Raw genomic sequence first — 115,343 nt, forward strand, 5'->3', positions numbered from 1 at the left:
CAGATTTGAATTGGGTAACCAAGGCTCTAAAAGAAAAAAACAGCCGGTTTAAAACTTATAAAACCGGGGATAAAATTGAAGATGAAAGAAATGACGAAGATAAAAAATCAAATTTCACACAATTAACAATAAACGCAGATAAATTTAAATAGAATGGCAAGTTCAGTTACCGTATATACTTATACACACAGCGTTACTTATGTAACACAAAAAATGCTTAGTTCAATTAAACAAATTATTTTGGATATTGGATTAGACCCTGCAAAGTTTGCAAGTGATTTTAATATCTATGATGTTGGCGTAAGAACCTGGCTTGAATCAAAACATTTGAAACAGGCCGTATTAGAAGTGGCCAGTTCTTCTGGCTCATTAGTTACCAGATGTGATTTTACAATTGATTATTGCTACTCAAGTGGCGAAGGCTCAATGTGGGTTGATACAGATGCGATAAAGTTTGCCATTAAGAAACTTGGAGTTATTCCAAGCACCTGCACTTACAGGGTAATTCTTAGTGTGTCTGCAGGTGCACCGCATGTTGATGGATGGAGTGATTGTAATTTTTTATCAACAGACGGTTTTGTTAAACAAAATTTAGGAACAACTATTGGCACAAATTCAATCGGTACACAAGCCGGTTATTGGAGGAAAGCATCATGATAACAACAAGTGAAGCATTTAAGAAATTCAAATCACGCCTTGAATTAAGAGAGGCAGAGCAAAAGGATGCAAGCAGGTTACAGAAAGAAATCCGTGAGCACATCGGGAATAATTTTAGCATTAAAAACGATTTTCTTACCGGCTCCTATGGGCGGCATACGAAAACAAGGCCTTTAAAGGATGTAGATATTTTCTTTGTACTTGATAAAGAGAAAGAAAAGAAATACCTGACTGACCCATTATTGGTTCTATCAGATTTTAAAAAATGTCTTGCGAAAAAATATGGTGAATCAAAAGTTTCAATAGGCAGAAGGTCTGTCGGTATTGATATTGCATTAGGCACAACAGAAGAAGATAAAGTATTAAGTATTGATGCCGTACCCGCTTTTGAAGTAAGTAATTACTATCAAATTTCTGATAATGTTTTGTGCGATTGGATTAAAACCGACCCTCAAATACATGCTGAAAAAGCAACAGAGGCAAATAAGGCTTTTGACGGCGAATGGAAACCGATGGTGAAAATGATTAAAAAGTGGAATGAAACGCAAGGTAAACCAATCAAGCCCTCTTTTTTAATAGAAGTAATGGCTATGCAAATTTTATATCCTCCATTCTCTGGGGGCTATGTATATGAACTGAAAAGTTTTTTTGCTACGGCGTTTGACAGAATTGGTGAAACGTGGAATGACCCGGCAGGCTTAGGTTCTCCTGTTTCTGACCAGATGGATGCATCAAAAATTACCACAGCAAGACAGAAGTTATCTGAAGTTGGAAAGTTTATTGACCAGGCAGTATTGTTGGAGAAACAAGGCAACCAGGGCGGCGCTCTTCGTATCTGGCGGGATAACATTTTTGGTGATATGTTTCCACTCTCATAAAAAAAGCTAATGGCAACTGAAAATAAAAAGAAATCAAAACCCATATTTTCTCTCTTGTCTCCACAAGCAACTGGAGGCATCATCGGGGGTGATGGGTATTCTTATCAGGATAGATATATTGTTTGCAATATCCCCAAGTGGATTTCGGACCCATCTTTTGTGAAGTTAATGCCCGAAGGAACCGGTGATGTTGATGTCGTTTTTTTAGGTAATAGGAAACATTTTTATGACCATATCCAGGTAAAAAACCATTTGGTTACAAACGCTGAATTTGCAGGGGTAATCAAAACGTTTCACCAAATTAGTATTGGCATCAAAAAAACTTACCGCAACTTTTACTTAGCCTGCCCAAATGTAAGTGCGGATATTAAGTCACTGTATAAAAAAATTGATAGGTATACCGAAGCTAAAAAACTTTATACTGGTTCAGCTCTCAAAGCCCTAAAGTCAACCGAAAAAGAGTTAAAGGTGGGCTTTGCAAAATTGAAACTACAAAAATATTATTCGTATATACTTAATCATGTCAAGCTTGATATTGGTAAATATGATTTTGGGGACAATACAACCTGTAAACATCAGTTTGTAAGCTACCTGATTCAACATCCAAAATATCAAAAGAAGGTTTTTTCAATATTGAGCAATGCTTACTCTCATCTTATCGAGCAAATTTTCTCAAACAGAAGTAAGGTATTTACTCACCAACAATTACACAAAATAATTGGCGATGCTATTACTGGCAGAAGAGTGGGTTTTAAATCGAATGTAATCCATATTCATAATTGGGAGAAAGGACTGTATGAACCCAAAGCTAATGTTACTATTGACTGGGTACAATATTTTGATAGACCAACTAAGAAAGTACCTGATTCAAAACTTTGGAATGAAACTCTCATTCCTGAATTAGTTACTCTTAAGAATAAATTAGCTGCAAAAACAGCAAGCCGCCATATTACTTTCAGGGGCAAATGTGCTTTATCTACCGGTATATCACTCGGTATGATATTCCCCGAAATTGGTAATTGGACTTTTGAATTACTGCAACCTCCGCAAACAGAATCCTGGAGGTCGGATGCCGAAAGAAAAATATCATATAAACCGATTTATACAGAAATAAATCCAACCACAGTAGGAATAAAATCAAACGGTGATGAATTAGCTGTAGTATTCAATATTACCGGTAAGGCATTAACAGATGTTGCCGACTTCTTCAAAAGTACCGGTACGCCGCTAAAAAAAATCATTTCTTTACAGCCAGAATCAACACCTGGCAACTTCTCAATTAAAAATGATTCAGAAGCTGTAGCTTTGGCAAGTGCGTCAAAAGATATTATCAAGAGCATGATTAATAAGTATAAATCAAAGAAGACTCACCTATTTTACTTTGGTCCATTTGGGTTGGCTGTTTTTTTAGGTCAAAAGCTTACATCGGTTGGCGCTATTCAGTTATATGAGTTTCAAGACCCAGGATATAACCCTTCTTGTTTATTAAAATCCTGATTTATGCACACCATTCAACAAAAGCTATTAAGGCTTGCTGATACGTACAATATCGGCAATATGTCATTAAGGGATGTCGCTAAGATTATTGATGTACCTCATCCGCAAATTGTTAAACATCATTTAGAGCAATTAGAAAGAAGAGGATTAATAGAATGGGACAGGGAAAATAAAACAATAAGCAAAAAATCCGCCGGTATATCCTCTAACTCGGATTTTAATATAGTCCCGGTCTTAGGGGCTGCAAATTGTGGACATGCCGATATTTATGCTGATGAAAGAATTGAAGGGCATATCAAAGTATCCAGCTTTCTTTTGAAAAACAGAAAATCAGTTTTTGCAATAAAAGCAGTGGGCGCTTCAATGAATCAAGCTAATATTAATGGAAGAAATATTGAGGATGGAGACTATGTAATCATAGATGCCACAGATAAAAATGTCACAAGCAATGACTATGTACTTTCTGTAATTGATGAAATGGCTAACATAAAGAAAATCATCATAGACCATCAGAATAGCCAAGTATGTTTAGTTTCAGAGTCGTCGCATCAATATCCTCCAATTTATATTCATGAGTCAGAGGCTTCGAAATATTTTGTTAGTGGCAAAGTAATTCAAGTAATAAAGCAAGCAAATATTTAGTTTTAGTGGCTACCAAATTTATTGGTTTACTTTACTATTCCAACAATTTCCCCAACGCATCCGTATCAGGCAATATTCCTTTCATTTGTATCGGTGTTTGTTTACTGGTTTTATAAGTAGCCACACCCATAGCCTTATCAAAACTCTTAATGGCAAACTCAACTACGGTATTATTTTTCTCTTTGCAAAGTACAATGCCAATGCTGCTGTTTTCCTGTTGCAGTTTTACTTTTTCATCCAGCACATTCAGATAAAAATTAAGCTGCCCGGCATCAGCAGGTTTAAATTTTCCTTTCTTCAGTTCAAAAGCCACCAGGCATTGCAGATGGCGGTTAAAAAAGAGCAGGTCAATAAAAAATTCATCCCCATCCACTTCAAGCCGGTATTGGTTGCCAATAAAACAAAAACCTTTACCCATTTGCAAAATAAAATTGCGGATGTTTAAAACTACCTGTTGTTCAATATGGCGTTCATCGTCCAGTTCATCGCCGACAATAAAATCCAGCAAGTATTCATCTTTAAACATCTTAACTGCAGAAGGCGTTATAGTCTCTGGCAAAGTGCCGTTAAAATTATTGGGCAATTTACCCTCTTTTCCAAACAGGTTATTTTCAATATGGTGTTCCAGCACCGTCAGCGACCAGAAATTAGCTGTTGCAGACTGGATATAGAAAATCCGGGCTTCCCAGGCCTTTATTTTAGTGATAATGGCAAAATGATGGGAGAAGCTGATACCCGTAAAAGCCCCGTAAAAAGCCTCATTTTCAATTAGGTTCGACAGTGTCGAACTAATTGAAAAACCCTCCTCCCCAATTTGGTTCGACGGCGTCGAACCAATTACCAGGTGGGGAGCATAAGCCTCCGCAAACAGCCTTATTTTCTTGAGGTTTCCCGGCGAAAAGCCCTTTAGTCCGGGTAGTTCTTTTTGCAGGTCTGCAGAAATCTGGTCAAGGACTTTGGCACCCCATTTCTGGGCCTTTATCTTTTCAGAAATCATCAGCCCTGTTTGTAAGTAAAGCATCAGTTGCTCCCGGTTGGCAAGCCTGGCAGCCACGTAGCGGCTTTGGACTATTTGTTGCTTAATGGACAAGATAAAGTCCTTGTAATTTTTGTCAATTTTCACGTTTTTTAATTTTGTCGTTATTAAACCGCTTAAAATCAAGCAATAAAAAAGACCTGCAGAATTCTTATGCAATCATAAGATTCGCAAGTCTTGTCAAATCAGGTATAAAGTGGTTCGAGAATTGTACAGTTGGGTGCACCAACTAAAGTAGGGAAGACCCCGTATTTACTCGAAATACGGGGTTTTTTCATACCCTGATTATTTTTCCATCTTCCATTTGTATAATATGTTGGGTTTTTTCGGCAAAAGCTGGATCATGGGTTACTACCAGTAAAGTCTGACCGAAGTCTTTTGCCAGACGCTGGAAAATATCAAACACTACGTCGGTATTTTTTTTATCCAGGTTACCAGTTGGTTCATCGCCCATGATGATGTGCGGATCATTGATCAGGGCGCGTGCAATGGCTACTCTTTGTTTTTCTCCACCAGAAATCTGGGTAGGGTTTTTATAGGCCAATTTCTCAATATCAAGCATCTTCAACCTTTCCATTGCCCTTTCTTCAACAACCTTCTCCGGATATTTATTCATCTTCAGTCCGGGTAGCATAACATTCCGCAATACGTCAAATTCATTGATCAGGTAATGGAATTGGAAAACAAAACCGATCTTTTCATTCCTGATCCTGGCCAGTTGTTTTTCTTTTTTGCCAGTGATCATTTCATTATCAATCAACAATTGTCCTTCATAATCGGTATCCATGGTAGAAAGTACATACAATAATGTTGATTTGCCACAACCCGATTTTCCCATTACAGATATAAACTCGCCTTTTTTGATAGAAAAAGAAATGTCATTCAGCACCCGGAATGATGTGGTGTCGTGAAAGCTTTTGCTGATATGCTTTGCCTCAAGAATGGTATTGTTCATTTTATTTTCCACGAATGATGATGACCGGATCCACTTTGCTTGCTTTTCGGGCAGGAAGGAGGCCGGCCAGGTAAGTTGTAATTAATGAAAAAAATATTCCTATGAAATCGAATGCAGGGTCAGGATTGATTGGAAAGGTTTTGATGGTTGGTAATGCAGATGTGTTGAATGGGATGAGATGAATGATTGTTGCCAGGATATGTCCGAAAACCAATCCCAGTATACCTCCAAATGTTCCAATACTCAATGCAATGATCAGAAAAACTTTGTTCACGTCTCTGCCAGAAAACCCGGTTGCTTTTAGAATCGCAATGGCATCCATTTTTTCATAGATCATCATATTGAGGATGTTATAAATGCCAAATCCCGCAACAATCAACAAAGTGATACCTACTGAATAAGAAATGATGGAACGTACATTACTTCCCGTTTGAAACTGGGCATTCGCCGTCTGGATATCTTCCGTATCTACACGGAACAGCCTGGCAAACTCCTTTGCAACAGCAGGTGCGTCATCCATGTTTTTCAGATTGACCTGGATATCGGTAATATAGTTATTGGGTTTGCCAAGTAGTTTTTGTGCAGAGTTAATCGAAACATAGCTTTGCGTTTTATCAAAATCGTTAATCCCTGACTGAAAAAATCCAATTACTTTGAGCGTGTACCTGTCGCCTGTAGAAGTAGTAAGCTGCACTACATCTCCTATATTGGCCAGCAATTTCTCTGCCAGGGCTTTGCCCAGGATTACACTGTTAGAGACGGTTTTTAAGTCGCTGGCGTTACCTGCTACGATATAGTCGGTAAAATGGTAAATTTTACTTTCAGCATCTACGTCGATCCCATTGATTACACTTGTGATATCTACATTGCCATCATTATAAAGCCCCTGCGCCGTTATCCTTGGTGCAAAACCAAGAACCCGGTTGTCTTTATTGATCGCTTCCATAATAGGTCCGCTGTTATATATTTCTAATCTCCCTCCGCTGGATTTGATAGAGCTGATGAAATTATAACTGTTCCTGAATGCAGGCGATAGGTTGACAGGCTGGTTAGGATTGGGTTTGATCTCATTAAATAAACGCACATGAGGTGTTCTGTTCAATATCAGTCCGTCGAGCAGTTTGTTCAGTCCAGTCATGAAACTAAGCAAGGCAACGAACATCATAATACCGAATGTAACACCAATAGCTGCTACCAGTGTTTGTTTCCACCTGGCAAGCAACAATGACCGGGCAATATTGACTAATAGTTTATAATTCATGTTTTCACTTCGCCGGCCGGTAAATGATGTCAGAAGTATGGAGGCCATTTACTATTTCTACTTTCTGGTAATCTTTCAATCCGGTGGTTACTTTTCGTTTTTCATTTATTCCAACCAAAACCGTTGTGTCATTCAATAGATAGTTCCTGGGGATCACCAGTGCATGCTGCTTTGTTTGGATGATGATATTGGCTTCCATCGTCAGGTTGGGATAAAGAACCGGCGGCTTTGAAATGAAGGACGCTTCTACTGTAAAAGACCTGGAGCGGTCATTCATGATGGGATCAATTTTATTGATCACCGCTTCATATACCTGCCCTTTATAACTGTCCATCGTTAACAGAATTTTTTGACCGGGTTGTATCCGTGCAATATCATATTCATCTATCTGCAATTCTGCATACAGGTCTTTGGCGGCACCGATGATCGCTATGGCAACAAGCGGACTGGCCACTTCCCCTCGTTTTTTTAAAATGCTGTAAACTTTTCCATTCATTTCGCTTCGAATGGTATAGTCGCTTGTTGTGCTTTCACTGATCTGCAGGTTCTTTTTCGATTGAAGCATAGCAAAGTCGAGTTGCTTTTTCAGATCATTATACCTGAAAATAGCTGCATCAAGTGTTGTTTTAGTGCTTTTATAAGCAAGCTCCCTTTGTTCCAGTTCGTTCCTGGTCCCTATCTGGTGCGCCCAAAGATCCTGTTGTCTTTCCATCAGCAGTGAATCGTTTTTCAGTTTATCACGGACCTGGTTTATATTTGTTTTCAGCTCGTTGAGCTTATTGATATTAGAGTTGATATCCGAGAATTGCACATTCAGTTTGGCATTTTCTGTATTCAGTTTTTGAGCTTCGTTTGATAGTAATGCAATAGGATCACCCTTTGATACAGAGTCACCTTCCGTTACAAATACTTTTTGAATAACGCCGGTAACCTTTGCAAAAGCCTGGTATTGATCGCGGCTCTTTACAAAACCGGAAGCATAGACCGATTCAGAGATGTTTTCAGTGGTAGGGTGGGTTGTTTCCATTTTGCTGTTGCAGGCTAAAAGCAATAATACCAGGTTGATATGAACATATTTTTTCATAATTAAAATTAGCCAATAATTATTTCTGTATTATAATGATTTTGATCATGATAGGCGACATTACAACAATACGAAAGGCTATCCTGAAAGTGCTAGCCACTGTAAAAAATATCGTTTGTATCATTTAAAAAAGTAACCGAAATACTTGTTTGGTAACTTTAAAGTTACTTATTTTGGGTAACCTAAAAGTTACTTATTTATGCAAAAAGCGATCACACACAAATGGTTTTATGACCATGTACCCGAGCAGGTATGGGAATACCTGACAAAGTCAGAACTCATGGCCCAATGGCTGATGGAGAACGATTTTCTGCCCATCGTGGGACATGAGTTTCAATTTCGCACCAGGCCAATGCCCAATTTTGATTTTGATGGGATCATCTACTGCAAAGTGCTGGAAATGGTTCCTTTCAAAAAATTGTCCTATTCCTGGAAAGGCGGCCCTGGCAATAGTAAAATGACGATGGATTCCGTTGTAGTATGGACGCTTGAAAAAAAAGACCATGGTACGGAATTATTGTTAAACCACAGTGGTTTCGGTGAAGGGCAAACCGCAGCCATCTTTGCGGTTATGGAGGAGGGATGGTTGAAGAATATCAAGAAGATTGCCGGACTTTTAAACGCCTCAACACATGACACAAGCCACGCTTGACATTTTCCAGGTCATTGCCGATCCGAGCCGCAGGCAGATATTGAGTATGCTTACGAAGGACAGCTTGACCATCAACAGCCTGGCCGGAAATTTCGATATGAGCCGGCCGGCTGTTTCCAAACACATCAAAATATTGCATAACGCGGGCTTTATTTCCATAGAGGATGTGGGAAGGGAACGCTATTGCATGCTGAAGCAGGAGGGCTTTAATGAACTGCGTGACTGGATCAATTATTTCGACAAATTCTGGACAACCAGGCTCAAAAAACTGGAGACGGCATTGAATAACAAAACGAAATAGAGTCAGGATTAGCCATGTAGGTTCTATGTGAACATTCACTGCATGAAATCGCTAATTTTACAGGCTAAAAAACAGCGATGAGAATAGCGATCAACGGAATGGGCAGGATTGGCCGGTTATTGTTCAGAAGATTGGTAATGATGCCTGGTGTAGAGTTAGTAGCAGTGAATGACATCATGGAACTGTATCAGTTGGCTTATTTACTCAGGTACGATTCGGTATATGGTCCGGCTACCTTTGAGATCGCAGTAGAAAACAACGAACTCATCGCTGCCGGTAAAACCATTCGCTTTTTGCGTGAACCTGCCCCGGCAAAACTGCCCTGGAAAGCATTGCAGGTTGATCTTGTTTTGGAGTGTACCGGTAAATTCCTGACGAAAGCCCTCGCATCTCAACACCTGGAAGCAGGAGCAGGGAACGTCATTTTGTCCACTACGGGTGCAGAAGATATTCCGCTCAGCATTTATGGATTCAATCAGCACCAACTGAATGGAGATAAACACCTGATTTCCCCCGGAGGCTGCATGACCAATTGCTCAACGCACCTGATCTATCTTATGCAATCCATCGGCATAGAATCGGTGCACATCAATGTGCTGCATTCATATACATCCAGGCAGGAACTGGTGGATGGTCCGCATAAAGATCTTCGCAGAGGCAGGGCTGCTGCCGAATCCATCATTCCCGTACCTGTTGACCTGGGACAATCTTTAGAGCGACTCTTTGTTCTGTTGAAAGGCTGCATCTATACCATTACTACCCGCGTACCGGTAGCGAACGGTGCACTGGCCAATTTTGTGTTCCAGATGAAAGAGGCGGTTACGGCAGCACAGGTGAATGAACTGTTCAGGCAGGCTGCTAAGCGGGAATACAAAAACATCATTCAGTACACCGAAGACCCATTGGTTTCACTCGATATCAAAGGCAATAGTCATTCAGCCATTATCGACGGGTCACTGACAACTGTAACAGGCCGCACCGTGAACCTGATGGCTTTCTTCGACAATGAATATGGCTATACTTCGCGGGTGATCGATTGGGTGCGTTTTGTTGGTGCGGGTAAGTTATAAGATTAAGGATGTGCCAATTCTTCCTGGATAAACTGCAGCAACACCAGTGCATGGGTATGTTCTGTGTCCTGCGCAGCATATACCAGGGTTACTTTCTTGTGCAGGGCCAGTTCATGTACCAGTGAGGCTGCTGTAACAGAATGGTTCAGTTCTTTCAGGTAGTCTTTACTGAACTGCCTCCAGCGATCGGGATCGTGACCAAACCATTTGCGCAAGGCAGGGGAGGGAGCCAGTTCTTTGATCCAGGCATCGAGGTGTGCGGCTTCTTTGGTCATGCCGCGCGGCCAGAGCCTGTCAACCAACACCCGGTAACCGTCTTTGGCCGAAGGCTTTTCGTATACCCTTTTGATGGTGAATTGTGCAGAAGGCATTATATCAGGTTTTGCATGTTGTTGCGCTGGTGATGGGCTATTTTGATTTCAAACAGCTCAGCCATTTTACCGGCCCTCCATTTGGCTTCCGCCGCTTTTTCTCCATCGAACAATTCATCAATGGTAGCGGTAAACAATTGCATCCATCTTTCAAAATGCGCGTGTGCAATAGGTAACCTGGCATGAGGGGGAAAGGGACTCCCAAAATATTTTCTTTCATCCAGTAAAACGGTTTGCCAGAAATAGACCATTTTTTGCAGGTGCGCGGGCCAGTGACTGCCGATCCGCTCATTGAATATAGGAGCTAACAGCGCATCTTCCCTTACTTTATCGTAGAAGCGGTGAACCAGTAAACTGATGTCGGTCTCATTGTGGATGTCGTGCCGTGTTTGCATAACGTTTATCTGTTTTTCAGATAAGTGAATTGCTGAAGCAGTTCTTCATTGAACTCTGAAAGCCTGGTTGACTTCAACGCTTCATGAATCTCTTTTCTGATCTTTTTGAATTCATGGTGGAGTGGACAGGGATATTGTTCCGAACAATGGGAGAGTCCCAATGCACAACCTGTAAACAACGAATCGCCATCAATAACCTGCACAATGTCGGCCAGGGTACATTTACCCGTTTTCTTATCCAGGTAAAACCCGCCCGATGGTCCCTTCAGCGATGATACCAAACCCTTTTTGCTCAATTGCTGCAAAATTTTCGCAATAAAATGCTCAGGTGCATCAATGCCTCCGGCAATTTCCTTGATGCCCAGCTTATTATCGGTTTCGGCATGCCGGGCAATGAACAGCATGGCCCGGATGGCATAAGTACAGGTCTTTGAAAACATATCATTGATTGCAATAGCAAAGGTAAATGAATGGATTTGATAAAATACTTTTTTGTCTTTTATTGATGAATTTACCTGATATGACTGAAACAGATTATCTTGGCGCGATCAATGGCCCCTTCACCCTAGCCCTTCGTCAGACCAATGTGGTACCTCAGGAATACATTGTTGCTTTTGTTGTTGACGGGATGTTGTATTGTGCAACGGGCCGAAGCGGCAAACGATACCCTGAATCTCCAGTTGAAATGGTGGCACCAGTTCCAGTTTGCAGGTTATTATGCGGCACAGATCAAAGGTTTTTACAGCGCTGAAGGCTTGAAAGTAAAATTGGTTCCCGGAGACGGCAACCACGACCCGCTGCGGGAAGTATTGGCGGGGCGGGCGCAGTTCGGCATTTCCGGTTCCGATCTGATGATCCAGTTCGCCAAAGGCAAACCGATAGTGGCATTGGGGGCGCTTTTTCAACATTCACCCTATATATTGATCTCTTTGGCCAGCAGGGGTATCCGTGTGCCGTCGGACCTGGTAGGTAAGACCCTGATGGTTTCAGAAGCGCAGGGCTGGATAGAATTACAGGCTGTTTTTCTCAAAGAAGGCATTCCCATCAATTCGTTGCATGTGGTAACACATAGTTGGAAAAACGACGATCTCATCAAAGGGAAGGTAGATGCGATGACCGGTTATTATTCCGATGAGCTCAACCAGTTGCGGAAGCAGGGGATAAAACCGTCTTATATACAACCCATCAACTACGGCATTGACTTTTACGGAGACCTGCTCTTTTCGCTCCAAAGCATGACAGAGAATAACCCGGAAAAGACCAGGAAGTTTGTGAAGGCAAGCTTCAAAGGATGGGATTACGCCCTGGATCACCCGGAAGAAATAGCCGATTATATCCTCACATTGCCCGGCGTAAAAGAAAGGGGTGTTACAAAGACCGAACTGTTGGCGGAAGCCGAAGATATGCGCAAACTGATCGTGCCCGATATAGTGGAAATAGGGCACATGAATGAAGGACGCTGGAATCATATCCTTGATATCTATAAGTCATTGAAGCTGGTTTCGCCGAATGCGCGGCTCGATGGGTTTGTGTACAGTGAGGGCAAAGGCTTCTCATCTGATGTGATACGAATGGGGATCATCCTGTCGGTAGCAGTCCTGTTGGTATTGCTGATCATCATATTGTACAGCATATCATTGAGGGCCTCGGTCAGGAAAAGAACGCTGCAACTGGAAAAAGAAATAGAGCAAAGAAAACGTACACAGGAGCAATTGCGCATCAGTGAAGAGCGATTGGAAATGGCTACCGATGCTGCTGAAATCGGTATATGGGATTGGGATATTCGGAACAACACGATTTATTTCAACGATATGTGGAAGATCATGTTGGGATATGACCCGGGAGAACTGGATAATAAATGGGAAACTTTTACCATGCTGCTGCATCCTGATGAACGGGAAGCGATAGAAAAACAATACAACGATTATGTGGCGGGTAAGATCAGCAGTTACCAGGTGATGATGCGGATGAAGACCCGCGAGAATAAATGGAAATGGATATTATCCATCAGCAAATCCCCCCTGCGGGATGAGCAGGGGGAAACCATCCGTGCTGCAGGCATTCATATCGATATGGATGATATCAAGCAAAAAGAGATGGAACTGCAGGAACTTACCGAGGAACTGATGATCAGCAATAAGGAATTGCAACAGTTTGCTTACATTACTTCACACAACCTGCGTGCCCCTGTTGCCAACCTGCGCAGCCTTACCTGGTTATTCAACAAAGAAGAACTGGCAGGCAGGAATAAGGATATTTTTGATAAGATCAATCTCAGTATTGATAAGCTGAGCTGTACACTGGACGATCTCAATGAAATACTAAGCTCCCTGGTGCACAAAACGGAACTGCGGGAACCGGTCTCATTCGAAAAAGAACTGACAGATGTGATGTATTCCATCTCAGAAGAGATCATGGAAAAAGAAGCGGCGATTACTTATGATTTCTCCAAAGCAAAAGACATTTGCTATCCCGGGAAAGTTATCCACAGTGTGTTCCTGAATACCATCACCAATGCCATCAAATACCGGAAGGAGCATGAACGGCCTGTTATCCATATTACTACGCAGGAAGACGGAGAGTTTGTGGTACTTACCATCACAGATAATGGCAAAGGAATTGATATGGGAAAATACGGGAACAAAATATTCGGATTGTACCAACGCTTTCATGAAAATACGGAAGGAAAGGGATTAGGACTCTACATCGTTAAAAGCCAGGTAGAAGCCCTTGGAGGTAAGATCGCAGTGGAAAGTATGGTGAACAGGGGTACTACATTTCAAGTATTCCTGAAAAAAAACACAATGCCCTATGACGCCTGAATACCAGCGGATACTTTTGGTAGACGACGATGATGTAACGAATTTCCTTAGCCGGGAAATATTCCGGCACTATCATCCAGACGTTTGCATTGATATAGCCCTGAACGGAAAAGAGGCCATCGAGTTGTTGATCCGTGCATCGGAAGAGGAAGAGGCCAGTCTGCCCCAGATCATCCTGCTAGATATCAATATGCCTGTAATGGATGGATGGGATTTCCTGGACCATTTCAAGGTAATGGCGGAAAGCAGGCCAAACCTGGGTGAAATCCGTGTGTTTATTTTAACTTCTTCGGTCTATCCGGAAGATATCAAAAGGGCTATGACCTACCCATTGGTGCAAAAAGCCTATTCTAAACCATTGAATGACCAGCAAATCAAAGAAATGATGGGGTGAAAGGCCCCGGAATGGGGAAAATACGAAGTTTGAACGCTGAAAAATTCCGTGTTTTCACCGTTAAGAAATGGTGATTTACACAGAAGCTTAATCTTTTTCCCTGATTAGCTTTGTATGAGTTTTAGTAAATCTATCCCTGATTCCAATTTCCTTATAGCTATACGAATCCTATATTCTATTGCAAAACCACGGAATAGGGGCGAATATTCTCCGCCCCTATTTTATTTGTAGACCTAACAGGATCGTATAAACATTTTTGGAGTTTTGGTGTGGCAGATTGCCGTTGGTTCGGCTATCTGCTTTATTTGTTTATTGGAACTTGGTATGAATGGCGAGCAAGGTTAACCAGAAGTCATTAACTTTACGCCATCAGCAGTACTGCAAATCAAACAAGGAACATTAAATGAGAATATTGATCGCAGACGATCACACATTGATCCGAGAAGGGCTCAGAAAGATACTGGAAGAATCACTTTCTTTTGCAGAAGTGCATGATGTATCCGATTCTGCTGATCTGTTCAAGAAAGCAGTCGGAGAAAGCTGGGATATCATCATTTCCGATATCAGCATGCCCGGGTATTCCGGTATTGAAATACTCAAGCAGATCAAAGAACATGCTCCCCAAACGCCTGTACTCATGTTGAGCATGCATTCGCCTGAGCAATATGCGGTACGTGCTATCAAGGCAGGAGCGGCAGGTTATCTCACCAAAGAAAGTGCACCTTATGAATTGGTGAAAGCCGTTCAACAAATATTGAGCGGAAGAAAATACATTACCAGTGAAGTGGCGGAAGTGCTCGCAGGTTCACTGGAAGAGAAAAGCGACAAAGCTCCTCACGAACAATTATCTGACCGCGAGTTTGAAGTATTCAAAATGCTGGTGTCTGGTAAAAGCATCTCCGAGATCGGGGATATACTCTCCCTCAACGTAAATACCATCAGCACTTACCGCGCCAGGATCATGGACAAAATGAGGATGCAAAGCAATGCCGACCTGGTCCGTTACGCCATCCAGAACAATATTGTATAATAAAAACACCGTTTATTGTAGTTTTTATACTACATGTTTTACATGACTCTTGTTATGTGCGGGCCAGCGGGAACTGTGTTTCTTTGTGATGTATTATCCAATATTCTAAGTAAAGATCCTTTAAAAGCCCGTTAGCCGGACGCTTCCTGTGTTGGGTTAACGTCCACATTACCTGATTCTCCTTGAGAAACCTTGTAGTTAACCGCTACGCAAGCTTTGTAGGGCTAATCCTTTACAAAGCTTTTTTTTACCCAAACAGATGATGCACCCCCCCGGCGTCTATTTTAAATGCTATGATTGCCAACGCATTACGATTATTAATGGTGGACGACTCTGATTTTATCAGGGAAAGGTTGCTCCTGCTATTGGCCGATCTGGGGTCTATAGGGGAAATCCAATCAGCCAAAAGCGCCGAAGAGGGAATAGCACTGTTAAACGATGGTTACCGGCCGGATATCATACTCCTGGATATCAATCTGCCAGGGAAAAATGGCCTCCATATGCTGAAAGACATCCGGAAAATGGAAGGTTTTTCTCCGCTGGTAGTGATCCTTACCAATAATACCCTTTCCGGCTACAAATCGGAATGCCTCCGCTGTGGCGCCGATCATTTCCTGGATAAAGCCCGGGATTTTCAACAGATTCCCGCCATCATCGAAGCTACCTGGCAAAAATTATATTCCCAGCAGTTGCTTTAATTTCTGGTATCCCGATTTACTCACGGGAAGCCTTACCCCCACACTGAGAATGGCCAGATGGCCGTCTTTTTCATAAGGATCAATCCGACTGATGAGCTGCACATTCACGAGGTATGAACGGTGGATGCGCACGAATTGCTGCGGGTCGAGTTGTTGCTCAAAATACTGCATCGTCCGGTTCTTCAGGAACGCACCTTCTGCCGTATGGATTTTCACATAATCATCGGCCGATTCGAGGTAACGGATATTCGCCGTAGGGATGATCTTAATCTTTCCATTATCCTTCAGCACGATCCTGTTGGAACGGGAAGGCTGGTTACCCAGGCTCTCCAATAACTGACCCGTTTGCAGTGCCATTTCCTGCCTGCCCAGTTGTTGCCATTTCTGCATGGCTTTATCGAACCGTTCTTTGCTGAAGGGTTTCAGCAGGTAATCGATGGCATGTGCTTCAAAAGCTTTGATGGCATATTCTTCGAAAGCAGTGGTGAAAATAACAGCAGGCGGCTGCTCTACCAGTTCCAACATTTCAAATCCATTGATCTTCGGCATTTGTATGTCGAGAAACAAGAGATCGGGCTGGTGTTGTTGTATGGCTTTGATTCCTTCAAATCCATCACTGCACTCCTGCACTACTTCTATTTCAGGATAGTATTGCAGGTATTCTTTTACCATGTTCCTTGCCAGGAATTCGTCGTCAATGATGATGGCCTTCATAAATATTTTGTGGGATGAGTAGCGTAGTTGAAAAAACAGAACCGTTTGCATGCGTCAGTAACAGGTCGTTCCGTGCATATAGCAGGAAGAGCCGGCGCTGGATGGATGCCAGTCCGAACCCTGTTCCCTGGGTATTGACAGCAGTTGTTTCATCGAATGGATTGGTGACCGTAAGTTCCAGCATACCTTTTCGCTGAGCGGCATCCAGACTGATCAATACGGTATCGATGGTATCATATAGACCGAATTTGATGGCATTCTCTACGATCGGTTGTAATAGGAGTGAAGGGATCAATAGTTTGCCGGCTTCTTCTCTTACATTGATAGCTGTTTGCAATCGGTGACCGAAGCGTACTTTTTCAATCTCCAGGTACAATTGCAGGTGATGCAACTCATCTTCCAGCGTCACCAACTGGTGCTCTTCTTTCTTTAAAGTGCCTCTTAAAAAATCAGACAATTGCTGGATCATGTGCCGTGCTTTTTCAGGCTGACTACCGGCCAGCGCACTGATGGAATTAAGGCTGTTGAAAAGAAAATGCGGTTGCAACTGCTGACGCAGTTTGAGCAGTTCGGCGTCTTTGGCCAGCCGCTCTGCATCTTCTTTACGCCGGTCGTTCTCCTGTTGTTCCTGCAGGGTATACCACAGGATGGCTATCATGGCCATGCATCCGATCATGAGAAAGGCGAGGATATAACGGATCGGAACCGATTGATCGAGAAAAGCCTGGTAAGCTACATTGCTTCTGAACAACAATTTCAATATCCATTTGCTCATCAATAACCAGATAGCGCTCTCTACCAGGCTCACAACCAGCAGGTACCAATAGCGTTCCTTCCTGGGCAGGTAAAACCGCATATTGTTAACGATCAGTGCGCAACAGCCCGCCAGCAATATATTACAACAAAGAGCATCTGTAAAAGCGATCAGTAAATCAAAGCCCGCCCGCTCTACCATGGCGGCCTGGACGAGTATCCACGCCAGCCACCAGCAGCAGAAAATAATGTAAAAGCCTTTGCCTGTTGTGATAGATCGTACCATATCGGTTAAACAGTTTCCAGGAATTTATCGGTACACTGCTCCAACAAATATCCCGCTTTTGCATGAACGGAGTGCTGGTAGGCACGGCCGTCATCTTCTTCTCTGATGCGGGAATACACTTCGGCACCATCTGTAAGCTTTTCCAGTTTGTGCAGCTCGGTTACGTTGATGAACTTCCATTGCACCAGGTGGTTGGCCCGGTTGAAAAAATTTTCCTGTTCTTTCTGGCCGGTGAGCTGGGCTTTGTTAAAGGCATGCAGTTCGTCTTCTGCATGGATGAGCCTGAGTTGTTCATCGAACTGTGCGTGGTGTTCGCCATTGCCGCAAATGATGCGATACACCAGTTTTGCAAGATACCATTCCATAACAGATCAATTTACAAGGTGAAAACAGCCGAATTGGTTTAATAACTTTTGATCTCAATGCCGCCAAAAATGCTGGTGCCGCGTATGATGATCACTTTAGAAGGATCGAAATTGCCGGCCTGCATCGGGCGCTTGTCATCGATACCGGCGAAAATGGCCACGGACTCTGACCTGACTTCCCAATGCGGGGGGATGATGAGCTTGGCTCCGCCAAAAATGAGGGTGATATCTATCACGATGGTGCCGGTAATATCGGCCTGGCTCAGATTGACTTCAGCGCCGCCCATGAAACAACAAATTTCCCCGCCCTTAAAATTTTTCGATGTGACTGTTTTTTTAACCCCGCTGAAAACTGATACGCTGTCGATCACATCATCTGTATGTATTTCTGCATCGCCAGATACATGTACTTTATCATAGTCATATTTTCCGTACCGGTCTTGCCAGCGGTTGAAGCAGCGCGACCTGCGCCTGGGGCGGAACATGAAAATGAGTCCTACTCCGATGATGATGATGGGCCACATATAAGTCCGCATGTCCATATCACTGAATATTTCTCCCATCAGGAAAACCGCGCCAATGCCGGCAATGATAAACCAGGAAAAATTTCGGAACCTGTGTTTGATACCTGAGATCAACCCAATGATGATGAGTATCATAGGCCAGGTAAACAACCAGTGAGGAAAGGGCGCGCTTATCTGCTGGAGCAGCAACCCTACGCCGATCAGTACAAATATCAGCCCGGTCCAGAACCGGCTGTGTTTTTCGTTTTCAATGTTTTTGTTGAAGTCTTCCATTATTTATCGTTTGATAGCACAAATCTAGTGGCATGAAAAAAGCCGGAGAAGCGTCTTTAGGCAGGCATAACTGGAAAGGCGGTAAATGGCGGAAAAACTTCGGTAAATGACAGGCGCTTATCAATTCGCCGAGCGCCAGCCGATGAGCAATACGCCTATGATCACCAATGCTGTACCGGCTAGCTGCAAGCCCAATATAGGTTCGCCAAGGATAAAATGCGCCTGCAGGATGGTGGAAACAGGACCAATACTGGTGATGATGGCTACATTGTTACTGCCGATGCTTTTCATTCCGGCACTCATCATAAAAGAAGGTAGTACGGTTGCAATAATGGCAAGGGCAGAGCCATAACTTACCAGGCTAGCGGTAAAGGCCACCTGCTGCATGGAATGGGTGAATAAGAAATGAGCGAAAACACCAACTGTCGCAGCAAGCATAACATAAGCAGTATAACGGGCGGTACCGGCTTGCTTTACCAGCCTGCCGGTGCCAACGAGGTAGAATGAGTAAGTAATGGCACAGAGAAAGATCATGAAAGAGCCGTAAAAGAAACCCGGGTGACCGGTATCCAGCCTCAACTCACCCAGGTAGGCAATGCCAATACCAAGATAAGTCAGCAACAAAGCGGCGATCTGCGTTTTACTGAGTGCAGTTTTGAAATACCAGGTATTGATGAGCACGGCGAAAGTAGGGTAGAGAAAAAGGATCAGCCGTTCCAGTCCCGCCGATACATATTGCAGCCCTATGAAGTCAAACAAGCTGCTCAGGTAATATCCCAGGATGCCCATGACGCCGATCAGGAGCCATTGCCTGCGTGTTAAAGGCTGGTTTTCTTCTTTTTTTGCCGCCAGCCAGGCAACTACAGCGTAAAAGGGCAGGGAGAATAACATGCGCACCGTGAGTAAAGTAACGGCATCGGTGCCTGTATCATGAAAAGCCAGCTTAACAAAAATGGCTTTGGTAGAAAAGAAGACAGCACCCAGCAACGTGATCAGAAATCCTTTTAACCCGATGCGTTGTGCTGTCATCTATCAAGTATAATTGAACAGTCAGTAATGAGTTTAAACACTTACATTGAAATCGCGTAATGCGTCGTTGAGGCTGGTTTTCAGGTCTGTACTGGGTTTACGCTGACCAATGATGAGGGCGCAGCTTACCTGGTATTCGCCCGCATTGAACTTTTTGGTATAGCTGCCCGGGATCACTACACTTCTGGCAGGAACACGGCCCTTGTATTCGACGGGCTCGGACCCGCTTACGTCGATGATCTTGGTTGATTGGGTAAGTACCACATTAGCGCCCAGCACCGCTTCTTTTTCTACGATCACGCCTTCTACCACAATGCAACGGCTACCGATAAAGCATCCGTCTTCAATGATCACGGGGCTCGCCTGCAATGGTTCGAGCACACCACCGATACCTACGCCACCACTCAGGTGAACGCCTTTGCCTATCTGGGCACAGCTTCCCACGGTGGCCCAGGTGTCTACCATAGTGCCCTCATCTACATAAGCGCCGATGTTCACATAGCTGGGCATGAGCACCACATTCCTGCCCAGGAAAGCGCCATAACGGGCTACGGCATGGGGAACAGCCCTTACACCCAGTTCGCGGTAATTATTTTTGAGGAGCATTTTATCGTAAAATTCGAAAGGCGTGATAGACCAGGTCTGCATTTGCTGGATGCTGAAATACATCAAAATAGCCTGTTTCACCCACTCGTTCACCACCCACCGGCCATTCTCCGGGGAAGCTACGCGTAGCCTGCCTTTGTCAACCTCTTCAATAATGGTGCGAACGGCTTCGGTGTAAGTCACTTCTTTCAATAACTCCCGGTTGCCCCAGGCTTCCTGTATCAGGGCTTTCAATGATTCCATGGTCAGTTTTTTGTGCAAACATACAGTATCATGGCTTTTGCAGCATGTATCTGCGTTACAATTTGTAATTTGCTGCCGGTAATTTTGTATGAAGATGCTTCCATTCCAACAAGATATTGATGCCTGTCTCGATGTGCTGCAAAAAGGAGGACTGATCCTGTATCCTACAGATACCATCTGGGGTATCGGTTGCGATGCTACCAATGAAGACGCGGTGAAAAGGATTTACCAACTGAAGCACAGGGCCGATAACAAAGCCATGATCGTGCTGGTGGCCGATGAGAAAGATATCCTTCGCCACGTAACCCAGCCCGACCTGCAAATATTCGATTATATCAAAGGGGTCACCAAACCTACCACGGTCATTTATGAAGGAGGGGTAGGGCTGGCATCCAACCTGCTGGGAGTCGATGGTTCGGTGGCCATACGGATTTGCGGCGATACCTTCTGCAAACACCTGATCCGCCGGTTCAGAAAACCCATCGTCAGCACATCGGCCAACCTTTCAGGATATCCGCCTCCGCAGTGTTTCCGGGATATAGAGCCGGTCATTCATGAAGGAGTGGATTATGTAGTCAAATACCGGCGCGATGAAGAAGACTATGCCAAACCGTCTTCCGTCATTAAATGGGAGAAAGACGGCAGCCTGAGTATCATAAGGCCTTAAGCGCTTCAGGAGACTTATTTTTCACGTAGATATCTTTAAATAACTGTAAAAGAGCCGCTTGCGAGGTAACATTAGTTTAATACTAATTTTAACCCTTTTTACTTGTAGAACCCGGAAAAAATATCGAACTTAAAGTTGATATCCTATAACAGGTAAATACTGTATATGGCAAGGGTTATTTTAGACGTTCCAAGTGAAAAAATGCATTCATTCATCAACGCTGTACTCAGCCTTGGGATAGACCGTCATGCCATCAGCTCCACCAGGCTTCGCCATCGTTCTTCACACAAAAGGAACAGAAGTGAATTTTCCCTGAAAAGTATTTCTTCAAGCTTCCTGCTGTTCGACTGGGAGTTTTTCAGCAACGAATTGGAATACGAATAAAGAGTTGTTAAATGATAGTTGTCAGAATATAATTCCGCCAACTAACAACTTCTCTTTAAGTGCGTTAAAAAAATTATTTTTGCTGATGCAGAAAGTCCTGGTCGTTCAGACTGCTTTTATCGGGGATGTTGTATTGGCAACAGGGTTGCTTGAAAAACTACACGCATATTTTCCCCAGGCTTCCATTGATATAGCTGTTAGAAAAGGAAATGAATCCTTATTCATAGAACATCCTTATGTACACGAAGTACTGGTATGGGATAAAAAGAAAAATAAATACCGCAACCTGTTCCAACTACTGAAACAGATCAGGTCAAACCGGTACGATTGTGTGATCAATGTACAGCGTTATGCTGCAACCGGCTTGCTCACCGCTTTTTCTAGAGCACGCAGAACCATTGGTTTTGATAAAAACCCATTCAGTTTTTTGTTCACAGATGTTATCCGGCACGTGTTTTCAGAAGAGGGCAAAGGCATCCATGAAATAGAACGCAATCACCTGTTGGTCGCCTCTTTAACGGATGCGCATGCGGCCAGGCCCAGGTTGTATCCATCGCAGCGGGATATGGAAGCGGTAGCTCCTTGGCAAACACAGACCTATGTTTGCATGGCTCCCGCATCGGTATGGTTCACCAAACAATTTCCGGCCGATCAGTGGATATCGTTGATCGGATCTTTGCCGGCGGAATATAAAGTGTACCTGCTGGGTGCACCCGGCGATCGGGCATTGTGTGATGAGATGACGAACGCCGTGCAGGGCAGACAGGTAGAAAATTTAGCCGGCAAACTCAGTTTCCTGCAGTCGGCTGCCCTGATGCAGGGAGCGCTGATGAATTATGTGAACGATTCTGCGCCGATGCATTTTGCATCGGCAGTGAATGCTCCGGTAACGGCTGTTTATTGTTCCACTATTCCCGCATTTGGATATGGGCCATTGTCTGATAACAGTCATATTGTGGAGGTAACAGAAGCACTTTCGTGCAGGCCTTGCGGACTCCATGGAAAAAAAACCTGTCCGCAAGCCCATTTCCATTGCGCAAGGCATATCACCACCCGGCAATTACTCGATTGCCTTCCCCGTTGATCCAAAACAAAACAGCGCTACATTTGCAGTTTATGGACATAGTTTGCTCTGATAAGGAAAAGCAGGTACTGGAGAAAATTGCGAAAGCTGCAACGGCTTTGGATACGCCTTGTTATCTCATAGGAGGATTTGTGCGCGACAAGATCATTGGCAGACCTACCAAAGACGCTGATATCGTTTGTATGGGAGATGGTATTGCGCTGGCGCACAAAGTGGCAGAAATGTTTAAGCCCAAACCACAAGTGGCTTATTTTAAGAATTTCGGTACGGCACAGATCAAACTCGAAGATTTTGAAGTGGAATTCGTAGGCGCCCGGAAAGAAAGTTACCGCTCACATAGCCGCAAGCCGGAAGTAATGCCCGGCACTATTGAAGACGATCAGAACAGGAGGGATTTTACCATCAATGCACTTGCTATCAGCCTGAACAAAAAAGATTTTGGCAAACTGGTCGATCCTTTCAATGGGGTGACGGATATTGAGCGGAAGATCATCCAAACACCACTGGCCCCTGCGCAAACATTCAGCGACGATCCGTTGCGCATGATGCGCGCCATAAGGTTTGCTGCCCAACTGCGTTTTACCATATTACCTGAAACCTTTGCTGCTATAGGAGAAAATGCCAAACGTATCAAAATTGTTTCACAGGAAAGGATCACCGATGAGTTGAACAAGATCATGTTGTGCGAACGACCATCGATTGGGTGGGACCTGCTGTTTAAAAGCGGACTCCTGCAACTGATCTTTCCGCAAATGATAGAACTGCATGGAGCAGAATACATAGATGGAAAAGGACACAAGGATAATTTTTACCATACCCTGCAGGTACTGGATAATATTGCCGATAAAACAACCGATCTCTGGTTGCGTTGGGCAGCATTGCTGCATGATATAGGCAAGCCGGGTACCAAAAAGTTTGAAGAAGGGCATGGGTGGACTTTTCACGGGCATGAAGTGGTAGGAGCCAGGATGGTTCCGAAGATTTTTACCAAACTTAAACTGCCACTCAATGAGAAAATGAAGCTGGTGCAGAAGCTGGTATTGTTGCATTTGCGACCCATCAGCCTTACCAAAGAAAATATTACCGACAGCGCCATCCGCCGGTTACTGTTTGATGCAGGTGAAGACATAGATGCATTGATGATGCTTTGTGAAGCGGATATCACCAGCAAGAATAAAGGGAAAGTAAAAAGATACCTGCAGAACTTCGAGCTGGTGCGGGAAAGATTGTACCAGGTGGAGGAAAGCGACCGTATCCGAAACTGGCAACCGCCTGTTACAGGGGAGATGATCATGCAAACATTCGGATTGGCACCAGGCAAGAAAGTAGGCATCATCAAAGACGCCATACGGGAAGCAATACTGGACGGTGTTATTCCCAACAACTATGAAGCGGCTTACCATTTCATGCTTGAAAAGGGCAAGGAACTGCACTTGCAGGCCGTTGAATAAATTGTATTTTGCAGCAATTATAAACAACTAACAATTCACGAAGAATGGCTGTTTTAAAATTCAGGGTATATCTGGAAGAAGATGATGCGGTTTACAGGGACATCGTCATACAGCACAAACAGTTTTTTCAGGACCTGCATTTTGCGATCCTGAAAGCTTATGAATTCGATAGCAAACACCAGGCTACATTTTTCAGAAGTAACGATAACTGGCAAAGGGGTAGGGAGATCAGTTTTGCCAAATACGATAAATCTTATGTTGCAGAGCCATTACTCATGTCCGAGACCACTATCGGCAGTGAGATCAGGGATACCAACCAGCGGTTTATTTATGTGTATGATTTTACAAAGAACTGGACCTTCCTGGTAGAACTCATCAATGTAAGCAAGGAAGAAAGCAGCAAGATCACTTATCCTGCTGTTTCAAGAACAGAAGGGATCGGCCCGCAGCAATATGGAACCAAAAGTTTGCTGGGCGATAAATTTGCAGACATAGAAGAGAAATACGATCTCTCAGAAGCAGCAGAAGGTTTTGGTGAAGAAGGGGAAGAAAACGGAGGTGAACACGAAGAAGAAGGAAACAGCGGAGGCGAAGAAGATTTTTAATCGCGGCTTATGCAGCCAGTTGCAGCAAAACATGTCATCATCATTGTTGGTCCTACTGCAGTAGGGAAAACAGCCGTTGCTGTTGACCTCGCCCGGCGCTTGCATACAAACATCATTTCTGCCGACTCCAGGCAATGTTACCGGGAACTGAATATTGGCGTAGCCAGACCTTCACCCGAAGAATTGGCAGCCGTGAAACATTATTTTATTGCTTCTCATTCGGTGAAAGAAACCGTAAACGCAGCAAGCTTTGAGCAATATGCATTACAGGCGGCCGATGAAATTTTCCAACAGCAGCAGTATGCGGTGATGGTAGGCGGCACCGGTTTGTACATCAAAACTTTTTGTGAAGGATTGGATGAAATGCCTGTAGTGTCGCCGTTGGTGCGCAAACAGATCATAGAGGCTTACAAAGAAAAGGGGTTGGACTGGCTACAACAGGAATTGCGCACCAAAGACCCCGCTTTCTGGGAGATAGCTGAACAACAGAACCCGCAACGTCTCATGCGTGCATTGGAAATTATGGAAGCTACGGGGCAATCTATTACTGTCTTTCGTCAACGCAACCAGGTAGAGCGTCCGTTTACTGTATCAAAGATCGGATTGGAACTTCCCCGTGAACGCTTATATGAACGCATCAATGCGAGGGTAGACCAGATGATGGAAGCGGGTTTGCTGGAAGAGGTCCGTTCAGTTGCTTCATATCAACACCTTAACGCGTTGCAAACGGTGGGTTATAAAGAATTATTCCAGCATCTGGCTGGACAATATTCGCTAGACGAAGCGGTTCGCCTGATCAAACAAAATACCCGTCATTATGCCAAGCGGCAGATGACCTGGTTTAAAAAAGACAGTTCCATTCAATGGATCGACGCACGAAATGCCGGTCAGCGGCTATCAGAGTTTTATCCCGAAAGTTAGCATGAGGTTACCGGCGCTGCCACTTTGTTCTGCAAAAGTGTTGGGCTTATCGTTGAGGCGATAGGGGAATTGTGCATCTGTGTTGAAAGCATGCGCATAGCCTAGATCAATGAAAATACCATGATCGCGGTAACCGATACCGCCGCTGGCCACAATACGGTTGGCTTTGATGGCGGCATCTGCATAGGGACTGCCATAGTACGCGCCTCCCAACCGGAACATGATGGTGTGCAGTTTGAGTTCACCGCCTAGTTTGAAATTAATATTGCCTTTATAAGATGCTTTAACGGCATCGTTCACCTGGTGATAATAATTTGCTAATGCCTGGTCACCACCATCGGTAGAATAAAAACGAGCACCGCGGTAATTTACATACTCGAGGTCGGCGCTGATGAAAGCCCTTTGCAAACGCGTATCCCTGATCTCACGGAATACATAACTACCACTAACAATGGCCCTCCAGGGAGTTAACAGGTTGTAGGAGCGTCTGCCGGGGTCACCACTGTTGAGGCGATCGCTGGTTTCACTTACTGTTCCTGCAAAACCTTCGGTATTGGTAGTCATAGATGCCCTGAGTTCATCTTTGAAACCAATGAATTGCGGCGTGTGTATCGCGAAGCCAATGCGCCAGAAATCCTTCGGTTTATAAATGATACCAAACTTGCCGCCAATGCCTATACCCCGGGAATTGAACTGTTCTTTGAAAGTAGAATAAGCAAAATGATTATTGGGGTTATTGGTGGCATCCGTTTCTGTGTAGGTGAGGTCGCGCGCATAACTGATTACCGGGATGGTGAAGCTGCCGCCTATGTACAATTTATTATCCATATTGCCGGCGAATCCCAAAGCGATCTCATGGTATCCGCCGCGCGTAACGGCATCATACATCTGATTCACACCTGTTGAAATGGGCACCATGCTTTGATAACCGGCCAGCGTACCGCCGGGTCCCCGCAAAGTATCTACGAGGTAAGTACGGAAAGCAAGAGAAGAACCAAAAATATAATTGCTGAGTGCTGCATTGGTATCGGCACGGTCGCGCGTAAGCTCTTCCAGGAATTGCTCGGAATAAGAACTGAAATTATTGAAACCTTTGAACTGGATATGGTTGTTATAATTCGCTACTTCCATCACCGATAAAGCGAATGCGCTGCTCGTCCACTTCCTGGTGCCATCGTGATTAGCCGAACTGAGAATAAAACCCGATGTGCCGTAGTTGAAACGGTTGAGACTACTGGTGGTATCGGAACCTCTGAAATTAAATTTATTATTGTTCAATAAAAACGCAGGAGATAAAACCAACTCATTGGTCTTGTACATACCAATACCCGCGGGGTTCACGTGATTGGCTGTGATCTCTCCGCCGAGAGAACCCATTACACCACCAATTGCAACGTTGCGTGCCGTACCATTCTGTGTGAACCAGGCGGTACGCAATGCATCTTCCGGTGTTTGGGCAGATGCAAACAAAGCAAAGAGCAATAAAGAACCCAGTGTAAATGATTTCATAATAGTTTTGTTTGGATGCACTTATCACTAACGACAGGCAAACCATTCACCTGACGTGCATGTGCTGAAGACGTTTGTACTAATTACCCCTGCTACGGCCACCACCCGCACTGCTGCCTGTGCTTTTGTAGCCGCCGCTATTGCCGCCTGCACTACTGCTGCTGGAAGAACTGGATGAGGAGTTGTTATTGCCGGAAGAATAAGTGTTGGTATTGCTGAAAGTACGCACGGGCCTGTCCCAACTGCTGGCATTGCTGGAATTATTGGGTGCAGGACTAAACACCCGTTTCATCAGGTTGCCAAAACGATTCTGGTTGTTGTCAACATTAATCCATTGTCCGGATTTGTTATCCCGGTAACCGGAATTGGTGTTGTTGTAAGTCCTGTTGCGGAAAGCCGCTATATTCGTTCCCGAGTTGAAATTTACATAGGTATTGTTTCCGTAAAAAGCTTTCGGATTCGCATAACCGATCACAGTGTAAGCGGGACAATTCCACCCCAGACCCCATCCTGGCCGCCACATGCCGTAACTCAATCCATAATTCCAGGCCGGGTACATTGAATAGGAGTAGGGGTTCCAGGCATATAAGTTGTTCCAGGTATTGTAACCACCATAACCGTAATAGTACTGGCCAAAATCATAGCGGCTGTCATACCAGTAATTGAAGTCATCCAATGCACTCCAACGGTTGCGGTTGGCTACTTTCATGCGCAGGTACTGGTCGTCCTGGCTGCTGATATAATCTTCATAACGCGATTTGTCATCCTGGTGCTTTTGCTGACGCACCACCTGACCTTCTCTTCCGGGGGAATAATAAACATCATCGGGCGTTTGTCCGGATTTGTACATAGTAGAACAGCCAGCCAGTAAACTGGAACCGATGAGACCGAGGAGTAGCATTCTTTTCATAACGCCAGCATTAAGAAGTTAGATACTGTGAAGTTACATACATTTGCGTCTCTGTTGATAGGTAATAATTAAGCGTCAAAGAGTTTGCCAACAAACGATAGTAAGTAAACTATTTTGTTAATAGAATTGTAAAAATTTATAATGAGTAAGGAAATCACATCCCGGGAACAGGATTATTCGCAATGGTATAACGATCTGGTGTTGAAAGGTGGTCTTGCCGATTACAGTGCAGTACGTGGTTGTATGGTGATTAAGCCCTACGGTTTTGCTTTGTGGGAGAACATGCGGGATGTGCTGGACAGGATGTTCAAAGATACCGGGCATCAGAACGCCTATTTCCCACTCTTTGTTCCTAAAAGTCTTTTTGAAGCGGAAGAAAAAAATGCAGAAGGTTTTGCAAAAGAATGTGCAGTGGTAACCCATTACCGCCTCAAAAACGATCCGTCCCAGCCGGGCAAACTCATGGTAGATCCTGAAGCGAGGCTGGAGGAAGAGTTGGTGGTAAGACCTACCAGTGAAGCGATCATCTGGAATACTTATAAAGGATGGATACAATCGTATCGTGATCTTCCCATACTTGTTAACCAATGGGCCAACGTGGTTCGCTGGGAAATGCGCACCCGTTTATTCTTGCGCACAGCCGAGTTCCTATGGCAGGAAGGACATACCGCGCACGCCAGTAAGGAAGAAGCGATTGAAGAAACCCGGAAGATGCTGGATGTATATGCCGATTTCGTAGAGAATTGGATGGCGGTACCGGTGATCAAAGGCGTAAAAAGTCCGAATGAACGTTTTGCCGGTGCAGAAGATACTTATTGTATAGAAGCGCTGATGCAGGATGGGAAAGCATTACAGGCCGGTACTTCACATTTCCTGGGGCAGAATTTTGCGAAAGCGTTTGATGTGAAGTTCAGCGATAAAGAAAACAAACTCGATTATGTATGGGCTACCAGCTGGGGGGTGAGCACCCGCCTCATCGGTGCCCTGGTAATGGCGCATAGTGATGATGATGGCCTGATACTTCCTCCGAAGATTGCACCGGTTCAGGTAGTGATCGTACCTATTTATAAAGGCGATGAGCAAAAAGCATTGATCGATGTGAAAGCGCACGAGCTCGTGAAGAAATTAAAAGGACTGGGCATTTCTGTGAAATACGATAACTCTGATAATTCACGCCCCGGTTGGAAATTTGCCGAATACGAAATGAAGGGCGTTCCTGTTCGCATGGCCATCGGCGCGCGCGATATGCAAAACAATGTAGTGGAGGTAGCACGCAGGGACACTAAAGAAAAACAAACGGTGAGTATGGATGGCATTGAATTCTATGTGCAAACCCTGCTCGAAGAAATACAACTGCATATTTACAACAAAGCCAAAACCTATCGCGATGAACACATCACGAAGGCCGACGATTGGAATACATTTGTAAACCTGCTGGATACCAAAGGCGGTTTTATCTCAGCACATTGGGATGGTACTGCTGAAACGGAAGAACAGATCAAAGAACAAACCAAAGCAACCATTCGTTGTATTCCACTGGATGCAAAAGAAGAAGCAGGAAAATGCATCCTCACTGGCAAGCCTTCTTCCGTAAGGGTATTGTTTGCAAGGGCTTATTGATTATGCGACAGAAAGAAATTCATCCTTCCATGCAACCTTACCTCGATGGTAAGGTTTTGCTGTTTGATAAGCCTTTGGAATGGACTTCCTTTGATGTGGTGAAGAAAGTACGTATCCTCACGCGTATCAGCAAAGTAGGCCACGCCGGCACACTGGATCCGCTCGCTACGGGATTGCTCATTGTATGTACGGGTAAGTTTACCAAAAAGATCAATGAGTATATGGGAATGGAAAAAGAGTACACGGGCACATTCACGCTCGGAGCTGTTACTCCCACTTATGATTTAGAAAGCGAGCCGGAGAACAGTAAAGATATCACTCATCTTACACCGGAAATGATCCATGCGGCAACAAGGCAATTTACCGGTCCCATCATGCAAGTACCTCCTGCGCATTCTGCCATCAAAAAAGACGGGAAGCCTGTGTACCTGGCTGCAAGAAAAGGAGAAGACGTGCAATTGGAGCCCAGGCCGGTGACCATTCACGCTTTTGAGATTGAAAAAATAGAATTACCCAAAGTGTATTTCAGGGTGGTATGTTCTACTGGAACCTATATCCGCAGCCTCGCTAATGACTTCGGTGCAGCATTGGGTGTGGGTGGATACATGAGCAGTTTATGCAGAACCCGCATTGGCGTTTTTGAACTCAGCGAAGCCATGTCGCTGACCGACTTTGAAGCATCCATCAAAAAAACGCTGGCATCAGAAGGGTAGGTTGATACCGAACTGGAAGGCATAGTTGTCTACTTTCAATCCATTCTGCCTGGTATCGGTCCATTCAAAATTTTTGAGACTCATCCAGCCGCCGTTCTGCAAGCGCGCAGGATCTTTTACTTTATAAGCAACATCGAGTCGTATCAACACATACGAGAAGTCGATGCGGATACCGGTTCCCACGCCAATAGCCAGGTCGCGGCCCAGACGTGAAAATGAAAACTGTGCATCGGGATCTGCGCTGTTGTTTTTGATGTTCCAGATATTACCGATATCGGCATACAACGCACTGCCTATCTTGAAGCCGGCGATCGTCGTAAGGGGGAAACGGTATTCAATGTTTGCTTCTATCTGCATATCGCCAAACCGATCGTGGTACCTGCTGGTGGTGATCGTATCACTCGATAAAGAACTACCCGGACCCAGTTGCCGCAATGCCCATGCGCGCATGCTGTAAGGGCCTCCAGCTATGAACTGTTTGAAGAAAGGCAATGTTCTGCCGATAGCAGAATCATTTCCATAGTTGTAACCGGCACCAATGAATCCCCGGTAAGCCAGTTCTGTTTTACCCATTTTGGTAGACTGCTTGTATTCGGCTTCTGCTTTGATGTAGCGATAAATATTATTGGTGAGGTCAGGTATCATCCCGAATAACCCACCTGCCTCTTCCACCCCTAAACGGATAAAATGGCTTTTATTTTTATTGTTGGGATTGCTCACCGATCTGTACAATGTAAGACTTTGACTCAACACATTGCCTTCGTTGAAAGAAGCCCGCAGGAAAGGATTGATAGCGATCAGTTTTCTAAGACTGTCGAGTTTGTCAATACCGTATAATTCCAGGTTCAATGGTTTGTATAGCCAAAGATTATCTCCATTACGTTTCTGCACTTTCCATTCATAACCAAAGCTGGTTACGAGTGAACGCAGACGGTAAATATCGCGCCTGTCTACATAAGAACCATTGATGGAAAGCAGGGTCCTTTTGTTGTCAAGTGCTTTCAACGCTTTCCAGTTTTTGAAGGGCTGGATCAACCGGGGAAATGCATAAGTATGCCCCAGACTGAGTAAGAATGTTTGCACCAGCCGGTCACTTGTTTGCGAGAATAAATTGAGTTCAACTCCCGTGCGCAGGGTGGTGACGGACTGGATGGCCTGTTTCCATACATTTTTGTTGTGGTAAGAGAAGTTGGTAGAAACGCCCCAGGTATTACCCGATATGATATCGGCCCTGTTGAGACTGGTTTCCAGGTCTACGGTAAAACTTTGTTTAACAGCCGGTATGAGAAAATAATAGAGATCGATACTGTCTTTCCCCCTCACCACCGGTGTTACATCTACTTGCTGCCAGGCGCCGATCTGGCCAAGGTTGTTGATGGATTTGAGGTAGCTGTCTTCATTGTAAAGATCGCCGCGCCGGAGATAAGTATGTTCTCTGAGCGGACGGTAATTGAAGAGTCCTTTTTTATAACGAAGAATGCCTTCTTTTCTCCTGATCTCATAAAAACCGAGCCCGTGTTGTGCAATCAGGCTGTCTGTGACATCGCCCGACCTGGTCTCGGGATAATAATAATTGTTGGCGATATAGAATGGCTTGATGACAGCCGAATCGGTCACGGGTCGCTGTCGTATGTCTATATCCCAGGCGGGATTTTCTTTCCGGTGTTTGGCTGCTTCGGCAATCAGCTTTGCCTGCTGGAAAGGGTCGAGGGTGAGCGCCAGCAACCTGGCATCGGTACTGTCAACCTGCGCATAAATATTGTCGCGGGTAAACCTGAAGTAGCCGTTTTGCCGGTATAGACTTACGAGCCTGTCGAGTTCAGAGCTGATGATGCCCTTGCTGTAAGGGTTGCCCTTTTTGAGCAGGCTGTTCTTTTCCTGCTTACGCGTGAGGCGTTGCAGGTTGCTGTCGCTGAGCGTATAGGAAACGGAATCGATGGTAACATTCTTCCCCGCTTCAATGATCATTTGGATATTGGTGCGCAACTGGTCTTTGAATGTATCGATGTTGACAGAGTCTTTGAAACGGGCGTAATAATATCCCTGCGAGTTCAGGTAAGCGTTCATGAAACTAATGGAACGGATAATATTCGTGCTGTCGAAGACCGGCGGGTTTTTGATACGGTCGAAGAAAAAGAACTGGCGAACCTTGCGGCTTTTCAAGCTGTCGTCCCAATAATTCTCCAGGTCGGTGGTTAACCTATTTTTCTCATCTTTGGAAAGATTCCCGTTCAGGATTACTTTATTGGAATAAACAAAAGGGCGGCCGATGGGATAGTTTTGTTTAGCGCAGGAACAGAACAACGCCAGTAAAAACAGCAGTGAAAAGAGACTGAAAAGGGATATTCGTTTACCGTTCAAATACATACAGGATGTTAAGCAAGAATGAACTCAAATATATTCAATCTTTGTGCCACAAAAAACAAAGGCAGGAGACGGGCCTTTTCCTGGCCGAAGGCCCCAAGCTGGTAGAAGAACTGTTGCACAGCGATTACAGGATCAAAAAGATACTCGCTACCGGCCAGTGGACTGAGGAACACGGAACAAATCACCTTGTTGAGCAGGTAACTGAAGCGGAATTGGAAAAGATCAGCGCGTTGCAAACGCCTAACCAGGTATTGGCGATTGTAGAACAAAAGGCGCTTGTTACTGAACCAGTGATAGAGGGCCGCCTGAGCCTGGTATTGGATGGAATACAGGATCCCGGCAATATGGGAACCATTATACGTATTGCAGACTGGTTCGGTATTGAACAAATCATTGCCAGTGAAGATACCGTTGAGCTGTATAACCCCAAAGTGATCCAGAGCACCATGGGCAGTTTCATGCGGATAAAACTATGGTACAAACCGCTGACACATTTTTTATCTACTCTACAAGTTCCTGTATATGGTGCTTTGTTAACAGGAAATAATTTGTATGAACAACCGTTGCTGAAGGAAGGCGTTCTGGTAATCGGCAATGAATCGAAGGGCATCCGTCCGGAGTTGCTTCCGTTCATCAATCATCCGGTAACCATTCCCAGGATAGGAGGAGCAGAATCCTTGAATGCAGCGGTTGCTACCGGCATCCTGCTTTCCCACCTGATCAAATGATCTCTACAGTTTGTGCAATTGGCTGGCCAGTTCGGCTAGCGGAACATTTTGCATATAAGAACTGATCAGGTTACCATTCTTATCATATAAAGCTGCAAAAGGAACACCGGTCATTTTATAATAATTACGAAGGAAAAAAGAATTGCCTTCGGTGCCGGTAACGATATTGGGGTATTTATATACTTTATGTTCCTGCACGAACTGGTTAACAGCCGCTAAAGGAAAATAAGTGATCATCACAACAGACGCCTTATCAAAATCATGAACACGCTTGAAAAAAGCATCCATCATCACTTTGCAATGATCACAATCGGGAGAGAAGTAAATGAGCAGGATGGGTTTGCCCATAGGCAATTCCGTAGCCCTGTATAGTTTGGCGTCACTCTTAACAATTTTGAAAGGGGGCAATTTGCCGCTTTGTGCACAAACAAGGCTGGCGCCGGATAAAAACATTGCCAGAAGCAGGGTAAAGTATTTTTTCATATTTGGGAATGATTGATAGAGCTACCGGCAATTTAAGCAATTGTTGTTGCTTATGCCTGCTCCGGTTTGCCGGCAGCTTTTATCATTACCAGGTACTTTTCAACGGGGTATGTACCAATTTTTTAATAATGAGGTCTTTGGAAGCTTTCACCGCCAGCCGGTGATAGGGCTGGTGAGGGAAGAATATCTCTGTCATTACACTCAGCCCTCCATCGGCAAACAATTCTACCGAACTCCTATCAACTACGAAGTCCAGCTTTATGCCGGCAGCCTGGCTGAAGCGTGGCGCTGTATGCCTTCCGGCGAAACCCTTTTTGAAATCTATTTCGCCCGAACGTGAGCGATCAATATAATATTGATGAGACAGGGCATCATAACCAATCTCTACTTGCTCACCTGCTTCATTGAACAATACCAGTGAAAGATCCTCGGCTTTATCTGCCTCCAGTTGCAACCGGAAAGGTTGCCCATCGATACCCAGCGATTGGGTAAGATCGATACTGGAATGAACGGCCAACTGACTTTTCACTACCGGCTTCTTTTCAATAACATGCATGGCAGATACAGGTGCCGATGCCACCAGCCATTCCTGTTTTACCTGTTTCAAACTTAATACACGTGGGATGGTCATAGCACTTCTCCAAGGGGAAGTGGGTACTACATTGGCATAGTTCCAGTTACTCATCCAGCCCAGGAAAATTCTTTCTGAACCGGTGTTGGACCAGGTAACACCTGCGTATTCATCCGGCCCGTAATCGATCCACCTGGTGCGGGTATCAACGGGTGTGAATTGATGACCGTTGAAGTTCCCAACAAAATATTGCGTGGCAGAACCTCCATTAGGACCTCCGGGATTCAGATTCACGATCAGTACCCAATGTTGTTTGCCATGCTCATCAGCTAATGTAAACAGATCGGGACATTCCCAAACACCGCCATGTGCTCCAAACGCTTTACCAAACTCGCTTTCTTTGGTCCACTCTTTTAAATTGGGTGAAGAGAAAAAGCTGATGCAATCTTTGGTGGCTAGTGTCATGATCCATTTGTGTTGCGGTTCATACCACATCACTTTCGGATCGCGGGAATCAGTGATGCCGGGATTCTTCAACACGGGGTTGCCTGCATATTTGGTCCAGGTCTTGCCATCGTCCAGACTGTATGCCAGGCTTTGATGTTGATAATCGTTTCTCTTTGCACGCAGTGCCGCTGTATCATGGTGTGTGAAGATGGCAACGAGTGGCGTTTGCCCACCGGTTCCAAATCCAGTGGTATTGTGTTCGTCCACTACGGCACTGCCCGAGAAAATATACCCCAGGCTATCTGGATACAACGCAACCGGCTGATGTTGCCAATGCATAAGGTCAGTGCTGGTAGCATGCCCCCAGTGCATAGGACCCCATACCATTGCACCGGGATAGTACTGGTAAAAAAGATGGTAAGTGCCTTTGTAGTACAACATTCCATTGGGATCGTTCATCCATTTTTCTTTGGGAGAGAAATGGATCTGCGGGCGGTGTGGTTCCTGGTAGGTGGACTGCGCCTGCGATGACAAGGTGGTAACTATGACCATCAACAAAGCAGGTATCCGAATATGGTTCTTCATGTAAAAGGTTTTATACGCACAGAATATGTGATCAGTACCCGGGGTTTTGTTTATATAAACCGTTGGTAAATGTAATCTCCGATTGAGGGATTGGCAAATACTCGTCGCGGCCTGCAGTGAATTTTGCTGTTGCTAAAAAAGACCTCCTGTTTTTTTCAACAGCGATATAGGCATTCAATGTTGGTTCAGCAATACCCCAGCGTACAAGATCAAAGAAGCGGGATCCTTCCGTTGCAAACTCCAGCCTTCTTTCCCATTGCAATGCTTTGCGTGCATAATCCTGGGTCCAGCCGGTGGCAGGATAAGGTTGGATATTGTATTTGGACGGGAAAGTACCATCGGCTTTTTTAAGTCTTCCTGTGCTGGCTGCCGCTCTTACCCTGAGCTGGTTGATCAATGGCAAAGCATTGTTTTGTTGTCCCAGTTCAATATAAGCTTCTGCCTGTATCAATAAAATATCATCGTAGCGAAGCACATCTTCATTCAATGCAGTGCCCATGAATGGCCCGAGCTTCAGGTAAAACGGACTGTTCGCCAGCTGTTGGTGACGCATAGTATGGAAGTTTCCATACACACCCGGATCGCGTACCCAGCTGTTACTAAAAGGCCTGGTATTATCGTATTTGTAAGGATGTCCATCGATGCCAACGGTATGATCCAGGCGGGGATCTACTGTTGCCGTGCTGAGATCAGCGATGCTATTATTGAAATTATCAAAATTGGGCAAACCATTGATATCTGTTGTATGCGCATTGACCAGGTTCTGACTCGCAGCATGGAAACCACAACAACCATACTGTGGCGCACCGTGCGGATAATTCAAACCATCTTCAAAAGCCAACCGGCCGTTGGTGGTACCATCATTGATGCTGAACTGGATCGCAAAAATAGACTCGGGTCCGTTCTTGGTTTCAGCTAAAAAGTTATCACCGATATCTGCGCTCAAAGCATATTTACCCGATGAGATCACTGCCTGTGTTAAGGCCACTACTTCCTGCAGCCTGGTTTTGTTGATGTTGATCACCTGGTGTTTGTCGTCCTGCTCGTAAGCCTGGTATAATTTTAGTTTTGCCAGGTAAGCCTGTGCTGCCAGTTTGTTGGCCCTGCCGAGTTCTGGTTGCGATACAGGTAAATTGTCAATCGCATATTGAAAATCGGCCGCGATCTTATTCCAGGAATCATCGTTCTTCAGATTATTGGAGGTCTTCAGGATATCTGCATCGGTGGCAGTCTCATCGAAAATGGGAATGTTTTTGTACAGGCGCTTCATCGTAAAATAACTATGCGCCCGCAGGAACTTCAGTTCGGCCAAACGGATTTTCTTGTTAGGGAAGCTGGCATCGGGGATGGCATTCACGGCGCGTATGGCTACATTGGCCCTTGAAATGGATTTGAACAGGTTTTGCCAGGTGCGGGAAACGAAAGCGCCCATGGTAGGCGCTACCAGGTTATAATGTTCCATGGCGTCGATTTCACCAACATCACTGGTTCCGCCACCGCCTTTGTATGCGTCGTCTGAACGAACGCTGCCATAAGCCCAGTTACTATAGATGGGACCGATCATATCGCCATTGCCAATAGCGGCATAAGCGGCTGTTACCAAGCCTTCCACAGCAGTGGGTGATGTGAGGTCTGTAGATGATAATACGCCTGTTGGTGTATAGTCCAGCGCTTTTTTACAGGAACCCAATAACAAGAGACCTGATAAAACGGTGGATGATAATATTATTTTAGTTTTCATGATGATTCAATTTTATGGGTTAAAATGAAGCGTTGACACCGAATGAGAATGTTCTGGGGATGGGTATCGGATCAAGACTGATGCGCTCCGGATCGGGACTTTGGTATTTCTTGCTCTTGAGCGTCAGCAGATTTTCGGCCATCAGGTAAAAACGCAGTCTTGAAAAAATAGATCTCGGAATGATGGTGTAACCCAATTGAACGTTACGCAGTTTAAAATAAGAGGTGTTCACAATGAAGTAGTCGGAAGTCCGGCTTTCGTTGTTGTTGTCTTTCAGCGTCAAAGCAGGAATGGTAGTATTGGTGTTGGTGGGCGTCCAGCCATTGAATACGCCGGGGCCTACGTTTTCCCTGCTTTTCATGATGTTGTTGTACAAGGTATACACATCAAATCCTGATCGTCCGCCAACACCTGAACCGAAAAGAGACAGATCAAATTGCTTGTAACTCATGTCTATCCTAGCACCGTATTCCAGGGAAGGCAATGTGGTACCTATCCAGGTTCTGTCGTTGTCATCAATTTTACCATCGCCATTGACATCTACATAACGGATGCGGCCCGGGCCTGCGCCAATCTGTGAGGGAGCTGCATTCACATCGGCCTGCGACTGGAAGAGTCCTGCGGTTTTATAACCGAAGATGTCAAACTGCGAATGACCAATGATGGTATTGAGCAGGTTGCCGGGATAAGCCGGGCGAACATTTTCGGGTAACTCTGTGATCTTATCCCTGAAATGAGAAAAGTTCAGTGTTACATTGTATTTGAAATCACCTGTCTGCGGACCATGATAACCCAATACGAGTTCCCAGCCTTTGTTGCTTTTGGAAGCGCCGTTCACTGCTTTCGATTGACCTTCGCCCAGCGCCGATGCAACAGGTGGTACGATCAGGATACCTGTTGTATTTCGCGTGAAATAATCAAACGAACCAAAGATCTTATTGCTGAGAATAGAAAAATCTATACCCGCGTTGATCTCATCGGTAGTTTCCCATTTGAGTCCGGGGTTGGCCGCCTGTGTTTGCACAAAGCCTGAAGGCAAAGTACCGGTAGAAGCGCCGGACAAAGAGTAGGCGGTACCAATGTTCATGTATTGCTCCCAGAAACCACCTACGAGTTGCGACAATACAGTGCCATACCTGGTATCGAACAATCCAAAGCGAGCGAGATCGCCGATCTGCTGATTACCTACACGGCCTATACCCACCCTTGCCTTTAACTCGGAGAACAGCCGGTTGTTTTTCATGAAACTTTCTTTTTCGATTCTCCATCCCAATGAAGCTGCGGGAAAAATTCCGTACTGGTTATCGGAACCAAACCTGGATGAACCATCACGGCGTACGGTTAATGCAGCCAGGTATTTATTCGAGAAGCTATAATCGATGCGGCCGAATTGAGAGAACAACTGATTTCCTGTAGAACCTCCGGAAACAGTGGTATTGCCCGTACCTGCATTCAGCGTGAAATATTCCTGGGTCTGGATGGCGAATTTTTCTTTCTTGGTGGTCTGGAAGTCCAGCGTGGTTTTGATGTATTCCGTACCTGCCAGGAATTTGAAATGATGATTGGCATTCAGGTCCCAGTTGTATCGCAGTGTATTGGAGAAAGTGGTACTCAGGAAATGATTCTGATCGAAAGAGAGGCTATTGGTAGTACGGTTCAATGCGCCTTCTGAAAAAGTAGGAGTGATCACTTTACTCAGATAAGTAGCATTGTCTGCTCCGAAATTGGATTTGAAAAAGAGGTTTTTTACAGGTTGAATTTCAACAAATACGTTACCGAATGTGCTCAGGCGGTTGGCATTGTTCCATTTGGCCAGGTCTTGCATGTGCAGCGGATTATTCCGGTCTGAATAACCTGCACCCAGTTCTCCTGCATAGGTAGTACCATCTTTCTGGTACACCGGAATAGTGGGCGCTAACGTAACGGCTAAGAATGTGGTAAGGGCGCCACCCAAATCTTTGGCCGCCAGTTTTTCATTCGAATTGGACATGCGAAGGTTTACACCAAAAGTGACTTTGTCATTAAAAGCATGGGTGATGGCGTTGATGCTTCCACCGATGCGGTTGTAGCCAGTGAATCGCAACATGCCCGAATTATTCAATTGGTTCAGGTTGATCTCGAGCGATGAACTTTTATTTCCCACAGATGCGGTAAGACTGTTGCTGGTAACGATACCTGTTTTGTACATCACGCTTTGCCAGTCGGTATTTCCCACCGGTGTGTTGGGATCGCCGCCAACAAATGGTTGAAGCGATACGCTGTTCAATACGGGATTGTTGTAATCTTTGTTCCAATCGAAATTATAGATCTGGCCATATCCGGCAGTTGGATCCTGTTTGTCGTTGACAGAAGCCTGCCATAAGGCTTTACCCCTATCCAGTGAGTTCAGCATTTTTAACCGGAATGGTTTTTCCGACTGGAATGCAGTGCTGCTGTTGAACTGGAAATCTACTTTGCCATTGGTGTTCCCACCGTTCCGGGTAGTCACAATGATTACACCATTAGAGGCACGTGAACCATAAATAGATTCTGCAGACGCATCTTTCAAAACTTGTACAGAAGCAATATTGGCAGGGTCCAGGTTCTGAAATACCTCGGGTCTCGTAGTAGGTATACCGTCTATTATATACAGCGGATCATTGTTGCCGAGCGTATTGGCACCCCTGATGAGTATCCTGCTCGTTGATCCGTTCGGAGAGCCGCTTTTTTCGATATATAGACCTGCAACCCTGCCTTGTAACGCCTGCATAGCATTGCCTGAAGTATTGTTTTTGACAGGCGCCATATCTACAACTGCTACAGAACCCGTCAAGTCTTGTTTTCTTTGTGCGGTATAACCAACGATCACCACATCTTCCAGCGCTTTGCCGGCAGCCGTTAAGATGATATCTATTTGTTGTTTTCCTTCTACAGCAACCGTTCGGGATTCGTATCCAATATAGCTGACCAGTATGAATTTTACTTTGTTGGGAACTGTGATGCTGAATTTACCTTCAGCATTGGTGGCGGTACCACCGGCAGCACCCTGGAAGGTAATGTTGGCGCCGGCCAATGGTTCATTGGTGCGTGCGGCCCTGACAGTACCGGTTAATTGTTTTTGTGCATTGGCATATTGCAATGCAAAGAGCATTACAATCAAAAAAAGCAGGTTCTTTTTCATAGCGCAGTTTTTAATGGTTGGCAATCCTGAGGAATTGAAAATGAGCAGATGCTCGGGTGCGGCATCAGCCGCATGGCTAATTGTGATGGCAATCGCATAAGTGTTGGGGTTTTAGGTTGTATGTGCAGTGAATTCTTTTTAATGGCGAATGAGATCGATTTCCGTGACCAGGTAATTGGGGCATCCGCCTTTTTTGGTAGCAATGAGTGCGCCCATGGCGCAGGCAAAAGCCAGTGCGTCTTCAACAGCGGCTCCATTGATGAGTTGATGGAGTAATCCGGCAAGGAATGCATCACCGCTGCCTACTGTATCGGCTACTTCAACAGTGTAGCCAGCATGTTGGTATAATTGACCCTCTTTGTAAAGCATAGCGCCTTCACTTCCCATGGTTACTACGATCATGGGTGTTTTGAATTTTTCGTATACGGCTTCAATGCGTTTGGCATGCGTAGGATAATGACCCAGCCAGGAAGCCACCAGCTCCAGCTCGTGAATGTTCAGTTTGAATATGGTTGCTTCACTGATGAGGTATTCGATGGTAAACTGATCATAGTGTGGCGCACGGAGATTGATATCGAGTACTTTGGTACGAGCCAGGTGCAACAATTTGAAAAGAGTGTCTCTTGATCGCAGGCTCCTTGCCGATAAACTGCCGTAAATAAAATAGTTGGCATTGACGGCCAGCTCAAGGTTTTCATGGTCAGCCACGATCTCATCCCAGGCAGCGGGCTTCACAATATCATAGACCACATCGGTTTGCTCGTTGGCGAGCACTCTCACTAAACCAGTTGCATAAGTTTTATCTAACTGCACATACTGCGTGCTGAGTCCTGCATTTTTCATCACTTCCACCAGGTCAGATCCGTATTGATCGGAACCGATACGGGTGATGAGTGCGGGCGCCAGGCCCAGCTTTTGCAAGTGATAGGCTACATTCATGGGAGCCCCTCCGGGCTTGGCACCCGACGGAAAAAGATCCCAAAGGATTTCGCCATAAGAGACGATGTTGTGTTTGTGTTGATTCATATAGCAGTCATTAAGCAATCATGGATGATTTTAGTGCAACACCAGGCTTCTTTCAATCTGTTCAAGCGATTTGCCCTTGGTTTCCGGCATGAACTTCCATACGAATACCAGTTGCACCAACATCATCACCGTGAAAAACAAAAATGTATGTCCGCCTCCGAGTTTCTCTGCCAGTACCGGGAAGGAAAAAGCGATCAATGCCGCCATGAACCAGTGTGTGAAGCTGCCCAGGGTCTGGCCTTTGGCCCGCACCTGGTTGGGAAATATCTCTGAAATAAATACCCATATCACAGCCCCCTGACTGAATGCGAAAAATGCGATGTATACGAGCAGGTAAACTACAATGCCTGGTCCGCTGAAATCCTGCAGGTAAAAAGATCTGGCTACGAGGCCCAGGGTGAAGATCAATCCTACAGACCCGATCAGCATCAGTTTTTTTCTGCCTATCCGGTCAATGAAATTGATGGCTACCAGCGTGAACAGAAAATTTACACCGCCGATACCTACAGTCGATAAAAGAGAAGAGCTGCGGCCTAAACCTGTCATTTCAAAAATGCGTGGCGCAAAATAAATAATAGCATTGATGCCCGATACCTGGTTGAATATGGCAAATGCCACCGCTAGAAAAATAGGGAACTTGTTTTTCCTGGTGAACAATACCTCTCCGCCGCCACTGGCAGCTTCCTGCGCTGCATTAGCTTCGATACCGGCGAGTACCGTATCTGCATTTTGCGGATTGATGATGGTAAGGATGTTCGCAGCTTCTTCTTTCCTGCCTTTGTGCAGCAATAGCCAACGCGGGCTTTCCGGTATCAAACGCAACAACAGCAGGAAAAGAAGCGAAGGCAGGGCCTGGATACCCAACATCCACCGCCAGGACAAGCCGCCGGTTTCGCCGATCAGGTAATTGGAAAAATAAGAGATGAGTATGCCCAGCACTACATTGAACTGGAACATGGCTACCATCCTGCCGCGCGACTCCGGGGGCGAGATTTCGGAAATATACACTGGTGCGGTTACAGAGGAAGCACCTACTCCCCATCCGCCCAATAAACGGAATAATAAAAACAGGTACCAGTTGGTGGCAAAGGCCGTACCAAGAGAGGCAATAAGATAGGTAGTGGCAATGATCATCAGGGTTTTCTTTCTGCCCAGGTTGTCGCTGGGCATGCTGCCGGTGAGGGCTCCGATGATGGTGCCGATCAATGCAATGGAAATGGTTAGTCCATGTTGAAGAGAACTGAGGTGCCAATATTGCTGGATAGATTGCTCGGCACCGGAAATCACAGCCGTATCAAATCCGAATAAAAATCCACCCAGAGAAACAATGACACTCCAAAGAAGTACTTTTCGTTTGTTCATATAGCAAGCTTTCGGGATCAAACTTAGCTTTGGAGGGCGGGACTTTATTTTAGAAATTGTATCAAATAATTTTAGAAGAGCACTTTCATAGGAATATTTTTATATTATTGATAATCAACTATTTAATAAATTTTTGAAGCTTGCTTGCTTTTCTTTCTTATAATTTTGTTTCAATAATTTTTAAAAATATTCCAATTTTAATAGACCAATCCTGCTTGAAAGGGTCGATAAGTGGTACTCGCCGGATGTTTTTCTATATTAATGAGGGGAATGCTTATTTCACCTTTCCAAGCAAACATTGTTCAACGATTGTGAGTATGCCATGAGAAAATACTATTTCATCCTTATTTTAACGACTATCGGGTTCCTGACGGGGTGCACCCGCGGTGGAAACAAAGACAACCAGTTCCGGATCGGTTTTTCGCAATGTGTGGGATCGGACCAGTGGAGGAAAAGCATGCTGTTAGGTATGCAGCGGGAACTAAGTTTTTCTCCGAATACCACACTATTATATAAAGATGCCGATAACAGCAGCGAAGTACAGATTGCCCAAATCAATGAATTATTGAAGGAAGGGATTGATCTGTTGATTGTAAGTCCCAATGAAGCCGCACCCCTTACACCGATCATTGAACAAGTATACACCCGCGGAATTCCCGTGATCGTGATCGACCGCAAAACAAGCTCGCCACTTTATACGGCCTATATTGGCAGCGATAATTATGAAATAGGAAAGCGGGTAGGGCAATACACGGCCAATATGCTGCATGGCAAAGGCAATGTGATTGAAGTAACAGGGTTAGCGGGATCATCTCCGGCTATTGAAAGAGAAAAAGGATTTTATGAAGCTTTGAAAGGATATCCCGAAATCAGGATCATTGCTCATTTGCATGGCAACTGGCTGAAGGATAAAGCTTACCGGGAGTTGAGCAACCTTCCGAAAGAAGTAAGGGCATCTGCCGATGTGGTTTTTGCACACAATGATATGATGGCGCTGGGATCGTATGAATGTTTTAAGACAGCGGGTCAATTGAGCAGGGCGCATTTTATAGGTGTGGATGCTTTGCCGGCGACAGGGTTACAATTTGTGTCGGATAGAATATTAAGTGCTTCTGCTTTATATGGCACGGGCGGACAGGAAGCCATTCAGACAGCCATGGCCATTTTGCGTCATGAAGATTTTAAAAAAGAAAACATCCTGAAAACGGTGTTGATCGATTCCACGAATGTGGACCTGATGAAGCTGCAGAACGAAAAAGTCAACAGCCAACAAGCAGATATTGTACGACAGCAAAAGATGATCGACACGCAGCGAAGAATTTATCAGAACCAGAGTGTCACCCTGCTCATCATCCTTGCCAGCCTGATCATTGCGGTGATACTGGCGGCCGTTACCTTTTACTACCTGCGCGAAAATAAAAAGATCGCCAAACGGTTGCGGCAAAAAAACGAAGAGATCATCCGGCAACAACAGCAGCTGATTGAAATGTCCGATAAAGCGGAAGCGGCACATGACGCCAAACTGAAATTTTTTACCAATATCTCGCACGAGTTCAGGACACCGTTGACACTGATATTGGCACCGCTGGAAGACCTGCTGAATAATCCCAAACTCAATTTTGTTACCCGCAACCACTTGAACCTGATCAGGAAGAATGTCATTCGTTTGTTGCGGCTGGTGAATCAATTGATGGATTTCAGAAAAATAGAGTTGGACAAACTGCAATTGAAAGCATCGGAAAACGATTTCATTGGTTTTGTTACCGATATCATGGACGCTTTCAAAGACCTCGCAGCTAAACGGAATATTGATTTCCGGTTACTGACCAAAGAAAAGCAACTGCCTCTCTGGTTCGATGTTAACATGTTGGACAAAGTGATCTTCAATCTTTTGTCCAATGCGTTTAAGTTTACCAGTGATGGCGGATATATACACCTGCACATTGCCCAACAAAACAATAGCCATCATGTTTTGCTCAGGATAGAAGACAACGGTGTTGGTATGAGCAAGGATACCGTGGATCACGCTTTTGAATTGTTTTATCAGGGTGAATATGAAAATTACAAGGGATCGGGTTTGGGGCTGGCTTTGTCGAAAGAGCTCATTGTATTGCACAGAGGTACTATACAGTTGTCAAGTGAAAAATGGAAGGGGAGCAGTTTTGAGATCAGGCTGCCGTTAGGCAATGCCCACCTGGAACCCCAGGAAATGGTGTCAACAGACGCAAATACCCAGGTGCCGTACAACGATGAAAAGATATATACCGAAGAACTGCGCCTGGAATCAATGCCCTTACCCGAATCAACATCGGTTGAACAGGCAAAAGAGCATACCATTCTGATAGTAGAAGACCATGCCGACCTGCGGAATTTCATCACAGCCAAATTATCACCTGCTTATGAAATCATTGAAGCGGATAACAGCCAGACTGCTTTGCAGCAGGCGTTCGATACTATTCCCGACCTGATCATTTGCGATGTGGTGATCCCGGGTAAGGATGGCATCGCGTTGACGAATATCCTTAAATCGGATATCCGTACTTCGCATATTCCTGTAATCCTGCTGACAGCCAAAACGGGTGTGGAAGAACAGATAGAAGGCATGAAGAAGAAAGCGGACTGTTACATTACGAAACCTTTCAACGTGCAATACCTCGAAGAAACAGTGAGCAGTCTGATTGCCAACCGCTCTATGTTAAAAGAGCATTATACCGGCGAATTACCTGCTAACCTGAAAACGCAGGTGGTCAGCAAAGACGATAAAAAGTTTACAACCGCATTCACCGCGCTGGTGGAAGCTAACCTGTCTAACGAACATTTTGATGTGGAAGAAATATGCAGGTCGATGGGCGTTTCCAGGGTGCAATTGTACAGGAAAGTCAAAGCATTACTGGATGTGAATGTAAATGAATACATCCTTCAGAAAAGATTGCAGAAAGCCAAATATCTTTTAAAACAGGAAACAGGGCCGATAGGGGAAGTGGCGTATAAAGTTGGTTTCTCTTCTCCGGCATATTTTTCCACTGTATTTAAATCCCGGTTTGGTATCACACCCAAAGAATTCAGGGAGCGATAGTTCAGAAAGGCAGGCGGAATTTGGTATAGAGCAGATCACCCTTGCCTTCATACAGTATTCCTATTGCACCATCGCCCGTATATACCAGTGAAGAATACCCGAAGAAAGGCCGCTCATCTACCAATATATTGTATTGCGGTAACCATGTTTTGCCTTCATCGAAACTGAACTGGATAGTGAGGTTCCTCCGGCCTTTCTGCACATGTGGGTTTGAAAAAGCCAGTATTTTTTTTCCATGATACATGAAAGAGATCATGCTGCCCATGCAGATAGGATCAATCAGTTGTTTTTTACCCTCTTCTTGATCCTGCCAGTGCTGTCCGAGGTCACTGCTGCGATAAAGACTCCTGTAACCACCACGGTTATCCCGCATATTCAATAAAAGACTGCCATCAGTAGTTTCAATGACTGCAGCTTCTGTAGTATTAGGCAGCACACCTTTTCCTATTTGCCATGTGTAGCCGCTGTCTTTGCTATACGCGATGGTACTGTATACCATGCCTGTTGCATCTTTGAACTGTGCGGGGAATACCAGTGTACCGTTTTTCAGACAGATGCCATTACCCGGGCCCTGGAATGCCAGGCGCCATTCGGGGTTCTTCACCTGGGTAGTGATATTATAGAGGGCTGACCACGTGCTGCCATCGTCTTTACTGGAACTGAGTACCCATTGTCCGCTTTGATCGGGGCTCCATCCGGGACCTGAATGATGAAAAGCGTGGTCTCCTTTACTCCACAAGGCGGCCACCCACAGGGTATTCGTTTTGTTGTCAAATAAGACACAAGGATCGCCAATGCCATTGGTGGTATCCTGTAATTTTTCACGGTGCATAATGATCTGCATCTTACTCCAGGTGCTGCCCTGATCGTCGCTGTAAGACATGCCGATATCTATATTTCCCGGAAGGTCCCATGGCGAACTATAGCGAACATCGTAAACGGAAACAAGCCTTCCCGATGCGGTCATGACAATGCCGGGTATCCGGTAAGTGTGTACGCCGTCCTGCCCTTTGTTTCGGACGATTTTTCCAACGGGTAAACGATGAAGCGGGCTACAGTTTTCATTGAGACTGATTCCGGTATCGGCATCTGCAAACTTCACACGGGAAAAACGTGCGCCGATACTGTCTCCCGCAACGACATGCGCTTGAGGGCCTATGCCAATGACCAGGCTCACTGAATCGTTTTCGGTGTACAAAGTGGGTAGCTTGAAACGTACAATCAAATCGTTTTCCCTGATCCGGCTGCTGTCGAGCAATACAAGAGAATCACAACTGTTGTAACGGCTGTAAAGAAAAACACTGTTGATGCTGCCGGCTGATTTTTTATCGAAAGAGCAATAAATACTATCCATGAAATCAGCCCGCCTGTATCTCATTTCCAATAACGGATCACTTTTTCTGTCCGCAAAAACCGGGTGGTCACCCAAGACCACCCTTAACATCGATACACTGGTATCGCGGGTTTTTACGGAACTGGAATTGCACGTTGAAGCCGTTGCCATGAAACGGATGGTGGTGCAAAACAATGACAGGAAAATGAGGTTCAGGCGGACTGCTTTCATAATGAATAATAGACGGCTTTACCAGCCGGGGTTGTTGATCATGTATTTGTTGGCTTGCAATTCATTGGCGGGGATGGGCATCCACTCGTCTTTTCCTTTTTTGAAGGGAGTATATGAACTGTACTTTTTGAAATTGGGATCGCTGTTTTCCAGGGCTGCGAATCTTGCTGCAAGTTTTCCCCAACGTAGCAAATCATAAAAACGATGCCCTTCATTGCTGAGTTCCAATATGCGTTCCTGTTCAATCGTATTCATATCAGGAGTAGCGGTTATAGGAGGCATGTTCACAGAAGGTCGCTGCCTGACCTGGTTGATGGCAGCTAGGGGACTAATACCGCCGCCGGGTGTTGCACCTCCCTGGATAACGGCTTCGGCATACATGAGGAGTACATCGGCATAGCGGATGTAACGATAGTTGACAGCATTGGCCCGTGTAGAAGCGTTGAACTGCGTTTGGGTAAGGGAAAAATCAATGCCTTTTTTATTGGCAGCAGTATAGTTAGGAGCATATTTTGTGATCAATGCCGCAGGTTGCGACTGGCCTGCAAAACCTGTAACACCCTGTCCCGGGCGTTTCTGAACCGATTGATCGTCGAATATCAATGTACTGAATACCCTGGGATCAATATTCCCGCTTGCATCTACCGATTGCTTGAAAGCATCCAGCACCCAGTTGTGCACAATGGCTTCATTCGCGCCGTTAAAAGCGCCGCAGGGCGCAATACCCCTGCCATCGAACCATACACCCGAACTGGAAGTACCGGGGTTGAAATTGGTATTGACCAGGTCGGCCTTGTATTGAAGTTCAAATAAAGATTCGTCATTGTTACTGTTCACTGCATCAAAATTGTCACCGTAATTGCTCACCAAACGATAGGCGCCATATTTACCCGTAATGATGTCGTTGAATTCACCGGCAGCCTGGGCGTAATACTGGTTTTGATTTTCGATGCCCGCCCTGTAAAGGAATACTTTACCCAAAAGTGCAGAGGCAGATCCGGCTGTTACTCTTCCTGTGTTGGAGCCTGTCCAGTATCCTTTAGATGGCAATAATGACTTGGCAATTTGCAGGTCGGCAATAACAGAATCCCAAACCACGGCAGGGGGGGATTGGGGTTTCAGGTAATCAGCCGCGGTTTTGGGAGTTGCTGTATATAATTTGATATTGCGATAACTCATCAACAGAAAGAAATGGCAGAAGGCCCTCAGGCAATGCGCTTCGCCCAGGTAAGCATTTTTCAGTTTTGCATCGGAAAAATTGATGGAAGGCACTTTCTCCAATACATCATTGGCTGCATACAATGCTGCATACGTGAACTGCCAGGGTTCCTGGCTGGTATAAAACGTACCGTCTACAGTATGCTGACCGATTTTGCCATAATCAGCGCCGGTGGACATTTCATCACCTCTTAACAACCCTGCCCGCTGCCCCTCCAGTGCGTAACTGCGCGGTGTAGTAATGTAACCGTAAATTCCCAAGACGGCAAGGTTAGCGTCCTGTGGTGTTTTATAAAAAGAAGCAACGGATAATTGTGTAGGATTGATGGAATAATCATTCAACTGTTTTTTGCAGGCCACAAAAGGCAGGCTGCAACAGGTCAGCAGCAACAGTGAAAGTGAATATGAACTATTTTTCATCATGATCGGTTTAAAGTTTTGAATTAAAATGAAGCCTGGATGCCAATGATATAAGTCCGGTCACGCGGGTAAGCCCTGATGTCTACACCACGATTAAACAATACATTAGCTCCTGTGCCCCTGCCGTCTGTTCCCTGTCCCGGTAAAATGCCCGCAGCAGAACCTAATTCAGGATCATAGCCGGAGTAATGGGTGAAGGTGAGCAGGTTTTGAACACCTGCATAAAACCTGATGCGGCTGAAAGGCAGCTTCGGGCATTTGTCTTTCAGCAATGAATAACCTGCCTGCAGGTTTTTAAGCCGCAGATAAGAACCGTCTTCAATGTAGTAACTGCTGGGTAATGCATTACCACCGGTTCTGTTGCTGGCCGACAAGCGTGGCTGAGCAGTATTGGTATGTTGCGGCGTCCATGCATCCAATGCATCGGCCGTTTTAGCAAAATCGAGCTGGAAATAATTGGCGTATCTGGTAAGGTTGAAGATCTGGTTTCCATAAGCGCCTGCCAGGTACAGGGTAAAATCAAACGCTTTAAAAGACCCTGAAAAATTCAGGCTGTATTCCAGCTTGGGAAACGGAGTGCCAATCATGGTTTTGTCATTATTATCGATCTTGCCATTGTTGTCCAGATCGGCAAATTTGAGATCACCTGCTTTTTTACCACTGTCCTTTTCAGGACCTGCGGCTACTTCTGCATCTGACTGGTAAATACCTGTTGTACGGTATCCCCAGAAAGCGCCTACCGGCAAACCCGGTTGTGTAATCGTGGGCCTGTCACCAAAAAATGCACTCATCGGATAGCCGTTGATGGGCAGTACATTATCACCCAATGCAATGACTTTGTTCTTCACCTGCGATGCATTGGCTGTTATATTGAATTTGAATATTCCGGTAGTTTTATGATAAGCAAGCGACGCTTCGAACCCTTTGTTTTCAATACTGGCCGAGTTATATACGGCAGAACCTGCAGAGCCGTTATACAGACCCTGTCCGGATGAAGGCGGCGGTGTAAGACTTGCCAGCAGGTCGATATTTTTCTTGTAGAAATAATCCACACTCAGTGTAATCTTGTTAGACAGTATACCGAGATCAATACCAATATTGGATGTTTGCGAAGTTTCCCATTTCAGATTCGAGTTAGCCAGTTGTGTGATGGACCCGTATTGCCGTACATTTCCGAAAATAACCGGCACTGTTGAATTAACGGTAGAGAAATAGCTGTACGGGGGAATGAAATTGGCGCCCAGCTCACCATAGCTGATACGGATCTTTGCCAGTGAAATGAGTTTTGACGAAAAGAATGGTTCATGATGGATGTTCCAGCCTGCGGAAACAGAAGGGAAAATACCGGAACGATTGGTTTCGGCAAACTTGGTAGACTGATCATTTCTTGCGCTGACGGATAAAAGGTACCGGTTCTTGTACCCATAGTTGATACGACCGAATACCGACAGCAGCGCAGAACTGAACTCCTGGCCAGAGGCCGACACATTACCCTGGGGAACAGTAATGGCGTTGTTGGGAAAGTTATTATCGCCGGAAGTAGTAATGATGTTCCTGTTTTTTTCTGCCAGCCAGCTTTGTCCCAGTAATACATCAATATCGTGCCCATTGATTTCTTTTTTATAAGAAAGCAGGTTGTCCAGCGTGTACTGGAAATATTCACCCCTGGTTTCGGTCAGCGATCTTTGCTGGCTGAATTGCGTTACACCGGTTAAATCGGTCAGGGTATAGTTGGGGGTATTATAGCGGGTATTGCTCACGACATAGTTTCCACTCAAACCGAGACTGTATACAAGGCCCCTGGTTATTTCATAACTGGCTTTGATGCTGCCGGTAAGGGTGGTTGTATTTTCCTGCCAGGAAGACAAAGCGCCTGCGGCATAGGGGCTGGACAAATTGATGCCGCCTTTGTCGATATAATAGTTGGAGTTGCCCGTATTGAAACCGTTTGAATTGACCCCGGAACGGGTAAGATCGGGATTGGTATTGGCAATGGTAGGAATGGTGAGTCCGTTATTCAGCGTTGTATATGCGTAGTTGGGTTTGTTCTCATTCCGGTTCACCGAAAACGATTCTTCCAGTTTGAATTTATTGCGTACCTGGGTGGTATTTAACCTGAAATCATACCGTTTGAACTCGCTGTTGACGAGGAGACTTTGCTGGTTGAAATAATTGAAGCTGGAATAAATAGACGATTCTTTCTGACCGCCGGAAAAATCCAATCCCGCATTAAACATAGGTGCATTGCGAAGCCATAACCGCTGATAATCTTCATTGATGGCAGGGTTGAATTGTGCGTCATTGAAAGGAATCCTGGGCGTTCCTGCGGCATCGGAAACAGTATTCATGAGGTCTGCATATTGCCGTGCATTCAGGTAAGACAGCATTTTAGCGGGCGTTTGCAAACCGTAACTGGTATTGAAATTGATCCTGGTTTTACCGGGAGTGCCTTTTTTAGTGGTTACCAACACCACTCCGTTGGCGGCGCGTGAACCGTAGATGGCAGCAGAAGAAGCGTCTTTTAAAATGTCTATGCTTTCAATATCATTGGGATTCACCGAGCTGAGGTCGGTAGCGAATGCACCGTCGATCACATAGAGTGGTGCAACGTTGGTGAGGGAGCTGGCACCCCGGATGACGATGTTCACGGCAGCGCCGGCAACACCGCCATCTGACAATACGCTCACGCCTGGGGTACGCCCCTGCAGCGCGGAAGCAACATTGCCTGTGGTCATTTTTTGAATTTCTTTTGCTGAAACGGAAGCAACAGAACCGGTGAGGTTCCCTTTTTTCTGGGTACCATATCCCACTACTACTACGTCGCCCAGTGCTTGTACTTTGAGTTGTAATGAAACATTCAGTCGTGATTGGTTGTTAATGGGGGCGATGAGCAAAGCGTAGCCGCTGTAGCTGAACAACAATGTGTCGGTAAGCTGTGCTTTGATTGAATAGCTGCCATCGGCAGCAGTTTGAACGCCTGTTTTCTTGTCTTTGATCACGACCGATACCCCTTGCAAAGGTTCTCCGTTGTTTTGTGTGGTAACGCGGCCGGTGATGACAGGGGTTTGTGCAGTCAGTAGGTTGAAGAAGAGAATTCCAAGAGCGGACATGACAGCCCGGAAGAATCCCGTTGTTGGTTTCATAATGGCAAGGTTTCGTAATAAGTATTATGTATTATGTAATACAAATAAAAAACTTTCTCACGTTCTTGCAAATTAAAATAGAAAGAAATATAATGTATTGATAATGAAGCTATTAGGCGATTTTCGACACAAGTATATTAATATAAATATGTATAATGTATTGAAATAACGAGATCATCATATAGGGTGATCATAACATGCCCGGAAGCATATTTTCATCATCCAAAATACTACCTGAACTGAATGGCTTTAACAGGCCTGATTTTCCTGATGAGCCAGGTGGGCAATAAAAGAGAAAGGTAACAAACCAATGCAGTGGTCATACAAACCACTGCAACCTGCACCCAGTTGATCGTGACAGGTGCATACCGTACATAATATGAAGCTTCATCGAGTTTGATGAAATGTGTGTACTGTTGCAGCAGGCAGATGCCGGCGCCCATCACAAACCCAATACCAATACCCGCAAGGGTAATAACAGTAGCATGGTACAGAAACACACGCTGTATCAGCCAGTCGGTAGCACCGATGGCTTTTAGGATACCAATCATGCGGGTTCTTTCCAGCATCAGTATCAGTAAACAAGTGGCCAGGTTGATAATGGCCACCACAGACATGACAATGAAAATGACATTCCTGTTCACATCCTGGATATTGAGCCAATCGAAAATATTGGGATAGATCTCGGGTATGCTCCGGCTCATCCATTCCGGCGGCAGACGATTCAGCAAAGCATCATTGATGGCCGACATGGAATGGTCATCTTTTACAAACAATTCATAGCCGCCGATCTCATCATCCTGCCAACTGTTTACGCGCCTGATCAGCCGCAGGTCGCCGATGATGAACAGTTTATCGTATTCTTCAATACCGGTTTTGTAAATGCCGGCTATGCTCAGCCTGCGGTAAGTTCTGCTGCCGTCGATGGATGAAATGAAATAAACAGTAATGGTATCGTTCAGGTTCACTTTTAATTGCGAAGCCAGTTGTGCAGAAAGCAACAATTCGCGGCTATATAGGCTGTCATTGAAATGTATCCAACGGCCCTCCACGAGGTAAGGCTTCAGCCGGCTGCTGTCATAATTCTCCTCAATGCCTTTGAGCAGCACGCCTTCGATCTCTTTATTTTTTTCCAACACCACCGATTTGGTAGCAAACCCCTGCACTTGTGTTACACCGGGTTGCTGACGAATGATGTTTTCTACTGAAGGATCTTTTTGAAGAGGGGTTTCTTCGGCGACCAGCGATTTCCCGGCCTCATATTTCTGTACACGGATATGCCCCCAGAAGCTGAATACTTTTTCCGACACTTTCTGCTGGAACCCATTTACAAAAGAGAGGGTAATGATCATGGCCGCCACGCTTAAAGCCGTTGCAGCAACCGATAACCGGATGATGAACCTGGAAAATGATTTTTGACGGTTGAAGGCAACACGCTTTGCAATATCAAGGGCAAGACCCAAACGGCATTGATTTTGATTCAGCCAAATCTACGGAGCCGCCTGCAATGCAGCAAAATGAATTGACGGACAGTCCGTTTTGCTGCATCTTTACAACATGAAAAAGTTGCTCCTGGTATTACTGGCCTGGCAGGGTTGTTTTTTGTTGCATGCACAGCGTTTGCCTGATCATGTGTATATGCCGGGCATCAGAACCGTCAAATTATTCCAGCAGAACAACCAGCAGAGCCTGCCGGTTATCCGGCTCAATTCTCCCGACCTGCTGGAGCTGCATTTCGATGATCTCGACGGATATGCGAAGAATTATTTTTACACCCTTCAGTTGTGTAATGCAGACTGGACGCCGGCGGACCTGAGTCCGTTCGACTATATCAATGGTTTTCAGCAAAACCGTTTGTACCAGTATCGCATGTCATCTATCAGTACTACTCCCTATGTACATTACCAGGCCCTGCTGCCCGAACGGAATTGTATTCCTACCCGGAGCGGTAATTACCTGTTGAAAGTATTCCTTAACGGCGATACTTCGCAATTGGCGTTTACCAAACGCCTCATGGTGATGGAAGATAAGATGTCTGTCGGGGCGCGAATGTTACAACCGTTTGATAATGCATTGATACAAACCCACCAAAAACTGCAGTTTTTCATCAACACCCGTGAAATGAATGTGCTCAATGTGCAGCAGCAGGTGAAAGTAGTTGTGTTGCAAAACAACCGTTGGGATGATGCGGTTACCGGCATTCAGCCATCCTTCATCCGTAACAATGTACTGGAGTATAATGGAGAGCGCGATTGTGTTTTTGCAGCCGGGAAAGAATACCGCTGGGCCGATTTGCAGAGCTTTCGTTTTGAAAGCGATCGCGTAGATCATATCGACCAGCGCGAGCGGCCATTTGCCGTATACATGAAACCCGATTTTCAGCGGCAACAACTTCCTTATGTTTTCTTTACAGATCGCAACGGTTGGGACCAGATCAGTGCTACAGAATCGATCAACCCCTGGTGGCAGAGCGATTATGCGCAAGTGAAGTTCACATTGGCGCCGGCGAATAAACAGCCTCTTGCAGGGCGCCGTGTGTATTTGTTGGGTGAATGTACCGGCAACCAGGTAAGCGATACTTCCCTGATGCAGTTCGATGAAACGAATGGCGTATATACCAAGACCCTGTTGCTCAAACAAGGTTATTACAGCTATATCTATGTTACCAAATCTGTTAAAGATCGGGACGAAAGAGCTGCTACCGATCTCACCGAAGGAAATTATTGGGAAACGGAGAACGATTATACCATATTGGTCTACTATCGTTCATTGAGTGGCAGGCATGATGAATTGCTGGGCATCAGCACACTCAATTCACGTACTGCCAGGTATTAGGTATTTAGTCAGGCAGGCGGCTCGTAAGATAGAGATAAGGCAGGATGCCGTGGTGTATGAATACTTTTTGCGGATTATCGGGATATTTCCGGTAATAAGCAGTATCAGCCTGTAAAACAATGTATTGTCCGCAGCGGGCGTAATTCATACTGGGTATATATTTTGGCGGTTCATAACCCGGAAGATATTTCTTTGCCAAGCCTCCTGCAGTTTTGCCCAGGTATCGCTCATATTTTTTTCTTGAGCGGATAGGAGATTTGTTCAGTTGATTGTATACATGACGAATGAACAGGTTCTTGGGAAATTTTTGTTTTTTAATAAGAGGTGAAATATTGCTGAAAGGATTGACAGCGTTGAAATCATCCAGGGTTTGAATAGATACGGGCGTTTCCGGTACCCAATCGGCCTGGTTCACAACCGTCAATCCCCATCCCCCCATGGTCAATCGCTCATAGTCGTACGCAAAATACAGGTTGCCGGGTTTGGGTGCAGCACTTGAATAAGTTTTGAAACGGATATCACTTGGCAGGCGTTTGGTTGATTTTTGATTTTCCAGGTATGCGGTCAACAGGAATGAAATGGTGCCACCCTGGCTATGTCCCAGGATGATGAATTGTTTTGTACCCTTTGCATACAGCGAATCGATCTTCGGCAATATGTCTTTGGAAAGAAAAGCCGTTCCAATAAGCCAGCCCGCATGAACGGCAGCGCGAGGATGATCGGTCAGGTGATAGTTGAAAGTAAAATCGTTGGTCAGTTTGATGCTTCCTGCTGCAGGCACCATAGCTGCATAAAAATTTTCCAACCAGCTGGCATCGTGGGAAGTGGTGCCGCGGATACTGATCACTGCGATGCCATTGGAAGAAGTCCAGAGTTCCCACCGGTTGTCCAGCCCACTCGTTGCAGAAAGATAAATCCTTACAAAATGTTCGGGTGCGGGAATCGAAGCTACTTCAGGGGCATCTGACTGGCGGGCCGAGATCTTCAATAACTCTGTGTATTCGGCTTTGTTGAAGCCGGGTTTTAACAAGATTGTCTGACCTTTGGCATTCAGGTAACAGATAAACAATAGTGAATATATGCAGGTGACGATCTTACGTATTGGCATTGGATTGGATTGTACTCAAATATACCCAATGCTAAAAAAAACGGGAAAATAAACTGTGATGCCTTAGCTTTGCAACTGGCAGGTCTTACACGACCAGCTCCTGCTGAACCTCCCCAGGGCAGGAATGCAGCAAGGATAAGTGGTTGAGCGGTGCGATGTGAGTAGCCTGCCATTTTTTACCCCCTCTACCCCCGATGGGGGCATTTCATTTGAGGGGGAAGCTAATTTTAAACCGCATGAAATTTTTTATCGACACGGGTAATCTTTCCCAGATCAAAGAAGCCCATGACCTGGGTATCCTCGATGGTGTAACCACCAATCCTTCCCTGATGGCAAAAGAAGGCATCAAAGGAGAAGCTGCTATTGCCAATCATTACAAAACCATTTGCGAGCTGGTAGATGGCGATGTAAGTGCAGAAGTGTTATCAACCGATTTCGCTACTATTGTTGAAGAAGGGAAAAAACTGGCGGCCATTCACCCCAATATCGTGGTGAAAGTTCCCATGATCAAAGACGGCGTAAAAGCCATCAAATGGTTTACCGATAAGGGTATCCGTACCAATTGCACTTTGGTATTCTCTGCCGGACAAGCCATCCTGGCTGCCAAAGCAGGTGCCAGTTATGTATCGCCTTTCATCGGCCGTATCGACGATAGTGGTTGGGATGGTATGGAACTGATTGCGCAGATCCGCCATATCTATGATATACAGAATTTCAAAACAGAAATTCTGGCGGCTTCTATCCGCAGTGCACTGCATATCACCAAAGCTGCGGAAGCAGGTGCGGATGTATGTACTTGTCCGCTCGATTCCATCCTCGGCTTGCTCAAACATCCTTTAACGGATATCGGTCTGGCCAAGTTCCTGGAAGATGCCAAGAAAATGTAAATGAATGATATTGATTAATAAAAAAGCCCTCCGCATACGGGGGGCTTTTTATTGGCATGATGATATTATAATTGGATCAGCTTGCCTGCTGCACTGCTTTGCACTGCAGTTTCAATGATCCGCACAACATTGATACCATCTTGTACGGTAACAGGCATCTCTGTGTTTTGGGTGAGTGCATGATAAACGGCTTCATAATATGCATAATAATTACCCTGTAGTGTATGAACCCGTTCCCTGATAATTTTTCCGTTCTTTTCTGTATGCAATAATCCTTCTTCGGATACAGGTTCTATTCCCCAATCGGTTCCGCCCGGCTTTTTATTTTCTATCAGATCCGCTTCCTGTACATCCGCGCGTGTTTTGATAAATGATCCTTTGTGACCGTGCACGATAAAAGAAGGCAGCGGCTCTCTCACCAGGTAACCTGCTTTCAGGCGTACCCGCATGGTTTTATAATAAAGCAATAACTCAAAATAATCATCCACCTGCGATACCGGCCTGGTAATGCGGATATCGGCAAACAGGGCATCGGGCATACCAAAAAGGAACAGGGCCTGGTCAATCAAATGCGGACCCAGGTCGTTGAGCACACCTGCACCGGGACCGGGAATTTCTTTGTGCATCTTGGGACTCAATTCTTCCTTGTACCTGTCGAAATGAAACTCGGCTTCGGTGATATCGCCGAGCCATCCTTCTTCTACTATTTTTTTTACGGTCTTGAAATCACTATCCCACCTGCGGTTCTGGAATACGCTTATTTTTTTATGCTTTTGTGCGGCCAGTTGTTGCAGTTCAATGGCTTCTGCCACGGAAGTGGTGAATGCTTTTTCCACCACCGCATGTTTACCTGCTTCCAATACTTTTTTGGTGTATTCAAAATGCGTATTGGTGGGTGTATTCACAATCACCAGTTCAATGCGCTCATCGGCAAGCAGTTCTTCCAGCGAACGGAAGATGCGAATGCCCGGGTAAAATTCGAGTGAGGCGGATTTTGTTCTTTCCCACACATCATATAATTCAAGGCCGGGATGCAAATGAATGAAGGGGGCATGGAATACCCTGCCCGACATTCCAAAAGACAGCAGTGCGGTTCTGATCTGTTGCATAATATCAATGAATAATGATTCGGTTAAAATTCTTTTTTCTTTTCTTTTGGCAAGTGCTGGAGATCTTTTTGGTAATACTTAGCCCAGCCATTGCTGCAAGCGAAGACCACCGGTTTGCCCAAAAGATGCTCAACCCATACAGGGATTGCAAAATAACGACGATCGGTAAAATATTCGAAGTATTTATGGCTGTCCTCATCGGCTGTACCCAGGATATTGCGGGCTACAAAATCACCGCAGAAGCTGGCCCAGGGAAGCCCCACCACACCCAGTATAAAGTGAATACGCGGATTGGAAGCATCGCGTACAATGGTAGGCAACAGGTCACGTGTGGTATCGATCAGGCCAGGCCAATATTGAATAAAATGCAGGTCGCGCAGAAAAGGGAAATGCGATTTAAAACGTTTGTGCACACCGTCGATCACATCTTCATGGTTCCAGGCTTTGGGAAGAAAAGTCGTAATGGCATTGCCACCGCCAAGTAAAATACGGTTGCCTTCCACCAAACGCCAGTAAGAATATACCAATGTACTATCCCACATCTGCAAGTCATCTCCCGATGGATACAGCTGGTACAATTCCTGGTCATTCAACGGCTCACTGATGCTTAAAAAAGTTTGTGCATGAAATACTTCATCGGCCACTTTGTTGAATTGATGCTCCATTTTATCGATGGCAACAATGATCTGGCCGGCAGCAACAGAGCCGGCATGCGTATATGCTGTATTGCCTTCGATGCGTAACACTTCGGTACTCTCATAAATATCAATACCCGCTTCCTGTAAATGATGCTTCATGCCTTGCAGGTATTGCAGCGGGTTGATGCCATAAGTATCGGTATACCTTACAGCACCTGTAAACCCGGCAGAACCTACCAGGTTGTCCAGCTCTTGTTTATTGTAGAGGGTCTGGTTGGTAAAACCCACATGCTTCCTGCATTTCATCTCATCCTGTACATCCTGCCAGCCGCTTTTGCCAATGCCCATAAAAAGACTGTCCTGCACCCTGAAATCGCAATTGATGTGGTATTTCGTTACATATTCTTTGATCAGTGCAATGCCCTTGACCGGTACTTCCCATATTTCATTCGCTCCCTTCAACCCATAACGCCTCACCAATTGTGATAATTCCAGTTCACTATCGGGTGTGAGAAAACCGGCGCTGCGACCGCTGGAACTACCGCCCAGGATATTTTTCTCAAGCAATACGACAGACAAACCCTTGTTCATCAAAGCCGCTGCTGCACTTACGCCCGACATGCCACCCCCGATGATCAGCACATCGCATTTGCGGTGTGCCTGCAAAGGTTTGCAGAACATATATTTTTCTTCCAATAATGTAGTTACCCACCAGTTTTGAATGATCATGGTATTGCTTTTTTAAAGGCAAATTTGCTCAGGTTGGGTTGATGAGAACGTTTCCGGTTTTGTTCATATTCATATATGATCCTGCCTACTTCTTTAAAGAAAGGATAACCGGTTTCTTCATACTCGTATTTGTCATCGTTCAAAATTCCATCGCGATTAACATATATGACACCAGAGAGCATGAATTCAATTTTTTTCTCGAAGTCAACGATATAAGCTGCATCGGTAAGATAGCCATAAGACCATCCCGTTTTATTAAAGATACGGATATTGGAAGGTATTTTTTGACGGCCATCTTTGAACAGGAAGAATTTGGTATAGCTGTCGAAATAGGTGGTGGTGTCATAGCGTGGATGCTCACTTTCAGAAGGGTATTCCGACATATACCGGTATAAGAGTTGTTCATCCTCATCCGATAAATGGAATCGTTTCGATGCAGGAACCGATTGAGGAAAGAGCACCGACTGAAGTATCTGTTGCAGGTCTTCCAACGGAAAATTGTTGTGCCGCGTGAAATCCATCGGTTGATGAATGAGTGAATCGTGACGGTCGTAAAAAGCATTTCCTACCAATGCCTGCTTACTGTAATCGAATGGAATATCGCTGTATGCGGCAGGTTGTTGATATAGCAATGTTCCATTCTTTTCAAAGCGGATAGCGTTCGTATGACGGTTTTCTTCTTCACTCATAGGTGTAAACCGCCGCACAATGCGTATATCAGGATAACCTTTGCTCCATAAAGTACGGTTGAGTGTTGCCTGTCCCACGAATTCATACAAGCGGTTGTATGCATCATTATCACTGATGAGGAATATTTTTTTGATGTAGTGTTCAACAGAAGGATAACCATCTGCGGAAGAACTATCGCTCCATACGGCAGACTGGGAACTGAAGCTGCTATCGGTTAACATATGTGTTCGCCTGTCAACCCCATATTTACTGAGCGTGCGTAATTTTTCCAACGCCACCAACGCAGTAGGTAGTTTAACTGTAGAAGCAGGATTGAAATACCGGTTACGGTCTACATGCAGGTAATGATTTTTGAAATGAGGCCGGTTGTTGGCGTCGCGGTTGATTTCTGTATAGATGATCTGGTATTGAAAACTGTCGGGATGGTTCAATACCTTTTGCAGCAGCGGTGGCGCTTTACTGTTCAGCAGTTGTTGCAGCCAGGGATCTGTTTTTTCCTGGGCAGGAACGAGGCGGGGGCACAGCAGGAGCAGCAACAGCCAGACAGCTTGTTGTCGGTGGAGAAATAAAATACGCATGATGATGAACTGTTTGCGAACTAAATAGAACTAAATATAAATACAAATTCCGTTTCATGTTTTTTTTGGCATGGCATTTGGAAATACAAGACATGAATCAAACAATATTGTAATGAAAAAGATTATGATGGTAATGGGAGCATTCCTGATGGTATGCTGCTTTACAAAAGCAAAGGCGCAGGTTATGGGAGTAAAGGGCGGTTTCAGCATAGCGGATATATCCAGTACTGGTGGCAATAGCCGTACCAGCGGACATGCAGGTTTGTTTTTCAATTCATTGCTTACAAAATCATCAAGAAATTGGTATATCCAGCCGGAGATATTGTATTCCGGTGAAGGCGAAAGATTCCAGACACCGGTGGGCGACAGGGTGATTGCATTGAGTTATATCAATGTGCCTGTGATGTTCCAATACTATCCTGCCAGGCAGGTTTATGTGGAAGCGGGCCCGCAACTGGGAATGCTGGTAGGCGCGGCCGACAAGGATCCCAGCAGCAAAATAAATGTCATGAGCGATTATAATAAGTTCGCATTGAGTGCTGGCCTGGGAGTGGGGATACAGGCAACGGATCAGATAGGGTTCGACGCGCGATATAATTTTGGTCTTACCAACATTGTAGCCAATACCAATTCCTTGCATTATAGCAATGTGCTGCAGGTAGGGGTTGCGGTGAGGATAAAATAAAACCAGCAGGCAACAACGAATAAACAACAGCAACAACAGGTAAAACAAAGGCCTTACCGATATCGGTAAGGCCTTATTGTTATTGCGGCTCATTGGTTGAGTCGCCGGGTTGTTGGTGTTTGTTTCGCACATGAAGTATATGTGCCGCTTCCACCAATCTTTCCATTTTTTCATAAAAGAAAAGTATAGAGCCTCTCTCGTGCTGATCAAGACCATCAGAAAAGTCTCCGTTCACCGTGGTTTTCAGCCAAAGCCATAAAAGCTCTCTCACATCCGGGAGATGCGCGTAATCAAAAAGTTCATCGATTACCAGCAGGGGATGCTCAACCTCTTCTTTGCTGAGTTTTCTGGAATGGGATTCCCATTCCGGGTACTGTGTCAAAGGCATTTTTTACTGTTTTTAATAGTGATCAATCGCTCTTTGCTTGCTGGACTTTTTGTGCGATGCTGTGCACAATACCCCGGGGTTTGTATTGTTACAAAGCAGTTGTTAGTATACAACCACTTCCCCGATAGTGGCGGTATACTTTGGGTTCGTTTTACGAGATAGGTTTGGACCGTAGATTTGTCTTGTAGGTTGACGGATGGTTCTGCATACCCGCTGTGAGTTAAGACAAATTACCGTATAAACAACCATTGTGATGTCATACAGATTGATTTACTTCGTAAAACATTTCAGCCACAATAATAGTAATATTTCTATTAATAATAAAATTTTTAGCAAACTTATTTCTAATAAATTTATCCACATTGACGATCATTGAACGCTTATACCAATACATGGATTTTCGTGGTCTCTCTGCTTATGAAGTAGAACATGCCTGCAGCATATCCAACGGATATCTTGGCAAGCAGCGAAAGAAACAGGGAGCCGTAGGTACCGATATCCTGGAAAGAATCAAAACACAGTATCCAGAGCTCAGCATCATCTGGCTCTTTTCAGGCAGGGGTAATATGCTCATCGATGCAAGCCTGCCGCCTGAAGAACAATTGGCCTACGAAATGAATGAAGAGAAAGCAGCCTATCTCACTTCCAAAGATGAAATCATCGCACTCCTCAGGACCCAGGTAATATTGTTGGAAAATGCACTGACCGACAAACAAAAACTGATCACACTGCTGGAAAAAGAAACAGAAAGAAAAAAGCCGTAAGCAAATGAACGCATCATTTTCTTACGGCTTTTGGTTTTGATCAACGGTATAGCTTATGCATTTTCTGCGTAAGCCGAAACAGGTTCGCAAGTGCATACCAGGTTGCGATCACCGTGTGTGTTATTCACCCTCGCCACGCTCGGCCAGAATTTATTCTGTGTAACATAGTACAATGGAAACGCTGCTTCCTTACGTGAATAGGCATGCGGCCATTCATCACCACAAACAACGGCTTGCGTATGTGGTGCATGCTTAAGCGGATTATCGGCTTTGTCGGAATGTCCTTCCTCTATAGCCCTGATCTCTTCATAAATTGAGATCAATGCATCACAGAAACGATCGAGTTCGGCTTTATCCTCACTCTCGGTAGGTTCAATCATAATAGTGCCCGGAACAGGAAAACTCAGTGTGGGCGCATGGAAACCATAATCGATCAAACGCTTGGCCACATCTTCTGCTTCAATACCCACGCTTTGTTTGAACGGTCGCAGGTCAACAATGAACTCGTGCGCACAGGTTCCATTGCTGCCGGTGTACAATATCTTATAGTATTTTTCAAGCCGCGCTTTCATGTAATTGGCATTCAGGATGGCATATTCAGTTGCCATCTTCACACCATCTGCACCCAGCATTTTGATATAAGCATAGCTGATGAGCAGGATGCTGGCCGATCCGTAAGGCGCCGCACTTACAGCCAACCGGCCATTGCCTGTGTTGGCATGACCGGGAAGGTATGGAGCGAGTTTGTCGTTCACACAAATAGGGCCCATGCCGGGACCGCCACCGCCATGCGGGATAGCGAAGGTTTTGTGCAGGTTGAGGTGACACACATCGGCGCCAATGGTACCCGGACTGGTCAGTCCTACCTGCGCATTCATATTCGCTCCATCCATGTACACAAGACCACCATTCTCGTGTATGATATTGCAGATGTCTTTGATGGTTTCTTCAAAAACACCATGGGTCGATGGGTAAGTAACCATCAACACACCCAATGTGTCTTTGTATTGTACTGCTTTTTCTTTCAGATCAGCTACATCGATATTTCCTGCATCATCACATTTTACCACCACCACTTTGAAACCGGCCATGACCGCACTGGCAGGATTGGTGCCGTGCGCACTGATAGGTATCAACACTACATTGCGATGTGCCTGGTTATGCGCCGCATGATATGAGCGGATAGACAACAGACCGGCATATTCACCCTGAGCGCCGCTATTAGGTTGGAGGCTGCAGGCAGTAAAGCCGGTGATCTGGCAAAGAAATGCACTGAGTTCTTCAATGATCTGCTGGTATCCTGTTGCCTGTTCTGCGGGAACAAAAGGATGAAGACCGCCGAACTCAGGCCAGCTCACAGGAATCATTTCAGTAGCGGCATTCAATTTCATCGTACAACTGCCCAAACTGATCATGCTGGTATTCAGTGAAAGGTCTTTGTTTTCCAGTTGTTTCAGGTAACGCATCATCTGGCTCTCGCTGCGGTGTGTATTGAACACAGGGTGTGTTAAATATTCAGAGCTACGCAGCAGGGCATTGGGTAACTGGTAAGCAACACCGTTTGCATTGGCTGCTGTTAACAGATAGCCCGTACTTTTCTCGGTAAGTGATTCAAATATTTTGATGATGGTATTAGCATCTTCTATGGATGTGGTTTCGTCTATGCTGATATGCACAGTGCCATCGGCTGCATAATGGAAATTGGTATGGAATTTCTCTGCCATTTTTTTCAAAGCCGCCGCATCAACACCTGCAACATGCAGTGTGTCGAAATAGAACGCATTCTTTTGTTCAATACCCAGCTTGCTCAATCCTTTGGCTACCGCTTGTGTCAATGCATGTACCCGGGAAGCGATGGCTTTGAGTCCAGCTGCACCATGATACACAGCATACATAGCCGCCATATTGGCCAGCAATGCCTGCGCCGTACAAATATTAGACGTTGCTTTTTCGCGTTTGATGTGTTGCTCCCTCGTTTGCAAAGCCATACGCAATGCACGGTTGCCCTGCGCATCGATGCTCACGCCGATCAACCTGCCGGGCATGCCGCGTTTGAATTCGTCTTTGGTGGCAAAGAAAGCGGCGTGCGGACCACCATATCCCATCGGAACGCCAAAACGTTGTGTGTTGCCAACGGCCACATCTGCACCCAGTTCTCCGGGAGGAGTGAGTAAAGTGAGTGCCAATATATCGGTGGCCATGATCACCAATCCGCCTGCTGCATGCACCTGTTCAATGAAAGCGCGCTGGTCTTCAACAGCACCGTGACTATTGGGGTATTGCAGGATGGCACCAAAATAAGTATTGTCCAGAGACGCAGTATGATAATCGCCATATACCAGTTCAATACCAATGGGTGTTGCCCTGGTAACCAATACGTCTTTGGTCTGTTGGAAAATGCTATTGTCAACAAACAACCTGGGTTTGCTGATCACATCCGTTTTATTCAGGTGATGAAAGATCATGGCCATGGCTTCTGCGGCGGCAGTGGCTTCATCGAGCAATGAAGCGTTGGCTATGGGCAGTCCCGTGAGATCAGCCACCATGGTCTGGAAGTTCAACAGGCTCTCTAACCGGCCCTGTGAAATCTCGGCCTGGTAAGGGGTGTACTGTGTGTACCATCCCGGGTTCTCAAAAACGTTGCGGAGAATGACACTGGGTGTGATAGTGCCGTAATAACCCTGACCAATATAATTTTTATACACCTTGTTTTTGGCCGCTACTTTTTTCAACTCGCTGAGGTATTCAAACTCACTGATGGCCGCGGGAAGATCGAGTGGCTTTTTAATACGAATGGCATCAGGAACGGTTTTGCCAACCAGCTCTTCCAGTGTAGAGGCGCCGATGGTCTTTAACATGGCTTGGGTGTCTTGTTCACCGGGACCAATATGCCTGTGTTGAAATTCAACGGACTGTTCTTCAAATAACTTCATAGCAATAGCTGTTTTTTCAGACGCCGCAAAGGTAAGATGATATACTGTTAAAAAAACGCTGTCGTAACCGGCTGGGGAAAAGCCGGGCCTAACCGGTGAGAATGGTATCTTTGTCATCGACCGAAAACCAGTGAATGGATGCAATCAACATGGATAATTGGGAGAAAAAGTCTGCCGAGCACCAAAAGCAATACCGGCAGTACTTGCAACGGGCCGATAAGCAAAAGACATTGAAACTGCTGCCGCGCCTGCATGAAGAGGCTTTTGAACAGATCAACTGCCTGCAATGCGCCAATTGTTGTAAAAACTACTCCCCGCGCTTCAAAACCCCTGATATCAAACGGATCAGCAAGCACCTTAAGCTGAAAGAAAGTGTTTTCATCGATACGTACCTCCGGTTGGATGAAGACGGCGACTATGTGGTGAAGAACAGTCCCTGTCCTTTTTTGGGAGAAGGAAACTATTGCTCCATTTATGAGCAGCGTCCTTCCGATTGTCACCGCTTTCCTTACACAGATGAAGATGTTTTATTGAAACGTCCCGCCATCACACTGAAAAATTCGAGTTTCTGTCCCGCAGTGCATTATGTATTAGAGAAACTTTTGCATATTCTTGCGAAAAACAGCCTATGAACCATGTACCCGCCCTGATCAAAGATTTGGCGCTGATTCTTGGTGCCGCAGGAGTCATCACCTTGTTTTTCAAGCGGTTGAAACAACCTGTAGTATTGGGTTATATCATTGCGGGTCTTTTTGTAGGTCCCAATTTCAGGCTATTTCCTACCATTACCGATCTCGAAGGGATCAAGATATGGGGCGAAATAGGCGTGGTGTTTTTACTGTTTGCATTGGGTATTGAATTCAGCTTTAAAAAACTGGTCAAGGTAGGCGGATCGGCAGCCATCACCGGCGTGGTGGAACTGGCATGTATGATGCTTACGGGTTATGGAATGGGGCAATTGCTCGGTTGGCCTTATATGGACAGCCTCTTTTTAGGGGGCATAATAGCGATTTCATCCACTACCATTATTTTCAGAGCCTTCGAGGAGCTAGGGTTAAAATCAAAGCAGTTCACCGGACTGGTATTGGGCGTATTGGTGATAGAAGACCTGGTAGCCATCTTGTTATTGGTATTGCTCTCAACCGTTGCTGTCAGCCGCCAGTTCGAAGGTTCGCAAATGGTTTTCTCCATCCTGAAATTGTTGTTTTTTCTCTGTCTCTGGTTTGTCATGGGCATATTCCTGCTGCCTACTTTTTTCAAAAGGGTTTCCAAATGGCTAAGCAGTGAAACTTTATTGGTGGTTTCCCTGGCGCTTTGCCTGGGCATGGTGGTGTTGGCAGACAAAGTAGGGTTCTCTGCTGCATTGGGCGCGTTCATCATGGGATCTATATTGGCCGAAACCACACAGTCGGAAAAAATTGAACACCTTATTGCTTCCGTTAAAGATTTGTTCGGTGCCATTTTCTTTGTTTCGGTAGGAATGCTCATCAACCCTGCCATCCTGGTGGAATATGCGGTGCCCGTATTGTTGCTAACGCTGGCCGTTTTGCTTGGAAAGACTTTATTCGTAAGCGTAGGAGCCCTCCTCGCAGGAAAGCCACTCAAACAGGCGGTACAGGCGGGCACTAGTATGTCGCAGATCGGGGAGTTCTCGTTCATTATTGCTACACTGGGACTTTCATTGAATGTAACCAGTTCCTATCTCTATCCCATAGCAGTAGGTGTATCGGTGATCACCACCTTCACCACGCCTTATATGATGAAGCTCGCAGAACCTTTATATACACTGTTACAGAAAATATTACCGGCTCGTTGGCTGGCAGGCCTGGAAAAATACAGCAGCAGCTCGCAGATCATTGAAAGCGAGAGCAACTGGAAAAAATTGCTCCGTTTTTATTTCCAGGTAGTAGTAGTGAATAGTGTAGTGATCATTGCGTTGATCCTGTTGGTTAGTTATATACTGTTGCCGTTTGTATTGCTTCATTTTGAAAACCAGCAACTGGGAAGAATCATCACTACTGTGGTAGCGCTCCTGATGATGGCGCCGTTTGTATGGGCCCTGACAGCGAAAAAAATGAAACGCAGCGCTTATGCAGCATTGTGGCTCGATAATAAATACAACCACGGTCCGCTGGTGATGCTCGAAATAGCCCGTAATATCCTGGCCGTTTTATTGGTGGGCTTCTTATTGCGACAACTATATCCTTTCTGGACCGCCGTAACCGGTACCATTGTGGTGATGGTTGTAGTAGGCGTGATATTCCGGCAGCGGCTGCAAAAATTCTACCAGCGTATCGAAGACCGTTTTCTCGCCAACCTGCACGAAAAAGAAATGCTGGAACTGCAAAAAAGCCAAAGCCATCTCTCACCCTGGGATGCGCACCTGGTGCATTATAATATCAGTCCGCATGCGCCTTTCATAGGCCATACACTGGAACAACTCCAATGGCGTGAACAATACGGTATCAACATAGCTTTTATAGAAAGGGGCAATGAAACATTGTACGCCCCTGCGCGAACAGAACATATTTTTCCCTTCGATACCATCGGAGTAATTGGTACCGACCAGCAATTGCAGGAGTTTGGCAAGATCATCGTTGCGTATGAAGCCAATTTCCCTGCAGAGAAAGAAACGGTGGAGTTGGAAACCATCATAGTGGATGAACACAACCGGCTGAAAGGAAAAACCATCCGTGAATCGGGCATCAGGGAAGAAACAGACGGGCTCGTAGTAGGCATAGAAAGAGGGGGGGAACGCATGTTGAACCCTTCTTCGCAAACCATCCTCGAATGGGGCGATATACTTTGGATAGTGGGTAACCGGAAAAAGATCAGGAAGTTAAATGTGGGCTAATATTCCATTTTTCGCAAGCTGGGAGCTTTGAACCAGGTAACCACTACCACACCCAGCGTCATGCATCCGCCAAACACAACGGAAGGTACTACGCCCATGAGCTTTGCAGCTACACCGCTTTCAAACTGACCTAATTCATTGCTGCTGTTGATGAACATGGAGTTCACGCTCATAACCCTTCCGCGCATATTATCGGGTGTTTTCAATTGCATGATGGTACCGCGTACTACCATGCTAACACCGTCGAGAATTCCACTCAGCATCAATGCAGCAAAAGACAACCAGAAAGTGGTTGAGAGCGCAAATGTGATGATGCACAACCCGAATCCCGCCACTGCAAACAATAATTTTCTTCCCTGTTTTTTGCGTAAGGGAAACAAAGCCAGCAATACCACAATGCAAATGGCACCTATATCAGATGCGCCATTCAAAAAGCCGAACCCACGCGGGCCTACATTTAAAATATCTCTCGCATAAACAGGTACCATGGCTACGGCGCCACCAAACAATACCGCAAAAAGATCGAGCGAAAGCGCACCCAGCACTTCTTTTGTTTTGAAAACAAAGTCGATCCCTTCTTTTACACTTTCCCAGGTCTTTTTCTCACCGCGTTCGTTCAGGGGAGGATGCTGTTTGAGTCTTGATGAAAAGAGCAGTGCTGCAGCCATCAGGCAGGCGATGGTGATCAGTGTGCCGGTATTACCCAAACCGGCTATGAGAAATCCGCCGATAGCGTGACCCGATACCGATGCAGTGAGCCAGGCCCCCTGGTTCCAGGTGGTGGCATTCTGTAGTTTGGATTTAGGTACTACCTGCGCCAGGATCACATTGAATACCGGACCAGTGAAGGAACGAATGATACCCGTGCAAAAAATAACCAGGTAAATACTCAGGGCGATCCAGTGATGAGAAAGACGGGCATCGGTGAAACGCGATGAAAGCAAAACCAATAAAAGCGCTGCAAGCAGGTACAGGCTTAAGCCGGTACGCATCAGCCTTTTTTTCTCGCTCAGGTCAATAATATGACCGGCATATAATGCCATCGAAATGGCAGGGATCACTTCAGACAGGCCAATCAAACCAATTGCGAAAGGTGCATTGGTGAGTTCATAGATCCACCAGCCAACCAGGGTACTCATCATGCGCAACCCCATGATGAACAGGAACCTGACGGTGACCAGGCTCCTGAATTCTGAAATACGCACTGCTTCAAACGGGTCTCTTTTGTTACTATCGGTATTCGTCATGTTTCATGGTCTATGGCAACGTAAAATAATGTTGCCCAACGTCATAATCTTTATCCAATGCATCCAGTACTACCTGCAAATGCTTTTCATTACCCAGGAAATCGGCATTGCTGGCGTCGATGAAAATGGTTTTGATGTTGTGTTGTTTGATATAGCTGGTATAAGTTTCCTGGATGCTGAACAGGTATTCATCGGGTATGGACTGTTCATAATCGCGGTTCCTTTTTTTGATGTTGGCCTGTAGTTTATGCACGGGCGCATGCAGGTATATGAGGATGTCGGGAAATACCAGTTGCTGGTGAATGATCTCGAACAATTTCTGGTAAAGCCTGAACTCTTCCTCGGGCAGGTTCACTTTGGCAAAGAGCAGGCATTTGGTAAAGAGATAATCTGAAACGGTCACGTGTTGGAAAAGGTCCTTGGTGTGTACCAGGTCTTTCATCTGTTTGTAGCGCTCGGCCATAAAGAACAGCTCGAGCGGAAAAGCATATTGTTGGGGATTCTCGTAGAATTTAGGCAGGAAAGGATTGTCTGCAAATTCTTCCAGGATGATCCTCGCATTGAAATGTTTGGCCAATAAATGGGCCAATGTTGTTTTGCCGGCGCCGATATTCCCTTCTACCGTAATAAAATGATGCTTCATTAGTTGCTGGTCGGTGACTTTCAAAATTAACCGTCATGGGCAACTGTACCCTTATTTTTTTTGCACATGGAGCCGGTCGGGGCATTCATCCAGTAATTGCCGGATAGTTTTATGCAATACAGGATGCACCAATTCGGCTGCTATCTGGGCCAGGGGCGCCAGTGCAAACCTTCTTAAGGCCAGTGCAGGATGTGGAACAGAAAGCTTTGGCGTGTCCATCACCAGGTCGTCGATCAATAAAATGTCTATATCAATGATCCTGGGACCCATTTTGATGTCGCGTTTTCTCCCCATCCGTTCCTCAATACCAAGTAGCTCATTCATGAGTAGTGGCGGCTCAAAGAAAGATTCCAGCGCCAGCGCCTGGTTATAAAAGGACGGCTGGTCTGTAAGGCCCCAGGCTTCCGTTTCATAAACAGCTGAACGGCGCGTAATAATACCGCAAGACGCTTCGATCTCGTCTGAAGCCTGTTGCAGGTAAGCCAGCCGGTTGCCCATGTTACCGCCTATCAGCAAATATGCTGTTCTCATAAATTGGTAGAATAATTGGCTTCAAATATCTTTAAATTCATAAAGCCGTAATTAAAAATATGAAAAGCTTTTTTAAAACCTTTTTTGCCGTCCTGCTTGCGCTGGTTGTTTTATGTGTGATTGGTATTTTCATTCTTGCCGGTTTCATTGCCAGCGCTACTTCTGCCGAAAAACCCACCATTGGGAATGATGCGGTACTGGTAGTAGATCTCGCCAATCATTTCAGGGAAAGAAAGCAGGAAAACCCCATCGGTTCAATTCTCGATGATGGGGCCTATGATATACCGTCACTCTACGATGTGGTGCGGATGATCCGGTATGCAAAAGCAGATACGGCCATCAAAGGGATATACCTGGTATGCGGACATAATGCCAATGGCTTCGCTGCCAGTGAAGAACTCCGCAAAGCCCTGGCAGATTTCAAAGACAGCAAAAAGTTCATCGTGGCTTATGGCGAAGCGATTTCGCAGAAAGGGTATTACGTGGGTACCATAGCCAATAAGTTGTACTGCCATCCCGAAGGTGGTGTTGAATGGGGTGGCTTTTCATCGGGGATGCTGTACCTGAAGGGAGCGCTCGACAAGCTGGAGATACAGCCGCAGATATTTTATGCCGGCAAATTCAAGAGCGCTACCGAGCCTTTACGTGAGACACACATGACCGAAGCCAATCGGCTGCAGACCTCCGTATGGCTGGGCGATTTATATAGCCGCCTTTTGCAGACCACTTCTGAGAGCCGTGATCTCGATACGGCCAAACTGAGGATGCTGGCGGTGAACGGATCCATACAGACTGCTCAGGATGCTTTGCAGCAAGGATTGGTAGACGGTTTGAAGTACGATGATGAAGTGAAAACCGCGATACTCCGGAAACTCCACGCTGCAAAGGAGGAACAGAAAATCAATTTTGTAAAATTGAATGATTATGCAAGAGCTGTTGATTTCAAAAAAACAGGCAACGATGGCCGCATTGCTATTGTATATGCTGCGGGAGATATCGTAGATGGAAAAGGGGAGAGCGACCAGGTATCCAGTGATGAATTCAGGAACCTGATACGCAAGCTGCGGCTCGATAAAGACATTAAGGCCATTGTGTTCAGAGTAAATTCACCGGGCGGCAGCTCGCTGGCAAGCGATGTGATCTGGCGCGAGATTACCCTGGCAAGAAAAGAAAAGCCTGTGGTAGTGAGCATGGGTGATGTAGCGGCATCCGGGGGGTATTATATTTCCTGCAATGCCGACTCTGTTTTTGCCAATGCCAATACCATCACAGGTTCTATTGGCGTATTCAGCATTGTTCCCAACTTCGAATCCTTTTTCAGGAATAAGCTCGGTGTAACATTCGACAGGGTAAAGACAGCCCCCTTTGCCGATATGGGTTCGGGCGACAGGCCGCTGAATGAAACAGAGAAAAGATTTGTCCAGTCAGCCGTTGATTCAATCTACCATACATTCAAAACAAGGGTAAGCGAAGGAAGAAAAAGAGACATGGTGTATGTAGACAGTATAGCACAGGGCCGTGTATGGACAGGAACACGCGCCTCACAGATCGGTTTGGTAGATAGGGTAGGAACGATGCAGGATGCGGTTGATTGTGCCGCACGGATGGCGAAACTGAAAGACTATCGCACCAGGGAATACCCCGAGAAAAAAGGATTTTTGGAACAATTGATGAGCAATTATAAAAAGTCCGTAAGCAAAGACCTGATCAAAGAAGAGATCGGTGCAGAACAGTGGAAAGTCTTACAACAGGTAAAGCAGGTACGCCAGATGATCGGGGTACCACAGGCCCGCATGCCGTTTACGGTAGATGTGAACTAATAGTTTGTTTGAACAGCCGGTGATCGAATTCAAAATCACTTACTTCGGTCAGCTTGATGCGTTCAAAATCGGTGTGCAGGGGATTGATGAGGTAATTATGTTCCTGGGGTACCACTGCAGAAGGACAGCGGATGTAAAGTACTTCTTTGTTACGGACGATTTCCTGTCCCATCCATTGTGTGTAATCAAAATCCTGTTGCCAGTTCTTTTTCAGGTTCTTATTCTCTATGATGTGACTGTGGGCAGTGCGGCCCGGAATTTCGATCTGCATGAGCCGCAACATTTGCAGGTCTTCCAGCGAGCATGCGTTCACCAGGGTCTCGAGCAGGGCCAATGAAATATGTTCACTGGTATACAGCAATGGTAATCCTTTTGGATTCCACCTGCCACCTCTCAGCCGGGCACCCGTTCCTGAAAGATCGTCTGCATATTTTTTATGTGCAATGCGGTAGACGATCATGAATAGACCCCGTATTGAATCCTGGCTAACTGATCGGTGAGTTCAATGATGCCGCGGCTGTTGTATAACGACTCGAAATTGAGGTTGTGCCCCAGTATTTGCTTGTCTTTTTTGAGCCAGCGGTAAAAAGCATCGGAGGAAGAAAAGGTTTCGAGGCCGGTTTCAATAAGCTCCTGCATTTCAAGGATACGGTCTGTGTAAATGCCTTCGAAAGAACTGTTGTTTTTGGCATAACGCTGTAGGGTTCTTTCGGAAAGGTGAAGAATATTGGCCCATTCGGTTTGTGTAAAAGGAACGAGATCGGCAATTTTTTTAAATTTTCGGTAACTGAAATCGGCAACACTGATGGGCTGCTTTTTAGCAGGCATATAAGCTGCCGGCTCTTCACTTACTTTGGGAGGAAGGGCATCTTGTTTGGGGTATTTTCTCGCTTTTGCCATATCCGTCATTTGTTATACAAATATACGACTTTTGTCTGTTCCTCCGAACAAAAAATAAAAAATAGATTTGTCCCCTAATCAACAACGCATGACAGGTACTTATAGCCAGGCCAAAGCGATGCTCGCCATCACCAAAGGCAGCCTGAGAGCCACTTTCCGCAGCCCTTCGGCCGTAATTTTCAGCATTGCTTTCCCCCTGATCTTTATCCTGGTTTTCGGATTCATTGGCGGAGGAGGTAAGGTGTCGGTCAACATTGCATTCGCCAGCCATACCGATACCACCAACCCCGTTTACCAGGCCATCAGGAACATCGCAGCTTTGCATGTGGTGAACAAATCCGAGGCTGAGATAAAAGAAGACCTTGAAAAAGGGAGACTGACAGCCGTCATCAACATTGAAAAATCAGGACTTACCAATCCACCTTACAAGATCAGCCTGCAGAGCTCGGAGGCTGTGAGTCCGCAGAACATCCAGGTGCTGCAATCCATCCTTAATGCGGTCATATCCGGTATCAACCAACGCGCTTATCCTAACATACCTACCATCGCCATCATCAACAATAACGTGCAGAAAATCCCTGGCCGCATTTACAGGACCATTGATTTTATCCTGCCTGGTCAGCTTGGCTTTTCGTTGCTCAGCTCCGGTGTATTTGGTGTAGCGTTTCTCTTCTTCAACCTTCGCCAGCAACTGGTATTGAAAAGGTTTTATGCAACGCCTATCCGGCGCTCCTATATTGTGCTGGGGGAAGCCATCAGCCGGGTATTGTTCCAGATGTTTACGGCGATCATTATCATAGGAGTGGGGCATTTCCTGTTCAAGTTCACGCTGGTGCATGGCATGCAGACCTTCCTGGAGATCATGTTGCTCAGCTTCGTGGCCCTGATCTTATTCATGGGCTTTGGTTTTATTGTGAGCAGTGTGGCGAAGAACGAAAGCACCATTCCGCCCTTTGCCAACCTCATCACTTTGCCGCAATTCCTGCTGGCAGGCACTTTCTTCTCCATCGAAGCTTTTCCCGCCTGGCTGCAGCCTTTGTGTAAGCTGCTGCCATTAACGCATTTCAACAATGCCATGCGCAATATCGCTTTTGAAGGCGCCAGCCTGGCGAGTTGCTGGAGGGAATTGGGTATTTTGGGAATATGGGCGGTAGTGATTTACGCCATTGCTTTTAAAACCTTCAAATGGGAATAACCGATGCGATTGATTAAACTGGTACTGGTAAGCCTGGTAATACTTTTTGCCCTCTCTACCGGGCTTTCTCTTTTATTGCCCTCCATGGTGCTGGTGTCCAGGGCCGTGACCATAGAGGCGCCGCCCGATTCGGTCCTTGCTAAAGTGAAAGATATACGTCAATGGACAGCGTGGGTGGATGGAATGGAAAGCCCCGGGGTTCAAATACATTCGGCCACCAGCGCCACATTGGGTGGAACGGAGGTAACCATCGGCACGGTGTCCGATACTGCGATAGTATCGAACTGGACCAGTAAAAAAAGCAACCCGCAGGTAGCCACCATCCGGCTGATCTCACGGCCCGGGCAGCCCCAAACGGTGGTACAATGGCAATTCGTAGAGCAGGTAAAATGGTATCCATGGGCCAAACTGGGGTCTATGATGAACGACAAGATCATGGGACCAATGATGGAGAAAAACCTCGACAACCTTAAAAGAAGCTTAGAAAATAAATAATCGTTAAATTTGGTCAGGTTGGACGGCCGCTGTTCGTTAGTTTAGCTCACGATTCGGTTTGACCGTATACTTATCCCCCCAAACTAACAATGCACATGGGGAACAATTCTCGAAATAAAGAAGCCACCCGGTTTATGCCAGGTGGCTTCTTTCATAATGCCATCGTTGTGGTACAGATCAGATGATCAGCAAGGCATCGCCGTAGCTGAAGAAACGGTATTTATCCTTGATGGCTTTTTTATAAGCTTCCATAGCCAGGTCATAACCCGCAAAGGCGCATGTCATGATAAGCAGGCTGGTTTTAGGCAGGTGAAAATTGGTTACCAGGCTGTCCGCCACATTGAATGTATAAGGCGGATGGATGAAATGGTTGGTCCATCCTTCACTCGGCTTCAGTAATTTCTGCGCAGTGAAGCTGCTTTCCATGGCGCGCATGGTAGTGGTGCCGATAGAACAAACGCGGCGACCGGTTTCTTTTGCTTTATTAACGATCCGGCACGCTTCTTCGGTAATGGCGTAATATTCAGCATCCATCTTGTGTTTGCTGAGGTCTTCCACTTCAATAGGACGGAAAGTGCCAAGGCCGGTATGCAGGGTTACTTCTGCAAAACGGATACCCAGTATCTCGCAACGCTTGATCAGCTCCTTGCTGAAATGCAAGCCAGCCGTAGGAGCGGCAACAGCCCCCTCGTATTTGGCATATACAGTTTGGTAACGTTCTTTGTCTTCTTCATCGGGCTTGCGCTTGATGTATTTGGGCAGCGGTGTCTCACCCAAAAATTCGAGCATTTTTTTGAAGCTCTCATCATCATCATCCCAAAGGAAACGGATGGTACGTCCGCGGCTGGTAGTATTGTCAATTACTTCCGCCACCAGTTCTTCATTGTCTCCGAAGTACAGTTTATTACCTACCCTTATCTTTCTTGCGGGATCAACGATCACATCCCACAAACGGTTGGGCTTGTTCAGCTCACGCAACAGAAAAACTTCGATCTTGGCGCCGGTCTTTTCCTTGCGGCCATACATACGCGCAGGAAACACTTTGGTGTTGTTCACTACAAACACATCCTTGTCATCGAAGTATTCAATGATGTCGCGGAAATGTCTGTTTTCCATGTGACCGCTTTTACGGTCTACCACCATCATTCGGCTGTCTTCTCGTCTTTTGGTTGGATTTTGTGCAATAAGGTTTAAAGGAAGGTCAAATTTGAATTGTGATAATTTCATGTTACGGCATGAGTTTTTTTAGTGAAGTCGGCAAAGGTACGAAATTTTGCTCAAACAGCCTTTTACCGCGGTATGGAGGCAATCAGGCGTTGCGTATAAGCAGATTGTGGCTGATGGTAAACCTGTTCAGCCGGTCCGTATTCTTCAATGCGGCCTTTGTTCATGACCATGATCCTGTCGCTGATATAACGTACTACCGACAGGTCGTGCGAGATGAAGACAGCCGTAAACCCGAAAGTTTTTTTCAGGTCGTTCAACAGGTTGAGCACCTGGGCCTGCACACTTACATCCAGCGCCGATACGCTTTCGTCGCATACCACAAACCGGGGGTTCAGCGCAAGCGCCCGTGCTATTACGATCCGCTGGCGCTGTCCGCCGCTGAACTCATGCGGATACCTATTGTAATGCGACGGCTGGAGGCCAACTTTTTCCAACAGGTCAATCACCCTTTCTTTTCTTTCTTTGGAAGAAGGAACCAGTCCGTGTACCAGCAAAGGCTCGGCAATGGCTTCACCAATCGTTATCCGCGGGTTGAGGGAAGAATAAGGGTCCTGGAAAACAATTTGCAGTTCCCTGCGCAAATGCTTCAATTTGCTGCCCCTGGCCGCCAACAGATCTTCCCCTTTATAATGGAGGCTGCCGTTGCTTACATCGATTAAACGCAACAAGGCCCGGCCCAGTGTACTCTTGCCACAGCCCGATTCGCCTACGAGTCCCAGCGTTTCTCCTTCATACACTTCAAAACTTACATTGTCCACCGCTTTGTTGTATGTTGATACACGGCCCAGGAAATTCTTTTTGCCGGGATAGTGTACAGAAAGATTGGAGACTTTTAAGAGCGTTGTTAGTTGAGCGTTGTTAGTTGTTAGTTGTGAGGTGTTGGTTGAGGGGTGAGCAGGCTGCGATGTCCCTTCCATGAAATCACTTACTACCGGTAATCGTTCTCCTTTCGAATACAAAGCAGGGCGACAGGCCAGCAGCGCTTTGGTATAAGGATGTTGCGGCGCTTTGAGCAGGTTGGCTGTTGTGTTTTGTTCTACCAACTGCCCCTTGTACATCACAGCTACCCGGTCTGCAATGGCAGACACCACTCCAAAATCGTGCGTAATAAAAATAACGCCCATATTGTTCCGTTGTTGCAGGCGGCGTATCAACAGCAGGATGCTTTGTTGAACGGTTACATCCAGCGCGGTAGTAGGCTCGTCACAAATGAGCAGGGCAGGATCGCAACTCATAGCCATGGCAATCATCACGCGCTGTTTTTGTCCACCGCTGAGCTGGTGCGGATAACGATCGAACAGCGCCGCCGGATCGGGCAATTGCACTTCTTCAAACAGCGCGATTGTTTTTTCCCGTGCTTCAGCTGCCGAGAGCGAAAAATGCTCCCTGATGGCTTCCATGACCTGGAAACCGCAGGTGAGCAAAGGGTTCAGCGATGTCATGGGTTCCTGGAAGATCATGGCAATATGCCGGCCGCGTAATGCCTGGAGTTCCGGAGGAGAAAGCCGGAGAATATCCCTGGTGTGGCCATCGTGTGAAAACAATATCTCGCCCGACCGGTACAGGGCGGGAGGAGCCGGCAATAACTGCAATATGGAAAGGGAAGTGACCGATTTGCCCGATCCCGATTCACCTACGATGGCCAATATTTCCCCACGTGCTACAGTGAGGCTGATATGCTGTAACGCTTGTGTAACAAGGCCATCGGAGCTAAAATCTATGGAGAGATCGTTGATTTGTAAGAGGGGTTGATGCATATCTTCACTCCACAAGTTAAACATCTATTCACTAATCATACATTTCCCCTAATTTTGGCAACTATATACAAGTTGGGCGTAAATCTGATATTTAATTGAGAATCAGTTCTTTTTTATTTTTTGCCCTTCTTTTTGGCCGCTTTTTGGGGTGTTGGCGGCTTTCCCACTGAGATACGAATAACGTCTTCAAAACTGCCTTTTATAGCCAGTTTCTTATCCTGTTTGGTGGGTAGCTTTTTAGTACTCTTTGCCATAAGCCAGATATTTTATTGTCCTACTTAATGGTAGTATATTTTTAACTGTCATAGATAAAGGTAACAATTGTCATTCAATCGAATGTAACTTACTTACCATTAAGTAGGACGCATGGAATTGGAAATATTATATAACAAATTTAAGACTCAGGAAGACTGTATTAAACTTCTTGAAAAGATTTTATGGGACGATAAACCAAAATGCCCATACTGCTCATCCAAGAATAAGACTGCCATGCCTAGGGAAAGTCGATACCACTGCGGCAATTGCAGGTCTTCCTATAGCGTAACAGCCCGAACGATATTCCATAAAACAAAGGTTGATCTACAAAAATGGTTTGTCGCAATACCTCTAATAACAAAAGACAAGATTAGTGCGAGGCAGTTGGCAAAAGCCATTCATGTGACAAAGGATACTGCTTGTTTTATGGCGAATAGGATTAAGATTGCTAACCAGGAGTCACCAGAATTCATTAAACATTTTATATAAAATTAAATTCGCTAAAATGAGAAAGAAAACTAACAATAAAGTATTAGAAGCGAAATTCGGTTCTGCCGACAAACCGCTTATAATTGGAGAAATTGAAATACCCTGTTATGTATTGGAGGATGGAAGACGCGTAATTGTACAACGTGGGTTATATAAGGCGTTAGGGGTTACACAAGGTGGTTCTAGGGATAAATACAAGGAATATGGGGGTGCTGCCCGATTGGTAAGATTTTTAGACCAAAACAATCTTATTACATTGATTAGCACTGGTTTAGATGTGCTGCTCAACCCTATAGTGTTTAGTGTTAATAAAACAGATCACTATGGGTATGAGGCAACACTACTTCAAGAAATAGTTAGGGCAGTTTCTAAGGCTTATTTGCGAGGGGAACTAAGTGAAAGAAACCAAACAATTGGACAAAATGCTGAAATACTTGATGATGCTTTTGCAAAGGTGGGTATTATCGCATTAGTTGACGAGGTTACAGGATACCAAGAATTGAGAGAAAAAAATGCCTTGCAGGAATTCTTATCAAAGTTTATTAGGGAGGAAAGAGGCATCTATATAAAGACATACCCAGATGAGTTTTTTGAAGCAATTTTTAAAATGCGAAATCTTAATTGGTCCTTGGCTAACAAAGGGAAAAAGCCTCAATATATTGGTCATTACATAAACAATTACGTCTATTCTAGGATTGCACCTAATGTCTTAACAGAATTGAGAACTATAAATCCTAAAGATGAGAGCGGCAAAAGAAAGGCTAAACACACACAGCATATTGATATTGATTATGGACACCCAATGCTAAAGGAGCACTTAAAAGCATTAACCCTGTTTGCTAAGGCAGCAGGTTATAATTGGGCTAATTGGGAAAGAATGGTAAACCGCGCGCTTCCAAAATTTGAATCAGACGGAAGCCAAGTTCAGGAACTAGATTTCGATGATATATAAATAAAAAAACCACTAAATGAGTGGTTGAAATTCGGTTCATTCCATAATAGAGTTCGCTGCGTACCCAGCCAGTATATACTGGGCAGTCCAGAACTGGTAGTAAAAGATCGGATTCATAATCCGAAACCTTACACACTATTTAAACAGCAGACCAACAAAGGGGCAGTCTCGCAAGGGCTGCCTCTTTACATTTCAAAGATACTTCTTTTTGTGGTTTATGCAAGAAAGTGTAAATATTTTTTACAATTAGTGTAAAATAATTTTACACTTTCGGGTATTTCCCCTATATTTGTCTAACAAATAAACCTGATGAATTTCAAGAACCTACAGCAGCTTTTCGACACTTTCAAGGATGAAGATACCTGCAAAAAGTATTTGGAGCAGCAAAGATGGGGCGATTCGCCTGAATGCCCCTTTTGTGGCTGCTCTAAGGTTTACAGGACGAGCCGCGGATATCGTTGTGGGGATAAATTCTGTGATAAGAAGTTCTCCGTAACAGTAGGCACAATCTATGAAAACAGCAAAATAAGCCTTAGAACTTGGTTTGCAGCCGTATATCTGTTCACCTCTTCAAAGAAAGGTATCAGTTCTTTGCAATTAGGGCGTCAATTGGGGGTAACTCAAAAGACAGCGTGGTTTATGTTACACCGTATCCGTGAAATGCTACGAGCAAAAGCCCCGCAAATGCTCAAAACCGAAGTTCAGATTGATGAAACCTATGTGGGTGGTAAAGAGAAAAACAAGCATTTAAGTAAACGCAAGGTAAAGCCCGAAGGTGTAGGCCGGACGGACGATAAAACCCCTGTATTCGGTATTGTTGAAACTGGTGGTAAGATTGTGGTACAGGTTTCTGAATGGGTAACCAAAAAGAATGCAAAGGAATTGATCGACACCTATGTAGAGAAGGGCAGCACTATGGTAACAGATTCTTACAGTATGTATGCTTTCCTTTCTAAGGAAAATAACTTTACCCATGTGGTTATTGACCATAGCAAAGGACAGTATGTAAATGGTAAGTTCCACACCAATGGAGTAGAGAACTTCTGGAGCCTCCTGAAACGTGGCTTGTACGGTATTTACCATCAAGTAAGCCCGCAGCACCTACAGAGGTATTGCGATGAATTTGCAGCACGGTATAATACCCGTAGAATAGCAGATAATGAAAGATTTGATGTCAGCTTGCAGAACAGTGAGGGAAGATTAACGTATAACCGTTTAATTGGCAAATAATGGAACTAAAAGAAGCCATTGAACACCTGATAGGCTCCGAGCAGTTTAAAGCAAAGGCAAAGCAGAAAAACGGGGAAGGGGCAAAATACCGTATGTTCTTGGCAAGACATAAGAAAGATGAACTTAAAAACGGGGCTGTTATTGACTTCCTACTGGATCACAGTTACCGGGTGGATGTGAGAACTCCTCTTAAAATTCAGAAGAACGGGTGATTCCGTTCTTTTTTTATTCATTTCCGCCCAACTTGTATATAGTTGCCCTAATTTTGCGCTCACAGTTGTTAGTTTATCTGCAAAAAACAGATTCATGATTCGCAAATCCTGGTGGAAGATTCTGGCATTCGTACTGCTTATTTATACCTGCTCGGTCGGTTTTTTGGTGAAAGTGCCTTCCCCGCCGGGCGTGCCGCTTCACCAGACCATCCGCAACCTTTTTTTCCATGTGCCCATGTGGATAGCCATGATGGTGTGTTTCACCGTTTCAGTAGTGTACGCCATCAAATACTTGAACAAGCCGGATGTAACGGCAGACATCTATTCAATAGAATTTGCAAGAACGGGGGCTTTCTTTGGCGTACTGGGGTTGCTCACTGGTATGATCTGGGCTAGCTCCCAATGGGGCAAAGCCTGGAGTAGCGACCCGAAACAGAATGGGGCGGCCATTGGTGTGCTGATCTATTTTGCTTATTTCGTGGTACGCGGCAGCCTGCATGATGAAGAAAAACGCGCACGTATAGGAGCGGTATATAACATATTTGCCTTTTTCATGCTATTCCCTACAATTTGGATACTGCCCAGGTTAACGGAAAGCCTGCATCCGGGGGGACAGGGAAGTGAAGGGAACCCCGGACTCAATCCCAAAGACAGCTCACCCGCCATGCGCAGCGTGATGTATCCGGCTTTTATCGGATGGACATTACTGGGCGTATGGATCACCACCCTGCGGATCCGCGTTCAACTCATTCAACAAAAAAGACTGGCTCATGAATAAGTTCACAAGAATATTCCTGGTATTAACAATGATGATGGTATCGGTAATTACACATGCACAGACTACCGTTCCGAACGAACCCAACGATTTCATGCACAGCAATGGCAGGATCTATGTGGTGGTTGCCGTAGTATTGACCATATTACTCGGCATGTTCGTATACCTCTTTATGCTGGATAAAAAGATTTCGCAGATGGAGAAAAAATAAAATCGTTCAACGGGCAGTGCGCTCACACTGCTGTTCTATACAAGTCAAAAAAAACTAACTAAAAACGATTAGCTCATGTCAGAACAAAAACCGTACAGCTTCTTTCAAAGCGTTGAAAGGAGTTTTGATAAAGCGGCCAAATTTACCCGATGGGAGAAGGGGGTGCTGGAACAGATCAAAGCCTGTAACAGCGTGTACAGTATGCGTTTCCCTGTTAAGATGGATGATGGAAGTATTGAAGTGATCGAAGCGTACCGGGTGCAACACTCACAGCATAAATCGCCTTGCAAAGGTGGTATCCGTTTCAGCGAAGAAGTGAACCAGGATGAAGTGATGGCGCTGGCGTCGCTCATGACTTATAAATGCGCTATCGTGAATGTTCCGTTCGGTGGAGGTAAAGGAGGCATCAAGATCAACCCGCGCAAGCACAGTGTGTATGAACTGGAAAAGATCACAAGACGTTATACGAGTGAACTGGTAAAGAAAAATTTCATCGGACCAGGCATTGATGTACCGGCTCCCGATTACGGAACCGGTGAAAGAGAAATGGCCTGGATCGTAGATACCTATACTTCATTGAAACCCGGTGAGATCGATGCAGCCGGCTGTGTAACCGGTAAACCCGTTTCGCAAGGCGGGGTAAGGGGACGAAAAGAAGCAACAGGCCTGGGTGTGTTCTTCGGTATCAGAGAAGTGTGCAGCATGCCGGATGTAATGGGTAAACTCGGACTCGCCACCGGTGTGGAAGGAAAAACAGTAGTAGTTCAGGGATTGGGTAATGTAGGATACCATTCTGCCAGGTTTTTCCGCGAACACGGATCCAAAGTGATAGCCATTGCCGAATACGAAGGCGCCATTTACAGTGAGAAAGGATTGAATGAAGAAGAAGTATTCCAGCACCGTAAAAAAACAGGCTCCATACTCAATTTCCCCGGAGCACAAAACCTGCAAAGCAGCAATGAAGCCCTCGAACTGGCTTGCGATATATTGATACCGGCGGCATTGGAAAATGTGATCAATGCCGGCAATGCGGCGCGTGTGAAAGCGAAGATCATTGGTGAAGCAGCCAATGGCCCGCTTACACCCGAAGCGGATGAAATACTCGTAGCCAATGGAACCTTGGTGGTACCCGATATGTACCTGAATGCAGGCGGTGTAACCGTTTCTTATTTTGAATGGCTGAAGAACCTGAGCCATGTACGTTATGGCCGGATGGAAAAAAGGTTCACCGAGAATATGAACAGCCATATTCTGAGCCAAATTGAGGTGCTCACCGATAAAAAAGTTACGGAAGCAGAACGTTCATTTATTTTGCATGGTCCGGAAGAGGTAGACCTGGTACACAGCGGACTGGAAGAAACCATGATCGCTGCTACGCGTGAGATCATGGATATCTGGAAAGCTAACCCTGCTATTCCGGATATGCGCACGGCGGCGTATGTTTGCGCCATTAATAAAGTGGGTACGTCGTATGCGGAGCTGGGTATCTTTCCTTAGTGTTTTGAGGTTCACTATACATATGGGCCGTTGCAGCAATGCAGCGGCTTTTTTTATGCGGCATCTTTAATAAGGAGGCAGCGCTTCCAGTTCTGCTAAGCGGCCGTTTTCAACAAGATATCCCTGCGTATAGCTGCCGTTTGTTACAACAATGAAAGGCGCTTTCAACACAATATTATAATGGAGGGCTTGCCGGAATACGGCTTCGGTGAGAGACGTGGTGGTATCCTTGCATTCGATCACCATCCAGGGAACCTGGTCTTTGTACACTACAATATCGAATCGTTTTTTGAGTTCACCCAGTTCAATTTCTTTTTCAACTGCAATCAGTGAAGCAGGATATTTTTTTTCCTGTACCAGGTATTGAAGAAAATGTTGTCTTACCCATTCTTCCGGCGTGAGGCGTACCCATTGCTTGCGAATGGGGTCGAATACCCATTCTTTCCCGGCTTCTTCTTTGATCCTGAAATCGTATGAAGGATAAGTTATTTTCATCATAACGCTTGTCCCGCCGCTGTTTTTTCGTATTTTAGCCAATTAACTTTTTCAAAGATATTGACTAAAAGATGCATTTATGAAGACGAAAGAAGAGATTGTTGAGAACTGGCTGCCGCGTTATACGGGTGAGAAGCTGAAGAATTTTGGCCAATACATATTACTCACCAATTTCAGTAATTATGTAACACTTTTTGCCAAATGGAATAATGTAAAAGTAGTGGGGCACGATAAACCCATGCAGTGTGCTACCGCCAATGGTATTACCATCATCAACTTCGGCATGGGCAGTCCCGGTGCTGCCACCATCATGGACCTGCTCACGGCCATCGAGCCCCAGGCTGTGTTGTTCCTGGGCAAATGCGGCGGACTGAAGAAAAGAAATAAACTCGGCGACCTGATCCTCCCCATCGCAGCCATCAGGGGTGAGGGTACATCCGGTGATTATTTTCCACCCGAAGTGCCGGCCATGCCTGCCTTTGCCCTGCAAAAAGCGGTCTCCACCACGATACGTGATTACAAAGTGGATTACTGGACGGGCACCGTATACACTACCAACCGCCGCGTATGGGAGCACGATGATGATTTCAAAGGATACCTTACCAAAGTGCGTGCTTATGCCATTGACATGGAAACGGCTACCATCTTTACAGTAGGTTTCTATAATAAAATTCCCACAGGGGCTCTGTTACTGGTGAGTGATCAACCCATGATTCCCGATGGTGTGAAAACAGAAGCCAGTGATAAGAAAGTAACGACAGACTATGTAGAGAAGCACCTGAAGATTGGTATCGACTCATTGAAGCAGTTGATCAACAAAGGGCTTACTGTGCGTCACCTGCGGTTTTAATCTTTCCAGAGAAAAGGAAACAAAATCACCGCCAGCGCTACCACCATCAGGTCGAGCGCTACCAACAATACTACCATTTGCCAGAAGCCGCCCTGCACTACATCCGAGAATGCGGCATTGGCTATTTTCATGAGCAATAATAATTGAGGAATGATGATGGGGAAACCCATGATGGCCATCAGGGCCGATTGCTGCTGGGCTTTGGCGGCGATCGCCGCGAGGAAAGTGAATACCAGCCCCAGGCTCATGCCCCCCAGGCAGGCGATACCAATAAAAGCAGGCATCTTTTGAATGGGATTGCCCAACAACACTGTAAACACGCCCAGGCTCAGCAGGCTCATGGCCAACATGAGCAGCAGGTTGAAGAGTAGTTTGGATAATATGAAATCGCGCGGACCTGCTATCGAATAAAAATACAACATACGGCCCCGGCTTTCCTGCAAAAAGCTTTTGGCAACGGCATTCACGCATACAAACAATTGGATCACCCAGAAAAGCCCATTCCATACTTTGTCTTCCGGTTCTCCCATCGATAAGTACACAACAAATATGGTAGAAGCTACATATAACAGGATGCCATAGAGGGTGTACTGCTGCCTGAATTCCAGCAGCAGGTCTTTTTTAACCAGCGATAATATGGGGTGACTATTTTTCATGGGCACATTTGCGGCACCGGGGTTCATAAGTTTCTTTTTCGCCCAATAATACCTGACTGTCTTGCGTTGTTTTCCGGAAAGAAATATTGGCCAGGCTACCGCATTTGACACAAATGGCATGCAGTTTGGTAATAAAGTCGGCGATGGCAAGCAGGTCGGGCATTTGTCCGAAAGGACGCCCCGTGTAGTCCATGTCCAGCCCGGCAACAATGACGCGGATACCCCGCAAAGCCAGGGTTTCACAAACAGTTGTGATCTCGTTGTCGAAAAACTGGGCCTCATCAATGCCTACCACATCCACGTCCTGGGCCAGGAGAAGGATGGTCTGGGAGTTATCGATGGGGGTTGACTGGATGGTATTGGCGTCGTGGCTAACCACCTGCGTTTCATCATATCGGGTATCAAGGGCGGGTTTGAATATTTCGACTTTGAGATTGGCAATGCGGGCCCTTTTGAGTCTCCGGATAAGCTCCTCCGTTTTTCCGCTGAACATACTGCCGCAAATCACCTCAATCCAGCCTCTTTTTTCACCTGATATGATGGGTTCTATGAACATCAATAAAATAAATTAACAAATAAAAACGTTAGTAACTTTATAACTTGCCAACGGCCATTGGTAACCCCCCAAATGTATCACATAACTATGGAAAGAGTAGGCGCTTTGATCAATAAACTGAAAGAACAGTTTGAACAGCATGCCGATGCAGAAAAATTAGCTGTCACCGCCAGGCTTTTGTTGTGCGAATTACAGTCCGGCCAGGAAAAGACAGTGAACAAAGGAAAAGTGTCGGTCGTATTGCCTGCTTTTGTTCCAGCTACGCCTTCCACTCAACCAAAGAAAGATGTACCCAATAACTGGCTGCTCAATAAAGAAGAAGCCATTCCCACCCTTGCGCACCAGGAAGGACAGGAAGAAAAAGAAATACTGGAACTCAACGACCACCTGGTGGTATCAAGAAACGGCAGTCTGAATGAAAAACTGAAAGAAGACAGGGTAGAGATCGCTACTTTGTTGCAGGGCAGTCCCATTCGCGACCTGAAAAAAGCGGTGGGTGTGAATGACCGTTACCAGTTTGTCAACGATCTTTTCCGTGGCGACGAGAGCATGTATGAGCGCAGCCTCAAAACCATCAACAGCTTCAGCATTTATCCCGAAGCGCAATACTGGATCCAGCGCGAATTGAAAGTAAAGATGGGGTGGAATGAAAACAGTGAAACAGTAAAACTCTTCGATCAGTTGGTGAGGAGACGGTTTGCCTGAATATATTGAATGATCTTTTGCGTAGCACCCGCATGCTGCTGTACATAATCCAGCGCCGCTTTTGCAGCAACATCGTATAAAGCTTTGTTTTCAAGGAGCAACTTGAATTGCTTTTCCAGTTCCAGTGCATCATCAACACTGAAAGCGCCTCCTGCGTCCAATAATTCCTCCGCTTCGAAATACTTCTGGTAAACAGGACCGAATAAAACGGGCTTGCCATACACAGCCGCTTCCAGGATATTGTGAATGCCATCATCGCCAAAGCCTCCTCCTACATAAGCAAGGGTAGCATAATGATACAGTTTGCTCAGCATGCCAATGTTGTCAATGATCAATACATTGAAATGCCGCTGCGGCTCGGCTCCTTCGCTGAGCATTTCTTCGTAGGCTGAATACAAGATGGCGTGTTTATATAGTTTCAGGCATTCATCCAAACGGTCGCTGTCGATATCATGCGGCGCAATGATGAAGCGTATTTCCGGGTGGATATTGGCAAAATGATCCAGCACTTCATCATCATCCGTCCAAGTACTGCCGGCCACAATTACCGGACGGTGGTCGCAAAACCTGTTTACCACGGGTAATGTCTGGAACTGCGATGCGATGGCAATGACCCTGTCGAACCGCGTATCGCCGCTGACGCTCACATTGGTATGAAAACCGGCTGTTTGCAGCAGTGTTGCCGATGCTGCATTCTGTACAAATAATTGCGTAAAACAGGAGAGCATGGCACGGTGAAAACCTCCATACCATTGAAAGAAAGGCTGGTCCTTTCTAAAGATGCCCGATACTAATAACAGGGGAATATTCCTTTGCCTGGTCTCCTGCAGGTAAAAATGCCAGAACTCATACTTCACAAAGATCACCAGCGAAGGCTGCACAATGTTCAGAAAACGGCTGGCGTTGCCTGAGCTATCCATGGGCAGGTAGCAGACCAGGTCGGCCCCTTCATAGTGTTTCCTGATCTCGTATCCCGAAGGGGAAAAAAAACTGAGCAGGATCTTGTGTTTGGGATAGAGCTGCCTGATATGCTCCAGGATGGGACGCCCCTGTTCAAACTCGCCCAGCGATGCTGTATGCATCCAAACCACGGGCTGGCGGTTGTTGTGAAAAAAAACCGACAGCTTTTTAAACAAACCTCTTCTGCCTTTCACCCAAAGCCGGGCTTTGCGGTTATACAAACCCAGTAACCAGGCTGCTTTGGGATAGATCCATATAAATAAGCGGTAAACTGCCTGCACGGTGCTTGATTTTCAAATACAAATAAACAAATTAAAATGATTAGTAGTTTTGCCCGGCTTAATACGCCCGATTATGACGAGACCCATCCAGATGGTTGATACCAGGAGCCAGTACCTGCAGATCAAGACAGCAATAGACACCGCCATCCATGAAGTGCTGGACAGCGCAGCTTATATCAATGGTAAAGCGGTTCAGGATTTTGCAGCCGGCCTGGGCGCTTACCTGGATGTGAAGCATACAATACCCTGTGCCAACGGAACAGACGCTTTGCAGATAGCCATGATGGCATTGGGACTGCAACCGGGCGACGAGGTCATCACGCCTTCTTTCACTTATATTGCCACCACTGAAGTGGTAGCCTTACTAAAACTCAAGCCGGTATTTGTGGAAGTAGATCCGCAAACCTTTTGCATCGACCCTGCTGCATTGCGAAAAGCCATCACATCCAAAACCAAAGCCATTGTGCCGGTGCATTTATACGGACAGGCAGCCCCGATGGAGGAGATCATGCAGATTGCCAATGAGTTTGCTATCCCGGTGATTGAAGACAATGCGCAGGCCATTGGTTGCCACTATCTTTTTTCAGACGGTACGAAGAAAAAAACAGGCACCATCGGCACCATCGGCGCTACTTCATTTTACCCCAGTAAAAACCTGGGCGCTTTCGGAGATGGGGGCGCTATTTTTACCAATGATGATGAGTTGGCACACAATATGCGAATGATTGCTAATCACGGTCAGTCAAAAAGATATTATCACGATGTAGTGGGCTGTAATTCGAGGCTGGATTCTATACAGGCAGCTGTATTGAACATCAAACTGAAACACCTCGATCGATACAATGCTGCGCGACAGGAAGTAGCGGCTTTTTATGACCAGGCTTTTGAAGCGAGCGATGCCATCATCACTCCTTTCAAAGCGGCTTATAGTACCCATGTGTATCACCAGTATACCATTATATTGGAGAAAGGCAACAGGGACGAGCTCAACAGGTACCTGGCCGAACATAAAATACCTTCGATGATCTATTATCCTGTACCGGGACATAAACAACACATGTTCGATTCATTTGGCCTGCCTAAGCTGGATATGCCGCAGACCGACTGGCTCACCGAGCGGGTAATATCGCTTCCGATCCATACAGAGATGGACGAGGAACAAATGGCATATATTGCAGAACACGTACTGAAATTTGTAAAGAAATAATGTATGAAGATTGCAGTTGTAGGAACAGGCTATGTAGGATTGGTAACGGGCACTTGTTTTGCCGAAACGGGCAATAAAGTAGTCTGTGTAGATATTGATAAGAGTAAGGTAGAGAAGCTGAGCAATGGAGAGATCACCATTTATGAACCGGGACTGGAGAAATTATTTCTGCGTAACCTGAAAGAAGGACGTTTGAAATTCACCACCAGCCTGGCTGAAGGTATCGAAGGCGCCCCTATCATTTTCCTGGCACTGCCCACACCACCCGGTGAAGACGGAGCGGCTGATCTGCGCTATGTGCTGGGTGTGGCTGATGAATTGGGTAAATTAATGAAGGACTACAAAGTGATTGTTGATAAAAGTACTGTGCCGGTGGGTACTGCACAGAAAGTACACAGCGCTGTTGCTGCACATTATAAAGGGGAATTCGATGTAGTGAGCAACCCGGAGTTTTTGAGAGAAGGTGTGGCGGTAGATGATTTCATGAAGCCGGATAGGGTAGTGATTGGAACAGGATCTGAGAGAGCTCGTAAACTGATGGGCGATCTGTATGCCCCCTTTGTTCGCCAGGGTAACCCGGTGATCTATATGGATGAAAGATCGGCCGAGCTTACAAAATATGCTGCCAATTCTTTTTTAGCTACCAAAATATCTTTCATGAACGAGATCGCACAGCTTTGTGAAAAGCTGGGAGCCGATGTAGATATGGTGCGCCGCGGTATTGGTAGTGATGAACGCATTGGCAAGCGCTTCCTGTTCCCTGGTATTGGTTATGGAGGCAGTTGCTTTCCCAAAGACGTGCAGGCATTGATCCGTTCTTCGGAAGAGGCAGACTATGATTTCAAGATACTGAAGGCGGTGGAATCGGTGAATGAATTGCAGAAGAAACACTTGCTGCCCAAAGTCAAAGCTTATTTCAAAGGGGCTTTGAAAGGGAAACGCATTGCCTTGTGGGGATTGGCTTTCAAACCCAATACCGATGATATACGCGAGGCGCCGGCCTTGAGCCTGATTGAAGCGTTGACAGCAGAAGGCGCCAGTGTGATTGCTTTCGATCCGGAAGCGATGAGCAATGTTAAAAAGACACTGGGCAACCAGATAGAATATGCTGCCAACCAATATGAAGCATTGGTAGGTGCAGATGCATTGATTATTGCTACGGAGTGGAGTGAATTCCGCACCCCCGATTTTGAGATGATCGGAGAGCGGTTGAAAAACAAAACCATTTTCGATGGCCGTAACCTTTTTGAAGTGAAACAGATGGCCGCACTGGGTTATCATTATGAAAGCATAGGGCGTCCTTAAATTATTCAATATGTCAGGAAAAAGAGTACTCATCACAGGGGCCGCCGGATTTCTCGGATCACACCTGTGCGACCGTTTTGTAAAGGAAGGCAATGATGTGATTGGCATGGACAACCTGATTACGGGCGACCTGCGCAATATTGAACACCTGTTCAAACTGAAGAACTTTGAATTTTATAACCACGATGTGTCGAAGTTCATCCATGTACCCGGCCACCTCGATTATATCCTTCATTTTGCATCGCCCGCCAGTCCGATCGACTATTTGAAAATACCCATCCAAACACTGAAAGTAGGCGCATTGGGTACACACAATTGTTTGGGACTGGCCAAAGAAAAAAAAGCCAGGATACTGGTGGCTTCCACCAGTGAAGTATATGGCGATCCATTGGTGCACCCGCAAACGGAAGAGTACTGGGGCAATGTGAACCCGGTGGGACCGCGCGGTGTGTATGATGAAGCCAAGCGCTTCATGGAATCCATCACCATGGCATATCATACTTATCATGGAGTAGAAACGAGGATCGTGCGCATATTCAATACATACGGACCGCGCATGCGCCTCAACGACGGGAGGGCATTGCCTGCATTCATTGGCCAGGCATTGCGGGGAGAAGACCTGACGGTATTCGGAGATGGCAGCCAAACGCGTTCTTTCTGTTATGTAGACGACCTGGTGGAAGGTATTCATCGTTTGCTGCTGAGTGATTATGCCAAGCCGGTGAACATCGGTAACCCGAATGAGATATCGCTGAAAGATTTTGCAGAAGAAGTATTGAAACTGACGGGATCGAAAGTGAAGATCGTATATAAACCCTTGCCGGTAGATGACCCCAAACAAAGAAAGCCGGATATCAGCAAAGCCAAACAATTACTCAATTGGGAGCCTAAGGTAGGCAGGGCAGAAGGATTGAAAATAACGTACGATTATTTCAAGTCTCTGCCGGAAGAAGAATGGTCGAAGCAACCCAAAGAATTCAAAAAACATAAATAACTGTTCAGCCCATGCCAAAACCATTAATTGTTGTTACAGGAAAAAACGGGCAGTTGGGCTGGGAACTCTTGCAATTGTCGGGCCGCTTTGCCGGAGCGTTTGATTTCCTGTTTGCAGGAAGGGAAGACATGGATATGAGTGAGCCGGAAACCATTCCCGTTTTTTTCGAGAATATCAAACCAGATTATGTCATCAACTGCGCAGCGTATACGGCGGTTGATAAAGCAGAGACCGACCAGGAAACGGCTTACACGGTCAATGCAACGGCTGCCGGCATGATCGCCAAAGAATGCCATCGTTATGGATGTGTTTACCTGGGCATTTCCACCGATTATGTGTTCGACGGAAAAGGAACAGCGCCGTATACTATCGGTACCACCTGCGATCCGGTCAATTATTATGGATATACCAAGTACATGGGAGAGCAATTGGCATTGGAACATTGCGAACAATCAGTTATCATACGCACTTCGTGGGTGTACAGTTCACATGGACATAATTTCGTCAAGACCATGTTGCGATTGATGAAAGAAAGACCGGAGATCAAAGTAGTGCATGATCAATTGGGATCGCCTACTTATGCAGCAGACCTGGCTGAAGTATTGATGCAGGTGATTGAATCCATGCAGCATGGCCGTGCACATTATGGTATTTATCATTACAGCAATGCAGGCGCCATCAGTTGGTACGATTTTGCCCTAGCCATCAAAGCCGCAGCCGGTATGCATTGTGAAGTATTACCCATTCCTACTGCTGCTTATCCCACACCGGCTAAACGGCCGGCCTATTCAGTGCTCGATACAAGCGCTATACAGGCCGATTATGGCATTGTATTAAAAGATTGGAAGCAACAGCTCCACCAATGTTTGTCGCAGTTGGCTGGATAAAGCCCTGGGAGTTTACCTGAATAATATACACGCAGCAGTAGCCGGTATGTTGATGCTGCCAGTTATCTTTTTAATTCCCTTCTCATCGATGAGATCATCTTTTGTAATCAGTGTCCACTCACCTGCAGGCAAATGCATGGTTTTGGATACTGCCTCACCGTTGAATATAACCAGGATGTCTTTCCATTGATCGCCATTGGCATGATCGGATAGTGTATACGCAATGAGCAAAGGATCGTTGGTTTCAAGGAAAGTTAAATGTTGCCGGATCATTTGTGCCGAAGGCATCCTGAAAGCAGGATGGTGTTTGCGCAAGGCAACGAGTGACTGGTAATACTTGAATACTGCTTTATATTGTGTCTTACGATTCCAGTCGAGTGCATTGATAGAATCGGGCGATTCAAAAGAATTGGCTACGCCTTTTTTGGTACGCAGCATTTCTTCTCCGGCATGCAGGAAAGGAACACCCTGGGAGGTAAGTACAATGGCTTGGGCCAGTTTATCCATTTTGATAATGTCTTCTTCGGAGACGCCGGGGTTATCGATCAGCAGGCGATCGAACAGCGTATTATCATCATGACAGGAAACATAGCTGATGGATTGATAAGGCTCTGCGGCCCAGGCGCGTTTTGAATAATTCACCAACTTGTAGTTGATCTGCGGATGCTGTACGGCGCCTGCAATGCCAAATTTGATGCTTTCGGCCGTGCCTGTTTTACCGCTGATGAACCCTTTTTCTTTTACATCGGCAAAAGGTCCGCGCAGGCCATCCCGCATTTCATCGCCGAACGCCGCGATCTGGTGTAGCTGGTAAGTATTTTGTTTAACTGCCCGCAGCGATTCGTCCAGCGGACTTTCTCCGGCAGTCCACCCCTCACCGTAGATGAAAATGGTTGGATCAATCTTGTGCAGCGTATCACTGATGGCATTCATAGTAGCAATATCGTGCACACCCATGAGATCGAAACGGAAGCCATCGATATGGTATTCCCTGGCCCAGTATGCTACAGAAGCTATCATGAATTGGCGCATCATGACTTTTTCTGAAGCGGTTTCATTGCCGCAGCCGGTGGCATCGGAATAATTACCGTTGGCTTTATGGCGATAAAAATAACCGGGTGCAAACTGATTGAAAGGAGATGCAAGATTGGCTGTGTGGTTATACACCACATCCAATATCACACGCAACCCCCTGTTGTGCAGGGCCTGCACCATTTGTTTAAACTCCTTGATACGTGTATTGCCATTGTAAGGGTCAGTAGCATAAGATCCTTCCGGTACATTGTAGTTGAGCGGATCGTAGCCCCAGTTGTATTTGTTCAATGAAAGTTTGGTTTCATCTATGGAATTAAAATCGAAAGAAGGTAACAGGTGTACATGTGTTATACCTAATTCGGCCAGGTGATCGAGCCCCGTCTTTTCACCGGCTGCATTGCGTGTTCCTGTCTCGGTAAGACCCAGAAATTTTCCTTTGTGGCGAATGCCGGAAGTGGGACTGATCGACAGGTCGCGTACATGTAATTCATAGATGATGATGTCGGTAAAATTTTTAAGCAGCGGTTTTTTATCTTTAGCCCAGTTGACCGGGTTGGTGGTTTTCAGGTCAACCACCATGCCACGTTTGCCGTTGACGCCTACGGCTTTTGCATTGATATCAGGACTTTCATCCAACCACTTACCATCCTGTTTTACCTGGAAAGTATAATAGCGGTTGACAATGTTTTTATGGACAATGGTTTCCCAGGTGCCTTGCCGGGCTGGCAGCAGTTTTATCTGTTCCAGCGGCTGGCCGCCATCGCCAGCTGCGTATAAACGCAACAGCACTTCTGATGCCCGGGGCGCCCAAATTTTAAAAGAGGTTATTGCACCCTTATAACGAACGCCCAAATCGTTGCCGGAATAGACAGGATCATGATGAAGATCGCTTTGAGCGCAGACAGTAGCACAAAGCAACAACAATACATAAACAGGTAATGAATACTTTGATTTCATGTAAAAGGGGTTTGAAGGCCGATAAATATACTATTGGTTTGTACTAAACCCACAGTAGCCCACATTTAATGTGGGTTATAGTTTTTTTAATGTATATTTAATTCCTGCTTATTAAAAGCCAAGGCTAATGTCAAGAATAGTGAATTTCGGTTCAATACAAGATATTCTAGACAGAAAACCTTATTTTAAAGCTGTCTTTTCAAACAGCTGCCATGTCAAACCAAAAGATCAGGATATCCTTATTTCTCAACTATTTTGTATTCGCCATACTGCTCAACAGTGTAGGCATATTGATCCAGAAATCCATCAATTCATATCATGTCGATGAATTGCAGGCCAGTATCCTGGAAGCTTTCAAAGACCTTTCCATTGCTTTTGTGTCTTTTTTTGTAGGCTCCTTCCTGCCCAGGCTGGGTTATAAAAAAGGCATGCTGGCGGCCCTGGCGTTGGTCTTTGCCGGTTGCCTTATTATGTATTTTGGTAACTCCTTTGCAACGGTTAAATTGATGTTTGCTTGTGTAGGTATCTCTTTTGCCGTTATCAAAGTATCTGTGTATGCATTGATAGGTGTGGTAACCAATGATGAAAAAGAACACAAAAGCCTGCTCAGTTCTGTAGAGAGCTGTTTTATGATCGGTATTGCCGCCGGATTCATTGCTTTTCCTTTTTTCTACAGCGATACCAACCCGAATGCATGGCTGCGCATATACCTGCTGTTGGCAGGATTGATAGCCATATCTTTTTTGGTGTTGTTATTGTCAGATTTTAAAGCGGATTATGAAATTCCGGGAACATCGGTGATAGATGATTTTGTGGAAATGGTAAAACTGGTCAAAAGACCCCTGGTACTGGTTTTTGCCGTTGCTGCTTTCATGTATGTGATGACAGAGCAGGGGATCATGAGCTGGCTGCCTACTTTTAATCAGAAAGTATTGCACCTGCCCGAGACAACCAGCATTTATATGGCGGTCATTCTCATGCTGTCCATCGCATTAGGACGGTATTTATCGGCGCTGTTGGTAAAGAAAATATCCTGGTTCTTCATACTATTTGTTTGCCTGGCAGGTGCAGCGATCATCGTCTGGTTGGTGTTACCGGCAGCGCAGAACCTGGCGCCAAGGCAGATCCTTTCTTTTGCCGATGTGCCGGTGATTGGTTATGTTTTCCCGTTGATCGGCTTTTTCCTGGCGCCCATCTACCCGTTGGTCAATTCTTTTGTACTCAGTTCTACAGAGAAAAAGTTTCACAGTCCCATGGCATCCCTGCTCGTTTTCTTTTCGGCTATTGGAGGTACTTTGGGGTCAAGACTGGTTGGATATTTATTCAAACACATTGGCGGGGGCAAAGCGTTTTATTTTTCATTGGCACCCATGGCCGTCTTGCTGTTATGCTTGTGGTTTTTTTACGGGTTTCAAAAGAAACAAAAGGCTTGAAAACTGTTTCAATAAAATGAACATGAAAATGACGGTTGATTTTTTCCGTACTTCTTTGTTTGAAGCAGTGCAGATGAACAGGATTTTCCCTGATGGAAAGACTTTTGTGGATTGTGCACCCAAAACAGGAATACCGGATATCCTGAACACATACGAAACAGAGAAACACAAGCCTGACTTTGATCTTACTTCATTTGTGCGGCGTTATTTTACATTGCCTGTTGCCCCAGCCGTTGACTTTGTTGCACAAAGCAACGCTACCATGTTGGAGCATATTGAATCACTCTGGCAGGCGCTCACCCGTAACCCGGATACACAGCAAGGCTCTTTGATCCCGCTTCCTTATCCTTATATCGTTCCGGGTGGGCGGTTCAGGGAAATTTATTATTGGGATAGTTACTTCACTTTGCTGGGCTTGCAGGCATCGGGCAGGACAGTTATGATGGAGCACATGATCCAGAATTTTGCTCACCTCATCAATATCATCGGGCATATACCGAATGGAAACCGCAGCTATTACCTGGGCCGGTCGCAGCCGCCTTTTTTTGCAATGATGGTGAGCCTGCTGGCAGAGACTAAAGGGGAGCAGGTGAAGCGTCAATTCCTGCCACAACTGGAAAAGGAATACCAGTTCTGGATGCGCGGGGCAACTGAATTAAGCGATGAACAGATTGCGCTGCACCACGTAGTGCGGATGCCGGACGGAGCCATACTCAACAGGTATTGGGATGAGTACGATACACCGAGGCCTGAATCGTACCGGGAAGACAGGGCGCTGGCGCAAGAATCAGCCAGCGAGCCGGCAACATTGTTCCGCAACCTGAGAGCGGCGGCAGAATCGGGCTGGGATTTCAGCAGCCGCTGGTTCAAAGATGGTAAGTCGTTGTATACCATCCACACTACCGATATCATTCCGGTTGATTTGAATGCGTTGCTTTTGTTCCAGGAAATGATGATCAGTGAAGCCTGCCGGCAGTCGGGCATGCAAGAGAAGGCAGACCAATACCTGTCTGCTGCGAAGAAAAGACGAACTGCGATGGATGCTTATTGCTGGAACAGTCATAAAAATTTTTATGTTGATTATGATTGGAAGGAAGAAAAACAAAAAGAAATGATCACACTGGCTGGCATGGTGCCTTTGTTCCTGTTTGGTCTTGATCCATTAAGGGAATATGAGCGGGTAAGTGATACGATCAGGGAACATTTTTTATGTGCCGGGGGAGTTGTAACCACTACACAGCATACCGGGCAGCAATGGGACCATCCCAATGGCTGGGCGCCCCTGCAATGGATGACGATCATAGCACTGGAAAAAATGGGATCGCATGAGTTGGCAAAGGAGATCGCCACCCGGTGGCTGAACCTGAACAATGAAGTGTACAAACGCACAGGCAAACTGATGGAAAAATACAATGTAATAGACATGCACCTGGAAGCCGGTGGTGGCGAATACCCTGGGCAGGATGGGTTCGGATGGACGAACGGCGTTTGTGCGGCACTGGCAAAAAAATACAATATCAATACATAAATTTATGCACCAGATCACCATTATTTCATCCAGTATCAGAAAAGAACGCATGAGCCACCGGGTGGCTTTGTTCTTCAAAAAATTCATAGAAGAGCACGAATTAGGTTCTGTAGAAATACTTGACCTGCAGGAATACGATTTTCCCATTTTCGACCAGCGGCTCGGCGAGATGCAGAACCCGTTACCTTCTTTGGTGGAATTTGCCGAAAGGATCAAGCATGCCGAAGGCATCCTGATCGTCACACCGGAATACAACGGGGGATATCCTGCCAGTCTCAAAAATGCAATAGACGTTTTGTATGCAGAATGGAGAAGGAAACCCATTGGATTGGCTACGGTATCGAACGGACAGTATGGAGGTTCGCAGGTAATGACATCTTTATTATTCTCTTTATGGAAAATAGGTGCATGGGTAGTGCCGTCGATGTTTCGCGTAGGCAATGTGCAGGATGACTACGATGAGCATGGGCATGTAACAAGCCCATTGATACAAAAATTTGCCAGGTCATTTTTACACGAAATGACCTGGTGTATGGAAGCAAAAGGGAAGATGGACAAACATTGAATTATTTTATTTAACCAAAAATCAAATCATTATGATGCTTGATTGGAATGAATACCAAAAACAAATAGCGGCTGGTAATACCCAGATAGGAAGGATCAACCATGAAATTATTAAAGGCTATCGCGGCCTGAGTGAAGCAGGCAATGCCACCAACCTGTTAGGCGCTAAAGTAAGAGAGTTGATTGCACTGGCAGTAGCTGTTACACGCGAATGCGATGGATGCATCACCGTTCATACCGATGCAGCCATTAAACAGGGCGCTACAAAGGAAGAAATCGTAGAAGCATTGAGCGTTGCGATTACAGTGAATGCCGGGGCTGCATTGGTTTTTTCTACAAGGGTGTTGGATGCTTTTGATGCCAAGACATCTTCTTTGTGAAAATCAGAATAAGAGCATAAAAACAGTCCCTTCGCTTGTAGTGCTTTGTACCTGGATATTTCCCCGGTGCAGCATCATGATCTGTTTACAAAGGCTCAACCCAATACCACTGCCGTGTTTTTTAGTGCTGAAGAAAGGGATGAAAATTTTATCCATGATCTCGGCTGGTATGCCCAATCCGTTATCGGCAACCTTGATAATGGTTTTACGATTGCCGGACTGATAACCAGCTAAAACGATCCCGGGTTGGTCGGTTGATTTTACCGCTTCAATCGCATTCACCACCAGGTTGGTATCATCGTGCATAGACGTCCCCATTCTTCGTCGTGGTATTGTTTGTATACATCATCTTTCAGACACCAGCCGCACCTTATTTTTTCTTTAGCCATGGATTGTGTGTTTTATAAGTGAACATGACGGAGCAGGATAGTCAGCCTGCTGCATTTGCTACATTCAATAAAATTTTGTTGGCTGATACAATCGTAACGTATTGTGTTACAATGATGAAGCTAAAAATAAAATTTCAAACGATTGCCTTAATTATTTTATCTCTTATATCTAAACCTTTTTGCCATATGCGTATAGCCGTCATGCCCGTTACATAAGTAACATTTCAGATCTCTTCCATTATTCATTTATTTAAAATTAACTGCCGAATGAAAAAAAAGCGCATATTTTTCATGCGTATGTTTTTCGCATACGCTTTACTGATAACCATTTCACAGCCTCAGCTTATTGCCCAGCAACCCGGCTCACGTATCATACAGGGAACCGTTTCCAATGAAAAAGGAGAACCGATGCCGGGAGTTGCCGTTGAGGTAAAACACAGCAATACAAGAACCCTTACAGACCGTTCAGGTAAATTCAGTATTACCGTGAAGGAAAAAACAGCCGAACTGCAATTGACGCATACAGGTTATGCTGATAAAACCGTTCCGGTAAACGAATCCACCGGTATGCTGAATATCACACTCACGCTGGATACCAAAGCACTGGATGATGTGGTGGTAATCGGTTATGCCACTGTTAAGAAGCGCGATGTAACAGGAGCGGTATCGGGGATCAACCAACAGGATATCCGTTCAAGACCCGTAACCAATGCATTGCAGGCGATGCAGGGAAAAGTGGCGGGTGTAGATATCTCTTCCAACGAACGTCCCGGAACGGTTGGCAGCATTACTATACGTGGTGTTCGTTCATTGACAGCTTCCAACTCTCCGTTATTTGTGGTGGATGGTATTCCGTTAATGACCGGCGGAATAGAAAATATCAATCCCAATGATATTGAATCGATCGACATCCTGAAAGATGCCTCAGCCACTGCTATTTATGGTTCACGCGGCGCCAACGGAGTAGTCATCGTAACCACCAAACAGGGAAAGGCAGGCAGAACTACTTTGAGTGTTAACGCTTCCACAACCCTGGAAACATTACAGGATAACCAGACTGGTTTTAACGCAGCGGAGTATATCGATTTTCGCCGTTGGGCATATTATTATTCCAACCCTGTTATTTTCCCGCGTGGCGATCAACCCAATATTGCCAATGACCAAAAGATATTTTTAGCTACCAGCGACCCCGCTGCATGGTCCAATATCAATAAGGGATGGGCATCGGGTAAATGGGACGGATCAAAAGTAACAACGACCGACTGGGTAGGAATGGTTACACAGCAGGGTATCACCACCGACAATACCATCAGCGTCAGCGGCGGATCAGATAAGGTCAAAGCTTATGGCTCTTTCGGCTACCTGAGTAATACCGGCACTTCAAAAGGTCAATCCTTTAAAAGGTATTCGGCCAAATCGAGCATTGATATTGCCGCTACCAAATGGTTTTCCATGGGAAGCAATTTGAGTGTGAGCTATAGCATACAGGAGTTTGGCCAGTCTCAAACCGGCGCTACCACCGTATCATCCAGCTCCACTATCTATGGTTCTGCGAAAGCATTGTTCCCTTATGCGGTTCCTTACGATTCAGCGGGTAACCGGGTACTGTACCCCGGCGGTGATGTTGCGTTTAAAACTGTTGCCAACGAATGGGATTATACAAGAGACCAGCGCACCACATTACGGGCTTTTGGAAGCCTGTATGCACAGGTAGATTTCGGCGCTATTTTTCCTGCGTTGAAGAACCTGAAATACAGACTGAATTTTGGTCCGGATTTTTCTCTGTACCGCGATGGTATATACATAGACGCCAATTCAGTGATCAGCAGCGGCACCAACTATGCATCACTGAGCAAGAACCAGACTTTTTCTTATACACTGGATAACCTGCTTTATTACGACAGAACCATCGGAAAGCACAGCTTCGGTGTTACTTTACTGCAAAGCCAAACCGCTTATAACAGCGAATCGAGCGCTATTGCAGCCAACGGCGTTTTGTTTGCCAGTCAGCTCTGGAATGCATTAACGCAAAGTAATATCCCTACAGCGGCGCTCAGCAGTTACAGCTCATCGTATTCTGAGAAGCAACTGTTGTCCTATATGGCCAGGGTGAATTACAGTTATGCCGATAAATATTTATTAACGGTGTCTGCGCGTTCAGATGGCGCTTCCCAACTGGCCGATGGCCATAAATATGCTTTGTTCCCTTCCGCCGCATTGGCCTGGAGGATCATCAGGGAGCCATTCATGAAAGCTTCATGGGTGAACGACCTGAAACTGAGGCTGGGAGCGGGTGTTACAGGAAACTCCGCTATCGACGCTTATGCAACCAAAGGCGCGGTAGTGCCGATATTCTATCCTTATCTTGCCACCACAACTTCCGGCTCTATACCCAGTAGCGTGTTGGCCAACCAATCGCTTGGATGGGAAAAAACAACGCAGTATAACCTGGGTATCGACTTTGCTTTATTCAGTAGAAGGATTTCCGGTACCATCGATGCATACACATCCACTACAACCGATCTGTTGATGCAGCGATCCATTCCTTCTGTTGTAGGATTTACCACTACTTATGCGAACATAGGACAGACCGCCAACCAGGGTGTTGACCTTAATCTCAGCACGGTTAATATCAAACAGAAAAATTTTCTTTGGGCAACCAACCTGAACGTATCATGGCAGAAAGAACACATCGTTTCTTTGGCCAACGGAAAACAGGATGATATCAACAACAACTGGTTTATCGGCCAGCCCATCGGTGTCATTTATGGCTACCAGTCAGCCGGATTATGGCAAACAGGAGATTCCACACTGTACAAAGCTTTCAATGCCAACGGACATACATTCTCACCGGGCAACGTAAGGCCGGTTGACCAGAACGGCGACAACAAAATATCTGCCAACTACGACCGCGTGATCATCGGCAATACAAGGCCGCGCTGGATCGTAGGTATGACCAATACTTTCTCCTACAAATCATTTGAATTGGCGGTCTTCCTGTACGGGCGCCTGGGTTATATGTACAATACCGGCGGAGAGGCAGAAGTAGGCCGCTCCAACCAGCGTAAGATCAATTATTATACAGAGAACAACCTGAATGCAGAATACCAGAAGCCCATTTATACAACGGCTACCGGTGATCCGTATTACCAGTCGTTAGGTTACAAGGAAGCTTCATTCATCAAGATCCGCAATATTTCATTGGGGTACACATTCAATGGAAAGATGTTGCAGAAAGCAGGTATGTCTCATTTGAAAGCCTACCTGCAGGTAGCCAACCCGGGCATGCTGTTCTCTAAAATAAACTGGATCGATATGGATGTGGTGAGCTCTGCATGGAATCGTGGCATCACGTTTGGAATCAATGCATCCTTTTAATTTAAAAATTAAATCAGCTACTATGAATAAAAATATTTTTCTCATTAAAATGATGTTTTTGTCAGGCGTGATCTTTTGTTCGTCCTGCCAGAAAAAATTCCTGGATGAGAACCTGACAACAGCGAGAAGCGTTGATTTCTACAAATCAGATGCCGGTATCCAGGCATTGGCGGTGGGTACTTATTACCAGGTATTCAATACGCCTTTCAATGGAGAATGGATGTTTTGCAATACCAATTATGGCACCGATGAATTTCATGTGGGCGGAGATGCTTCCAACGGTGTATGGAATGCTTACGATGTAGGTCTTAATTCAATTGTAACGTTGGTAAACGGTAATACAGCCGGCGATAACCTGCAATGGGATAACCTGTACCTGGGCATCGGCGATGCGAACCTCATCATTCAAAATGCTACTGCAAGTACTTCCACTTCCGATGCGATTAAAAAAGTGGCGTTGGGAGAAGGCTATTTCTTACGCGCTTATAATTACCTGAGACTGGTGAGTCAGTATGGAGGCGTTCCCCTTAAATTAAAACCCAGCACAGGCGTTGAACTGGAATTTACCAGGGCAACAGCTAAAGATATTTATGCGCAGATCATAACAGATTTTACGAGTGCCTATAACCTGTTACCCAATGGCGGCGCTCCTGCAAAGATTACCAAAGATGCCGCAGCACATTATTTGGCAAAAGCCTATTTATTCAGGGCGAGTGAGATCAACGATTCATGGAACAGCGCAACAAAAGCGGCAGACCTGGCAGCGATAGGGCCATTGTGTGATGGCGTGATTGCCAATCACCCGCTCACTTCACAGTTTGCCGATCTGTGGAAATACACAGCGCCCGACGGAGCCAATGAGAAACTGCCGGAAATCATTTTATCGGCACAGTTTACAGCCGATGCTTCTACCACCGGTTCCAATACCCAACACTTATATTATGCATCGCGTTACGATGACCTGCCACAGATGCAACGCGATATGACGGGCGACAGGCCATTCAGCCGTTTGGCTACCAGTTATTTCATGTTCAGGGCTTATGATATGGTGAATGATTCGAGGTTCTGGAAAAGCTTCAGAACCAAAAGCAGGCTCAACAAATCTGCCGGTTCTTACTATACCAATGGCGATCTGGGCATCATGTTCGTGATCAACCAGCCGGGCGACAACCGTTTTGCAAAGTACAAACTGAACGATGTTGTTGTATACAGTAAAACCAATAAGACCATCCCCAACGTGTATGTAGCATATCCTGCCGGCACTACCAGCGATGGGGCCTTATTCGGCGATGTAAGATATCCTTCCTGCAGCAAGTTTTTAGATGGTTCGAGAACGGCATTGAATGATGTAAGGGGACTGCGCGACATTACACTGGCCCGTTCTGCAGAAACTTACCTGATTGCGGCGGAAGCCAAGATCAGGCTTGCCAATATGGGATCTGCTGCTTATACCGATGCGCTGCCTTATATCAACGCTGTGCGTGCCCGTGCCCAATACAAGGCAGGGGAGGACCGTTCTGCTTATTATGATGGCGGGGCGGCTTTGGGGGCTTCTATTTCCGGGCAGAACCCATCGATAAATTCTTTTATAGCGGAGAATTCGTATTATGAATCCAATAATATAGCGCCCACCACAACGGCTACCAGCCTGGCTGCACTTGATATCACTGCATTACCGGCCGGTGATGAATACATCATCAGCAAGCTGGGTTATACCAACACATACGACAGGATGCTGTGTTTTGTGCTGAATGAACGTTCACGTGAACTTTGCGGGGAGTTCAAACGTTGGGAAGACCTGGCAAGGACCAAAACACTGGTAGCAAGGGCCAAAGCCTTTAACCCTGAAGCGGTTGCCAACATTAAAGATTTTCATAGCCTGCGCCCGATACCGCAGCAGTACCTCGATGGTATTCAGCAAAACGGTGTTGCGTTGACGCCTGCACAAAAAACTGCGCAGCAGAACCCGGGATATTGAGGATGTTAACATAGCTGAACAGGATGCTAATAATCCAGTGTTTTTTGTACTTAAGAAGTGGCACAAAACACTGGATATTAATTATTTTGTGCGAACAAATGCTTCCATTATGAAACCTCACGATGCACTCAGAAGAAAATTATTAAAAGATACAGCCAGGGCTTCCGGATTGATGCTCATGTCGCCACTCATGGCAGGGGCCAGGTCAATGGAGTCTACCCAAAAAGAAAAAGTCCTGAACATTGCACCCGGCCGGATCAAGTTTGGCGTTGTTAATATCAACCATGGCCATATTTATGGTATGGTGGAAGCCGTAACAAGAGGCGGTGGTGAGATGGTGGCTGTGTATGCAAAAGAGCCCGACCTGCTGAATGCGTTCCATAAAAGATATCCCAATTGTAAAATAGCCAAAAGCGAACAGGAGATACTGGAAGACCCTTCCATACAACTGGTGCTGAGTTCCGGCATACCCGATCAGCGGGCGCCGCTCGGCATCAGGGTCATGCAGCATGGTAAAGATTACCTGACCGATAAGCCGGGTATCATTACGCTGGAAGAATTTGCACAGGTAAAAAAAGTGCAGAAAGAAACCAGGCGCATCTACATGATCATGTATAGTGAGCGATTGGAAAACAAAGCCACCATCAAAGCTGGGGAACTGGTGAAACAGGGAGCTATTGGAAAAGTGATTCAAACCGTTAACCTGGCACCGCACCGCATAAGCCTCACCAGCCGGCCCGATTGGTTCTTCGATAAAAAAAGGTATGGTGGAATTCTTACGGATATTGGCTCTCACCAGTTCGATCAGTATCTCTATTTCACCGGCACTACAAAAGCAGAAGTGCTCATGTCTCAAACAGGCAACGTGCATTATCCGCAATATCCCCATTTTGAAGATTTTGGTGATGTGATGCTCAGTGGTAATGGCGGTACAGGTTATATCAGGGTAGATTGGTTTACACCCGATGGTTTGGATACCTGGGGAGATGGCCGGTTGACCATATTGGGCACCGATGGATACATTGAAGTGAGAAAAAATACAGATGTAGCTTCGGGCAACAAAGGTGGCAATCACCTGTACCTGGTTAACCAGAAAGAAATGATCCACATGGATTGTAATAAGGAAACACTTCCTTTCGGTCCTTTGTTTGTGGATGATATCATCAACAGAACAGAAACTGCCATGCCACAGGCAGATTGTTTTTTGGCTACCGAACTGGCATTGATCGCGCAGAAAAAAGCCAGGCCCATGACGTTTAAAAAATAAGTTATTTAAACCGTCATCCCGAGCGAGCGAAGCGAGTCGAGGGACCTGCTGAATATTCGGGCAGATCCCTCGGCTGCGCTCGGGATGACGTTCGTTAATTTGCTTCGCTCGCTCAGGATGACGATCAAATATTCATTATGAAAAAAGAAAAAAAAGGTGTTGGCAGAAGAGAATTCCTCGGTAATAGCATCAAAGCTACCCTGGGAACCGCCCTGGCGGTAAATTTCCCCACGATTGTACCGGCCAGTGTATTCGGTAAAAATGCCCCGAGCAATATGATCAATGTAGGATCTATTGGTTGCGGCAGGATATCGATTACCCATGATATGAGCGGTATTGCGAGATATGCCGGCGCCAGGATCATGGCCGTTTGTGATCTCGATAAAAACCGAGCAAATGCAGGCCCCGCAGCCGTAAGAGCGAATTATACAAGAGCAGCTGCATTCAACGGCGGACTGAAAGGCGATTGGGATATCAAAGTATATTATGACTATAAAGAGTTGCTGGCAAACAAAGACATTGATGCGGTGCACATCAGCCTGCCCGATCACCAGCATGCCATTGTAGGTGTGCATGCAGTGAATGCCGGTAAAGATGTGTATTTGCAAAAGCCTGCTGCATTAACGATTGAAGAAGGCAGGATATTAAGCAATGCAGTAAAAAAGGCCGGGCGCATTTTGCAAATGGGCAGCCAGCAACGATCCATCGATCCATGGCCTCAATTCAAAAAAGTATGCGAGCTCGTAAGGAACGGAAGGATCGGTGAATTGAAAACAGTAGAAGTAGGATTGCCGGGTGACCCTGGTGGAGGAAACAGAGCCGCCATGCCGGTGCCAGCCAGCCTGGATTACGATGCATGGCTGGGCGCTACACCCGATGTATATTATACGGAAGACAGGGTACATGCACAGGATTTTACCATGAAAGGCATTACGAGCCGTCCCGGATGGTTACGTTGCGAACAGTTTGGCGCCGGCATGATCACAGGCTGGGGCGCCCATCATATCGATATAGCGCATTGGGGAATGGGTATGGAATATTCAGGGCCTGTTGAGATCTGGGGCAAAGGGTCTTTTCCTACCGACGACCCCGCCTATAAAGGATTGTGGGATGTGCACGGCATCTTCAGAACAGAAGCCTTATACGCGAACGGCGTACACATGATCGTTTCCAATGAATTGCCCAACGGTGTAAAATTCATTGGTACGGAAGGCTGGTTATGGACAACCCGCGGTAATTACCGCGTTACAGATTCCGATCCGGTTGCAGACAGCAGCGGCATCAAACCGATCGATGCCAGCAATCCCAAAATATTGCAATCGGTGATCGGTCCGAATGAAGTTCATTTATACGAAAGCTCTGAACAGCATATCAACTGGCTCGATTGCGTTAAATCAAGAAAACAGCCATCTGCCCCTGTTGAAGTTGGCCATCGTTCCTGCAGCGCCTGCCTGTTGCACCATATTGCCATGAAGGTGAAAAGGAAGATTTATTGGGACCCTGTAAACGAGGTCTTTAAAAACAACGACAAAGAAGCAACGGCTATGTTGTCACGTCCACGCAGAAAAAAATATGATTTTTAATTCCAGGTTTATCATGAAAAAAACATTCATCACCCTATTTTCTATTTCTTCCATGCTTTTATCCTGCACGATGCATCAAAGCAATAAGAGCAGACCCTATCACCTGATCACGCTCGATCCCGGACATTTCCATGCGGCACTGGTGCAGAAAACAATGTACGACCAGGTAGATTCAGTAGTTCATGTATATGCACCCAGGGGCAATGACCTGGATCTGCACATCAAAAGGATCGATGGCTATAATAACCGGAAAGACAACCCTACCGCATGGAAAGAAGAAGTCTATATCGGGAATGATTTTTTTGAGAAGATGATCAGCGAGAAGAAAGGGAATATTGTTGTGCTGGCGGGCAATAACGAAAAAAAATCCGATTATATCCTGCAGTCACTGCAAAATGGCTTGCATGTTTTGGGCGATAAGCCAATGGCCATCAACAGTGAAGGCTTTGCGAAGATCCAGACCGCCTTTGAAACAGCTAAGAAGAATCATTTATTGCTGTACGATATCATGACGGAGCGCTTTGAGATCACTACCATATTGCAGCGCGAGCTTTCCATGATCCCTGAAATCTTTGGCCAGCTTCAGGAAGGTACAGCCGCAGATCCCGCCGTAGTAAAAGAAAGCGTGCATTATTTGTATAAGTATGTATCGGGTAATGTACTCACAAGGCCCGAATGGTTTTTAGACGTAACCAAACAGGGTGAAGGTATTGCCGATGTAATGACACACCTGGTTGACCTGGTGCAGTGGGAATGCTTCCCCGAAAAACCGATCGATTATAAAAATGATATCCAGATCAGTGCGGCAAAACACTGGCCAACAGAACTTACGCTGAGCGAATTCAAAACGATCACGCAATCCAACGGCTTCCCCGCTTACTTATCCAAGAATGTGATCAAAGACTCCATACTCCAGTATTATTGTAATGGAGAGATCGATTACAAATTGAAAAACATACACGTTAAAACAACCGCTTTATGGAAATATAAAGCACCGGAAGGAACAGGAGATACTTATTATTCCCTGATGAAAGGGACCAAAGCAACGTTGCTGATAGATCAGGGGCAGGCGGAACAGTACAAACCCACTTTATACATCAAACCGGCGGCCAATACCAGCGAGTATGAAGCTGCTTTACAAGCTCAATTCAAAAAGATAGAACAACAACACCCCGGTGTAGAATTGAAAAAGATCAACGATGGCTGGCAGGTGATCATTCCTGAAAAATATAAAGAAGGGCATGAAGCACATTTCGGCATGGTATTTAAACAATTTTTAAATTACCTGCAGAACAACAACATGCCCCCATGGGAAGTGCCCAATATGCTGGCAAAATATTATACTACCACCCAGGCTTTGGCAATGGCACAACAGGCGCAAGGCCATACAAAATAGGGTCTTTGCCTTACAGAGCCGATTTAAAAAGATATATGACCGCCAGGAGTTGATCTTCTGGCGGTCTTTTTTTACTATTGTCTACTGAAAATACAGACCACGCAACTTTTCTCTTTTAAATAACGATTATGCTGCTGAAAACATTTTTTTACCGGAGCTTTTACATTGGGTTATTCATGTTGTTGTGTTACACTGTTCCAGCCCAGGGATTCCTGAAAGTGAACGGACAGCAAATTGTAAACGACAAAGACAAAAACGTTTTATTAAGAAGCATCGGTTTGGGCGGATGGATGATACAGGAAGGTTATATGCTTCGCCTGGAAGGAGAAGGCATGCAGCATAAGATCAAAAGCAGGATCGAACAGTTGATCGGTAAGCAGGCAACGGATTCTTTTTATCATCGATGGAGAAAGAACCACATCAGCAGGGCAGAGGTAGACTCGCTGAAAGTATGGGGTTTTAATGCCATCAGGTTGCCTATGCATTTTAACCTGTTCACGCTGCCTGTTGATGAAGAGCCGGTAAAGGGGCAGCATACATGGCTGAAAGGAGGATTTCAACTTGTTGATAGTTTATTGGCATGGTGTAAAAAAGCGCATGTCTATCTTATCCTGGATTTGCATGCGGCGCCGGGCGGACAGGGAAATGACCTGAACATTGCTGACCGGGATGCTTCCAAACCCTCGTTATGGGAAAGCCGGGAGAACCAGCTAAAGACCATCGCCCTTTGGGAGAAAATTGCCCAACGTTATGCAAATGAACCGTGGATAGGAGGCTATGATCTGCTCAATGAACCCAACTGGGGTTTTTCTTTAAACCCCAAGGACCGCAATGGAATATGGGAACAGCATAATGAGCCGTTATGGATTTTCCTGAAAGAAGTTACAGAGGCTGTTCGTAAAGTAGATACCCGCCACTTGTTGATCATTGAAGGCAATGGTTGGGGCAATAATTATGCAGGGCTGCCGTCTATCTGGGACAAAAACTTATGCATCAGTTTTCACAAGTACTGGAATTACAATGACCAGCAATCGATAAAAAACATACTGGACTCCCGTCAACGGTACAATGTGCCGGTATGGCTTGGAGAAACGGGAGAGAATTCCAATGTATGGTTCCGGGAAGCTGTTGCTTTGCTGGAACAGCACAATATCGGCTGGAGCTGGTGGCCATTGAAGAAAATGGGGGTGAACAATCCATTGGAAGTGAAAGTGCCTAACGACTATGGAAAGGTCTTAAGCTATTGGAACGGCACCGGTCCCAAACCAACGAAAGCAGCAGCTGAAAAAATATTCTTCCAACTGGCAGAGAATGTAAAATTCAAAAATTGCCTGGTTCACAGGGATGTATTGGATGCCCTGTTCCGGCAGGTGCATTCTTCTGAAGCAATTCCTTTTACTAATCATCGGAAAAGCAACACAGGTTTGATCATCTATGCTACAGATTATGATTTAGGCCGGAGCGGCAGTGCCTATCTCGACATGGATTCTGCAGATTATCATATTTCATCAGGAGGCTCCTGGCAAGTATGGAACAAAGGGCGGGTGTACCGCAACGATGGTGTGGATATTGATGTAAACGACGATCCTTTGTCAAATGGCTATAAGGTTACTAAAATGGAAGATGGCGAATGGCTGAATTATACTTTCTTTTTGTCTGCACCGGCTACTTATCATATCCGCATACGCCTCGCTGCATCCTCGCCCGATCAGAAGATAGCAATAAGTATAAACGGAGATGCGCCGCAAGTTACCAGTTTGAATCCGGCTGAAAACGAAAAACAAAAATGGCAAACAATAGAAGTAGCGCAAAAGCTGCTGCCAAAGGGAAAAAATACCATCCGCATCTATGCTAAAAGCAATCAAATGGAATTCGGGTTTATTCAACTAACCAAATTGTAATCAAAGAATAGACTTAAACGTGCACACAATGCAGGTATAACCCACTTAACAAAAAATGGGATTACATTATGAGAAAAGAAGCATCCATACGGGGAATAACAATGGTATTTGATGAGGTTGGTGCCGGGGAAGCCATCCTGCTGATACATGGACAGCCGTTCAACAGAAGCATGTGGGATGACCAAAAAGAAATGCTGGCCAGAAATTATCGCCTGATCATTCCCGACTTACGGGGATACGGTGAAACAGGGCAGGGTAAAGACATCATTTTACTCGACGAACTTGCCCTGGATCTATTGCATTTACTGGACCACCTCTCTATCAAAAAAGCGATAGTGATTTCCCTTTCGATGGGTGGTCAAATAGCATTAGAAATGTATACATGGGCACCTCATCTGTTTAAAGCAATCATTTTTGCCAACACGGAAGCACGGGCCGAAAATGAAGCTGGCTATCAAAACCGGATTGAACTTTCGAAAAGAATATTATCCGGAGGGATGGAAAAATTCACAAATGAAAGGATCAGGCATTTTATGTGCACGAATACCTTTACACATAAACCAGAGGTCGTGAGCAGGGTAGAAAAGATGATGAAGACAACGCCTGCAGCGGGGTCATCGGCAGTTCAAAGAGGGCGGGCAGAGCGCAGGGACTACACTCAGTTGCTTGAAAAAATAGACTTCCCTGTGTTGATCATTGTAGGGGATCAGGATGAATTTACCCCGTTAGAATCATCAGCGTATATACACCAAAGGATCAAGGGATCAACGTTGGCAATCATTCCTGACTGCGGACATATATCAAATATGGAACAGCCCGAAGCATTCAATAAAGTAATTTCAAAATTTCTAAGTGAACAGGTGGGATTTCAATGAGACCTTCGCCGGCATGTTGAAACAAAAAGCCCGCAGAACAATCATTCTACGGGCTTATAAATTGTGGTAAACTAACCTTGCGGACTGGACGGGACTCGAACCCGCGACCTCCGCCGTGACAGGGCGGCATTCTAACCAACTGAACTACCAATCCGTTCCTCAAGCAGGCCTTTACGGCCGTTTTCGGGACGGCAAAGATAAGGGTAAACTGTTTTTTTAAACAAATCTTTCTTTAAAAAAATTCAAACCGTAATTTTACCCGCTCAACACCATACTATGCCCCATTACCCCAATCGTCAATTCCTTGATTTTGAGAAGCCTATCAAGGAATTGTACGAGCAGATAGAGGATACGAAAAAGCTTGCGGAAAAGAACCCAAAAATAGATTATACATCTACTATAGAACAGCTGGAAGCATCTATTATCGAAAAACGCAAAGAGATTACCCAGCACCTTACCCCCTGGCAGAGGGTGCAGTTGAGCCGCCATCCCGACAGGCCCTATACCATGAAGTACATTGAGAAAATGTGCACCCATTTTGTAGAACTGCATGGCGACCGTACTTTTCGCGACGATAAAGCCATGGTGGGTGGATTTGCCCAGCTAGATGGCGAAACGGTAATGATACTGGGGCAACAGAAAGGAACCAATACCAAGTTACGCCAACTGCGCAACTTCGGTATGGCCAACCCCGAAGGCTACCGCAAAGCGCTGCGGCTGATGAAACTGGCCGAGAAATTCAACAAGCCGGTGATTGCGCTCATCGATACCCCCGGTGCTTATCCCGGCTTGGAAGCCGAGGAAAGGGGACAAGGTGAAGCCATCGCCCGTAATATATTGGAAATGATACGCCTCAAAGTGCCGGTGATCGTAGTAATCATTGGTGAAGGCGCCAGCGGCGGTGCACTGGGCATAGGCGTGGGCGATAAAGTGCTGATGATGGAAAATACCTGGTACACCGTGATCTCTCCGGAAAGTTGCAGCTCTATCCTCTGGCGTAGCTGGGAGAAAAAAGAAGTGGCGGCAGAGCAATTGCGCCTTACCGCTACCGATATGAAAGGATTCGGACTGGTAGACGAAATTGTACACGAACCCATCGGTGGTGCACACTGGGATTATACAGAGGCAGCCGCCATCTTAAAATCATACATCATAAAAAGTTTGCAGGAAATCAAACAGAAAAATCCGCAGCAGCGCATCAACGACCGTATTGAGAAATACGGGAAGATGGGCTTCTGGACAGAAGCACCCCTCGAAGAAGAGGAGCCCGTGCTCGGTAAAAGAGAAAGTCCCGAAGATAGAATTTAGCCATACAACACAGATAACAAATCAAACAAAACAATGTCTTTACGTCAGCAATTACAGGGTACCGGTGTAGCACTGGTAACGCCGTTCAAAACAGATGCACAGGTAGATTTCGAAGCGCTCGGAAAAGTGATCGAAGCGATGATCAAAGGAGGAGTTGAATACCTCGTAACACTGGGTACCACCGGTGAAACACCCACACTGGATAAACAGGAAAAGTTAGACATTGTTCATTATACTTTTGAAAAAGTTGCCGGCCGCGTTCCCGTAGTAGTGGGCATCGGCGGCAATAATACACAGGAGCTCATCAAAGACCTGCACCATTTCCCGCTCGAAAAAGCGACAGCGGTATTGAGCGCTTCTCCTTATTACAACAAACCCTCACAGGAAGGATTGTTCCAGCATTACAAAGCCATTGCCGGAGCCTCTCCCAAACCCGTTATCCTGTATAATGTGCCTGGCAGAACAGGCCGTAACCTGAATGCCGATACCACGCTGCGCCTGGCCAATGAAGTGCCCAATATCGCAGGCATCAAAGAAGCCAGTGGCGATATGGCGCAATGCATGCAGCTATTGCGCGACAGGCCCGATCAGTTCCTGATAGTGAGCGGCGACGATGCCCTCGCCCTGCCCCAACTGGCCTGTGGTATGGACGGCGTGATCAGCGTGGCTGCCAACGCTTTCCCCAAACAATTCTCAGACATGGTAAGGGCCTGCCTGAAAGCCGACCTCAAAACAGCTAAAAAACTGAACGACCAGCTCATCGCTGCATACGAACTCATGTTCGCAGAGAACAACCCTGCCGGGGTAAAAGCGTTCATGTACGAGGAAGGCTTGTTGCAGAATGTGGTTCGATTACCCGTTGTGCCGCTCAGCGCCGGCCTCCACCAGAAAGTGAAGGCGTACGGGAAACACTGATCCCAAAATTTAGTGATATGACATAAAAAAGAGTATTTTAACCTACTCAAATCCTGTTTTATGTCAACCACTGCACTGCCGGGAAAGCAACGGATCGATTCAATAGACCTCTTGCGGGGCTTCGTGATGATCATCATGGCGCTGGACCATGTGCGCGACTTTTTTCATATAGCAGCAGTAACCGGCAACCCTACCGATATGAACACCACCACACCGGTGCTGTTCTTTACCCGGTGGATCACCCATTTCTGTGCGCCCGTGTTTGTGTTCCTTACCGGCACCGGCGCTTTCCTCGCGGGCAGAAAAATGAGCAAGCGGGAATTGTCGGCCTTCCTGTTCAAAAGAGGGTTGTGGCTGATCGCGATTGAACTGGTGATCATGAATTTTATCTTCAGCTTCAACCCGCATTACTCAATAGTTGCCGTGCAGGTGATATGGGTGATCGGATGGTCGCTGGTGATCTTATCCGTGTTGCACTGGCTGCCGCTCAGGGTATTGTTGATCATTGGATTGGTGTTGGTACTCGGTCATAACCTGCTCGACCGCTTCGATGCGCAACCAGGGCACCAGGTATTATGGTGGGCCTTCCTGCACCAGCAATTCTTTGATATTGTCAGCCCCGATCACACCATTTTCGTTTTATATCCGCTCATACCATGGCCAGGGATACTATTGCTGGGCTATTGTATGGGTAGCCTGTTTACAAAAGAATTCGACCCGGTAAAAAGAAGAAAATGGTTGTTGAAGGGAGGCATGTTGATTACCTTGGCATTCTTTGTACTCCGCTGGATCAATATTTACGGTGATGCTGCCGTGTGGACTACGCAAAGGAATGGAGTGTACACCGTGCTGTCTTTTTTCAACGTTACCAAATATCCACCTTCGCTTTTATTCCTTTGTATGACATTGGGCCCGGCATTGATCGCATTGTGGGCATTGGAAACCGCAAAAGGCAAATGGAAGAATTTCGTAGTGGTATACGGCCGCGTTCCCATGTTCTATTACCTGATTCATTTCTTCCTCATACATTTTATATGCATGATCATATTTTTCAGCAACGGTCATACATTGACTGAAGGCGCGAAAGGCTTCTTCTGGTTCAGACCCGATGATTTCGGGTACAGCCTGGGTGGCGTATACCTGATATGGGCTGCACTGGTGCTGTCGCTCTATCCTTTGTGCAAAAGATACAGCGAATACAAGGCATCGCATACCCAGTGGTGGCTGAGTTATCTCTGATAATTATTTGAGGAGGTCCTTGATCTCGTTGAGCTTCATCAACGCTTCAACAGGCGTAAGCCGGTTGATGTCGATATCCTGTAATTTTTTACGGATATCGCTGAATGTTTCAGAATGCGCATCGAAAATAGAAAGCTGCAATTGCGGCGCCGCTATGTTTTTCACGGCTGTAGCAATTCCTTTGTCAGCAGTGTCTACATGTTTGGCTTCTAATTGTCTGAGGATATCATTGGCCCGGTTGATGAGTTCAGGTGGCATGCCCGCCATTTTAGCTACATGGATACCAAAACTATGGGTGCTTCCACCGGGCGCCAGCTTGCGCAGGAAAATGATCTTATTGCCCACTTCCTTATTGGTAACATGGAAATTTTTTACACGCGGCAGTTTCTCTTCCAA

The 115,343-nt window shown here is 45.6% G+C and carries 105 protein-coding genes, 1 tRNA gene and 1 other RNA gene (2 of these 107 only partly in view); 59 read left to right on the top strand and 48 right to left on the bottom strand.

Annotation, left to right across the window (positions count from 1 at the left end):
• The 5 genes in view from SEDOR53_RS0109655 to SEDOR53_RS0109675 are tightly spaced (at most 9 nt apart) and all read left to right on the top strand, a layout consistent with a single transcriptional unit that may run on beyond the window.
• A protein-coding gene (locus tag SEDOR53_RS0109655) for a hypothetical protein (protein ID WP_026769536.1) crosses the window boundary here: on the top strand, positions 1 to 152 show its 3' portion. The gene continues 316 nt to the left of window position 1, outside the view; only the last 152 of its 468 coding nucleotides appear in the window; its start codon lies beyond the left edge, outside the window; its stop codon occupies positions 150 to 152.
• 1 nt (position 153) lies between these two features.
• On the top strand, positions 154 to 657 hold the full coding sequence (locus SEDOR53_RS0109660) for a hypothetical protein (protein WP_026769537.1): 504 nt from the start codon (positions 154 to 156) through the stop codon (positions 655 to 657).
• Entirely contained in the window at positions 639 to 1,535 is an 897-nt protein-coding gene (locus tag SEDOR53_RS0109665; RefSeq protein ID WP_198018867.1) for a CBASS oligonucleotide cyclase, read from the top strand. The genes SEDOR53_RS0109660 and SEDOR53_RS0109665 overlap by 19 nt, the downstream gene beginning before the upstream one ends.
• Before the next feature lie 9 nt (positions 1,536 to 1,544).
• Positions 1,545 to 3,032 (top strand): SAVED domain-containing protein, encoded by a 1,488-nt coding sequence (locus SEDOR53_RS0109670; RefSeq protein ID WP_026769539.1) that lies wholly within the window; start codon positions 1,545 to 1,547, stop codon positions 3,030 to 3,032.
• Between the two features lie 3 nt (positions 3,033 to 3,035).
• The gene (locus tag SEDOR53_RS0109675) at positions 3,036 to 3,674 is read left to right on the top strand and encodes a LexA family transcriptional regulator (protein WP_026769540.1); all 639 of its coding nucleotides are present in this window, start codon (positions 3,036 to 3,038) and stop codon (positions 3,672 to 3,674) included.
• Between the two features lie 34 nt (positions 3,675 to 3,708).
• Here SEDOR53_RS0109675 and SEDOR53_RS0109680 read toward each other — a convergent pair whose 3' ends face one another.
• The 4 genes from SEDOR53_RS0109680 to SEDOR53_RS0109695 form a co-directional block, all read right to left on the bottom strand.
• Entirely contained in the window at positions 3,709 to 4,797 is a 1,089-nt protein-coding gene (locus tag SEDOR53_RS0109680) for a YhcG family protein (RefSeq protein WP_026769541.1), read from the bottom strand.
• Between the two features lie 187 nt (positions 4,798 to 4,984).
• On the bottom strand, positions 4,985 to 5,677 hold the full coding sequence (locus tag SEDOR53_RS0109685) for an ABC transporter ATP-binding protein (protein WP_232214756.1): 693 nt from the start codon (positions 5,675 to 5,677) through the stop codon (positions 4,985 to 4,987).
• Positions 5,667 to 6,926 (bottom strand): ABC transporter permease, encoded by a 1,260-nt coding sequence (locus tag SEDOR53_RS0109690; protein WP_026769543.1) that lies wholly within the window; start codon positions 6,924 to 6,926, stop codon positions 5,667 to 5,669. Before SEDOR53_RS0109690 ends, SEDOR53_RS0109685 begins: the two co-directional genes overlap by 11 nt.
• A gap of 4 nt (positions 6,927 to 6,930) precedes the next feature.
• The gene (locus tag SEDOR53_RS0109695; protein ID WP_026769544.1) at positions 6,931 to 8,010 is read right to left on the bottom strand and encodes an efflux RND transporter periplasmic adaptor subunit; all 1,080 of its coding nucleotides are present in this window, start codon (positions 8,008 to 8,010) and stop codon (positions 6,931 to 6,933) included.
• Positions 8,011 to 8,209: 199 nt separating this feature from the next.
• Between SEDOR53_RS0109695 and SEDOR53_RS17655 the strand changes: the two genes are divergently transcribed.
• The 3 genes from SEDOR53_RS17655 (at position 8,210) to SEDOR53_RS0109710 (ending at position 10,033) form a co-directional block, all read left to right on the top strand.
• Complete coding sequence (locus SEDOR53_RS17655; RefSeq protein ID WP_051416584.1) at positions 8,210 to 8,662, top strand: SRPBCC domain-containing protein; 453 nt, start codon at positions 8,210 to 8,212, stop codon at positions 8,660 to 8,662.
• Positions 8,643 to 8,963, top strand: a complete 321-nt coding sequence (locus SEDOR53_RS0109705; protein ID WP_026769545.1) for a helix-turn-helix transcriptional regulator — start codon at positions 8,643 to 8,645, stop codon at positions 8,961 to 8,963. Before SEDOR53_RS17655 ends, SEDOR53_RS0109705 begins: the two co-directional genes overlap by 20 nt.
• Positions 8,964 to 9,040: 77 nt before the next feature.
• Entirely contained in the window at positions 9,041 to 10,033 is a 993-nt protein-coding gene (locus SEDOR53_RS0109710) for a type I glyceraldehyde-3-phosphate dehydrogenase (protein WP_026769546.1), read from the top strand.
• A 2-nt stretch (positions 10,034 to 10,035) separates the two neighbouring features.
• Here the strand turns inward: SEDOR53_RS0109710 and SEDOR53_RS0109715 are convergent, their stop codons facing one another.
• The 3 genes from SEDOR53_RS0109715 to SEDOR53_RS0109725 are packed head-to-tail and all read right to left on the bottom strand — an operon-like array spanning position 10,036 to position 11,239.
• On the bottom strand, positions 10,036 to 10,404 hold the full coding sequence (locus SEDOR53_RS0109715; protein ID WP_037360972.1) for a DUF488 domain-containing protein: 369 nt from the start codon (positions 10,402 to 10,404) through the stop codon (positions 10,036 to 10,038).
• The gene (locus SEDOR53_RS0109720; protein WP_026769548.1) at positions 10,404 to 10,799 is read right to left on the bottom strand and encodes a group III truncated hemoglobin; all 396 of its coding nucleotides are present in this window, start codon (positions 10,797 to 10,799) and stop codon (positions 10,404 to 10,406) included. The genes SEDOR53_RS0109715 and SEDOR53_RS0109720 overlap by 1 nt, the downstream gene beginning before the upstream one ends.
• A 5-nt stretch (positions 10,800 to 10,804) precedes the next feature.
• Positions 10,805 to 11,239 carry an Rrf2 family transcriptional regulator gene (locus SEDOR53_RS0109725; protein ID WP_026769549.1) on the bottom strand — a complete coding sequence of 145 codons (435 nt, stop codon included), beginning with the start codon at positions 11,237 to 11,239 and terminating at the stop codon, positions 10,805 to 10,807.
• Positions 11,240 to 11,383: 144 nt separating this feature from the next.
• On the opposite strand from SEDOR53_RS0109725, the gene SEDOR53_RS18570 reads away from it, so the two are divergent.
• From SEDOR53_RS18570 to SEDOR53_RS0109745, 4 genes are all read left to right on the top strand, one after another.
• Positions 11,384 to 13,621 (top strand): ABC transporter substrate-binding protein, encoded by a 2,238-nt coding sequence (locus tag SEDOR53_RS18570; RefSeq protein WP_026769550.1) that lies wholly within the window; start codon positions 11,384 to 11,386, stop codon positions 13,619 to 13,621.
• Entirely contained in the window at positions 13,611 to 14,015 is a 405-nt protein-coding gene (locus tag SEDOR53_RS0109735; RefSeq protein WP_026769551.1) for a response regulator, read from the top strand. Before SEDOR53_RS18570 ends, SEDOR53_RS0109735 begins: the two co-directional genes overlap by 11 nt.
• A gap of 403 nt (positions 14,016 to 14,418) precedes the next feature.
• Positions 14,419 to 15,045 (top strand): response regulator transcription factor, encoded by a 627-nt coding sequence (locus SEDOR53_RS0109740; protein ID WP_026769552.1) that lies wholly within the window; start codon positions 14,419 to 14,421, stop codon positions 15,043 to 15,045.
• A gap of 293 nt (positions 15,046 to 15,338) precedes the next feature.
• Complete coding sequence (locus SEDOR53_RS0109745) at positions 15,339 to 15,743, top strand: response regulator (protein ID WP_084220407.1); 405 nt, start codon at positions 15,339 to 15,341, stop codon at positions 15,741 to 15,743.
• Here SEDOR53_RS0109745 and SEDOR53_RS0109750 read toward each other — a convergent pair.
• From SEDOR53_RS0109750 to SEDOR53_RS0109775, 6 genes are all read right to left on the bottom strand, one after another.
• Positions 15,720 to 16,457 carry a LytTR family DNA-binding domain-containing protein gene (locus tag SEDOR53_RS0109750; protein WP_037328010.1) on the bottom strand — a complete coding sequence of 246 codons (738 nt, stop codon included), beginning with the start codon at positions 16,455 to 16,457 and terminating at the stop codon, positions 15,720 to 15,722. The genes SEDOR53_RS0109745 and SEDOR53_RS0109750 overlap by 24 nt on opposite strands.
• Positions 16,438 to 17,496 carry a sensor histidine kinase gene (locus tag SEDOR53_RS0109755; protein ID WP_026769555.1) on the bottom strand — a complete coding sequence of 353 codons (1,059 nt, stop codon included), beginning with the start codon at positions 17,494 to 17,496 and terminating at the stop codon, positions 16,438 to 16,440. Before SEDOR53_RS0109755 ends, SEDOR53_RS0109750 begins: the two co-directional genes overlap by 20 nt.
• A 5-nt stretch (positions 17,497 to 17,501) precedes the next feature.
• Positions 17,502 to 17,861, bottom strand: coding sequence for a DUF4288 domain-containing protein (locus tag SEDOR53_RS0109760; protein WP_026769556.1), 360 nt, complete (start codon positions 17,859 to 17,861; stop codon positions 17,502 to 17,504).
• Between the two features lie 38 nt (positions 17,862 to 17,899).
• Positions 17,900 to 18,658, bottom strand: coding sequence for a LiaI-LiaF-like domain-containing protein (locus tag SEDOR53_RS17665; protein WP_051416585.1), 759 nt, complete (start codon positions 18,656 to 18,658; stop codon positions 17,900 to 17,902).
• Positions 18,659 to 18,778: 120 nt separating this feature from the next.
• On the bottom strand, positions 18,779 to 19,687 hold the full coding sequence (locus tag SEDOR53_RS0109770) for a DMT family transporter (RefSeq protein ID WP_026769557.1): 909 nt from the start codon (positions 19,685 to 19,687) through the stop codon (positions 18,779 to 18,781).
• A gap of 33 nt (positions 19,688 to 19,720) precedes the next feature.
• Positions 19,721 to 20,536 carry a 2,3,4,5-tetrahydropyridine-2,6-dicarboxylate N-succinyltransferase gene (locus tag SEDOR53_RS0109775; protein WP_026769558.1) on the bottom strand — a complete coding sequence of 272 codons (816 nt, stop codon included), beginning with the start codon at positions 20,534 to 20,536 and terminating at the stop codon, positions 19,721 to 19,723.
• A 94-nt stretch (positions 20,537 to 20,630) separates the two neighbouring features.
• Between SEDOR53_RS0109775 and SEDOR53_RS0109780 the strand changes: the two genes are divergently transcribed.
• The 6 genes from SEDOR53_RS0109780 to miaA all read left to right on the top strand — a co-directional run bounded on the left by SEDOR53_RS0109780 (position 20,631) and on the right by miaA (position 25,648).
• The gene (locus SEDOR53_RS0109780; RefSeq protein ID WP_026769559.1) at positions 20,631 to 21,203 is read left to right on the top strand and encodes an L-threonylcarbamoyladenylate synthase; all 573 of its coding nucleotides are present in this window, start codon (positions 20,631 to 20,633) and stop codon (positions 21,201 to 21,203) included.
• 165 nt (positions 21,204 to 21,368) lie between these two features.
• Entirely contained in the window at positions 21,369 to 21,587 is a 219-nt protein-coding gene (locus SEDOR53_RS0109785) for a hypothetical protein (RefSeq protein ID WP_026774980.1), read from the top strand.
• 85 nt (positions 21,588 to 21,672) lie between these two features.
• Positions 21,673 to 22,671, top strand: coding sequence for a glycosyltransferase family 9 protein (locus SEDOR53_RS0109790; RefSeq protein WP_026769561.1), 999 nt, complete (start codon positions 21,673 to 21,675; stop codon positions 22,669 to 22,671).
• Between the two features lie 32 nt (positions 22,672 to 22,703).
• Positions 22,704 to 24,122 (top strand): CCA tRNA nucleotidyltransferase, encoded by a 1,419-nt coding sequence (locus SEDOR53_RS0109795; protein ID WP_026769562.1) that lies wholly within the window; start codon positions 22,704 to 22,706, stop codon positions 24,120 to 24,122.
• Positions 24,123 to 24,166: 44 nt separating this feature from the next.
• Positions 24,167 to 24,727, top strand: coding sequence for a hypothetical protein (locus SEDOR53_RS0109800; RefSeq protein WP_026769563.1), 561 nt, complete (start codon positions 24,167 to 24,169; stop codon positions 24,725 to 24,727).
• Between the two features lie 9 nt (positions 24,728 to 24,736).
• Complete coding sequence (gene miaA / locus SEDOR53_RS17670; protein WP_037360978.1) at positions 24,737 to 25,648, top strand: tRNA (adenosine(37)-N6)-dimethylallyltransferase MiaA; 912 nt, start codon at positions 24,737 to 24,739, stop codon at positions 25,646 to 25,648.
• Here miaA and SEDOR53_RS0109810 read toward each other — a convergent pair.
• Positions 25,625 to 27,157 (bottom strand): hypothetical protein, encoded by a 1,533-nt coding sequence (locus SEDOR53_RS0109810; protein ID WP_037360980.1) that lies wholly within the window; start codon positions 27,155 to 27,157, stop codon positions 25,625 to 25,627. The two genes, miaA and SEDOR53_RS0109810, sit on opposite strands and share 24 nt — an antisense overlap.
• Positions 27,158 to 27,236: 79 nt before the next feature.
• Positions 27,237 to 28,067 carry a hypothetical protein gene (locus SEDOR53_RS0109815; RefSeq protein WP_157576759.1) on the bottom strand — a complete coding sequence of 277 codons (831 nt, stop codon included), beginning with the start codon at positions 28,065 to 28,067 and terminating at the stop codon, positions 27,237 to 27,239.
• A gap of 141 nt (positions 28,068 to 28,208) precedes the next feature.
• On the opposite strand from SEDOR53_RS0109815, the gene proS reads away from it, so the two are divergent.
• Both proS and truB read left to right on the top strand, forming a co-directional pair.
• Positions 28,209 to 29,687 carry a proline--tRNA ligase gene (proS, locus tag SEDOR53_RS0109820; protein WP_026769566.1) on the top strand — a complete coding sequence of 493 codons (1,479 nt, stop codon included), beginning with the start codon at positions 28,209 to 28,211 and terminating at the stop codon, positions 29,685 to 29,687.
• A 2-nt stretch (positions 29,688 to 29,689) separates the two neighbouring features.
• Positions 29,690 to 30,400: a tRNA pseudouridine(55) synthase TruB gene (gene truB, locus SEDOR53_RS17675; protein WP_051416586.1), complete on the top strand. Its 711-nt coding sequence runs from the start codon at positions 29,690 to 29,692 to the stop codon at positions 30,398 to 30,400.
• On the opposite strand, the gene SEDOR53_RS0109830 is transcribed toward truB, so the two are convergent.
• Complete coding sequence (locus SEDOR53_RS0109830; protein WP_026769567.1) at positions 30,389 to 32,767, bottom strand: BamA/TamA family outer membrane protein; 2,379 nt, start codon at positions 32,765 to 32,767, stop codon at positions 30,389 to 30,391. The genes truB and SEDOR53_RS0109830 overlap by 12 nt on opposite strands.
• Before the next feature lie 5 nt (positions 32,768 to 32,772).
• Here SEDOR53_RS0109830 and SEDOR53_RS0109835 point away from each other — a divergent pair, with 5 nt between their 5' ends.
• A complete protein-coding gene (locus SEDOR53_RS0109835) occupies positions 32,773 to 33,495 on the top strand; it encodes an RNA methyltransferase (RefSeq protein WP_026769568.1) in 723 nt (240 codons plus the stop codon).
• A 3-nt stretch (positions 33,496 to 33,498) separates the two neighbouring features.
• Here SEDOR53_RS0109835 and SEDOR53_RS0109840 read toward each other — a convergent pair whose 3' ends face one another.
• The 6 genes from SEDOR53_RS0109840 to SEDOR53_RS0109865 form a co-directional block, all read right to left on the bottom strand.
• Positions 33,499 to 33,978 carry a redoxin domain-containing protein gene (locus SEDOR53_RS0109840; protein WP_026769569.1) on the bottom strand — a complete coding sequence of 160 codons (480 nt, stop codon included), beginning with the start codon at positions 33,976 to 33,978 and terminating at the stop codon, positions 33,499 to 33,501.
• Positions 33,979 to 34,063: 85 nt separating this feature from the next.
• Positions 34,064 to 35,581 (bottom strand): glycoside hydrolase family 32 protein, encoded by a 1,518-nt coding sequence (locus SEDOR53_RS0109845; protein WP_026769570.1) that lies wholly within the window; start codon positions 35,579 to 35,581, stop codon positions 34,064 to 34,066.
• Positions 35,582 to 35,612: 31 nt separating this feature from the next.
• On the bottom strand, positions 35,613 to 37,322 hold the full coding sequence (locus SEDOR53_RS0109850) for a RagB/SusD family nutrient uptake outer membrane protein (RefSeq protein ID WP_026769571.1): 1,710 nt from the start codon (positions 37,320 to 37,322) through the stop codon (positions 35,613 to 35,615).
• Positions 37,323 to 37,341: 19 nt separating this feature from the next.
• Positions 37,342 to 40,482: a SusC/RagA family TonB-linked outer membrane protein gene (locus tag SEDOR53_RS0109855; RefSeq protein WP_026769572.1), complete on the bottom strand. Its 3,141-nt coding sequence runs from the start codon at positions 40,480 to 40,482 to the stop codon at positions 37,342 to 37,344.
• A gap of 138 nt (positions 40,483 to 40,620) precedes the next feature.
• On the bottom strand, positions 40,621 to 41,508 hold the full coding sequence (locus SEDOR53_RS0109860) for a carbohydrate kinase (protein WP_026769573.1): 888 nt from the start codon (positions 41,506 to 41,508) through the stop codon (positions 40,621 to 40,623).
• 30 nt (positions 41,509 to 41,538) lie between these two features.
• Complete coding sequence (locus SEDOR53_RS0109865) at positions 41,539 to 42,891, bottom strand: sugar porter family MFS transporter (RefSeq protein WP_255346344.1); 1,353 nt, start codon at positions 42,889 to 42,891, stop codon at positions 41,539 to 41,541.
• Positions 42,892 to 43,192: 301 nt separating this feature from the next.
• On the opposite strand from SEDOR53_RS0109865, the gene SEDOR53_RS0109870 reads away from it, so the two are divergent.
• Positions 43,193 to 45,946, top strand: a complete 2,754-nt coding sequence (locus tag SEDOR53_RS0109870; protein ID WP_037360992.1) for a substrate-binding domain-containing protein — start codon at positions 43,193 to 43,195, stop codon at positions 45,944 to 45,946.
• Position 45,947: 1 nt separating this feature from the next.
• On the opposite strand, the gene SEDOR53_RS17680 is transcribed toward SEDOR53_RS0109870, so the two are convergent.
• The 4 genes from SEDOR53_RS17680 to SEDOR53_RS0109890 all read right to left on the bottom strand — a co-directional run bounded on the left by SEDOR53_RS17680 (position 45,948) and on the right by SEDOR53_RS0109890 (position 53,754).
• Positions 45,948 to 47,510 (bottom strand): exo-alpha-sialidase, encoded by a 1,563-nt coding sequence (locus tag SEDOR53_RS17680; protein ID WP_051416587.1) that lies wholly within the window; start codon positions 47,508 to 47,510, stop codon positions 45,948 to 45,950.
• An 18-nt stretch (positions 47,511 to 47,528) separates the two neighbouring features.
• Positions 47,529 to 49,148 (bottom strand): RagB/SusD family nutrient uptake outer membrane protein, encoded by a 1,620-nt coding sequence (locus tag SEDOR53_RS0109880; RefSeq protein ID WP_026769576.1) that lies wholly within the window; start codon positions 49,146 to 49,148, stop codon positions 47,529 to 47,531.
• 23 nt (positions 49,149 to 49,171) lie between these two features.
• Positions 49,172 to 52,291: a TonB-dependent receptor gene (locus SEDOR53_RS0109885; RefSeq protein WP_026769577.1), complete on the bottom strand. Its 3,120-nt coding sequence runs from the start codon at positions 52,289 to 52,291 to the stop codon at positions 49,172 to 49,174.
• A 230-nt stretch (positions 52,292 to 52,521) separates the two neighbouring features.
• Positions 52,522 to 53,754 (bottom strand): FtsX-like permease family protein, encoded by a 1,233-nt coding sequence (locus tag SEDOR53_RS0109890; protein WP_026769578.1) that lies wholly within the window; start codon positions 53,752 to 53,754, stop codon positions 52,522 to 52,524.
• A gap of 94 nt (positions 53,755 to 53,848) precedes the next feature.
• Here SEDOR53_RS0109890 and SEDOR53_RS0109895 point away from each other — a divergent pair, with 94 nt between their 5' ends.
• A complete protein-coding gene (locus SEDOR53_RS0109895) occupies positions 53,849 to 55,126 on the top strand; it encodes a DUF5103 domain-containing protein (protein ID WP_026769579.1) in 1,278 nt (425 codons plus the stop codon).
• A 4-nt stretch (positions 55,127 to 55,130) separates the two neighbouring features.
• Here the strand turns inward: SEDOR53_RS0109895 and SEDOR53_RS0109900 are convergent, their stop codons facing one another.
• A complete protein-coding gene (locus SEDOR53_RS0109900) occupies positions 55,131 to 56,234 on the bottom strand; it encodes a lipase family protein (RefSeq protein ID WP_051416590.1) in 1,104 nt (367 codons plus the stop codon).
• 76 nt (positions 56,235 to 56,310) lie between these two features.
• Here SEDOR53_RS0109900 and ffs point away from each other — a divergent pair.
• Both ffs and fsa read left to right on the top strand, forming a co-directional pair.
• An RNA gene (ffs, locus tag SEDOR53_RS18770) (signal recognition particle sRNA small type) lies at positions 56,311 to 56,409 on the top strand.
• A gap of 61 nt (positions 56,410 to 56,470) precedes the next feature.
• Positions 56,471 to 57,121, top strand: coding sequence for a fructose-6-phosphate aldolase (fsa, locus tag SEDOR53_RS0109905; RefSeq protein WP_026769581.1), 651 nt, complete (start codon positions 56,471 to 56,473; stop codon positions 57,119 to 57,121).
• A gap of 65 nt (positions 57,122 to 57,186) precedes the next feature.
• On the opposite strand, the gene SEDOR53_RS0109910 is transcribed toward fsa, so the two are convergent.
• The 3 genes from SEDOR53_RS0109910 to SEDOR53_RS0109920 are packed head-to-tail and all read right to left on the bottom strand — an operon-like array spanning position 57,187 to position 60,865.
• Positions 57,187 to 58,230: a Gfo/Idh/MocA family oxidoreductase gene (locus SEDOR53_RS0109910; RefSeq protein WP_026769582.1), complete on the bottom strand. Its 1,044-nt coding sequence runs from the start codon at positions 58,228 to 58,230 to the stop codon at positions 57,187 to 57,189.
• 23 nt (positions 58,231 to 58,253) lie between these two features.
• Positions 58,254 to 59,597 (bottom strand): FAD-binding oxidoreductase, encoded by a 1,344-nt coding sequence (locus SEDOR53_RS0109915; protein WP_026769583.1) that lies wholly within the window; start codon positions 59,595 to 59,597, stop codon positions 58,254 to 58,256.
• The gene (locus tag SEDOR53_RS0109920; protein ID WP_084220408.1) at positions 59,594 to 60,865 is read right to left on the bottom strand and encodes a serine hydrolase; all 1,272 of its coding nucleotides are present in this window, start codon (positions 60,863 to 60,865) and stop codon (positions 59,594 to 59,596) included. The genes SEDOR53_RS0109915 and SEDOR53_RS0109920 overlap by 4 nt, the downstream gene beginning before the upstream one ends.
• A gap of 112 nt (positions 60,866 to 60,977) precedes the next feature.
• Between SEDOR53_RS0109920 and SEDOR53_RS0109925 the strand changes: the two genes are divergently transcribed.
• Complete coding sequence (locus tag SEDOR53_RS0109925) at positions 60,978 to 61,550, top strand: porin family protein (protein WP_037360996.1); 573 nt, start codon at positions 60,978 to 60,980, stop codon at positions 61,548 to 61,550.
• 79 nt (positions 61,551 to 61,629) lie between these two features.
• On the opposite strand, the gene SEDOR53_RS0109930 is transcribed toward SEDOR53_RS0109925, so the two are convergent.
• A complete protein-coding gene (locus SEDOR53_RS0109930; protein ID WP_026769586.1) occupies positions 61,630 to 61,938 on the bottom strand; it encodes a hypothetical protein in 309 nt (102 codons plus the stop codon).
• Between the two features lie 362 nt (positions 61,939 to 62,300).
• On the opposite strand from SEDOR53_RS0109930, the gene SEDOR53_RS18575 reads away from it, so the two are divergent.
• A complete protein-coding gene (locus SEDOR53_RS18575; RefSeq protein ID WP_157576761.1) occupies positions 62,301 to 62,702 on the top strand; it encodes a hypothetical protein in 402 nt (133 codons plus the stop codon).
• A gap of 53 nt (positions 62,703 to 62,755) precedes the next feature.
• Here SEDOR53_RS18575 and gcvP read toward each other — a convergent pair whose 3' ends face one another.
• Entirely contained in the window at positions 62,756 to 65,635 is a 2,880-nt protein-coding gene (gene gcvP / locus SEDOR53_RS0109940; RefSeq protein ID WP_026769587.1) for an aminomethyl-transferring glycine dehydrogenase, read from the bottom strand.
• 134 nt (positions 65,636 to 65,769) lie between these two features.
• On the opposite strand from gcvP, the gene SEDOR53_RS0109945 reads away from it, so the two are divergent.
• Positions 65,770 to 66,267, top strand: a complete 498-nt coding sequence (locus SEDOR53_RS0109945) for a YkgJ family cysteine cluster protein (protein ID WP_026769588.1) — start codon at positions 65,770 to 65,772, stop codon at positions 66,265 to 66,267.
• Complete coding sequence (locus tag SEDOR53_RS0109950) at positions 66,264 to 68,489, top strand: cation:proton antiporter (RefSeq protein WP_026769589.1); 2,226 nt, start codon at positions 66,264 to 66,266, stop codon at positions 68,487 to 68,489. The genes SEDOR53_RS0109945 and SEDOR53_RS0109950 overlap by 4 nt, the downstream gene beginning before the upstream one ends.
• On the opposite strand, the gene SEDOR53_RS0109955 is transcribed toward SEDOR53_RS0109950, so the two are convergent.
• Genes SEDOR53_RS0109955 through folK form a run of 3 tightly spaced genes read right to left on the bottom strand, consistent with a single transcriptional unit; the run spans position 68,486 to position 70,910 of the window.
• On the bottom strand, positions 68,486 to 69,736 hold the full coding sequence (locus SEDOR53_RS0109955) for an MFS transporter (RefSeq protein WP_037360998.1): 1,251 nt from the start codon (positions 69,734 to 69,736) through the stop codon (positions 68,486 to 68,488). The two genes, SEDOR53_RS0109950 and SEDOR53_RS0109955, sit on opposite strands and share 4 nt — an antisense overlap.
• Before the next feature lie 10 nt (positions 69,737 to 69,746).
• Entirely contained in the window at positions 69,747 to 70,379 is a 633-nt protein-coding gene (locus tag SEDOR53_RS0109960) for a deoxynucleoside kinase (RefSeq protein ID WP_026769591.1), read from the bottom strand.
• Positions 70,380 to 70,430: 51 nt separating this feature from the next.
• Positions 70,431 to 70,910, bottom strand: coding sequence for a 2-amino-4-hydroxy-6-hydroxymethyldihydropteridine diphosphokinase (gene folK / locus SEDOR53_RS0109965; RefSeq protein ID WP_026769592.1), 480 nt, complete (start codon positions 70,908 to 70,910; stop codon positions 70,431 to 70,433).
• A gap of 59 nt (positions 70,911 to 70,969) precedes the next feature.
• Here folK and sppA point away from each other — a divergent pair, with 59 nt between their 5' ends.
• The gene (gene sppA, locus SEDOR53_RS0109970) at positions 70,970 to 72,730 is read left to right on the top strand and encodes a signal peptide peptidase SppA (RefSeq protein WP_026769593.1); all 1,761 of its coding nucleotides are present in this window, start codon (positions 70,970 to 70,972) and stop codon (positions 72,728 to 72,730) included.
• Here sppA and SEDOR53_RS0109975 read toward each other — a convergent pair.
• Positions 72,711 to 73,190, bottom strand: coding sequence for an RES family NAD+ phosphorylase (locus SEDOR53_RS0109975; RefSeq protein WP_026769594.1), 480 nt, complete (start codon positions 73,188 to 73,190; stop codon positions 72,711 to 72,713). The two genes, sppA and SEDOR53_RS0109975, sit on opposite strands and share 20 nt — an antisense overlap.
• The gene (locus tag SEDOR53_RS17690; RefSeq protein ID WP_157576763.1) at positions 73,187 to 73,630 is read right to left on the bottom strand and encodes an antitoxin Xre-like helix-turn-helix domain-containing protein; all 444 of its coding nucleotides are present in this window, start codon (positions 73,628 to 73,630) and stop codon (positions 73,187 to 73,189) included. Before SEDOR53_RS17690 ends, SEDOR53_RS0109975 begins: the two co-directional genes overlap by 4 nt.
• An 88-nt stretch (positions 73,631 to 73,718) precedes the next feature.
• Between SEDOR53_RS17690 and SEDOR53_RS0109985 the strand changes: the two genes are divergently transcribed.
• On the top strand, positions 73,719 to 74,825 hold the full coding sequence (locus tag SEDOR53_RS0109985) for an ABC transporter permease (protein ID WP_026769596.1): 1,107 nt from the start codon (positions 73,719 to 73,721) through the stop codon (positions 74,823 to 74,825).
• A 3-nt stretch (positions 74,826 to 74,828) separates the two neighbouring features.
• Positions 74,829 to 75,320, top strand: a complete 492-nt coding sequence (locus SEDOR53_RS0109990) for an SRPBCC family protein (protein WP_026769597.1) — start codon at positions 74,829 to 74,831, stop codon at positions 75,318 to 75,320.
• A 177-nt stretch (positions 75,321 to 75,497) separates the two neighbouring features.
• Here the strand turns inward: SEDOR53_RS0109990 and queA are convergent, their stop codons facing one another.
• The 3 genes from queA to SEDOR53_RS19085 form a co-directional block, all read right to left on the bottom strand.
• Complete coding sequence (gene queA, locus SEDOR53_RS0109995) at positions 75,498 to 76,547, bottom strand: tRNA preQ1(34) S-adenosylmethionine ribosyltransferase-isomerase QueA (RefSeq protein ID WP_026769598.1); 1,050 nt, start codon at positions 76,545 to 76,547, stop codon at positions 75,498 to 75,500.
• 62 nt (positions 76,548 to 76,609) lie between these two features.
• Positions 76,610 to 78,304: an ABC transporter ATP-binding protein gene (locus tag SEDOR53_RS0110000; RefSeq protein ID WP_026769599.1), complete on the bottom strand. Its 1,695-nt coding sequence runs from the start codon at positions 78,302 to 78,304 to the stop codon at positions 76,610 to 76,612.
• A gap of 113 nt (positions 78,305 to 78,417) precedes the next feature.
• Complete coding sequence (locus tag SEDOR53_RS19085; protein WP_157576765.1) at positions 78,418 to 78,558, bottom strand: hypothetical protein; 141 nt, start codon at positions 78,556 to 78,558, stop codon at positions 78,418 to 78,420.
• Positions 78,559 to 78,670: 112 nt separating this feature from the next.
• Between SEDOR53_RS19085 and SEDOR53_RS19490 the strand changes: the two genes are divergently transcribed.
• The 7 genes from SEDOR53_RS19490 (at position 78,671) to SEDOR53_RS0110040 (ending at position 83,925) form a co-directional block, all read left to right on the top strand.
• A complete protein-coding gene (locus tag SEDOR53_RS19490) occupies positions 78,671 to 79,048 on the top strand; it encodes a transposase (protein ID WP_051416591.1) in 378 nt (125 codons plus the stop codon).
• Positions 79,049 to 79,064: 16 nt separating this feature from the next.
• Positions 79,065 to 80,000, top strand: a complete 936-nt coding sequence (locus tag SEDOR53_RS17695) for a P63C domain-containing protein (protein WP_051416592.1) — start codon at positions 79,065 to 79,067, stop codon at positions 79,998 to 80,000.
• 309 nt (positions 80,001 to 80,309) lie between these two features.
• On the top strand, positions 80,310 to 81,230 hold the full coding sequence (locus tag SEDOR53_RS0110020) for an IS1595 family transposase (protein WP_026769601.1): 921 nt from the start codon (positions 80,310 to 80,312) through the stop codon (positions 81,228 to 81,230).
• Positions 81,230 to 81,442, top strand: a complete 213-nt coding sequence (locus SEDOR53_RS0110025) for a hypothetical protein (RefSeq protein WP_026769602.1) — start codon at positions 81,230 to 81,232, stop codon at positions 81,440 to 81,442. The genes SEDOR53_RS0110020 and SEDOR53_RS0110025 overlap by 1 nt, the downstream gene beginning before the upstream one ends.
• A gap of 94 nt (positions 81,443 to 81,536) precedes the next feature.
• Positions 81,537 to 82,220 (top strand): cytochrome c biogenesis protein CcsA, encoded by a 684-nt coding sequence (gene ccsA, locus SEDOR53_RS0110030; protein WP_198018876.1) that lies wholly within the window; start codon positions 81,537 to 81,539, stop codon positions 82,218 to 82,220.
• Complete coding sequence (locus SEDOR53_RS0110035) at positions 82,213 to 82,428, top strand: CcmD family protein (RefSeq protein ID WP_026769604.1); 216 nt, start codon at positions 82,213 to 82,215, stop codon at positions 82,426 to 82,428. Before ccsA ends, SEDOR53_RS0110035 begins: the two co-directional genes overlap by 8 nt.
• A 75-nt stretch (positions 82,429 to 82,503) precedes the next feature.
• Positions 82,504 to 83,925, top strand: coding sequence for a Glu/Leu/Phe/Val dehydrogenase (locus SEDOR53_RS0110040; protein ID WP_026769605.1), 1,422 nt, complete (start codon positions 82,504 to 82,506; stop codon positions 83,923 to 83,925).
• A gap of 66 nt (positions 83,926 to 83,991) precedes the next feature.
• On the opposite strand, the gene SEDOR53_RS0110045 is transcribed toward SEDOR53_RS0110040, so the two are convergent.
• Entirely contained in the window at positions 83,992 to 84,423 is a 432-nt protein-coding gene (locus tag SEDOR53_RS0110045) for a type I restriction enzyme HsdR N-terminal domain-containing protein (protein WP_026769606.1), read from the bottom strand.
• Between the two features lie 76 nt (positions 84,424 to 84,499).
• On the opposite strand from SEDOR53_RS0110045, the gene SEDOR53_RS0110050 reads away from it, so the two are divergent.
• Complete coding sequence (locus SEDOR53_RS0110050) at positions 84,500 to 85,270, top strand: AMP nucleosidase (protein ID WP_026769607.1); 771 nt, start codon at positions 84,500 to 84,502, stop codon at positions 85,268 to 85,270.
• On the opposite strand, the gene SEDOR53_RS0110055 is transcribed toward SEDOR53_RS0110050, so the two are convergent.
• Both SEDOR53_RS0110055 and SEDOR53_RS0110060 read right to left on the bottom strand, forming a co-directional pair.
• Positions 85,267 to 85,953, bottom strand: a complete 687-nt coding sequence (locus SEDOR53_RS0110055) for a heme exporter protein CcmB (protein ID WP_232214757.1) — start codon at positions 85,951 to 85,953, stop codon at positions 85,267 to 85,269. The two genes, SEDOR53_RS0110050 and SEDOR53_RS0110055, sit on opposite strands and share 4 nt — an antisense overlap.
• Entirely contained in the window at positions 85,916 to 86,482 is a 567-nt protein-coding gene (locus SEDOR53_RS0110060) for a thymidine kinase (protein ID WP_026769609.1), read from the bottom strand. Before SEDOR53_RS0110060 ends, SEDOR53_RS0110055 begins: the two co-directional genes overlap by 38 nt.
• Positions 86,483 to 86,554: 72 nt before the next feature.
• On the opposite strand from SEDOR53_RS0110060, the gene SEDOR53_RS0110065 reads away from it, so the two are divergent.
• A complete protein-coding gene (locus SEDOR53_RS0110065) occupies positions 86,555 to 87,187 on the top strand; it encodes a hypothetical protein (RefSeq protein WP_157576767.1) in 633 nt (210 codons plus the stop codon).
• Here SEDOR53_RS0110065 and SEDOR53_RS0110070 read toward each other — a convergent pair.
• Positions 87,160 to 88,428, bottom strand: a complete 1,269-nt coding sequence (locus SEDOR53_RS0110070) for a 3-deoxy-D-manno-octulosonic acid transferase (RefSeq protein WP_026769611.1) — start codon at positions 88,426 to 88,428, stop codon at positions 87,160 to 87,162. The genes SEDOR53_RS0110065 and SEDOR53_RS0110070 overlap by 28 nt on opposite strands.
• Positions 88,429 to 88,501: 73 nt before the next feature.
• Here SEDOR53_RS0110070 and SEDOR53_RS0110075 point away from each other — a divergent pair, with 73 nt between their 5' ends.
• From SEDOR53_RS0110075 to rfbD, 4 genes are read left to right on the top strand one after another with little or no spacing between them, the layout of a single operon-like run.
• Positions 88,502 to 89,635 carry a DegT/DnrJ/EryC1/StrS aminotransferase family protein gene (locus SEDOR53_RS0110075; RefSeq protein WP_232214758.1) on the top strand — a complete coding sequence of 378 codons (1,134 nt, stop codon included), beginning with the start codon at positions 88,502 to 88,504 and terminating at the stop codon, positions 89,633 to 89,635.
• A gap of 3 nt (positions 89,636 to 89,638) precedes the next feature.
• Positions 89,639 to 90,940: a UDP-glucose/GDP-mannose dehydrogenase family protein gene (locus tag SEDOR53_RS0110080; protein ID WP_026769613.1), complete on the top strand. Its 1,302-nt coding sequence runs from the start codon at positions 89,639 to 89,641 to the stop codon at positions 90,938 to 90,940.
• A 10-nt stretch (positions 90,941 to 90,950) separates the two neighbouring features.
• Positions 90,951 to 91,934, top strand: coding sequence for a UDP-glucuronic acid decarboxylase family protein (locus tag SEDOR53_RS0110085; protein WP_026769614.1), 984 nt, complete (start codon positions 90,951 to 90,953; stop codon positions 91,932 to 91,934).
• A gap of 11 nt (positions 91,935 to 91,945) precedes the next feature.
• Positions 91,946 to 92,821 carry a dTDP-4-dehydrorhamnose reductase gene (gene rfbD, locus SEDOR53_RS0110090; RefSeq protein ID WP_026769615.1) on the top strand — a complete coding sequence of 292 codons (876 nt, stop codon included), beginning with the start codon at positions 91,946 to 91,948 and terminating at the stop codon, positions 92,819 to 92,821.
• Between the two features lie 12 nt (positions 92,822 to 92,833).
• On the opposite strand, the gene pulA is transcribed toward rfbD, so the two are convergent.
• Complete coding sequence (pulA, locus tag SEDOR53_RS0110095) at positions 92,834 to 94,813, bottom strand: type I pullulanase (RefSeq protein ID WP_026769616.1); 1,980 nt, start codon at positions 94,811 to 94,813, stop codon at positions 92,834 to 92,836.
• 212 nt (positions 94,814 to 95,025) lie between these two features.
• Here pulA and SEDOR53_RS17700 point away from each other — a divergent pair, with 212 nt between their 5' ends.
• Genes SEDOR53_RS17700 through SEDOR53_RS0110115 form a run of 4 tightly spaced genes read left to right on the top strand, consistent with a single transcriptional unit; the run spans position 95,026 to position 98,718 of the window.
• A complete protein-coding gene (locus SEDOR53_RS17700) occupies positions 95,026 to 96,246 on the top strand; it encodes a sugar MFS transporter (protein WP_051416593.1) in 1,221 nt (406 codons plus the stop codon).
• Positions 96,247 to 96,262: 16 nt separating this feature from the next.
• Positions 96,263 to 97,774 carry an alpha,alpha-trehalase TreF gene (gene treF / locus SEDOR53_RS0110105; RefSeq protein ID WP_198018878.1) on the top strand — a complete coding sequence of 504 codons (1,512 nt, stop codon included), beginning with the start codon at positions 96,263 to 96,265 and terminating at the stop codon, positions 97,772 to 97,774.
• Between the two features lie 4 nt (positions 97,775 to 97,778).
• A complete protein-coding gene (locus tag SEDOR53_RS0110110) occupies positions 97,779 to 98,339 on the top strand; it encodes an NADPH-dependent FMN reductase (RefSeq protein ID WP_026769618.1) in 561 nt (186 codons plus the stop codon).
• A gap of 31 nt (positions 98,340 to 98,370) precedes the next feature.
• Positions 98,371 to 98,718 (top strand): carboxymuconolactone decarboxylase family protein, encoded by a 348-nt coding sequence (locus SEDOR53_RS0110115; protein ID WP_198018880.1) that lies wholly within the window; start codon positions 98,371 to 98,373, stop codon positions 98,716 to 98,718.
• A 3-nt stretch (positions 98,719 to 98,721) separates the two neighbouring features.
• Here SEDOR53_RS0110115 and SEDOR53_RS0110120 read toward each other — a convergent pair whose 3' ends face one another.
• Complete coding sequence (locus SEDOR53_RS0110120) at positions 98,722 to 99,036, bottom strand: ATP-binding protein (protein WP_026769620.1); 315 nt, start codon at positions 99,034 to 99,036, stop codon at positions 98,722 to 98,724.
• Between the two features lie 338 nt (positions 99,037 to 99,374).
• On the opposite strand from SEDOR53_RS0110120, the gene SEDOR53_RS0110130 reads away from it, so the two are divergent.
• The 7 genes from SEDOR53_RS0110130 to SEDOR53_RS0110160 all read left to right on the top strand — a co-directional run bounded on the left by SEDOR53_RS0110130 (position 99,375) and on the right by SEDOR53_RS0110160 (position 111,485).
• Positions 99,375 to 102,485, top strand: a complete 3,111-nt coding sequence (locus SEDOR53_RS0110130) for a TonB-dependent receptor (RefSeq protein ID WP_026769622.1) — start codon at positions 99,375 to 99,377, stop codon at positions 102,483 to 102,485.
• Positions 102,486 to 102,507: 22 nt separating this feature from the next.
• Positions 102,508 to 104,463: a RagB/SusD family nutrient uptake outer membrane protein gene (locus tag SEDOR53_RS0110135; RefSeq protein ID WP_026769623.1), complete on the top strand. Its 1,956-nt coding sequence runs from the start codon at positions 102,508 to 102,510 to the stop codon at positions 104,461 to 104,463.
• Positions 104,464 to 104,572: 109 nt separating this feature from the next.
• Positions 104,573 to 105,730 (top strand): Gfo/Idh/MocA family protein, encoded by a 1,158-nt coding sequence (locus tag SEDOR53_RS0110140; RefSeq protein WP_037361006.1) that lies wholly within the window; start codon positions 104,573 to 104,575, stop codon positions 105,728 to 105,730.
• Between the two features lie 137 nt (positions 105,731 to 105,867).
• Positions 105,868 to 107,313: a Gfo/Idh/MocA family protein gene (locus tag SEDOR53_RS0110145; RefSeq protein ID WP_037361010.1), complete on the top strand. Its 1,446-nt coding sequence runs from the start codon at positions 105,868 to 105,870 to the stop codon at positions 107,311 to 107,313.
• A 13-nt stretch (positions 107,314 to 107,326) separates the two neighbouring features.
• On the top strand, positions 107,327 to 108,709 hold the full coding sequence (locus tag SEDOR53_RS0110150; RefSeq protein WP_026769626.1) for a putative oxidoreductase C-terminal domain-containing protein: 1,383 nt from the start codon (positions 107,327 to 107,329) through the stop codon (positions 108,707 to 108,709).
• Between the two features lie 128 nt (positions 108,710 to 108,837).
• A complete protein-coding gene (locus SEDOR53_RS17705; protein WP_198018882.1) occupies positions 108,838 to 110,610 on the top strand; it encodes a cellulase family glycosylhydrolase in 1,773 nt (590 codons plus the stop codon).
• A gap of 68 nt (positions 110,611 to 110,678) precedes the next feature.
• A complete protein-coding gene (locus SEDOR53_RS0110160; protein ID WP_051416594.1) occupies positions 110,679 to 111,485 on the top strand; it encodes an alpha/beta fold hydrolase in 807 nt (268 codons plus the stop codon).
• Between the two features lie 80 nt (positions 111,486 to 111,565).
• Here SEDOR53_RS0110160 and SEDOR53_RS0110165 read toward each other — a convergent pair.
• Positions 111,566 to 111,639 (bottom strand) — tRNA-Asp (locus tag SEDOR53_RS0110165).
• A 122-nt stretch (positions 111,640 to 111,761) separates the two neighbouring features.
• Between SEDOR53_RS0110165 and SEDOR53_RS17710 the strand changes: the two genes are divergently transcribed.
• Genes SEDOR53_RS17710 through SEDOR53_RS0110180 form a run of 3 tightly spaced genes read left to right on the top strand, consistent with a single transcriptional unit; the run spans position 111,762 to position 114,947 of the window.
• The gene (locus SEDOR53_RS17710) at positions 111,762 to 112,793 is read left to right on the top strand and encodes an acetyl-CoA carboxylase carboxyltransferase subunit alpha (protein WP_051348051.1); all 1,032 of its coding nucleotides are present in this window, start codon (positions 111,762 to 111,764) and stop codon (positions 112,791 to 112,793) included.
• A 33-nt stretch (positions 112,794 to 112,826) separates the two neighbouring features.
• A complete protein-coding gene (dapA, locus tag SEDOR53_RS0110175) occupies positions 112,827 to 113,708 on the top strand; it encodes a 4-hydroxy-tetrahydrodipicolinate synthase (RefSeq protein ID WP_026769628.1) in 882 nt (293 codons plus the stop codon).
• Positions 113,709 to 113,768: 60 nt separating this feature from the next.
• Positions 113,769 to 114,947, top strand: coding sequence for a DUF1624 domain-containing protein (locus tag SEDOR53_RS0110180; RefSeq protein WP_026769629.1), 1,179 nt, complete (start codon positions 113,769 to 113,771; stop codon positions 114,945 to 114,947).
• A 3-nt stretch (positions 114,948 to 114,950) separates the two neighbouring features.
• Here SEDOR53_RS0110180 and mutS read toward each other — a convergent pair whose 3' ends face one another.
• Positions 114,951 to 115,343: the final stretch of a DNA mismatch repair protein MutS gene (gene mutS / locus SEDOR53_RS0110185; RefSeq protein WP_026769630.1), read on the bottom strand. Its footprint extends 2,217 nt past the window's final position; only the last 393 of its 2,610 coding nucleotides appear in the window; the start codon falls outside the window, past its right edge; its stop codon occupies positions 114,951 to 114,953.

Origin of the sequence: Asinibacterium sp. OR53, assembly GCF_000515315.1 — a bacterium.
GTDB lineage: Bacteria > Bacteroidota > Bacteroidia > Chitinophagales > Chitinophagaceae > Sediminibacterium.

Bases quoted from the DNA above. Each gene is read 5' to 3' on its own strand.
- SEDOR53_RS0109660 (WP_026769537.1), top strand. From the start codon at position 154: ATGGCAAGTTCAGTTACCGTATATACTTATACACACAGCGTTACTTAT.
- SEDOR53_RS0109670 (WP_026769539.1), top strand. From the start codon at position 1,545: ATGGCAACTGAAAATAAAAAGAAATCAAAACCCATATTTTCTCTCTTG.
- SEDOR53_RS0109675 (WP_026769540.1), top strand. From the start codon at position 3,036: ATGCACACCATTCAACAAAAGCTATTAAGGCTTGCTGATACGTACAAT.
- SEDOR53_RS0109690 (WP_026769543.1), bottom strand. From the start codon at position 6,926: ATGAATTATAAACTATTAGTCAATATTGCCCGGTCATTGTTGCTTGCC.
- SEDOR53_RS0109695 (WP_026769544.1), bottom strand. From the start codon at position 8,010: ATGAAAAAATATGTTCATATCAACCTGGTATTATTGCTTTTAGCCTGC.
- SEDOR53_RS17655 (WP_051416584.1), top strand. From the start codon at position 8,210: ATGCAAAAAGCGATCACACACAAATGGTTTTATGACCATGTACCCGAG.
- SEDOR53_RS0109705 (WP_026769545.1), top strand. From the start codon at position 8,643: ATGACACAAGCCACGCTTGACATTTTCCAGGTCATTGCCGATCCGAGC.
- SEDOR53_RS0109710 (WP_026769546.1), top strand. From the start codon at position 9,041: ATGAGAATAGCGATCAACGGAATGGGCAGGATTGGCCGGTTATTGTTC.
- SEDOR53_RS0109715 (WP_037360972.1), bottom strand. From the start codon at position 10,404: ATGCCTTCTGCACAATTCACCATCAAAAGGGTATACGAAAAGCCTTCG.
- SEDOR53_RS0109720 (WP_026769548.1), bottom strand. From the start codon at position 10,799: ATGCAAACACGGCACGACATCCACAATGAGACCGACATCAGTTTACTG.
- SEDOR53_RS0109725 (WP_026769549.1), bottom strand. From the start codon at position 11,239: ATGTTTTCAAAGACCTGTACTTATGCCATCCGGGCCATGCTGTTCATT.
- SEDOR53_RS18570 (WP_026769550.1), top strand. From the start codon at position 11,384: ATGTGGTACCTCAGGAATACATTGTTGCTTTTGTTGTTGACGGGATGT.
- SEDOR53_RS0109735 (WP_026769551.1), top strand. From the start codon at position 13,611: ATGACGCCTGAATACCAGCGGATACTTTTGGTAGACGACGATGATGTA.
- SEDOR53_RS0109740 (WP_026769552.1), top strand. From the start codon at position 14,419: ATGAGAATATTGATCGCAGACGATCACACATTGATCCGAGAAGGGCTC.
- SEDOR53_RS0109745 (WP_084220407.1), top strand. From the start codon at position 15,339: ATGATTGCCAACGCATTACGATTATTAATGGTGGACGACTCTGATTTT.
- SEDOR53_RS0109750 (WP_037328010.1), bottom strand. From the start codon at position 16,457: ATGAAGGCCATCATCATTGACGACGAATTCCTGGCAAGGAACATGGTA.
- SEDOR53_RS0109755 (WP_026769555.1), bottom strand. From the start codon at position 17,496: ATGGTACGATCTATCACAACAGGCAAAGGCTTTTACATTATTTTCTGC.
- SEDOR53_RS0109760 (WP_026769556.1), bottom strand. From the start codon at position 17,861: ATGGAATGGTATCTTGCAAAACTGGTGTATCGCATCATTTGCGGCAAT.
- SEDOR53_RS17665 (WP_051416585.1), bottom strand. From the start codon at position 18,658: ATGGAAGACTTCAACAAAAACATTGAAAACGAAAAACACAGCCGGTTC.
- SEDOR53_RS0109770 (WP_026769557.1), bottom strand. From the start codon at position 19,687: ATGACAGCACAACGCATCGGGTTAAAAGGATTTCTGATCACGTTGCTG.
- SEDOR53_RS0109775 (WP_026769558.1), bottom strand. From the start codon at position 20,536: ATGGAATCATTGAAAGCCCTGATACAGGAAGCCTGGGGCAACCGGGAG.
- SEDOR53_RS0109780 (WP_026769559.1), top strand. From the start codon at position 20,631: ATGCTTCCATTCCAACAAGATATTGATGCCTGTCTCGATGTGCTGCAA.
- SEDOR53_RS0109785 (WP_026774980.1), top strand. From the start codon at position 21,369: ATGGCAAGGGTTATTTTAGACGTTCCAAGTGAAAAAATGCATTCATTC.
- SEDOR53_RS0109790 (WP_026769561.1), top strand. From the start codon at position 21,673: ATGCAGAAAGTCCTGGTCGTTCAGACTGCTTTTATCGGGGATGTTGTA.
- SEDOR53_RS0109795 (WP_026769562.1), top strand. From the start codon at position 22,704: ATGGACATAGTTTGCTCTGATAAGGAAAAGCAGGTACTGGAGAAAATT.
- SEDOR53_RS0109800 (WP_026769563.1), top strand. From the start codon at position 24,167: ATGGCTGTTTTAAAATTCAGGGTATATCTGGAAGAAGATGATGCGGTT.
- miaA (WP_037360978.1), top strand. From the start codon at position 24,737: ATGCAGCCAGTTGCAGCAAAACATGTCATCATCATTGTTGGTCCTACT.
- SEDOR53_RS0109810 (WP_037360980.1), bottom strand. From the start codon at position 27,157: ATGAAATCATTTACACTGGGTTCTTTATTGCTCTTTGCTTTGTTTGCA.
- SEDOR53_RS0109815 (WP_157576759.1), bottom strand. From the start codon at position 28,067: ATGAAAAGAATGCTACTCCTCGGTCTCATCGGTTCCAGTTTACTGGCT.
- proS (WP_026769566.1), top strand. From the start codon at position 28,209: ATGAGTAAGGAAATCACATCCCGGGAACAGGATTATTCGCAATGGTAT.
- truB (WP_051416586.1), top strand. From the start codon at position 29,690: ATGCGACAGAAAGAAATTCATCCTTCCATGCAACCTTACCTCGATGGT.
- SEDOR53_RS0109830 (WP_026769567.1), bottom strand. From the start codon at position 32,767: ATGTATTTGAACGGTAAACGAATATCCCTTTTCAGTCTCTTTTCACTG.
- SEDOR53_RS0109835 (WP_026769568.1), top strand. From the start codon at position 32,773: ATGTTAAGCAAGAATGAACTCAAATATATTCAATCTTTGTGCCACAAA.
- SEDOR53_RS0109840 (WP_026769569.1), bottom strand. From the start codon at position 33,978: ATGAAAAAATACTTTACCCTGCTTCTGGCAATGTTTTTATCCGGCGCC.
- SEDOR53_RS0109845 (WP_026769570.1), bottom strand. From the start codon at position 35,581: ATGAAGAACCATATTCGGATACCTGCTTTGTTGATGGTCATAGTTACC.
- SEDOR53_RS0109850 (WP_026769571.1), bottom strand. From the start codon at position 37,322: ATGAAAACTAAAATAATATTATCATCCACCGTTTTATCAGGTCTCTTG.
- SEDOR53_RS0109855 (WP_026769572.1), bottom strand. From the start codon at position 40,482: ATGAAAAAGAACCTGCTTTTTTTGATTGTAATGCTCTTTGCATTGCAA.
- SEDOR53_RS0109860 (WP_026769573.1), bottom strand. From the start codon at position 41,508: ATGAATCAACACAAACACAACATCGTCTCTTATGGCGAAATCCTTTGG.
- SEDOR53_RS0109870 (WP_037360992.1), top strand. From the start codon at position 43,193: ATGAGAAAATACTATTTCATCCTTATTTTAACGACTATCGGGTTCCTG.
- SEDOR53_RS17680 (WP_051416587.1), bottom strand. From the start codon at position 47,510: ATGAAAGCAGTCCGCCTGAACCTCATTTTCCTGTCATTGTTTTGCACC.
- SEDOR53_RS0109880 (WP_026769576.1), bottom strand. From the start codon at position 49,148: ATGAAAAATAGTTCATATTCACTTTCACTGTTGCTGCTGACCTGTTGC.
- SEDOR53_RS0109885 (WP_026769577.1), bottom strand. From the start codon at position 52,291: ATGAAACCAACAACGGGATTCTTCCGGGCTGTCATGTCCGCTCTTGGA.
- SEDOR53_RS0109895 (WP_026769579.1), top strand. From the start codon at position 53,849: ATGAAAAAGTTGCTCCTGGTATTACTGGCCTGGCAGGGTTGTTTTTTG.
- SEDOR53_RS0109900 (WP_051416590.1), bottom strand. From the start codon at position 56,234: ATGCCAATACGTAAGATCGTCACCTGCATATATTCACTATTGTTTATC.
- fsa (WP_026769581.1), top strand. From the start codon at position 56,471: ATGAAATTTTTTATCGACACGGGTAATCTTTCCCAGATCAAAGAAGCC.
- SEDOR53_RS0109910 (WP_026769582.1), bottom strand. From the start codon at position 58,230: ATGCAACAGATCAGAACCGCACTGCTGTCTTTTGGAATGTCGGGCAGG.
- SEDOR53_RS0109915 (WP_026769583.1), bottom strand. From the start codon at position 59,597: ATGATCATTCAAAACTGGTGGGTAACTACATTATTGGAAGAAAAATAT.
- SEDOR53_RS0109920 (WP_084220408.1), bottom strand. From the start codon at position 60,865: ATGCGTATTTTATTTCTCCACCGACAACAAGCTGTCTGGCTGTTGCTG.
- SEDOR53_RS0109925 (WP_037360996.1), top strand. From the start codon at position 60,978: ATGAAAAAGATTATGATGGTAATGGGAGCATTCCTGATGGTATGCTGC.
- SEDOR53_RS0109930 (WP_026769586.1), bottom strand. From the start codon at position 61,938: ATGCCTTTGACACAGTACCCGGAATGGGAATCCCATTCCAGAAAACTC.
- gcvP (WP_026769587.1), bottom strand. From the start codon at position 65,635: ATGAAGTTATTTGAAGAACAGTCCGTTGAATTTCAACACAGGCATATT.
- SEDOR53_RS0109945 (WP_026769588.1), top strand. From the start codon at position 65,770: ATGGATGCAATCAACATGGATAATTGGGAGAAAAAGTCTGCCGAGCAC.
- SEDOR53_RS0109950 (WP_026769589.1), top strand. From the start codon at position 66,264: ATGAACCATGTACCCGCCCTGATCAAAGATTTGGCGCTGATTCTTGGT.
- SEDOR53_RS0109955 (WP_037360998.1), bottom strand. From the start codon at position 69,736: ATGACGAATACCGATAGTAACAAAAGAGACCCGTTTGAAGCAGTGCGT.
- SEDOR53_RS0109960 (WP_026769591.1), bottom strand. From the start codon at position 70,379: ATGAAGCATCATTTTATTACGGTAGAAGGGAATATCGGCGCCGGCAAA.
- folK (WP_026769592.1), bottom strand. From the start codon at position 70,910: ATGAGAACAGCATATTTGCTGATAGGCGGTAACATGGGCAACCGGCTG.
- sppA (WP_026769593.1), top strand. From the start codon at position 70,970: ATGAAAAGCTTTTTTAAAACCTTTTTTGCCGTCCTGCTTGCGCTGGTT.
- SEDOR53_RS0109975 (WP_026769594.1), bottom strand. From the start codon at position 73,190: ATGATCGTCTACCGCATTGCACATAAAAAATATGCAGACGATCTTTCA.
- SEDOR53_RS17690 (WP_157576763.1), bottom strand. From the start codon at position 73,630: ATGGCAAAAGCGAGAAAATACCCCAAACAAGATGCCCTTCCTCCCAAA.
- SEDOR53_RS0109985 (WP_026769596.1), top strand. From the start codon at position 73,719: ATGACAGGTACTTATAGCCAGGCCAAAGCGATGCTCGCCATCACCAAA.
- SEDOR53_RS0109990 (WP_026769597.1), top strand. From the start codon at position 74,829: ATGCGATTGATTAAACTGGTACTGGTAAGCCTGGTAATACTTTTTGCC.
- queA (WP_026769598.1), bottom strand. From the start codon at position 76,547: ATGAAATTATCACAATTCAAATTTGACCTTCCTTTAAACCTTATTGCA.
- SEDOR53_RS0110000 (WP_026769599.1), bottom strand. From the start codon at position 78,304: ATGCATCAACCCCTCTTACAAATCAACGATCTCTCCATAGATTTTAGC.
- SEDOR53_RS19085 (WP_157576765.1), bottom strand. From the start codon at position 78,558: ATGGCAAAGAGTACTAAAAAGCTACCCACCAAACAGGATAAGAAACTG.
- SEDOR53_RS19490 (WP_051416591.1), top strand. From the start codon at position 78,671: ATGGAATTGGAAATATTATATAACAAATTTAAGACTCAGGAAGACTGT.
- SEDOR53_RS17695 (WP_051416592.1), top strand. From the start codon at position 79,065: ATGAGAAAGAAAACTAACAATAAAGTATTAGAAGCGAAATTCGGTTCT.
- SEDOR53_RS0110020 (WP_026769601.1), top strand. From the start codon at position 80,310: ATGAATTTCAAGAACCTACAGCAGCTTTTCGACACTTTCAAGGATGAA.
- SEDOR53_RS0110025 (WP_026769602.1), top strand. From the start codon at position 81,230: ATGGAACTAAAAGAAGCCATTGAACACCTGATAGGCTCCGAGCAGTTT.
- ccsA (WP_198018876.1), top strand. From the start codon at position 81,537: ATGATTCGCAAATCCTGGTGGAAGATTCTGGCATTCGTACTGCTTATT.
- SEDOR53_RS0110035 (WP_026769604.1), top strand. From the start codon at position 82,213: ATGAATAAGTTCACAAGAATATTCCTGGTATTAACAATGATGATGGTA.
- SEDOR53_RS0110040 (WP_026769605.1), top strand. From the start codon at position 82,504: ATGTCAGAACAAAAACCGTACAGCTTCTTTCAAAGCGTTGAAAGGAGT.
- SEDOR53_RS0110045 (WP_026769606.1), bottom strand. From the start codon at position 84,423: ATGATGAAAATAACTTATCCTTCATACGATTTCAGGATCAAAGAAGAA.
- SEDOR53_RS0110050 (WP_026769607.1), top strand. From the start codon at position 84,500: ATGAAGACGAAAGAAGAGATTGTTGAGAACTGGCTGCCGCGTTATACG.
- SEDOR53_RS0110055 (WP_232214757.1), bottom strand. From the start codon at position 85,953: ATGAACCCCGGTGCCGCAAATGTGCCCATGAAAAATAGTCACCCCATA.
- SEDOR53_RS0110060 (WP_026769609.1), bottom strand. From the start codon at position 86,482: ATGTTCATAGAACCCATCATATCAGGTGAAAAAAGAGGCTGGATTGAG.
- SEDOR53_RS0110065 (WP_157576767.1), top strand. From the start codon at position 86,555: ATGTATCACATAACTATGGAAAGAGTAGGCGCTTTGATCAATAAACTG.
- SEDOR53_RS0110075 (WP_232214758.1), top strand. From the start codon at position 88,502: ATGACGAGACCCATCCAGATGGTTGATACCAGGAGCCAGTACCTGCAG.
- SEDOR53_RS0110080 (WP_026769613.1), top strand. From the start codon at position 89,639: ATGAAGATTGCAGTTGTAGGAACAGGCTATGTAGGATTGGTAACGGGC.
- SEDOR53_RS0110085 (WP_026769614.1), top strand. From the start codon at position 90,951: ATGTCAGGAAAAAGAGTACTCATCACAGGGGCCGCCGGATTTCTCGGA.
- rfbD (WP_026769615.1), top strand. From the start codon at position 91,946: ATGCCAAAACCATTAATTGTTGTTACAGGAAAAAACGGGCAGTTGGGC.
- pulA (WP_026769616.1), bottom strand. From the start codon at position 94,813: ATGAAATCAAAGTATTCATTACCTGTTTATGTATTGTTGTTGCTTTGT.
- SEDOR53_RS17700 (WP_051416593.1), top strand. From the start codon at position 95,026: ATGTCAAACCAAAAGATCAGGATATCCTTATTTCTCAACTATTTTGTA.
- treF (WP_198018878.1), top strand. From the start codon at position 96,263: ATGAACATGAAAATGACGGTTGATTTTTTCCGTACTTCTTTGTTTGAA.
- SEDOR53_RS0110110 (WP_026769618.1), top strand. From the start codon at position 97,779: ATGCACCAGATCACCATTATTTCATCCAGTATCAGAAAAGAACGCATG.
- SEDOR53_RS0110115 (WP_198018880.1), top strand. From the start codon at position 98,371: ATGATGCTTGATTGGAATGAATACCAAAAACAAATAGCGGCTGGTAAT.
- SEDOR53_RS0110120 (WP_026769620.1), bottom strand. From the start codon at position 99,036: ATGGGGACGTCTATGCACGATGATACCAACCTGGTGGTGAATGCGATT.
- SEDOR53_RS0110130 (WP_026769622.1), top strand. From the start codon at position 99,375: ATGAAAAAAAAGCGCATATTTTTCATGCGTATGTTTTTCGCATACGCT.
- SEDOR53_RS0110135 (WP_026769623.1), top strand. From the start codon at position 102,508: ATGAATAAAAATATTTTTCTCATTAAAATGATGTTTTTGTCAGGCGTG.
- SEDOR53_RS0110140 (WP_037361006.1), top strand. From the start codon at position 104,573: ATGAAACCTCACGATGCACTCAGAAGAAAATTATTAAAAGATACAGCC.
- SEDOR53_RS0110145 (WP_037361010.1), top strand. From the start codon at position 105,868: ATGAAAAAAGAAAAAAAAGGTGTTGGCAGAAGAGAATTCCTCGGTAAT.
- SEDOR53_RS0110150 (WP_026769626.1), top strand. From the start codon at position 107,327: ATGAAAAAAACATTCATCACCCTATTTTCTATTTCTTCCATGCTTTTA.
- SEDOR53_RS17705 (WP_198018882.1), top strand. From the start codon at position 108,838: ATGCTGCTGAAAACATTTTTTTACCGGAGCTTTTACATTGGGTTATTC.
- SEDOR53_RS0110160 (WP_051416594.1), top strand. From the start codon at position 110,679: ATGAGAAAAGAAGCATCCATACGGGGAATAACAATGGTATTTGATGAG.
- SEDOR53_RS17710 (WP_051348051.1), top strand. From the start codon at position 111,762: ATGCCCCATTACCCCAATCGTCAATTCCTTGATTTTGAGAAGCCTATC.
- dapA (WP_026769628.1), top strand. From the start codon at position 112,827: ATGTCTTTACGTCAGCAATTACAGGGTACCGGTGTAGCACTGGTAACG.
- SEDOR53_RS0110180 (WP_026769629.1), top strand. From the start codon at position 113,769: ATGTCAACCACTGCACTGCCGGGAAAGCAACGGATCGATTCAATAGAC.